Here is a 97,543-nt window from a genome sequence, read left to right as displayed (position 1 = left end):
ACGGAGCTATACTAATAGCCCTGTTATCTCGTACTAAACTATGTTGATATGAAGAGTATCATATAAAATTTGTGAGTAAAGAGTGTATAAAGCACTCTTTTTTTCTAAAACTGTTTAAAAAAGTGTGGACATTCCAAATAATTATAGTTATTCTAGTTATAATAAAACTAATACAATAATAGAGAAAACCGGAAGCATTAATAAAATTTATACATTCGATGAAATAGGTAACGTGACTCATATCGTAAGACTAAACAACAACTTATTTATGGACGGGATAATATATGAATATGATGAGTTTAAACGATTAATTAGTGAAAGTAAATATAATAGTAATAATCATCTAATAAATAATATATTATATAGTTATGATAGTAGTGGTAATATTACGAGTAAAACAACCAATGATAAAACAATCAGATATATTTATAATGGAACTATTAAAAACAGGTTAGATAAAGTAGTATCAAATAGTGAAGTACTATATGAATTTAGTTATAATGATAATAAGTTTAATCCAAGTAGTTATAAAAAAGGTAATATTAATCATAACTTAATTTGGAAAGGTAGAAACTTAATCCAAATTGGCTCATCAAGTTATAAATATAATGAAAGTGGAATAAGAATAGAAAAGTCAGCAAACAACACAATAACTAACTATATCCTTGAAGGTAATAAAGTCATTAGTAGTAAGACAAGTAATGATGAGTTAGTATATCATTATGATAGTAATGATATGGTAATAGGTTTTAATTACTTAGATAAAGAATACTTCTATGAAAGAGACTTACTTGGAAATATTATAAGTATTATTGACGCTTATCATATAACTGTGGTAAAATACGAATATACAGCATTTGGTATACCAACTATTATAGTACCAGAAAACCCAGATGGTAATTATCAAGCACTAGCAAATAAACTTAAAAACTTAAATATTTATCTATATAAAGGATATATCTATGATATAGAGAATAAGCTTTATTACTGTGAATCAAGATATTATGATCCAGAACTAGGAAGATGGCTATCTATTGATAGTTATAATTATCTTGATCCAAGTAGCGCTAATGGAAGTAATCTATATGCATACTCTTTGAATAATCCAGTTATTTACCTAAATAGCGTCGTACATAACTCTGTCAATGTAAATAACTCAGTTGGTGGATTTGGGTCATTAATCAGCACAAGCAGTTCTATTACTAGCACAGCGTGGAATACAAGCAGGAGTTCGGCTTCAACTAGTCCATTTGCCAACCATGTTAATAAAGCAAATCATTCTTTCAAACGGATAAACAATCCGATTGCAAGTCTACTAATAGGGAATGTATCATATACTGTTACAGTATCTGATAAAAATCCTGGACTATTCTATTCATATTCAAATTATGGGTTTGGCAGCGTTGGATATGGAGTCGGAGTTAACGTAGGTGGTTGGTTAGGATTAGAAGTTTTTGCAGCAACTCCAGGAGATATTGGTATGGGTCTGCAGGTAACGCCATGGTTTTATGGAGGAGCACAAATTGGTTTGAGCGGCATAGGAATGACAATCGGTATGGATATTGGTTTAACTTCTCATGATCTATCCGTTAATATTGGTTGGGGAACCGCAGGATTAGTTGCATTAGCAATGACACCAATTCCTGGGGCAAGAGCTGCAGCTGCTACCGCAGCAGCAGTTATCTTCCTTGTTGGATGGATTGGTCATGGAGATGGAGGATACTACTTTTAATGAATAAAAATAAACAACAAATCAATTCATTTTATGAAGATACAAAAACATTGAAGCGTATTTATTTAGTGTTGACTATTCTTTTTTATATAGGTTTCATTTTTGGTACATGTGCAATAATTCTTTATCGTTTTATTTCACCTGCTGAACTATTAGATTATTATCAACCGAGTGGGGAAGATATTATTGTTACTATTGTTTGCTTATCATTTGCAATCATGTTTAATGTTATTATAGTAAAATCAGAAAGATTTGATTACTATATTAAAATCACAGAAAACGAAATTGAATTTTCTTCAAAAGGGAAAATAACTAATTATGAAACATCTGATTTGACAGAATATAAGATTTTTGGTAAATATGTTCTCTATAAAGAGTATGTATTGATCTTTACAAATCAAAGAAAAATCATGATTATCACAAAAAAGGAACAAGAATTAAAGCACATGCTTGATACATTGATATTAAAAAACATCAGTGCAGAATGAAAAATAGATTTTTGAATACTTGCTTATGTGAACGAATACAAAAAATAACTCAATTCAAGACGTTCTTTTTAAGGATTTATAAGTTTAGTTTTCCAGTGTGCGTAATATGGCTATACTAATAGCCACGTTAGCACAAACTAAACAATGATTAAGAAATCGACTTGTTGGCTTTATTAAAAAACTTTTACAAAAATCATAAAAAAGGAAATATAGTCATTCTTGTCAGTAATTTCAATCAAACTTAAGCTAATGCTAAGAAGCTTAATATCAAGGTCAAAGTCGAGTGTTAATACTCGATTTTTTCTTTATAAGAGATGTATCCTTATTCTTTATACTTTAAAAAGTTTTTCATTTAATACAAAAATAGAAACAATATAATAGTAATGATCAACTAAAAAATAATATGTTATAAAGCAATGATAATTGTTTCAACATTATAAGTAAAAAGTAAAATTAATCATAACCTAGTTTTTCAAGATAAAACCTATTTAATAACTATTTTTTTTGCTAGTTAAAACATGTGTTTTATTTGTATGTTATAATTAAGATATAGTAAAGAAAAGAGGGTGTTTTTATGAATAATTTTCATAATAGCAAAACAAACTATATTGAAAGTGTAATTATTAAAGTAAAAGATTTAAATAAAATGTTAGATTTTTATTTAAAAATAATGAAATTTGAAGTGATTGAAGAAAAGGATAATTTAGTAAGCTTAGGTGTTAACAATAAAATATTTTTAACACTAGAAGAAGATAAGAATGCAATAAAGAGAGATTCAGAAGGACTATATCATATCGCATACCTACTTAAAAATTTAGATGATCTAGCATCATTTATTAATCACTTAGTAAAAAACAAATATCCAATTACTGGTGGAGCTGATCATTTAGTTAGTGAAGCAATATATTTAGATGATATAGAAGGTAATGGGATTGAAGTTTATGTTGATAGAGATAGTGTATCATGGGAATTTGATAACACTGAAATAGTAATGGATACATTACCAATTGATATTGAAAAAATTATGAATAGAAATATTTATGAATGGAAAAGTTTTCCACATGATGCAGTAGTTGGTCATGTTCATTTTAGTGTTAGAAACTTAGATGGATCATTAAAGTATTTTAGAGATGTTCTAGGTTTTGATTTATTACTTGAGTTTAGAAAAAGAGCACTATTTTTTAGTGATAGAAAATATCATCACCATATTGGAGCAAACACCTTCAGTATAAATTTGAAAAAAAGAGAAGATAATGAATTAGGTTTAGTTGGTTACAAATTACATATTGATAAGGAAAGAGAACAAGAATTACTAGATAATTTAAATAAATATGATTTTAAAATAATAAATGAAGATAATAAACGCTATTTTAAAGACATATATAATATTAAAGTGTACTTCTAATTGGTGGATAAGATGGAAAAAAGACAAAGAGAACAAGTATTTAGAGATCCAGTATATGGCTATATAAGTGTTGAATATAATGTAATAACCAAAATTATTAATAGTAGTGAATTTCAAAGACTTAGAAGAGTTAAACAACTAGCCGGTGTGCCAATGGCTTATCATGGGGCTGAACATTCAAGATTTTCTCATAGTATTGGTGCTTATCATGTAGCAACACTATTTCTAAATAACAAAGATTTAAAAGAAGCACTAAGCGAACGTGATAAGATTTTATTTTTAGCAACAGCATTACTGCATGATATTGGTCATGGTCCATATTCTCATGCTTTTGAAGATGTTTTTAAAACAGATCATGAGATTATTGGTACAAATATCATATTAAATTCAAAAGATTTAAGAAAAATCTTAGATGAAGTTGATTTAAACTTTGCAGAAGATATTACTTCAATTATTTTAAAACAAAATAAATTTCCACTCCTAGAACAATTAATCAGTAGTCAACTTGATGTTGATAGATTAGATTATCTTCTTAGAGATGCCTATTTTTGTGGTGTAACTTACGGTAATATTGATATTGATAGGTTAATTAGAGTAATGAGAATTCATGATGGTAAAATAGTTTTTAAATCATCAGGAATTCACGCGATAGAAAGTTATTTAATTAGTAGATATCATATGTACTTTCAAGTTTACTTCCACCGTGTGGCTAGAAATTATGAATTAGTATTGGAAAAGATTTATTTAAGAGTCAAAGACTTAATTGAAGAAAACTATAAGTTTATGGCTGATGTAAGAATATTAAAAGAAATCTTAAAAGATCCAAGTAACATCAAATATTATTTAATGATTGACGATTATTATATAAACGGATTAGTTTCAAACTTTAAACTAGAAAATGACTACATTTTAAAAACTCTAGCAACTGATTTTATGGACCGAAGACTTTGGAACTATTCAAATAACGAAAGTGATTTACCAAAAGACTATACAGAGACTGAAAAAAGATATTTTGAAGGGAAAGTTACCCTTCAGGAACAAACTTATAATGATGAGACGAAAAACATGGCTGAACAAATATTTATCTTGAAAGATGACTTAACATTAAGTACACTAGATAAAGAATCAAGAGTTATTAACAGTTTAGTTGATAGTGGTAAACAACAACAAGTTAAGTTTTTCTATAGAGATAGATGAAAAATCAAATATTTGTAGTTGAAGGTAAAAATGATGTTAACAGACTTAAATCAGTCTTTAATGATATTAATGTTATAAGTGTAAATGGATCAGCAGTAGACAGTGAGATTGTTAAATATTTAAATAGTATAAAAGACAAGTTTGAAATTGTTGTTTGTACTGATCCAGATTTTCCTGGCCTTAAAATAAGAAATGAACTAGAAGAAAAAATCGGAAATGTTAGTCACGTCTTTCTAGAAAGACATAAATCATTTAGTAATAATCGTAAAAAAATCGGATTAGAACATTTATCAAAAGATGATATTATTGAAGCATTTAGTAAAATATATCGAGTTAGCAATTTGCTTGAAAATAATATTACGATGAGTTTTTTAGTAGATAATAAAATAATCGGTAGTGATAATAGTAGTAACCTTAGAAAAAAATTAGAAGAATCATTAAACTTAGGTCACACCAATGGTAAGACACTACTTAAAAGATTAAATCAAATAAATATAACAGAAGAAGAAATATTGGAAGCTATTAAATAGCTTTCTTTTTTTATAAAAACCTTAATATAGAGATTGTCCATATAAAAATTATTATTTTAAGGTTCAAACAAACAATTATGTTATAATGTTAATATTAATAAAGAGGAGTATGTAATGAGTAGAAAAAAAGAAGTTAAGAAAAGACACATATTTATTATTACTTTAGCAAAAATATTTGTAACTATACCCTTAAAAATCAAGTATAGATATACATATAAAAAATATAAGGACTTAAAAGATGGACCTTATTTAATCTTAGGAAATCACACAATATCAATTGATCCAATTTTAATGGGTTTATCATTTCCGTTTCATATTTACTATTTTGCAACAGAGCAAATTTTTAATTTAGGATTATTAAGTAAATTATTAGTATTCGCTGCTAATCCAATTAAAAAAACAAAATCAGTTTCTGATTTAAGTGCAATTAAAAAAGCTAAACAAATAATAAATGAAAAAGGAAGTGTTGGCTTATTTCCTGAAGGTAATATTACCTATGACGGAGTTACTAATAAAATGAGCCCATCAGTTGTTAAATTAATTAGAATGTTAAAAAGACCAGTGATCTTTTATAACTTTGAAGGACTATACTTTTCTAATGGAAGATGGACTGTTTATAATAAAAAAGGAAAAAGCCGTGGGTTTATTAAAAAAATCATTAATTATGAAGAATATAAAAATTTGAGTGATGATGAACTATTTGATATTGTTAAGGAAAATCTCTATGTAAATGCTTATGATTTTCCTTATAACAATTTTAAAGGAAAAGAGATTGCTAAAGGATTAGAGAGATTAGTTTTTATTGATTATAAGTCAAATGAACCTTTTAGTACGTATACAAAAGGTGATATGCTTTATTCTAAGTCTAGTAATCTTACCCTTAAATTTTTAAATAATGGTATAGTTACCGACAACGAGAATAAAAGTTTTAATTTAATAGAGATTCATGAAAAAGTATTAACAAGTTACCTAAATTATTATAGAAACAATAAAAACTTTAGTTTTGATAGAACGGTTAATTTATCAAAGACTGATGCAAATAAAAAGCATGATTTAGGAAAAGGAAGTTTTACTTTAAAAAATGATAGAGTTATTTTTAATAATAAACATATTGAAAAAGAGTTTTTATTTAGCGAGATTAGTAATCTAGCAATTCAAGGTAAAAAGCAAATTATCATTTATGAAGATAATGATACATGGTTATTTAGATTTGATCTAGAAACAAGTCCGTACATATATTTATTAACATATCAATTTTATAATGAAGGAGAAAATATATATGATGAAAATATTAGCATTCATAAATTCGGATTACAGTAGTTGGGGCTTAATGGTCCAATTTGGTATTTTATCTTTAATGTTGTTAGTTGCAAATATTATAAGAAGAAAAGTTAAAGTATTTAGAACATTACTATTTCCCACAGCAATCATTGCTGGATTTTTAGGACTTGGTCTTAAATATTTAATAATTGGTTTAAACGTAACAATTCAAGGTGAATATTTAATTAGTAATAGCTTCCTTGAGGGAATAACATATCATGCAATTGCAATAGGTTTTATTGCAATGGGACTTAAATCAGTTAAAAAAGAAGGAACAAATGAATTAAAGGGGAGACCATTTAAAACAGGTCTTATCATCGTAAGTACTTATTTAATTCAAGGTGCTATTGGTGTTATTATAACAATTGTAACGTTTAACTTCTTTAAAGGAATTGCACCATTTTCAGGATTATTATTACCAATGGGATTTGGTCAAGGACCAGGACAAGCTAATAATATAGGCGGCATTTTTGAACAAAACGGATTTATTGGTGGTAAGTCATTTGGGCTTGCAATTGCTACAATAGGAACAATCTGGTCAAGTGTAGTTGGAATTTACTATATTAATAAAAAGTCAGGTGAAGGAAAAGTTAAAAGAGCTAGAGAAGAAGAATCAAAAGATGTAAAAAGCGAAGTAATTGAAAGTAAAAATGAGATTCCTGTAAGTGAGGCAATTGATAAAATGAGTATTCAAATTATTTTTGTTGCTGTTGTTTATCTATTTAGTTATTTATTTATGGAAATTATAACTACATTAATTAAGGTAGAAGCAATTACTGGATTAATCTGGGGCTTTAACTTTATTTTTGGGATGTTGTTTTCTTTAGTATTTAAAGTAATACTTAACTTCTTACAAAAAAAGGGTTGGATGAAACGAAAATATACTAATGAATACATGTTAAACAGAATAACTGGAGTAGTATTTGACTACATGATTGTTGCAAGTATTATGGCAATTAATGTTTCTATGATTGCTAAAGCGGAGTTTTGGATTACATTATTAGTATTAACTACAATCGGTGGTTTTGCAACATATTACTATTTAAGATTAGTAGTTAAGAAAACATACCCAGATTATGAGCATGAAGCATTCGCAGCACTATTTGGCAACTTAACTGGAACAGCAAGCAACGGTATTGCTTTACTTAGAGAAATAGATCCGGATTTTAAAACACCAGCTTCTGATGATTTAGTTACAGGTTCATCGACTGCAGTTTTATTTGGAGCACCAATTCTATTAATTACAGGTATTATCTATCTTGATGGATGGTATTATTTATGGGGAAGTTTAGCACTAATGATTGTACTATTCTTTGTATTTTTCTACTTTTTAATAAGAAAAGATAAGGCAAAATAAACTTAAATTTATAGTCATCAAGCATCTTTGTTTGATGACTATTTCTATTATTAATGACAAATAAATAGATAAATAAATTATATACTTGAAAGTGTTAACATTTTTTTATATAATAAGGCTGGATAGAAAATAAAAAGGAGAGCATATAATGAAAAAAATTTTATCTATATTAGCAGTATTTTTATTGGCTTTAACTTTAGTTTCATGTACAGGCAAATCTTATGAAATTGCCATGATTACAGATACAGGGGATATTGATGATGGTTCATTTAACCAAGGAACATGGGAAGGAATCGTTAAGTTTGCAAAAGAAAACGGTAAAACTCATAAATACTTCAAACCAGCAGGGGAAGCAATATCAGATTATGAAGCAGCTATCGATTTAGCAGTTAAAAGAGGGGCAAAAATTGTTATTACTCCAGGATTCTATTTTGAAGTACCAATTTACCACGCTCAAGACAAATATCCAGATGTTAAATTTGTTATTTTAGACGGATCTCCACATGATGGTGAATATAACGGTAAATTAGGCGATAATACTTTATCAGTATTCTTCCAAGAAGAACAAGCTGGATTCTTAGCAGGATATGCTTCAGTATTAGAAGGATTTACAAAATTAGGTTATATGGGTGGTATTGCAGTACCAGCTGTTCAAAGATTTGGAATTGGTTGGATTGCAGGAGCATATCATGCAGCAAAAGAAAAGAACTTAACAGAATTTAATTTCTCAGCAGACTATTACAAATATACAGGATCATTTGCTCCAAGTGATCAAACAAAATCAGAAGCAGCAACATGGTATAGTAATGGAATCGAAATTATTCACGTAGCAGCTGGTGGTGCAGGTACATCAGTGATGGCAGCAGCAAAAGATGCAAGTTCTGGCGCAACTAAAAAATGGGTAGTTGGTGTAGATAGTGACCAAGCTAAAGATTCAGATACAGTTATCTCATCAGCAGTTAAAGGTGTTGGTGAAGCTGCAGAGAAAGCTTTAAAAGCATTCTATGAAGGTAAATTCCCAGGTAAAACAACATGGAACTTAGGTGTTAATGATCAAGCAGTTGGACTACCACAAGGTGATAGTTTCAGATTTAAAACATTTACAGTTGCACAATATGATGCAATTTTTGATAAATTAGTTAAAAAAACAGTAACTGTTCCAACAACAGCTGATGAATTAGCAACATTCGTTGATAATCTAGGTTATACAGGAAAAATAACAGCTGCATTAAAAGCAAAAATTAACGGATAATCTATTAAACTAAGTAATTAAAAATTAGGGGAACTTTATAGGTTCCCCTTATTCAAATATGGAGGGATTTACATGGTAGAAATGAAAAACATCACCAAGGTATTTGGACCATTAGTAGCAAACGACAATATTAATTTTACTATTAAAAATGGTGAGGTTCATGCCTTGTTGGGAGAAAACGGAGCAGGTAAAAGTACATTAATGTCTATTCTCTTTGGTCTTTATAGACAAGATGAGGGAGAAATATATGTTGATGGTGAACTTGTTGAAATTAGACACCCTAATGATGCTACTAAATACCGTATCGGAATGGTTCACCAACACTTTAAATTAGTTGAGGTTTTTTCTGTTTTAGAAAATATAATTTTAGGGATAGAAGATACTAAAAATGGGTTTTTAACAACTGACCAAGCACGAATTAAAGTGGAAAACATCATGAATCAATATAACCTTAGAGTTGATTTAGATGCTAAAATTAAAGATTTAACAGTTGGACAGCAACAAAAAGTTGAAATTATTAAGATGTTGTATCGTGATAGTGATACATTAATTTTTGATGAACCAACTGCTGTATTAACACCACAAGAAATCGATGAATTAATGGATATTATTAAAAACTTTGCTAAAGAAGGCAAAGCGGTTGTTTTAATAACCCATAAATTAAATGAAATTAAAATATCTTCTGATCGTTGTACTGTTCTAAGAAGAGGTAAACATATTGCAACAGTTGATGTTAAAGATGTTACTACCGTCCAGATGGCAGAATTAATGGTTGGTAGACCATTAGAATTTGATTATAAAAAGAAAAAATTTATGCCAGGAGAAAAAATTTTAGAAGTTGTTAACTTAACTAAAGAAGGAAAATATAAAAAACTCTTAAATAATATCAGTTTTAATGTTAGAGCTGGTGAGATTGTTGGTATTGCTGGTATCGATGGTAATGGTCAAACAGAATTAGTATATACACTTGCAGGATTAGAACCTGCAACAAGCGGAAATATTATCTTAAATAATATGGATGTAACAAAGAAAAACATTAGAAAAAGATATGAACAAGGTTTATCATATGTCCCTGAAGATCGTCAGAGAGATGGTTTAGTTTTAGATTTTGATATTGCAAATAATGTTATATTACAATCTTATTATAAAGAACAATTTCAAAAGAACTTATTTTTAAAACATGATGATATATATAAATATGCAGATAGATTAATTGAAAAATATGACATTAGATCAGCACGAGGAGCAGTTACTGAAACTAGAAGTATGAGTGGTGGTAATCAGCAAAAAGTTATTATTGCTAGAGAAATTGAACGTGAGCATAATCTATTAATGGTTTTCCAACCTACAAGAGGTCTTGATGTTGGTGCGATTGAAAATATTCACCAAGAGCTTATTAATGAAAGAGACAAAGGAAATGGGGTCCTTTTAATATCCTATGAACTTGATGAAATCTTAAATTTAGCAGATAGAATTCTTGTAATATATGAAGGTGAAATAACACTAGATGTAGCAAGAAAAGAAGTAGATGCAAATAAACTTGGACTATATATGTCTGGGCATAAAGGAGGAAGTTTGAATGAGTGAAAAAACAAACTTTAAAGAAAAACTTTTAAAGGGATCAATAAGCTTATTTGATAAACTAAAACCTAGTTTGCTATCTATTGCAATTGGTTTAATAATTGGATTAGTTGTAATGTTTATCTTTAATCCTGCAGAAGCAATTCCCGGACTCTTTACAATGCTTTCAGGCGGACTAGGCAATGGTATGAAAGGACTAGGAGATATTTTATTAAATGCTTCTGTTCTTATTCTAGTTGGTCTTGCTTTAGTTGTTGCATTTAAAACAGGACTATTTAATATTGGTGCATCAGGTCAAATGATTGTTGGTGGATATTTAGCAGTCCATGTTGGTGTTCTTTGGAAAATGCCTGCACCATTCCACTGGATGGTTGCTTTATTAATGGGTGTTATCGGAGGAATGATCTGGGGAATGATTCCAGGGTTACTTAAAGCATTTACTAATACAAATGAAGTAGTATCTAGTATTATGTCTAACTATATTGCAACTATCTTAGTAGTTTTATTAGTAAAAAGAAATGTTTATAACCCAAACTATGCTAAATCAAAAGATATTTTAGCAAGTGCACAATTACCACAATTTTCAAACCTTTTCAATGGTTCTAAAGCTAATATAGGTATAATTATTGCAATTGTAATGGTTGTAGTAATCTATTATCTATTTAAAAAAACCACAATTGGTTATGAATTAAAATCATCAGGATTTAACCCTCATGCAAGTAAGTATGCAGGGATGAATGCTAAGAAAAATATTATCTTAGCAATGGCTATTTCCGGCGCTCTAGCTGGATTAGCAGGTGCTATTCAGTATTTAGTAATTGGTTCAAACATTGGAACAACTTATGATTTATTACCACAAGGTTTTGACGGTATTACAGTTGCTTTACTAGGACAAACGGAACCGATTGGGGCATTATTTAGTGGATTTTTCTTAAGTTATATTAGACAAGGTGGATTCTATATGCAAGGTAATGACTTCCCACCACAAATTATTGATATTATTACTTCAATTATTGTTTATACAACCTCAATCTCAGCAGGTATTCAGTTATACATTAAATATATAAAAGATAAGAGAAAAGCTAATAAAGAAGAGGTGGTTCAAAATGATTAATATACTTCAACTATCATTTGTTTCAATAATACCTTTATTAATTGTTGCTCTTGGTGGACTTATGTCTGAAAAAAGCGGTGTTACTAACATTGCTTTAGAAGGGTTAATGTTAATTGGTGGATTTATTGGAATTTGGACTATTAAAATTTTACAAACAAGTGGAAATGTTCCACCACAATTAGTTTATTTAATTGGAATTTTAGTTGGTGGAATTGTTGGTGGATTAGTAGTTACAGTTCACGCATTTGCATCAATCAAAATGAATGCAGATCAAACTATTAGTGCGACTGCAATTAACTTATTTGCACCAGCATTTGCAATCTTTACCGCAAGATCAGTTTTAGGTGGACAACAAGTAATCTTCAATCCAGAATTTAGAATTGACAAGATTCCAATTTTAGGTGATATTCCACTTTTAGGTGAAATATTCTTCCAAAAAACTTATATTAGTTTTTATATTGGGATAGTTATTTTACTAGCTGTTTGGATTTTAGTTTACAAAACAAAACTTGGATTAAGAATTAGAGCTGTTGGTGAAAATCCACATGCAGCTGATGCTCAAGGTATTAATATTTATCGTGTTAGATATTTTTCTGTAATTAGTTCTGGAGTTTTAGCTGGTATGGGTGGAGTAATCTTTGTTGCTACAACATCTGGATCATTTGATGCAACTGTTGCTGGAATGGGATTCTTGGCAATCGGGGTATTAATCTTTGGTAACTGGAGTCCATTCAGAGTATTATTTGCAGCAATCTTCTTTGGATTATTTAGAACAATCTCAAGTGCTTATGTAAGTATTGCTTTCTTAAATAAATTAAACTTACCTAGTGAGATATATTTAATTATTCCATACCTAGTAACGCTTATTGCACTGGCATTTACTTCAAGAAATTCAAGAGCTCCAAAAGCAATTGGAAAGATTTACGATATTTCATCAAGATAAAAAAAACAACTAAATTAATAGTTGTTTAAATACCAAATAACATTTTAGTGATTTTATTAGTAATAATAACTTCGCTTTTTTTGTTTTCTATTTTAATAATGCCACTAAATAAATCTTTACTTTTAACAATAAATGAACTATTTAATGTGATGTTATTGTTAGATAGAAAGAGAAGTAATTCCTTATTATCTAAAACTCTTTTTAAAGTAAAGACTTCACTTACTTCAAAATCAATTAGTCTTTTTGTATATGCTTGTGCTATTTTACCTTCTAGATTAGGGATTGGATTACCATGTCCACAGTACTCAGGTTTCCCTAAATAAATATATAATTTTTCAATCAATTCAGGATTAGCGGTATGTTCTAATAACTCAGCTTCTTCATGAACTTGGTCCCAGCTATACTTTAGCTCATTCATTAAGAATACTTCCCAAATACGATGAGCTCTAACCATCCTTATAGCCTCTTTAGTGCCTAGATCAGTTAGTTCTACCCCTTTATAAGGAATATAGTTTAAATAGCCTTTTTTTGATAGTTTTTTGATCATTTCATTAACACTTTGATCAGTAAATCCAAGTGATTCTGCAATGTCTAGAGATTTAATAATTGATTCATTTTTGTATGACTTTAAATCATAGATAGTTTTTAAGTAATCTTCTTCTGAACGATTAATCATAAGTCCTCCTAAGTAATACTCTTAATTTTTTGATTATGAAACTTTATTCCCTTTTCAGTCAAAAAAATTAAGTCATTTTTATTTATTAAATATTCTTCCTTAATTCCTAGTTTGATAAAGAAGTTAATTTTATTTTCACTCCAATTTAATTCATTGTGAATGTTTGTTATTCTAATTTCATCTTCATTATTGTTTTGATGATTAAAAATATGAATTAATAAAATGAGAAACGCAAATTCATTTTTTTGCTTTGCTCTTCTATATACTTTAAATAGTATACCACTGATTGGATTAAATAGAAGAACTAAAATAAATGTAACTAGTGTAGTAGTTGCAATAACACCAGAGATTGTAACGTTAATGTTAATAGCAATAATATATCCAACAATTGTATTAAATGCTGCAATAATTGCACTGTAAATAATAGTATACTTTAAGTCTTTGGTAAATTGCATTGCTGTAATAGCTGGTCCTATCATTAAAGCAACAACTAAAACAGATCCAACCGAACTAAAGGATGTAACAGCGGTAAACGAAACTATTACCATTAATAAGTAATGAATAATAATTGGAGATATGCCAAGAACTTTTGCTAAGGGACTATCAAAACTTACTATTTTTAATTCTTTGAAAAATATAATAATAAATAAAATGTTGATAACTAAAACTAATAAGCCAATATAAAGTGATTTTGGTCCGATATTAACACCAAAAACAAATAGTTTCTCAATTGAAGCAAGTTCTAGTTTTCCAAGTAAAACAGCATCAACATCCATATGAACATCACTAATAAATAAGGTTATGATAATAATTGCAATACTAAATAGAAGGGGAAATACCACACCGGTTGCAGCATCTTCATTTACTTTTTTAGTTTTAACTAAAGACTCAATTAGAGTAACAGTAATTAATCCCATCAAGATTGCACCAAAAATTAAAAGTGGTGAATCAAGATTAGGAACTAATAAAAAGGTTAGTACTATACCTAATAATACAGTATGGCTAATAGCGTCAGTCATCATAGACATTTTTCTAACAACCAAAAAGACACCAATAATTGAACATGCAAGAGAAGTAACTAATGCAATTAATAAGATATTTAATCCCATAAGTTTTTACCTCGCATAATATTATTAATTAAAGTATGACCTCTATCACTAATAAAATAAGTATTATTATCAATATTTAATAAGCCTTCACTATAAAAAGATAAAGCGATATTATCTTCTATTTCACCAAATTCATAAAAGTGAACTAAGTCATGATATTTTTTTATTAATGATTTTTGTTTCTTGCTATTGATAAAAGTAACTAAAATACCTTTCTTAGGTGAAAATAACAATGATACGATTAATAAAATACTTAAAATAATAACGATGATTGGTCCGGTTGGAATCCCATTAACATTAAAGCTAATAAATGTGCCAATACCAGCAGATATTGCTCCAAAGATTCCAGCTAAAATAAAGTTTACTGAAAGCTTATTACTCCACTGTCTAGCAGAGATTGCAGGAGCAATAAGTAGTGCAGACATTAATATAACACCAATTGTTCTAATAGATATAACAACAACTAAAACCGTTAAAAATGTAATTAAAAATCTTGTTATGTTTGAGTTGAAACCAAGACTTTGATAAAACTTTTGATCAAAAATAAAAGCTTTAATTTGGTTCCAAAAAAGAATAGAAATAATTAGTAAAACAACAGATGAAATAATGATCATTACAACATCTTTTTCTAACATTGTTGCAGCCTCACCAAAAATAAATTTACTCAAACCCGCTTGGTTTGAACTCTTAAGCATACTAAGTAAAACATTACCAAACCCGAAAAAAGCAGATAGAATTAAAGCCATTGAGGCATCGTATTTAATAATAGAATACTTTTTAATTAACTCAATTAAACCAATTGAGATAAAGGAAAATACTAATGCACCAAGTAAGAGAATTAATATATCACGAGAATTAAAGATCATAAATGCAATAACAACACCAGGAAGTGATGCATGTGATAAAGCATCACCAATTAAGGCTTGTTTTCTAAGTGTAGGAAAAATGCCGATTGCTCCTGCAGCAAAACCAAGTAAGAAAGTACCAATAAAAATCTTTAAAAAATAAGGATCATTAAAGTATGATAAGATATTATTTACCATTGTCATCTTCCTTTAATAAGGCTATTTTATTAGATTTATATGTTTCTTCAATTGTATTTGAATTAAAAACATCACTAACTTTACCGTTTGCTATAACTTTCATATTTAAAAATGTAACCCAATCAAAATATTCAGGTACTGTTTCTAAATCATGATGAACAACTAAGACGGTACATCCCTTATTTTTTAATTCTCTTAATATTTCAATAATCGCTTTTTCAGTTTTAATATCAACACCTTGAAATGGTTCATCCATAAAATAGATTGATGCTTCCTGAACTAACGCTCTTGCTAAAAAGACTCTCTGTTGTTGGCCACCGGATAATTCAGATATTTGTCTATGCATATATTTATCCATTCCAACTTTAACTAATGCATCAAGTGCTTTTCTTTTATCGTCTTTGCTAGGACGCTTAAACCAGCCAATAGAGCCATATCTTCCCATTAAAACAACATCAAAAACGGTAGTAGGAAAATCCCAGTCTACTGATCCTCTCTGCGGAACATAGCCAATATTTTTATAAAAATCTTTATATGTTTTTCCTTCAAACAATGTAGTACCAGATATGGATTTATGAATATTAAGCATTGCTTTAATTAATGTACTTTTACCAGCCCCATTTGGGCCTACTATAGCAATTAAATTACCCTTTGGATAAGATAAATCAATATCCCATAAAACAGGTTTTAAGTCATATGCTACAGTTAAGTCCTCTACTTTAATATAATCATTCATTATTATTTCCTCCTCCAAGTGAAGCAACAATTGTGTCAATATTTTTTTTATACATCTTAATATAGGTATCATCATCACTATTACCACCAAGTGAATCAGAGTATAAATTACCACCAATTGTAACTTTATAATTATTTCTATTCAAAGCCTCTTTAACAGAAGTAATAGTTTCAATTGGTACTGATGTTTCTGGGAAAATTGCAACAATTTTATATTTTAAAATTATATCAATTATTTCTTTTACGTCAGAAGGTGAAACTTCAGCCTCTGTTGATAAACCTTGTAGCGACATAACAGTGAAACCAAATTCTTTTCCCAAATATTCAAATGCATCATGCGCTGTTATTAGATAACGATTATTTTCTTTTATTTTACTGAAATTATCTTTGGCATATTTAATTAATTCTAATAACTCAGTTAAATAACTATCAAAATTATTTTGATAGTATTCCCTATTATTACTATCTAATAAAATTAATTTATCTTTGATAATAGTTGTTGCTTCAATGTAGAGATTAATATCAAACCAAAAGTGTGGATCATATAAACCACCGAAGTTTTCATTTTCTATTAGTAAATCTTTTTTATCACTATTAATTAAACTAGTACCAATATTTAATACATTTTTATTACCGTCATTCTCAAAACTTTCAATGACTCCTATTATTTTACCTTCTAAGTGAAGCCCACTTGCAATTATTAAATCAGCTTTATCAAGAGCGATAAAATCATTTGGTCTTGCGATATATTGGTGTGGATCAATTCCTGGTCCCATTAAAGAATAGACATTAACTTTTTCTCCACCAATTCTATCTGCCAAATCTTTCATAATATTTGTTGTCGTTGTAATGTTTATCTTTTCTAAATCATAGTAGTATTTATTACCACAAGAGGATAATAGTAATGATGAAGTTAAGATAAATAATAAGTATAGTAGTCTTTTCATTTAATTCCTCCAATGTTAAGGTATGCCTTAAAACTAATTTAAGTATAACACTATAAAAATAGAAAGTCAATTACTTTAAAAGTATAGTATAATAATATCGTTAAGAAAAGGGTGGTACTATTAGTGAACATCAAATGAAAAAGAAGTTTGGCCAAAACTTCTTAAGAGATAAAAACTTATTAAAAAAAATTGTAGACAGTGCTTTAATTAAAGATAAAGATGTAATTGAAATAGGTCCAGGGATGGGAGCTTTAACAACATTTTTAATTGAACAAGCAAAAAATCTTGTTGCATATGAGGTCGATCTTGAATTAGAAGATTTTTTAAGAAATCTCGAACAACAAAACAGTAACTTTAAAGTAATCTTTAAAGATATTTTAAAAGTTGATTTAAGTGGTAATAGCGAAATGCATGTTGTTGCTAATATACCGTATAACATTACTAGTCCAATCATCTTTAAAATAATTGAAAGCAAAAATATTAAGTCAGCAACATTAATGGTTCAAAAGGAAGTTTGCGATAGAATCCTTGCTAGTCCTGGAACTAAAGACTATAATGCATTATCAATTATTATTCAGTACTTTATGGATGTGAAAAGAGTTGTTAATGTTAGCAAAAAAATGTTTTATCCAGTACCTAAAGTAGACAGTGCAGTCTTTAGAATGGTTAGAAAAGAAAAAACTCTTGAAGATAGAGAAGAAGAACTATTCTTAAGTATAGTTAAAGCATCATTTCATCAAAAAAGAAAAACTATTTCTAATAATTTAAGCTTTGGATTTAATCTAGACAAATCAGAATTGAATGATTTCTTAGATTCTTTGAATATTGACTCAAATTTGCGTGCCGAAACAATATCTAGCGATAAATTCATCGAAATGGCTAAAAAATGGCCATTTAACAAAGAATAAGAGTAAACGTTATCATTTTATCTTTTCAAAATCTTTTATTTTCGTTTTATTATGATATAATAACATTATAAAACGGTTTTGTTGGAGGGGAACATGAAAATAACTAACGTAAGAATTAAACTAGTGAATACGGAAGGAAGATTAAAAGCCGTAGGATCAATTACAATTGATGACAGTTTTGTCATTCATGATGTTCGTGTACTGGAAGGGGAAAAAGGAATGTTTGTTGCAATGCCTAGCAAGAAAATGCCAAATGGCATGTTCAGGGATATTGCACATCCAATCAATACAGAGACTAGAACATTAATCGATGCGGAAGTGCTCGGAGCTTATGAAAAAGCTTTACAAGATGCTGAAGTAGAAACAGTAGAAGAGGGTTAAAATCCTCTTCTTTTTTTGAGAAAAAAAACATTTTTTTTATTTTAAAAATATAAAACAAATAAATCTTTATAAAGAGAGGATAAGGTATGTTGGGAAAAAAAGAGAATTATAATGTTTTGTTAGTAGAGATAGATGACATGATTACGGTATATAAGAAAGTATCTAACTGTGAGTTTAAGATAAGAACAATTGATGTTTTTGAAAAAACATCAATTAACCACCTATTTAAATGTACTGATTATAATATAGGAGCTAATCAAAAATTTAGATCGATCAAAAATTTTTATCCAACAATATTGGATGATTTTAATTTGATTAGTTGGAACATAGTAATTGACGCACACTTAAAAGGGGATTTAGTAGCAAATCTTGTTTTAGATTATGTAAAAGAAGAAGTAAGCATAATTTTAGATGATCTTTTATTTATTGGTTGTTATGATAAGGTAGAATTTAGAATAAGCGAAAATATTAAAAGAAAAGACTTTATTGATAAAAGTAATCTAAAGATAGGTAGCAATAAGAGCTATGCATAAATTACTTAAGGGATTAAGTGAGGATGAAAAAAAGGATTTAATCTATCACATTAAGAAAAAAATGTTTTCTATAAACTGTACAGTAGAACATGATCATAATTTACTAATAAGAAATAGATGTGTTAGGGAGACAAAATATATAAACTCCCTAACCATAAATAATGTTTGTGAGGTTTTAGAAGATAGTTTTGCATATAAAATAATTTGTGATAAATTTAGTGATAAAAAACAAATGATAAAAACAGATTTCATAACTTTAGAATCTGGAAGAAATTCTTTCACATTCCAGTGTAATCAGGGTGAAAATGAATATGTTGAAAATAAATATTTATACAAATCGAAAAGTAATAAAAATTTTATTACCTTTAATAACATGTTTAAAGAATCGTTAATATTTCCTAAAGTAAATACAATATATAAATATATCTTAAGTTTCAAAGGAGAAAAACATATAATATTTCCGCTTTTTGATTTTGATTCAAATATATATGTAAAAAGTAAGTATCATTGTGTTAAGGAACATTATTTTGAAAATTATAAATACTATAATAAATTACTTAAACAAATAAATGAAATTGCCAAAAAAGAATTAATTTATATATATTTACCTAATTTACTTAGTTATGAAGATTATTTACATTGGAAGATATTAATAAAACGTTTTATTGATAATTGTAAAGTTGGACCAGTTATCAGTGATTTCGAAGACATATACGATATTGAAGATTATAAAAATCTTGATATAGCGATAATTGATTATGATGAACTAATATATGAGGTTCATGGTAAATATAAAATTTCTTACAATGACTTTAAAGATAAATCTATTAGTGAGTTTAGAGACCTACACACAGTTTTAAAGCAGTTAAAAGTAGAACATATCGTGTATTCATCTAAGTTAAGTGATGAAAAAATTATTGATAAATTAATGATCATGGGATTTAATAATTTTATTTACAGTGAAGAAAACATGGAAAATATCGAAAAAACTGTTAAATCATCGATAAAAAGAAGAGAAAAATACCGAGAAAAAATCAAAAATAAACAAAGTGGTAAAAATAGTTGCAATTAAAGAAAAAGTGTTATATAATAAAAAAGCTTATGTTTTAAGTAGGCGTTGATATGGAAGGTTGCTGGTACACGGATAGCCGTTGTCATGTACCGGGTTTTTCCAAGGAGCAAGTTTATAAAAATATTATAGGCGGAAGGAGAATATAAAATGGCGAAAGATGTAATTAAAATAAGATTAAAGGCTTACGATCACAGATTGATCGATCAAGCAGCTTTAAAGATTGTTGAAAGTGTTGAAAAAACAGGTGCAAAGGTAAATGGTCCAATTCCATTACCAACACAAAAAGAAGTATTTACTGTTTTAAGATCACCACACGTTAATAAAGATTCACGTGAACAATTTGAAAGAAGAACACACAAAAGATTAATTCAAATTGTAGATCCAAACCCAAAAACAATTGAAGCTTTAATGCATATCGACTTACCATCAGGTATTGATATCGTATTAAAGAAATAAAAATAGAAAAGAAAGAGGTATATCATGGCCAAAGGAATCTTAGGTAGAAAAATTGGTATGACACAGATTTTCGACGAAAATGGTGTTTTAATACCAGTAACAGTTGTAGATGTTGCAAACAACGTAGTACTACAACAAAAAACTGTTGAAACAGACGGTTATGTTGCGACTCAAGTTGGTTTTGAAGATAAAAGAGAAAATCTATCAAACAAACCAGAAATGGGACACGTAGCAAGAGCAAACACTGCACCTAAGCGCTTCGTTAGAGAAATTCGTTTCCTAGGAGATAACGATTTAACAAACTTAAGCGTAGGGGATGTAGTTTCAGGTGATATTTTCACAGAAGGCGAAATGATTGATGTCACAGGGATATCAAAAGGTAAAGGTTTCCAAGGTGCGATTAAGAGACATAATCAAACAAGAGGACCTATGACACACGGTTCTAGATACCACCGTGGGCCAGGTTCAATGGGACCAATCAAAGGGAACTTAAAAGGTAAAAACTTACCAGGTCAAATGGGAGATGTTCAAGTAACAATCCAAAACTTAAAAGTTGTTAAGTTTGATCAAGAAAATCAAGTTCTATTAATTAGCGGTAGCGTACCAGGACCTAAAAAAGGTTTAGTAGTAGTTAAGTCCGCTGTTAAAGTGAAATAAGGAGGGAAATTATGCCAAAATTAAACATATTAAATCAAGCAGGAGAAACAGTAGGTAATATCGAAGTTTCAGAACATGTGTTTGGTATCGTTCCTCACCAACAAGCACTATTCGATGTAGTTAATGCTCAAAGAGCGGCAATGCGTCAAGGAACAAGCAAAGTTAAATCACGTACTGAAGTTTCAGGTGGTGGTAAAAAACCATGGAAACAAAAAGGTACAGGACGTGCTAGACAAGGTTCAATTAGAGCTCCACAATGGCGTGGTGGTGGTGTGGTTTTCGGACCAACACCAAGATCATATAATGTGAAGTTAAACAAAAAAGTAAGAAACTTAGCATTTAGATCAGCGTTATCATCATTTGTACAAGATGGAAAAATTATCGTTTTAGACAATTTAGTATCAGAAAATGGAAAAACAAAAGAATTCCAAACATTATTAAATAACTTAAACGTATCTGGGAAAACATTATTCGTAAATAATGCATTTGACGGAAAAGAAGTAAGAGCAGGACAAAACATTCCAACAGTTAACTTTGCAGTTACTAACCATTTAAGTGTATATGATGTTTTAAATAATAAAAACGTTGTATTAACAGTAGATGCTGTAAAACAATTAGAGGAGGCTTTAGGAAATGAGTAAAATGAATTTATACTATGATCTAGTTAAACAACCAGTCATTACCGAACAAAGCTTAAAAATGATTGAAGATTTCAATCGTTATACATTTAAAGTAGATAAAAATGCTAATAAGGTAGAAATCAAAAAAGCTATCGAAGCAATCTTTAATGTAAAAGTTGTTAAAGTAAACACAATTAACGTTAAACCAAAGTTCAAAAGACTTGGTCAACATGAAGGATTTAAAAATGCTTACAAAAAAGCAATCGTTGAATTAGCTGAAGGTCAAACAATCGAAGCATTCAACGTATAATGTGAAAAATATAGGAGGTTTTTAACATGGCGGTTAAAAAATATAAAGCGACTACAAACGGTCGTAGAAACATGAGTACATTAACATTTGAAGAATTAACAACATCTACTCCTGAAAAATCACTACTTGCGCCAATTTCTCGTACGGGTGGCCGTAACAATACTGGTAAGACAACAGTTCGTCATATCGGTGGCGGTGCTAAGAGAAAATATCGCGTTATTGATTTTAAAAGAAATAAAGATGGTATTGAAGGAAAAGTTGCAACAATTGAATACGATCCAAATCGTAGTGCAAACATTGCTTTAATTAACTATGTAGATGGTGAAAAGAGATATATTATTGCACCTAAAGGTTTACAAGTGGGAACATCAGTATTCTCAGGAGTAGAAGCAGATATTAAAGTAGGTAATGCTTTACCACTTATTAATATCCCAGTAGGTACAGTTGTTCATAACGTGGAATTAAAACCAGGTAAAGGTGGACAATTAGCAAGAAGTGCTGGAACATCAGCACAAATTTTAGGACGTGAAGAAAAATACGTATTGCTTAGACTTCAATCAGGTGAAGTTCGTAAGGTTTTAGGTGCTTGTCGTGCAACAGTAGGTCAAGTAGGTAATGAATCTTGGGAATTAATCAATTGGGGTAAAGCAGGACGTGTACGTCATTTAGGAGTTAGACCAACAGTACGTGGATCTGTAATGAACCCTAACGATCACCCACACGGTGGTGGTGAAGGTAGAACACCAATCGGACGTAAATCACCTATGACTCCATGGGGTAAAAAAGCTCGTGGAATCAAGACAAGAGATACTAAAAAAGCATCTAACGATTTAATCATTCGTCGCCGTACGAAATAATTAGGAGGAAAACATGGCACGTTCAATTAAAAAAGGACCATTTTGTGATCTTCACTTACTAAATAAAGTAAGAGCACAAAACGAGGTTAACGAAAAGAAAGTGATTCAAACATGGTCACGCCGCTCAACAATTTTCCCTGATTTCGTTGGGCATACAATTGCAGTCCATAACGGTAAAGAACATGTACCTGTATATGTTACAGAAGACATGGTAGGACATAAGTTAGGCGAATTCGCACCAACAAGAACATACCGCGGACATAGTAAAGATGAGAAAAAAGGTCGCGACAAAAAAGCGGGCTACTAAGGAGGACAAATAAATGGAAGTTAAATCAATACATAAGACAGCTAGAATTGCTCCTCGTAAGGCACGTTTAGTAATCGACCTAATCAGAGGTAAAGACGTAAAAGAAGCAGAAGCAATTTTAATGTTTACACCAAGAGCAGCATCACCACTTATTAGTAAAGTGCTAAAGAGTGCTGTTGCAAATGCTGTACATAATAATAAATTAAATGAAGAAAACTTATATGTAAAAACAGCTTATGTAAGTGAAGGTGTTACTTTAAAGAGAATGTTACCAAGAGCACAAGGTAAAGGTGACATTATTCAAAAAAGAACAAGTCATATTACAGTTATCGTAGCTGAAAGAGAAATGGGTGGTGAATAAAAATGGGACAAAAAGTTAATCCAATAGGTTTACGCGTTGGTATTATTAGAGATTGGGATTCAAAATGGTATGCAGACAGCAAACAAGTTCCAGCTTTAATTAAAGAAGACGCAAACATTAGAACATTTTTAAATAAAAAACACAAAGAAGCCGCAGTTTCTCACGTTGAAATCGAAAGATTAAAAGGCGCAAAAGGTAAAGATCGTGTAAAAATTACATTACACACAGCTAAACCAGGTCTAGTAATCGGTCGTGATGCAGTTACTTTAAAAGAAACAATTCAACAATTAGAAAAATTAACTAAAAAAGAAATCGTATTAAACGTAGTTGAAGTTAGAAAACCAGAAATCGTTGCTACATTAGTTGCTCAAAGTATGGCAGACCAATTAGAAAAACGTGCTTCATTCAGAAGAGTTCAAAAAATTGCAATCCAAAGAGCATTAAAAGCAGGCGCAAAAGGTATTAAAACATCTATTTCAGGTCGTTTAGGTGGGGCAGAAATGGCACGTGCTGAAGGTTATTCAGAAGGTCAAGTTCCACTACATACTTTAAGAGCTGACGTTGAATATGCAACAGCTGAAGCATATACAACATACGGTATTTTAGGAGTTAAAGTATGGATTTACCATGGTGAAATCTTACCAGGTCAAAATCATGAAGAAATCCGTAAAGAAAGACAAAGTGCTCCAGCAGAGAGATCAAGACGTCCACAACAAAGAAGAGCACCACGTCAAAACGATAAAAAAGGAGGGAACTAATAATGTTATTACCAAAAAGAACTAAGTTCCGTCGTCCACACCGTGTAAGTTACGAAGGTAAAGCAAAAGGTAGAAATGAAATCTTAAATGGTGACTTTGCATTAGTTGCCCAAGAAGGTGCATGGATTACTAACCGCCAAATCGAAGCTGCACGTATTGCAATGACAAGATATATGCGTAGAACTGGTAAAGTATGGATCAACATTTTCCCTCATATGTCATTAACAAAAAAACCACTTGAAGTTAGAATGGGTTCCGGTAAAGGGGCACCATCAGCTTGGGTTGCTGTTGTTAAAGAAGGAAAAGTAATGTTTGAAATTGGTCAAGTTAGTGAAGCTGTAGCAAAAGAAGCTTTAAGACTTGCATCACATAAATTACCTATTAAAACAAAAATTGTTAAGAGAGGTGACCAAGCATGAAAGCAATCGAATTAAGAAAATTAACTAATCAAGAATTAGAAATTCGTATTTCTGAATTAAAAGAAGAATTATTTAACCTACGCTTTCAACTTGCTGTAGGTCAATTAGAAAATACTGCACGTATTAAAACAGTAAAAAGAACAATCGCTAGAATGTTAACAATCATCGGCGAACGAGCAGAATAAGGAGGAGACAAAAGATGGAACGTAATAATAGAAAAATTTTCACAGGAATCGTTACTTCAAACAAAATGGAAAAAACAATTACTGTTGAAGTTACAAATCACAAAAAGTCACCTTTATATGGAAAACTCGTAAAGGTTACTAAAAAAATACATGCACATGATGAAGAACAAATTGCTAATATCGGCGATAAAGTAAGAGTTGTTGAAACAAGACCTTTATCAAAGACAAAATCATTCCGTTTATTAGAAGTTGTTACAAAATCAGATTTAGCTTAAGAAGGAGGAACTAACATGGTACAACAAGAAAGTAGAATGGCTGTAGCTGACAACAGTGGAGCAAAAGAAATACTTGTTATTAAAGTGCTTGGTGGTTCTAGACGCAGATATGCTAACATCGGAGACGTTGTAACAGCAACTGTTAAGAAATCAACACCAGGCGGAGCAGTAAAAAAAGGTGACGTAGTTAAAGCTGTAGTAGTAAGAACAAAACACGGTGTTCACCGTGCTGATGGTTCAGTTATCAAATTTGATGACAATGCAGCAGTAATTATTAAAGAAGATCTAAACCCACGTGAAACAAGAATTTTTGGACCAGTGGCAAGAGAGTTAAGAGAAAAGAACTTTATGAAGATTGTTTCTCTAGCTCCAGAAGTATTATAAAGGGGGTCGCAAGTATGTTAATTAAAACAGGAGACACAGTAGCTATTATTGCAGGTGGCGATCAATTTGTAGTTGATAAAAAAGGTAACAAATTAAGAAAAACAGGACGCGTTTTACGCGTTTACCCAAAAACTGAACGTGTTTTAGTTGAAGGTGTAAATATTGTTAAGAAGCATCAACGTCCAAGTCAAATGAATGAAAAAGGCGGTATTGTTGAAATGGAAGCTCCAATTCATGTATCAAACGTTGCATTAATTGATCCATCAACAAATAAACCAACTAGAGTAAAGATTAAGACTGAAGTAGATGCTAAAGGTAAAAAAACTAAGATCCGTGTTGCAGTTAAATCTGGCGCGAATATAGATAAATAAGGAGTTTGAATGAATATGAGTAGATTAAAAGTACAATATAATGAAACAATCAAACCCGAACTTTTAAAGGAATTTAATTATGATTCAATCATGCAAGTTCCTCGCTTAGAAAAAATTGTTATTAACATGGGTATTGGTGATGCTATTTCTAATTCAAAAGTTTTAGATGAAGCAGTTGAAGAATTAAGAACATTAACAGGACAACAACCAGTTATTACAAAAGCAAAAAAATCAGTTTCTAACTTTAAGTTAAGAGATGGGATGGCAATTGGTGCTAAAGTAACTTTAAGAGGAGAAAAAATGTATCACTTCTTAGATAAATTAGTATCTGTTGCATTACCACGTGTACGTGACTTTAGAGGTGTATCAAATAATTCATTTGATGGCCGCGGTAACTACACATTAGGTATTAAAGAACAAATCATTTTCCCAGAAATCAGTTTAGATAAAGTTAAAAGAGTTCGTGGAATGGACATTGTTATAGTAACTACGGCTAATACAGACCAAGAATGTTTTGCATTATTAAAACATTTAGGTATGCCGTTTAAGAAATAAGGAGACGTATTATGGCAAAAAAATCAAAAATAGTAAAAGACCAAAAACGTCGTGATGTTGTTGAACGTTACCGTGAAAAACGTGCTGAATTAATTGCAGCAGGTGATTACGAAGGGTTACAAAAGTTACCACGTAATGCTTCACCAACACGTTTAAGAAATCGCGATGCTATCGATGGTAGACCACGCGGTTATATTGGAAAATTTGGATTATCACGTGTTAAATTCCGTGATTTAGCGCACAAAGGTGAATTACCTGGCGTTAAAAAATCAAGTTGGTAATAAGGAGGAAGAACTATGGTTATGACTGATCCAATCGCAGATTTGCTAACAAGAATTAGAAACGCAAATCATATGCGTCATGAGAAAGTTGAGCTCCCTACTTCAAGAATTAAAGCTGATGTTTTATCAGTTCTTAAAAAAGAAGGGTTTATCGTTGACTTTATCATTGATGAAACAGAACAATTTAGTAAAATAGTAGTTACTTTAAAGTACACAAACACTAAAGAACGTGTTATTAAAGGACTAAAAAGGATATCGAAACCAGGTCTTCGCGTTTATGCTAAGGTAGAAGAATTACCAAGAGTTTTAAACGGGTTGGGTGTTGCTATTATTTCAACATCTAATGGTATTATGACAGACAAAGAAGCAAGATTAGCTAACGTTGGTGGCGAAGTCTTAGCATATGTATGGTAATAGAGGAGGAATATTATGAGTCGTATAGGAAATAAAGTGATTCAAGTTCCAGCTTCAGTTACTGTAAACATTAGCGATGCAAACTTTGTAAATGTTAAAGGACCAAAAGGAGAACTTGAATTTCAATTTAATGAAATTATCGATATTAAATTAGAAGGAAATGAAATCAAAGTTTCAAGACCTAATAATGCAATATTTACAAGAAAAATTCATGGTACAACAAGAGCTTTATTAAATAATATGGTTGTTGGTGTAAGTGAAGGATTCAAAAAACAATTAGAAATTAAAGGGGTTGGTTATCGTGCAGCCCTAGAAGGAAAAATTTTAAACTTAAGTTTAGGTTTTTCACACCCAGTATTGTTAGATATTCCAGAAGGAGTAACAATTACATTACCTAAAAATACAGAAATTATTGTTGAAGGTTATGATAAACAAGTAGTGGGTGAATTTGCAGCTAAAATTAGAAGCTACCGTAAACCAGAGCCATATCTTGGAAAAGGTATTCGTTATATTGATGAATATGTTCCACGTAAAGCCGGTAAGACAGCTAAATAGGAGGGAACATAGATGATTAAACAAATTTCGAAAAATGTAAGCAGACAAAAGCGTCATCTACGTATTCGTAAAATTGTTAAAGGAACAGAAGCTAGACCAAGACTTTCAGTTTTCCGTTCTAATAAAGCAATTTATGTTCAGTTGATTGATGATGTTAACCAAGTTACTTTATTAAGTGCTTCTACAGTAGAATTAAAATTAGCAGGTTCAAATGTTGAGAATGCTAAAGCAGTTGGTAAATTAATTGGTGAAAAAGCAATTGCAAAAAATATTACAACAATTGTATTTGATAGAAGTGGTTATTTATACCACGGAAAAATCAAAGCATTAGCAGATGCAGCTCGTGAAGCTGGATTACAATTTTAGGAAGGAGAATTAACATGGCTGAAGTAAGAAGAAAAAGAGATCAAGAAGTTGAACAAAATCCTTTAGAAGAACGTGTTGTTGCGATTAATCGCGTTACTAAAGTTGTTAAAGGTGGACGTCGTTTTAAATTCTCTGCACTAGTTATTGTAGGAAATAGAGCGGGTCAAGTTGGATTTGGTACAGGTAAAGCTCAAGAAGTACCAGATGCAATTAAAAAAGCAGTTGAAAATGCTAAAACAAATTTAATTACTGTTCCATTAGTAGGAACAACAATTCCTCACGAAGTTGTAGGAAATTTCGGAGCTGGTAAAGTATTTTTCCGTCCAGCATCTGAAGGTACAGGAGTTATTGCCGGTGGTGCTGTTCGTTCAATCTTTGAACTTGCTGGAATTAACGACGTATTATCAAAATCATTAGGATCAAGAACACCAATCAACATGGTTCGTGCAACATTTGCTGGATTACAAAACTTAAGAACAATTGATGAAGTAGCAAAATTACGCGGACTATCAGTATCGGAGATAAGATAATATGAAAGTACAAGTAACATTAACAAGAAGTTTGATTGGACGTAAGAAAAACCAAATTAGAACAGCAAACGCATTAGGTTTATCAAAAGTTAATCAAGTTGTTGTACATGAAAAAAACGAAGCTATATTAGGTATGATTAATACAATCGTCCATTTAGTTAAAGTTGAAGATTTATAAGGAGGAGGCTACTATGTTAAACGAATTAAGACCTGTTGAAGGTGCAAGAAAAGAACGTAAACGTCTCGGTCGCGGTGTTGGTAGTGGAACTGGTAAAACAGCAGGTAAAGGTCATAAAGGCCAAAATGCAAGATCAGGACATAAACCAAGACCAGGATTTGAAGGTGGACAAATTCCATTCTTCCAAAGAATTCCAAAAAGAGGATTCAACAATGTTAACCGTGTAGAATATGCGATTGTTAACTTAAATGATTTAAACTTATTTAATGATGGTGATGTAGTTACACCAGAAGTATTATTAGATAAAAAAGTTATTTCAAAAATGTTATCTGGTGTTAAAATTTTAGCAAATGGATCATTAGAGAAAAAACTTACAGTAAAAGCACACAAATTTTCTAATGCAGCTAAAGAAGCAATTGAAAAAAGTGGTGGAACAGTAGAGGTATTATAATATGATAAGACGTCTAGCAACAGTTTTAAGTAACAAAAAAGTAATGGTAAGACTTGCTATTACTTTAGCACTATTATTTGTTTTTAGATTTGTCAGTCATATCCCAATTCCCCTATTTAACTCACAAGCAATCGCTGATGCAATCAATCAAGAAGGAAGCTTCTTTGCGATTATAAATAACTTTACTGGTGGGGCATTAGGAAGATTTTCAGTTCTAGCTTTAGGGATTTCTCCTTATATTACAGCTTCAATTGTAATTCAACTTTTACAAATGGTTATTCCAGCAGTTAAAGAATGGTCAGAACAAGGTGAAGAAGGTAAACAAAAAGTTAACCGTGTTACTAGATACTTAGCAATATTCCTAGCATTCGTGCAAGGTTTAGCATTAATTATCGGTGCAGATAAAAAAGGTAGCATTTTTGTTCCATCAATAACATCACCAAACGCATTCTTATACATTTATATGGCATTAATTATTGCAGCAGGTACAGCTTTTACAATCTGGTTAGCTGATTTAATTACTAAAAAAGGAATTGGTAATGGTACATCATTATTAATTGCTATTGGTATTACATCATCTATACCAACAATGTTTGCAACTTTAGGAAAAACATATTTAGGAACAAATGCATCTTTTGGTAATGTAATGATCTTCGTTGCTGTAATCTTACTATACTTAGTAATTTTATTCGGTGTTGTATACTTACAAATTGCTTCAAGAAAAATTCCTATTCAATATGCTAACAGAGCAAACACAACAGCAGGAAAAAATGATTCAAATATTCCTATTAAATTAAATAGTGCAGGTGTTATTCCGGTTATTTTTGCTTCAACAATCATGAGTATCCCATTAACATTCGCTCAACTATTTAGTGATAACTTATCTGATGGAGGCTGGATGAGCCAAATATTCTCATCAGAAAAACCAATAGGATTTATAATTTATGTATTTTTAATTGTAGTGTTTTCATTCTTCTATTCATTTATGACAATAGATCCTGAAAAAATTGCTGATAATTTATCAAAATCAAATGCTTATATCAAAGGTATAAGACCAGGTGAAGATACAAAAAATTATATTGCAAGAACACTATTCAAAGTTACAGTTATTGGTACAATCTATTTAGTATTACTAGCAATTATTCCAATTATTGGTGTATTAGCAGGATTACCACAAGCAGTAACATTAGGTGGAACAGGATTATTAATTATTGTTGGGGTAGCAACAGAAACAACACAACAAATTGAAACAGACGCTGAACAAAATCAGTACAGCGGAATATTTAAGTAAAAAGGTGGAAATGTGATGAGAATTATATTAATGGGGCCTCCTGGAGTAGGAAAAGGCACCCAGGCAGTTACACTCGAATCACATCTAAATGTCCCACACGTATCTACAGGTGATATCTTCCGTGCGTTATTACGTACGGAAGACCCAATAGGTATTGAAGTGAGAAAATATTTAGATCATGGTTTATTAGTACCTGATGAATTGACTAATCAAGTTGTAACAACAAGATTTAGAGAACAAGATGTACATAAAGGTTTTATATTTGACGGTTATCCACGAAATGTCTTTCAAGCAGAATCATTTGATAAATTCTTAAAAGAACATAACTGGACAATTGATGCAGTAGTAAATATTGCTGCACCAGATGAAGATATAATTAAGAGATTAAGTGGTAGAAGAGTTTGTCCAACTTGCGGTAAAACTTACCATTTAGAATCTAACAAACCAAAAGTTGACACTTTATGTGACGTTGATCAAACTCCGTTAATTCAACGTGAAGATGATAAGCCTGAGACAATTAAAAAAAGACTTGCTATTTATCACGATCAAACAAAACCTCTTATTGAATACTATAGCAAACAAGGCTTAGTTATTACGATTGATGGAACAGGAACAATTGAGAAAACTCATGACCTAACTATCAAAGCACTAGGAGAAATAAAGTGATTAATATTAAGTCACCAAGAGAAATCGAAATTATGAGACAAGCAGGTAAAATACTTGCCGAAACAAGAGAAATGTTAGAGCCTCATATTAAACCAGGCATTACGACAGCAAAGTTAGACAAACTAGCAGAAGACTTTATAATTAGCAAAGGTGCATATCCGTCATTTAAAGATTATAATGGATTTCCTGGGTCAATATGTACGTCAATTAACGAAGTCGTAGTTCATGGTATACCATCAAAAAGAGCAGTCTTAAAGAGTGGAGATATCATAACAATCGATATTGGAGTTTACTACCAAGGATATCATGCAGATTCAGCAAAAACATATCCAGTAGGTATTGTAAAACCTAAAGTTAAGGAATTATTGGAAGTAACAGAAAACTCGTTATATGAGGGTTTAAAAGAAGCTAAACCCGGTAATTATTTATCAAATATTTCACATCGAATTGAAGAATTTATTAAACCGTTTGGTTTTGGAATCGTCGAAGAATTTACTGGTCATGGTATTGGTAAAACCTTACATGAAGATCCATACGTACCAAACTTTGGTAATCCAAATGAAGGACCTATCTTACAAGAAGGAATGACATTTTGTGTAGAACCAATGGTTAATTTAGGAACAAAGAATGTTAAAATATTGAGAGATAATTGGACAACAGTGACAACTGATAAAAAGTATAGTGCTCATTTTGAACATACAATCGTTATTACAAAAGATGGGTATGAAATATTGACTAAATTATAAGGAGTGAATAAATGGCTAGAGAAGACTTGATTGAAGTACAAGCAAAAGTAGTTGAAGTATTACCTAATGCACAATTTAAGGTTGAATTAGAAAATGGGCATATTGTGCTAGCCCATATATCTGGTAAAATCCGTATGCATAAGATACGCATTTTACCTGGTGATAATGTAACAGTAGAATTATCACCATATGATTTATCACGCGGAAGAATAACTTATCGCCGCAAATAAGGAGGAAGACAAATGAAAGTAAGATCATCCGTAAAGAAACGTAGTGAAGATGACATTATTGTCCGTAGAAAAGGACGCGTTTATGTTATTAACAAGAAAAATAGAAGACATAACCAAAGACAAGGTTAATTTTTAGGAGGAAACTATGGCTAGAATAGCAGGAATAGATATACCACGCGATAAACGCGTTGTTATTTCCCTTACATATATTTACGGTATTGGTAAACCAACAGCTATTAAAGTTTTAAAAGATGCTGGTGTAAGTGAAGAAATTAGAGTTAAAGATTTAACAGAAGATCAATTAAACAGTATTCGTACTGAAGTAACAAAATTACAATTAGAAGGTGACTTACGTCGTGAAGTTCAAATGAACATTCGTCGTTTAATGGAAATTGGTTCATATAGAGGTATGCGTCATAGACGTGGATTACCAGTACGTGGACAAAATACAAGAAACAACGCTAGAACACGTAAAGGTAAGAAAGCTTCAGCTATTAAGAGAAAGAAATAAGGAGGAATAAATAATGGCACGTAAAAAAACAACAAAACGTAGAGTTAAAAAGAATATTCCCCTAGGTATTGCTCATATTCATACAACATTTAACAATACAATTGTTACAATAACAGATTTAGAAGGTAATGCAGTATCATGGTGTTCATCAGGAGCATTAGGTATTAAAGGGAGCCGTAAATCTACACCATTTGCTGCACAAATGTCAGCAGAAACAGCTGCTAAAACAGCAATCGAAAGTGGCATGATTAAAGTAGAAGTTAACGTAAAAGGACCAGGGCCAGGACGTGAAGCTGCTATTAGATCATTACAAGCTGCAGGGTTAGAAATTACAGCAATCAAGGATGTTACACCATTACCACATAATGGATGTAGACCACCAAAACGTCCACGTGGATAGTAAAGAAAGAGGGGTAATCTTGTGAAAGAATTAAAGTTCGAAAAACCCAAAGTTGATGTCAAAATGGGTGAAAATAACAACATAGAATACTCAATTAAACCACTCGCTAGAGGATTTGGGATCACACTAGGTAATACATTAAGAAGAGTGTTACTTTCATCAGTACCAGGAGCTGCAATCGTTAATGCTAAAATTGACGGCGTAGTTCATGAATACTCAGTTATTGAAGGTGTATACGAAGACGTAATGGGAATTGTTTTAAATTTAAAACAAGTTATCGTAAGTGTAGACTCGGACGATCCAAACTTTGAACAAAAACTTGAATTATATATGGAAGGTCCAGCAGTAGTTAAAGCAGGCGATTTTAATAAGGTTACTGGTGTTAATATTATTAACCCAGACTTAGTAATTGCAAACTTAAACGAACAAGGAAGATTACATATGGAAGTAACTGTTCGTCGTGGTGTAGGTTATGTTAGTGCAAACGATAATAAGGTTCACAGTAATAACCAAGTTGGTATTATTGCTATTGATTCATTATTCTCACCAGTTAATAAAGTATCTTACCATGTAGATAAGATACGTGGAGATGATGATGCATTAATTATGAATGTTGAAACAGACGGTTCAATTGATGGAAATGACGTATTACCAATTGCTTCAAAAATGTTAATTGATTATTTAACTGCAATCGTTGAATTAAGTGATAATGTTATCAACTCAGACTATATTAAAGAACAAGAAATAGAACCTGTAAATGAAAAATTAGATTTAGGTATTGATAAACTAGACTTAACAGTTCGTTTATATAACAGCCTAAAACGTTCTGGAATTGCTACAGTCGGAGAAATAATTTCAAAATCTGAAGAAGAAATTATGAGACTTAGAAGTTTAGGACGCAAATCTTTTAAAGAACTAAAAGATAAAATCGAAGAACACGGATTATCTTTCGCAAGTTCTGGATTAAGAGATTATAATACATCCTACGACGATGAGGAAGAAGAGGAGTAAAATATGTCATATAGTAAATTAGGAAGAAATAGTAGCCAAAGAAAAGCATTACTACGTGACTTAGTAACTGACTTAATAATTCATGAAAGAATTACAACGACAGAAGCTAAAGCATTTGAGTTAAAAAAATTAGCTGATAGAATGATTACTCTTGCTAAAAAAGAAGATTTAGCAGCAAGAAGAAAAGCAGCTGAAACAGTAAGATTTGAGCCTACTTTAGAAGAAAACCAAAATGCAATTCAAAAACTATTTACAGTTTTAGGACCACGTTACAAAGACCGTAATGGTGGATATACAAGAATTATTAAAACTGTGCCAAGACGCGGCGATGCTGCAGCAATGGCAATCATTGAATTTGTATAATTAAATTAATATCCCATATCTGATAGATTCATTTAAAATGTCTCTTAGGTGTGGGATTTTTTATTTTGAAAAATAATGTAATGATGTAAGTTTTAATATAATTAAGGAAATATTTATAAAATATGTTAAAATATTAAAGAAGGAGAAGGATAACATGAATGTATTATTTCATTTAATACCTAAAGAAAAAGTCGCGTTTATTTATGATAATTTTACCCTAAGACAAGCAATGGAAAAAATGGAATATCATAGGTATACTGCTGTTCCTATCTTATCTGAATCAGGTAAGTATATAGGGATTCTTCGAGAAGGTGATATTTTATGGCATATAAAAAATATTAACAGATTTGATTTACAATATGCTGAATCAATTTTAGTAAAAGATTTAAATAGAAAGAAAGATCATGCGAATGTAAATATTGATGCTGACATTGATGAACTTATAAAATTATCAGTTGATCAAAACTTTATTCCGGTAGTTGATGATAGAAAAAACTTTATTGGGATTGTTACTAGAAAAGCAATTATTACACATTTAGCACAAAAATATAAGGAGAACAACAATGGGATTTAATGACTATGAATATAAGAGACCTAATTTAGAAGAATTTATAAAAGAATCTAATAAATTAATGGAAAGTATTGGAACAGACAAAAGCTTTGAAGAAGAATTAAAAGCAATTTTAAAATATAAAGAACTTGAAGATGAATTATCTTCTATGGTTACAATTGCTTCAATTAGAAATAGTATTAATACAAAAGATGAATTCTATGAACAAGAACAAGAATTCTTTGATGAAAACTTACCTATGCTTGGAGAAATTAGTAATATTTATTTAAATAAATTACTATCAAGTAAAAACCGCAAACTTTTAGAAAAAGAGTTTGGTAGTCTACTTTTTGTTCAAGCAGAGGTTATGAGAAAAACTTTTAAGCCTGAAATCATTTTAGATCTTCAAGAAGAAAATAAACTTCAAACAAAATATTCAAAACTAACTGCTGGTGCAGAAATAAATTTTGAAGGAAATATTTATAACTTAAGTCAAATGTCACCATTTACTCAAGATAAAGATAGAGATAGAAGAAAAAAAGCAAGTCTTGCAGTATCTAAGTTCTTTAAAGATAACCAAGATGAAATCGATGAAATATATGATCAAATGATTAAAGTTAGAACAACGATTGCTCATAAGTTAGGATACAAAAACTTTGTTCAACTAGCATATGATAGATTAGGAAGAACTGATTATACAGAAAAAGAAGTAGCAAATTACCGTAAACAAATTATGGAATATGTAGTTCCTGTTGTAACAGAACTTACTAATAAAAAAGCAAAAAGACTAGGAATTGAAAATCCTCAAAGTTATGACTTAGCATTATCATTTACATCAGGAAATCCAACACCAAAAGGCGATCGAGCATGGCAAGTTGATAAGGCTCAAAAAATGTATTCTGAAATGTCTAATGAAACTAAAGAATTCTTTAACTTCATGCTAGATAATGACCTCTTAGAATTAGACAGTAAACCAGGTAAATCTGGTGGTGGATATTGTACATACATTCCAAAATATGAAGCACCATTCATCTTTGCAAACTTTAATGGAACAAGTCATGACGTTGATGTTTTAACTCATGAAGCAGGACATGCTTTCCAAGTGTATCAAAGTAGAGGATTAATTAGTGAATACCGCTGGCCAACAATGGAAGCAGCTGAAATTCATTCAATGAGTATGGAGTTTTTAGCATGGCCATGGATTGATATGTTCTTTAAAGAAGATACAGAAAAGTATAAATATGATCACCTATCAGGAGCAGTAAACTTCTTACCTTATGGGGCATTAGTTGATCACTTCCAACATGAAGTCTATAATAATCCAAACTTAAGCAAAGAAGAAAGAAGAAAAGTATGGCGTAGTCTAGAGAAAGAGTATTTACCATTTAAAAAATATGATGAAGATGATTTTCTACAAAACGGAGGTTTCTGGTTTAGACAATCACATATCTTTACTGGGCCATTTTACTACATTGATTACACACTTGCTCAAGTGTGTGCATTCCAGTACTGGACAAGTAGTAGAGAAGATTTCAAGAAAGCATTTGAAAGTTATTTATCACTTTGTAAACTCGGTGGATCAAAATCATTTGTGGGATTAATCGAAGCTGTTAATTTAATTAATCCATTTAAAGACAATAGTATTAGTGAAATATTAAAACCAATTAATAAATACTTAAATAGTGTTGATGATACAAAGTTATAAAGTTTTTACTTTATAAATCGGAGTAATTATGAGGAAAGAAGTAAAAAATATCCTAATTTGTAGTCTAGTTTTAAATATTATTCTTGCTACTAATAAACTAGTTGTAGGTTTAATTGGTAATTCATTTTCACTATTTAGTGATGGAATTAACTCAGTATTAGATGTATTAATTAGTATTATGTTAATTGTTACATTAAATATTTCTAATAAAAAACCAGATAAAGACCATCCTTATGGTCATGAAAAGTATGAAGTTATTGTAAGTCTTGTTTTAGGAATGTTTTTAATTGTAACAAGTGGAATATTAATCTTTACAAGTATTGTAAACTTTAATAAGGCAAATAGTCCTGACTTAATAACGATTATTGTTGCTTTAATAAGCATCGTTATTAAGTTTCTAATATATCTTTTAGTTTTAAGAGGATATAAAAAGTATGATCAAATTAGTTTAAAGGCTGAATCAATTAATCATTTAGGCGATATTTTAGCAACTTCAATTAGTTTAATAGGAATTGTTATCGCAAGACTCGGATTTCACTATTTTGACTATATTGCATCAATCATTATTGGACTATTAATCTTTTACAATGGTTTTAAAGTAATAAAAGATTCTGTTAAGTATATTGTTGATGAATCACCTAGCAAAGACTTTAATGATGAAGTAAAAGCATTTATTAAAAATCTTCCTGGTGTTTTATCAATTGATGATTACAAGTCAAGAATTCATGTTAACAAAATATATATTGATATTGAAATATCAGTTGATAGAAATTTAAGTTTAATCAAAGCTCATCAAATTGCTGAGGAAGTTCATATTAGTGTTGAGGATAATTTTCAAACTGTGACACACTGTATGGTTCATGTAAATCCAAGTAAAATGTGAGATTGAAGCAATTTAATTATAGACTTTGTAAAAAGGTCTATAAATGATATAATAAAAAAGAAAATAAATAGGTGGTGATTATATTGTCAATTCTTGAAAAGATTGTTCAAACTGAAAAAAATATTGAAGAAAATATTAAAAAGGCTGAACAAGATGCAATAAATCTTATATCAAATGCCCGTGATAAAAGTAATGAGGAAGCTATTTCAATTAAGAAGGAAGCAGACTTGAAGATAAAAGAACTAAATCAAAAATTAGAAAAAGAAGTAAAAGCTATTAAACTTGATTTAGAGCAAAAGTTAAATAAACAACAAAAAGAACTTGAAGATTTAGTAAAAAGTAAAGTAAGTGGTGTTGTTGATTTAATGTATAAAGAGGTTATGGCAGAATGATTGTTAAAGTAAAAAAGGCAAAAATCTTTGTAATGGAAGAAAATACTGCCGATTTATTATTAACATTACAAAAAAATGAAATATTTATGGCAACAAGTAAACTTGATGCCAAAAGTATTGATGTGAAGGAAGAGCAAGATATTATTGTTAGGGCAACAAATGTCTTGGAAAAACTTTCAAAGTATATGGAAAAAAAGCCATTCTTTGATTATTTTACTGTACCATACGAACAATTTATAAATGAAGATGAGAAAAGACTTAATCTTTTATCATCACTTGAAAACAATTTTGATGAAATAGTAAGTTTAAAGGATAAAATCAAGAATTTATCAAATGAACTTAATCTTCTAAATCCTTTTAAAAATATGAACTATATAACAAAGGATTTAAATAAAACAATTTATGTATCATTTATTTTTGGTTTCATTAAAGAGACTGAACTTGATTCAACATCTAACTTCTTAAAGGAAAATAGTGCTGAATTTGAAAAATATGAACTAACAGATCTTGGTTATCCCGTGGTAATTGCTGTTGATAAAGATAACTATGATGTTGTTTTAGAAGAGTTGAATAAACTTAACTTTAATCAAATTAATTTACCATCACTAGATGTTAAAGTAATAGAAAGATTAGATCAGATTAGTGAATTAATCAATAATTATTCAGAAAAGATTGCTTATATTGAGACAGAATTAAAAACTAATAAAACAAATGATTTAGAACTTAAAATATTAATTGATCAATTAACAGCAAAGATTGAAAGAATGACAGTTGGTTTCTTAAAAACTGAGGAAACAGTTTATATTGAAGGTTATGTTAGAGAAGATATGGTAGATAGGTTACATGAAGTTGTTAAAAGTGTAACTACTGAATATGACTTAGATATTACTGATCCAGGAGCAAATGAGGAAGTTCCAACAGCAACTAAAAATAATACATTTGTTAAAAATCATGAAGTTATTACAAACATGTATTCAGTACCAAGTACTAATGATGTTGATCCAAACCCAGTGATGTCAGTTTGGTATTTCTTAATTTTTGGTATTATGATGGGTGATGTTGGCTACGGGCTATTAATGGTTGTATTACTCGGTCTTTTTATTAAGTTAAAAAAACCAAAAGGAACATTTAGTCAATTAGTTCACGTTTTATATTATGCCGGCTATACATCAATTTTTGCCGGAATTATCTTTGGTAGTGTCTTTGGCTTTAGTGTTGATTTTATTAGTTATATTGGTAAAATCTTTGGTCAAGATAACTGGAAATCATTTTCAATGATGGATAATATTCTAACGATGTTAATACTATCAATTGGAATAGGAGTATTACACTTAACATCAGGACTTGTCTTAAAAGTTAAAGTTTCATTAAAACATAATGATATCTTAACTGCACTTGCTGACGGCTTTAGTTGGATCTTTATTTTAGTTGGTGGAAGTATTGCTGTTATATTTGCAACTTTAGTTAAAGTTAATATACTAATGTATATTGGATTAGGATTTGTTGCAATTGGCTTTATCTTTATATTAGCACTTGCTGGTAGAGAGAAAAAAGGCGCATTTAGTAAAGTTGCTAGTGGGTTAGGTGGATTATATAATTCTGCCAACTATCTAAGTGATTTACTAAGTTATTCAAGAATTTTAGCTCTTGCATTATCATCAGCAGTTATCGCTGAGACAATGAATACATTAGCAGCATTAGTTCAAGGGAACTTTGTTGGTATAATATTCTCAGTTTTAATTTATCTTATTGGACATACATTTAACTTTGCGATGGGAATGTTATCAGCATATGTTCATGACTCAAGATTACAATATATTGAATTTTTCGGTAAATTCTATGAAGGTGGCGGGACAGAATTTATGCCACTTAAATTTGATACAAAACATATAAATGAAATTACATATTAGGAGGAAATAAAAATGGATCAAGGATTATTTATAGCATTAATAGGAATATTTTTAAGTACAGCATTAGCTGGAGCAGGTTCAGCAATTGGTGTATCTATTGCAGGACAAGCAGGTACAGGAGTTTTATCAGAAAAACCTGAATTATTTGGACGTGTGTTAATTTTACAAGCTCTACCAGGAACGCAAGGTATTTATGGATTCTTAATGTCAATTTTACTATTACAAAAAGTTGGTTTATTAGGTGGTACAGCAGTACCTGTTGATACAGTAATGGGATGGCGTTATTTTGCAGCAGCAATGCCAATTGCAATAGTTGGGTTAATTTCAGCTATCTATCAAGGTAAGGCAGCAGCTGGAGCAATTATGATGACTTCAAAAAGACCAAATATGTCAGCAAGTGGTATGACAATGACTGCTTTAGTTGAAACATATGCTATTTTAGCATTATTAGTGAGCATCTTGTTATATACTTCATTATAGGAGTATATTATGGCTATAACAATATATGATAAAATTGAACAAAGAGGTAATGAAAGAATTGAAAGAATTCTAAATGAAGCTAAAATTGAAGCAGATAGAATTAAAGAAGAAATACTTTCAAAAGCTCATAGTTCAAATGGTAGAAGAGTAAAGAAAGTTGAAGATGATGTTTTAAAACAAATTGAACATCAAAAGAAACTAGTTGAACTTGAAGTAAGACAGTCACTTTTAACCAATAAACAACAAATTTTAGATCAAATCTTTAAAGAGGTACTAGATAAAGTAGAAGCACTTGAAGGAAAAGATTTATTAAATTTTGTTATTAAACTAATAACAAAAGAAGGTTTTTATGGTAATGAAATTATTTTTACAAATAAAAACACATACGATAAATTATTAGCTGCATTATCAACTAACAAAAAAGGTGAATTAACAGAACTAGATTTATTAAATAAAAAAATAGGTAAAAATTTTAAATTAAGTAATAAATTGGTAAATATCAATAACGGATTTTTAATTGAAGGTACTGAGTATGATTTAAGTTTTGAATTTAGTGAAATCGTAAATAAAGTTAGAATGAAAAATGAAAAAGCAATTTCTTTAGAATTGTTCAAGTAAGGATGATAATATGAATAAAACATTTTTAAACGGATTTTATCAAGCAAAAACAACTAATTTAATTCCGTTTGATTCATATTTCAATTTAAATAAATTACAAGGAAAAGAGTTTCTTGAATACTTAAAAAATAATAATATCGGTTTAGGAAGTACTTACGCAAATATTGATGAAGTACTAAACCAAGATTTGTTAAATGTTAGAGAAGAACTAAATTCTCTTACTAAACTTAGTATTTTTGGAAATGTATTTTTCATGGATCATGATTTAACTAATTTTAAAATTATTTACAAAAGTATTAAGTATGATTTAGCAATCGACGATTTAGATTTAGTTGGTAAATTTAGAGGAGAAGAGTTAATTCAGTTTTTCAAATATGATAATAATTTATTAATTGATCAAGAAGATTTAAAAGTTTTAATATTAATTAAAGATAATTTAACAGGAAATATTAAAGTTGACTTAGAACTAATTGAATCAATCTATTATAACTATTATTACAATCTTGTAAAAGAAGATTACCCTTCATTAGAGGCCTTCTTGGGATATAAAAGATTTGTTAATAATTTAAATCTATTATTTAAATTTAGACTTAAAGATGAATCACTTTTAAACTTTAGCAATTTATTATTAGCTGAAAAACATGTTGATAAAGATACATGGATTAATTTATATACTAAAACTGAAGAAGAAATTATAAGCTATTTTGAACTTAAGTTTTATGGTAAGTTAGTTCCTGGAATAAAAAAGTATTTTAGTGATAAAACACTTACTGAACTAATTAAAAATATTAATGAAGTTAATGATGACTTAATAACTAAAATTAGTTTTGATAAAAATAATTTAGGATCACTAGTTTCATATATACATTTAAAGTTAAAAGAAAATAACAGTTTAAGGTGGTCATATTATGAAAAATAATGAGTCTATTGTTTGTCTAGGTCATGATGAAAATGCGTTACTCTTTAATTCAAGTGGAATTAGAGGAATAGTAGTTAAAGATAGATCTAAATTATTAGATGAAATTAATTTATTAATTAAAAATGATATTAAGATAATTTTAATTTCTGATAACTTTAAAAAAGAGGTTGAAGAAGTTAGAAATGAATTAAATGGTGTATATCCAATATTTTTACTATTACCACTTGATGGTATAAGTAAAGATGGTGTTGAACAAATAAGAAAAGATGTTGAACGGGCAACCGGAATCAACTTATTTTAAAGGGAGGTTCTAAATGAGTTTAAATAAAAATGTAGGAATTATTACTAAAGTATCTGGCCCTTTAATTGTTGCTAAAAATATGGCTAGTGTTCAAGTTTATGACGTTGTCAAAGTTAGTGATAAAAAGTTAACTGGTGAAGTTATTGAACTAAGAGGTGATTTGGCATCAATTCAAGTATATGAAGAAACAGCAGGAATTGGACCAGGAGAGCCGGTTTATTTAACAAATCAAGTTTTATCTGTTGAACTTGGACCGGGTTTAATTGGTAGTATTTTTGATGGTATTCAAAGACCTTTAGAAGAAATATATAAAATAGATAAAAAGATTATTCCAGCTGGAATTGATATTCCAGCATTGAACTATGAAAAGAAATGGGATTTTAAACCAGTTGCTAAAATTGGAGATATGTTAATTGGTGGTGACGTGTTTGGTTTAGTTGATGAAACTAAAGTGGTAAAACATAAAATTATGGTTCCACCAAATATTAGTGGTAAAGTAGTATTTATTGATAGTGGGTTAAAAACTGTAACTGATACTGTTTTAAAATTAGAGGATAAAAATGGAAAAGTCCATGATGTCTCAATGAGACAGTTTTGGCCAGTTAGAAAAAAACGTCCATACAATAAAAAAATATCACCAAACAAACCAATGATTACTGGACAAAGAGTTATTGATACATTATTTCCAATTGCAATCGGAGGGGTTGCAGCTATTCCTGGACCATTTGGTTCTGGTAAAACTGTAGTTCAACACCAACTTGCAAAATGGAGTGATGCTGATATTATTGTTTATGTTGGTTGTGGTGAACGTGGTAATGAAATGACAGACGTATTAATGGAGTTCCCTGAACTAAAAGATCCAAAAACAGGAGAATCATTAATGGAGCGTACAATTCTTATTGCAAATACTTCAAACATGCCAGTTGCTGCGCGTGAAGCAAGTATTTACACAGGTATTACAATTGCTGAATATTACCGCGATATGGGATACAAAGTTGCTTTAATGGCTGATTCAACCTCAAGATGGGCAGAAGCTCTAAGAGAAATGAGTTCACGTCTTGAAGAAATGCCAGGTGAAGAAGGATATCCAGCATATCTATCTTCAAGAATTGCTGAGTTCTATGAAAGAGCAGGACTAGTTGATGTTTTAGGTAACAGAAATGAAGAAGGTGCTGTTACTGTAATTGGTGCGGTATCACCTCCAGGTGGAGATACATCAGAACCTGTTAGCCAGGCTACTTTGAGAATTGTTAAAGTATTCTGGGGATTAAGTGCACAACTTGCATATCGTAGACACTTCCCAGCTATTGACTGGTTAAAGAGTTATTCATTATATCAAAGTGATATGGTTGGATATTTTGAAGATACTGTTTCACCAGAATGGCCAATTCTTGTTAATCGTGTAAAAACAATTTTACAAGATGAATCACAGTTAGAAGAAATTGTAAGATTAGTTGGATTTGATTCATTAAGTAAAGAAGATCAAGTTAAGATGTTAGTTGCTCAAATGATTAGAGAAGACTACTTACATCAAAATGCTTTTGATGATGTCGATACATATTCATCAACAATTAAGCAATTTAATATGATGAAGATTATTTTACATTGGTTCGATAGTGCAATAAATGCTCTTAAGAATGGTGTTAAATATAGTGATATTGAATTAAGTAAAGCAAGAGATTTAATCGGAAGATTTAAATATATTTTAGAAGCTAATGTTGATAGTGAAATTATTAAATTAGAAAAATTAATTAATGAAGAATTTAATAAAGGAGGTAATAACTAATGGCAATTAAAGAATTTAAAAATGTCAAAGAAGTTGTTGGTCCTTTAATGCTTGTTGATAAAGTAAGTGGTGTTAAATACGACGAACTTGTTCAAGTTAAACAAGCAGATGGCACAGTTAAGTATGGTAAAGTTTTAGAAGTAGATAATGATACAGCTGTTGTTCAGTTATTTGAAAGTAGTCAAGGTTTAAAAATTGATGATGCTAAAGTTGTATTCCTAGGTCATGGTGTTGAGCTTAGTCTATCTCCTGATATCTTAGGACGTGTTTTTGATGGAATGGGTAATCCAACAGATAACAAAGGTGCAATTATTCCAGAACAAAGAAGAGATATTAATGGTAGTCCATTAAATCCAGTTGCTCGTGATTTTCCAAGTGAATTTATTCAAACTGGTATTTCAGCAATTGATGGACTAAACACATTAGTTCGTGGTCAAAAGTTACCAATCTTCTCAGGATCAGGATTACCACACTCAAAGTTAGCAGCACAGATTGCTAGACAAGCAACAGTACGTGGTGATAATGAAGAGTTTGCGGTAGTATTTGCGGCAATTGGTATTACATTTGAAGAAGCAGAATACTTTATCGAAGACTTTAAAAGAACGGGTTCAATTGAACGAACAGTACTATTTATTAACTTAGCAAATGACCCAGCAATTGAACGTATTTCTACTCCTAGAATGGCAATTACTGCTGCTGAATATTTATCAGAAGAACTAGGTATGCATGTATTAGTTATCTTAACAGACTTAACTAACTATGCTGAATCACTAAGAGAAATTTCAGCTGCTAGAAAAGAAGTTCCAGGTAGAAGAGGATATCCAGGTTATATGTATACTGACCTTGCTTCACTTTATGAAAGAGCAGGTAGAATTAGAGGTAAAAAAGGATCAATCACTCAAATTCCAATTTTAACAATGCCTGAAAATGATATTACACACCCAATTCCTGACCTTACAGGATATATTACAGAAGGACAAATTATTGTTTCTAAAGAATTAAACCTTAGAAACTTAACACCACCAATCGATGTTTTACCATCACTTTCAAGACTTAAAGATAAAGGGATTGGTAAGGGTAAGACTAGAGAAGATCATGCAAACGTGATGAACCAAATGTTCTCATCTTATGCACGTGGAAAAGAAGCTAAAGAATTATCCACAATTTTAGGTGAAGCAGCTCTTTCAAATATTGATAAATTATATGCAAAATTTGCTGATTTATTTGAATCAGAATATATTTCTCAAGGATTTGAAACAAACCGCACAATTGAGGAAACATTAGATCTAAGCTGGGAGTTACTAAGAATATTACCTACAAGTGAATTAAAACGAATTAGTAGTGAGAATATTGAAAAATATTATTACAAAAAGGAGTAAGATAAATGAAAGTAGGTAACCACAGTAATCCAACTAGAATGGAACTAATGAAACTAAAGAATAAACTTTCAATGACAAGGAGAGGTCATAAGTTACTTAAAGACAAACAAGATGAATTAATCCATCAGTTTGTTAAAATAGTTCATGAAACAAAAGAGTTACGTGAATTAGTTGATAATACAATGACTAATCTAGTTGGTAAGTTTGAAACAGTAAAACGTAAAAGATCTTTAGTGAACATTTATGAAATGTTGATGGTTCCAAGTAGTAATTTGGAAGTTAAATACGAAACAAGTAGTATTATGGCTGTAGTTATTCCAAAAATTGATTTAGTAGAAAATAATCTAACAAATGATAAAACATTTAGTGATTTATCAGCACCGATTGAAATTGATTTTATCGATAAAGATATTAAAAGTTTTCTTCCTAAAATTATTTTACTCGCTGAATTAGAACAAAAAATTAGATTAATGGCTGATGAGATTGAAAAAGTAAGAAGAAGAGTAAACGTCATTGAACACGTTTTAGTTCCGGAGATTACTGAAGAGATTAAGTCAATTAGAATGAAACTAGATGAAAACGAGAGAAGTAACACAGTTCGTATTATGAAAAGTAAAGATATTGTTGTTAAAAAAATGCTTGAAGATAGAGCGAAAAATATTAATAAATAGGGTTTTCCCTATTTATTTTTATATAAAGGAGTTTTATGAAACTAATAATTGCAACTCATAATGAAAATAAAGTAAATGAATTTAGAAAATTACTTAATGAAAAAGTAACAGTCTTATCCTTAAGTGATTTAAATGATTTTGAAGATATTATTGAAGATGGTAAGACTTTTTTTGAAAATTCAAAAATTAAATCTCTTGGTATATCAAATAAATATGAGGGTTACTTCGTATTAGCTGATGATTCTGGTATTGAAATTGAAGAACTTAATAATTTACCAGGAATATATTCAGCAAGATATAGTGGAGGTGGTGACATAGCAAATAATTTAAAAGTTTTAAGTGAACTTGAAGGTAAAACAAATAGAAAAGCCAGATTTATTTGCCATTTAACACTTGCATATAATGGTAAACTTTTAAATGATTATCTAGGGGTTTGGGAAGGAACTATTACAAATGAGATTAAAGGAAGTAATGGTTTTGGATATGATTCAATATTTATACCAGAAGGATTAAATATAACAGCAGGAGAGATGGATCGAGATTTAAAAAATAGTATGTCTCACCGTAATATTGCAACTTTAAAATTTGTTAATGATTTTTTGAATAATAAATACTTATGATATAATATATTAGATTAAATAATTAGATATAAGAGGTAATCAAAATGAAAAATAATATAGCAATGATCGGGTTAGCTGTTATGGGTGAAAATCTTGCAATGAATATTGAGAGCAAAGGTTTTTCTGTTTCAGTTTATGATATTGATTCAAATAGAGTTACTGATTTTATAAGTACAAGAGGAAAAAATAAAAATATTTTAGCTACATATAGCTTAGAAGAATTAGTAAAAAGCCTAGAAAAACCAAGAAAAATTATGATGATGATTAGAGCAGGAGATCCTATCGATCAAGTTATAAAAAATTTATTACCATACTTAGATGAAAATGATATTATAATTGATGGTGGTAATTCAAACTACTTAGATACAATTAGAAGATCTAAAATGTTAATGGAAAAAAATATTCAATTCGTTGGTGCAGGTGTATCAGGCGGTGAAGAAGGTGCACTAAATGGACCAAGCATTATGCCAGGTGGACCAGCTAGTGCAATTAATCATATTCTTCCGATCTTTAAAGCAATTTCAGCAGATGTTAATGGTGATAAATGTTCAGAGTGGATGAGTACAGATGGTTCAGGACATTTTATCAAAATGGTTCATAATGGTATCGAATATGGTGATATGCAACTTATTACTGAAACATATAATATTATGAAAGATATTTTAAAAATTGATTTTGATGAAATGAGCGAAATTTTTAACTCATGGAATAATGGTAAACTAAATAGCTACTTAGTTGAAATAACAAGTAATATTTTAAAATTTAAAGATCAAGATAATTTACCACTTGTTACTAAAATATTAGATAAAGCAGGTCAAAAAGGAACAGGTAAATGGACAGCAATCTCTTCATTAGAGGAAAATGTACCATTAACTCTAATAACAGAAGCTGTTTATGCAAGAATCATTTCAAGCAAAAAAGAAGAGAGAGTTAGAGCTAACGAATTTTACGGTAATTTAGAAATAAAGAGTAGTGTTAATAAAGATGAGTTTATTAAACACTTAGAAAATGCCTTATATGTAGCAAAGATTATCTCGTATGCGCAAGGATTTGATTTAATTAAAGAGGCTTCTAAAACACATAATTGGGACTTTAATTATTCAAATATTGCTAAGATATGGCGTGGTGGATGTATTATTAGATCTGGATTTTTAAATAATATCATGGATGCTTATAACAACAATCCAAGTCTTGAAAATTTATTAATGGATGCTTATTTTGTTAATGAAATAAAAGAAAGAATTAATTCATTTAGAATTGTATTAAGTGAGGCAATCTTAAATGGAATTCCAACACCAACTCTAAGTAGTGCACTTAGTTATTTTGATTCATATACAAAATCACTCTTACCAACAGGCTTAATTCAAGCACAGAGAGATTATTTTGGTGCACATACATATGAAAGACTTGATAAAAAAGATGGAGAGTTTTTCCATACCAATTGGACGGGTAGAGGCGGAACAACCAAGTCAACAACATATAATAAATAATTAATTAAGACAAATTTGGTTTATAAACTAAATTTGTTTTTTAATGTCGTAAATTAAATAAATCTAAATAATATGATATAATTAATTAGTGATAAAGAGGGTGAATTTAAATGATTAAGGTAAATAATTTAACATTTAATTATAATAAAAATACTGAAGCCATTAAAAATATTAGCTTAATGGTAAAAAAAGGCAAATGGATTTCAATAATTGGTCATAATGGATCAGGTAAATCAACATTTGCCAAACTATTAATAGGTCTTTTATTACCTAATGAAGGCGAAATAATAATCGATGATATAGTCTTAAATGAACAAACCGTTCATGATATAAGAAAAAAAATAGGTATTGTATTTCAAAATCCAGATAACCAGTTTGTTGGTTCTACCGTAAAATACGATATTGCTTTTGGTCTTGAAAATCAACAACTTTCATCAAAGGAAATTAATAAACTAGTCTTAGAGTATGCTAGATTTGTTGGAATGGAAGATTACTTAGATAAAGAACCACATAACTTATCAGGTGGACAAAAGCAGAGAGTTGCTATTGCAGGAGCACTTGCAATGCAACACGATATTATTATTTTAGATGAAGCAACTTCAATGTTAGATCCAAAAGGAACTAACGAAATTATCGATTTAATTAAAAAAGTAAATAAAGAAAAAGAAAAAACAGTAATTACAATTACCCATGATTTATCACTGGCTAATTTAAGTGACTATATTTTTGTATTTAAAGACGGGAATTTAGTTCTTGAAGGCTCACCAAAAGAAGTATTTAAAGAAGAAGAAATATTAAAATCATCAAACTTAGAAATTCCTTTTTCATTAAGCGTTTATAATGAACTTGCAAAAGATGAAAAGGTTGATAAGAATATATTGGAGGCATTATGGGAATACAATTTAAAAATGTAAGTCATGAGTACTTAAGTATTGGTAGAAGTGATAATGCCATTTCAAATATTAACTTAAATATCGAAAAAGAAGGAGAATTTATTGCAATTCTAGGTCATACGGGTGCTGGTAAATCAACACTAGTTCAACATATGAATGCTTTAATGTATCCAACTAGTGGTATTGTTACAGTATTTGGTCAAGATTTACCACCTAAAAAGCGTGAAAGAGTAAATCATTTAAGAAGAAAAGTTGGACTTGTTTTTCAGTTTCCAGAATATCAGTTATTTGAAAATACAATAATTGAAGATATTTCATTTGGGCCTAAAAACTTTAAAGAGACTAAAGAACATGCGCTAGAAAATGCAAAAAAGGCAGCTAAGCAAGTAGGACTGGATGAATCAATGTATGATAAATCACCATTTAGAATAAGTGGTGGACAAATGAGAAGAGTTGCTGTTGCAGGAATTCTTGCTATGGATCCTAGCATTTTAGTTTTAGATGAACCAACAAGAGGTCTGGACCCAAGAGGTCGTGATGAAATGATGGAAATATTTAATAACATACATGAAAATGAAAACAAGACAATAGTTTTAATTAGCCATGATATGGATATTGTAAGTAAATATGCAAAAAGAATTATTGTTCTTAAAGAAGGAAAAATTGTTTTTGATGGTTGTAAAGAAGACTTATTTAATCATAAAGATTTTGATTCATTTAACCTAGATTTACCGACACCACTTAAAATGATGAAATATTTAAGCGAAAAATTAAATATTGAGTATAAAGAGCTATATACACTAGAAGAATTAACTTCTTATTTAGAGGAGGTTAAGTTATGAATAATAAAATAAGTATTGGTCAGTATATACCAACTAACTCTATTTTACATAGACTAGATCCAAGAATAAAAATAATTAGTCTAGTATTAATGTTAGTCTCATTATTTTTAATTCCAATTAACTCTAACTTAAGTAGTTTAATTATGTTAGGATCACTTCTTGTTATTAGTTTTATATTAAACTTAGTAGCAAAAATTCCTTTTAAAAAAGTAATAAGAGGGTTAAAACCTTTAATATTTTTATTAACATTTACCTTTGTAATTCAGCTTTTTACAATTAAAGAAGGTAATCCAATCTTAAATGAAACTCTATACTTATCATTTTCAAGTATTGGTGCAATCTTAGTTTTATTAGTGCTTTACAATGTATTTAAAAGAGGTTTACCATTTAGAACGATATTATTTTTCGTTATAGTATTTTTAGTATTCTATCTACAATACTTACTTCCTTATGGGACTATTTATAAATATCAATTTGCCCCAACGGATGAAGGAATAATAAGAGGTTTATTCTTATTTGTCAGAATTATGATTACTGTTTTATTAACATCTCTTTTAACATTTACAACAATGACAACAGATCTAAATTTTGGATTTGAATCGATATTAAAACCACTTAAGATAATTAAAGTACCGGTTGATGTGTTCGCTATGATGTTATCTTTAATCTTAAGATATATTCCAACCCTTTTATTTGAAACAGATAAAATTATGAAAGCACAAGCATCAAGAGGACTTGATTTTAATGAAAGCAAGCTAAAAGACAAAATTAATCAAATGATTGCCTTACTTATTCCAATCTTTTTAATCTCAATTACAAGATCAGAAGAATTAAGTGATGCTATGGAAGCAAGAGGTTATGTAATTGGTCAAAGAAGAACAAGAATTGATGAGTATAAAATTAGCATAAAAGATATATTAACATTAACGTTTAGTATTTTAGTTATTACTGCAATTATCTTTATTAGGATTAAACTATAATGGAATATTATAGATATTTATTTCATGTAAGCTATGATGGAACTGATTATTCAGGTTTTCAAAGACAAGAAAACTCTAAATCAATTCAAGGAGAAATTGAGCGAGCATTAAAAGGAATGACTGCTAATAGCTATACAATTCATTCAGCAGGTAGAACTGATAAAGGTGTTCATGCCTTAGATCAGACATTCCATCTAGACTTACCATTTGAAATTGAGATAGATAAATGGATTAAAGGAATAAATTTTAGACTTCCAAGTGATATTAGAATTAATAAAATTAAACAAGTTGATAATAGATTTCACGCGAGACATAATGCAAAGTTTAGAGTATATGAGTATAAGATTGCGAAAAAGGAATCTGATATCTTTAATCAAAGATATGAGGTTTATATTGAAAATTTTAATATTGAATTAGCGATTGAAGCAAGTTTAAAGTTTATTGGAACAAAAGACTTTACCGGATTTAGTAAAATAAGTAAAGATAAAGAGCCAATTAGAACTATTACTGAAATTAGTGTAAAAGAGACTAAGGATTATTATTATTTCAAATTTGTTGGAATTAGTTTCTTAAGATATATGGTTAGATCAATTATGGGAACAATTATTGCCGTAGCAACTGATAAAATGAGTATTGAAGTAATTGATGAAATTTTTGAAACAAAAAATAGAATGCTTGCAGGAAAAACTGCAGAAGCAAAAGGATTATATTTTAAAAAAGTAATCTATTAAAATTAGGAGGAATTAAAATGTTTATTACATTTGAAGGTGGAGAAGGAACAGGAAAAACAACGTTGATTGCACTTGTAAAAAAGGAATTAGAAAGCAAGGGCTATAACGTTATTTTAACAAGAGAACCAGGAGGAAGTGGCTCTTTGTTTGCTGAGAGTATAAGACAGCTTGTTTTAGATCCCAAATATACAAATGTTAATCCATACACAGAAGCATTATTATACGCTGCTTCTAGGGCACAACACTTAGACGAAGTAATTCTTCCAGCACTTAAAAATAAAACAATTGTTTTATGTGATAGATATCTTGATAGCTCTTTAGCTTATCAAGCATTTGCAAGAGAACTTGGGTTAGATTTTATTTTAAATATTAATAAGTATGCGTTAGACCATTTACCTAATTTAACGTTTTACATTGATTTAGATCCGGAAATCGGATTAAAAAGAATTAAAGGAAGAGACAAGATTGATCGCTTAGATCAAGAAAAACTAACATTCCATCAAAAGGTAAGAAGTGGTTACTTAGAAGTAGCTAAAAAATTTGATGACCGTATTATGACAATTGATGGAGATCAGTCAATTGATAATATTGCAAAAATTATGTTAGATAGTATTATGAGTAAAATATGAGTAACTTAGATTTTTTTATTAAAGCTAAAGAAAAGAATCGTCTAACCCACCTTTATTTAATTACCGGAAGTATTGATGTAAATAAGAGAGATTTAGCGTTTGAAATAGCAAGTCTTATTTTATCTGACTTTGATAAGAGAGAAGATTTATTAAATATAATTCGTGATTTGAAACATAGTCAAGTATCTTTTATTAAACCAGATGGTTTAAGTATTAAGAAAGATCAAATACTAGAACTACAAAAAACATTTTCTAAAACATCGTTAGTTAATGCCCCAAGAATCTATATAATAGAGGATGTTGATGTAATTAGTATTCAGGCAGCTAATAGTTTACTTAAGTTTATGGAAGAGCCTGAAAATAGTAATGTATATGGAATACTACTTACTAATAATTTACAAAGTGTATTACCAACCATTACATCAAGAAGCCAAGTAGTAAGAGTTAATGCTAGTATTCTAAATGATATATACGAAACATTAATAAATGATGAAGTAGATGATTTTACTGCTAGAAATATTTCATTCTTGACTAGTGATCTTAATTTAGCAAAAAATTATTTAGATGACCCCAATATTATAGAAATTATTAACTATATTAAAGAACATATGGAAAATATCGATAATAAAAAATATCAACCATTAATAAGGGTAAATGAATTACTAAGTAACGTACTTATTAATAAAAATATTTATGTAACATTTTTAGATTTATTGCTAAGCAATTACTTAGATTTATTAAAATATTTGATAAAAGAAGAAAGTTATTTTAATTATAAAGTAGGTAAGAGTTTAACCTTAGGCAAAGTAATTAAAAAAACAAAGTATATTAAAGATGAAATAAGAAAACAAAGTGCCAATATTAATATCAGTCTATCACTAGATTTATTAATGGTTAACTTAAAGAAGTAGGTGTATTTATGGATATTGCTTTAATTCAGTTTAAAGAAGCTGGAAAGAAATATTATTTTAAGATTCCAGAACATTTAAAATTAAATGAAGGAGATAAAGTTATTTTAGAAACTACTGTAGGTCTAGAAATAGGCTTAGTTAGTTCGATTAAGGGTGAAGATGAACTAGAAGTATTAGATAACTTAAAACCAGTTGTTAGACTTGCTACAAAGAAAGATTTGGAGCATGAAGCTAAAAATCAAGCTGACGAAATATTAGTAATAGATGAAGTAAGAAAATTAATAAACAAATATGATTTAGATATGTTTGTTTTAAATGCTGAATATACTCTAGATAGAGCAAAACTAACAATCTATTTTAAAGCAGAAGAGAGAGTAGATTTTAGAGACTTAGTAAAAGACTTATCAGGATTATATCAAACTAGAATTGAACTTAGACAAATAGGACCAAGAGATGTTGCTAAAATAGTAGGTGGTATTGGCCCATGTGGTTTAGTACTTTGTTGTCAGTCATTTATTGGCGAGTTTGATGCTGTAACAATTAAAATGGCAAAAAACCAAGAATTATCATTAAATCCTAAAAATATTTCAGGTGTTTGTGGAAAACTTCTTTGTTGCTTAAAGTTTGAGGATGAAGTATATGGAATCTTGAAAAATGAGATGCCAGACTTAAATCAAAAAGTTAAATCTGAAAAAGGTGAAGGAAGAGTTATTGATATTAATTTTATTAGTAGTAAAGTTAAAATCAAGTATTTTGAAAATGATATTATCCCTGAATGGGTAGATTATAGAGAGTTAATTAAATAGTATGACTTTTCAAGTACTTACAAAAAACTTTAAATTAAATCAAACAAAAGAACAAGCTTTTAATACGGATACAATCCTTCTTGCAAATTTTATTAAAGTTCCTAAAGTGTGTAAAAATATTTTGGATATCGGAACAGGATCAGGAGTTTTAATGCTTGACTTAGCATTTAAAACAAATGCTAATATCTTTGGTGTTGAAATTCAAGAAAAAAGATTTATTCAAGCAAAAGAAAACATTATGCTAAATGATTTAAGTGAGAGATTAAAAGTATATAATAAGGATTTAAAAGAATTTAATAATAAGATATTATTTGACATGATTGTTTCAAATCCACCATTTTTTAAAGTTAATAACAATCAAAGATTAAGTGAAAATTTAGAAGATTTAATAGCAAGACATGAAGTAAGTCTTACACTAGAAGATTTAGTAAGTAATGTAAGTAGATTACTTAAGTATCGCGGAACCTTTTATTTAGTACATCGACCAGATCGATTAGAAGAAATTATTTATTTATTTAATAAATACAATATAGTTTTAAAGACCATAAGATTTGTTCATCCATATTTAGAGAGTAGGGCAAATCACGTTTTAATTAAAGGCATTAAAAATGGCAACTTAGGACTAGATGTCCTAAACCCTTTAATTATATATAAAGAAAAACATGAATTTACAGAAGAAATGAAAGAAATCATAGGTGATTTTTGATGCAAGAAAGTTTTAGAAATGATAAAAAAACTCTATACCTAGTTTCAACACCAATTGGTAATTTAAAAGATATTACTTATAGAGCAGTTGAAGTACTTAGTAATGTAGAAGTTATCTTTGCCGAAGATACTAGAACATCAATGCGTCTTTTATCACATTATAATATAAAAACAAAGATGAAATCATATCATGAGCATAATAAACTAGAAAAAGAAAATGATGTTCTTTGGTATTTGGAAAATGGATTTGATGTTGCTTTAATAAGTGATGCAGGAACTCCAGGTATTAGTGATCCAGGATTTGAAATTGCCAATAAAGTAATTGAAAAGGGCTTTAATGTATCTAGCATACCAGGTGCTACAGCAAGTATGACAGCACTTGTTTCATCAGGATTAAAAATGCAGCCTAATTTATTTTTAGGTTTCTTACCAAGAAAAGAAAGTGAAATTACTTTATTCCTAAATAAATATTTAACAGTAGATGCAACTCTAATTTTTTATGAATCACCATTTAGAATTGATAAAACAATCAATTATTTATTTGAAATACTAGGTGATAGAAGAGTAGTAATTGCTAGAGAGTTAACTAAAATATATGAAACTTTTATAAGAACAACATTAAAAGAAGCAATTAAAATAGAGTTTATAAATAAGGGTGAATATGTAATATTAGTAGAGGGATTTATTCAGGAAGAAAGTAATTTATCAGTTATTGATTTATTTGTTAAATATCAAAAACTAGGACTTGATGATATGACCAATATGAAGCTTATTGCTAAGGAACTTGGTATCTCAAAGAGGGAAGTTTATGATAAGATTAAGACTAATAAATAAGGTAGTTGCAATTAAATATTTTAATGTTATAATAAATATGTAAAATTGAATATGCGTTGAAGAAGAGTGTTATTAGATTAATTTTCAAAGAGAGTTTACGATTGGTGTGAGTAAATAAAATGGCTAGTAACTATGGCTTTGGAGCAATTTAGTCGATATGTAGGCTAAACGTAAGCTTGCGTTAAAAGTGTTGAGTGCTAGGAAACTAGAACTAAGGTGGTACCACGGAATATTTTCGTCCTTAATATTTTTTTGAGGGCGTTTTTTTTATAAAAAAAGGAGTGTTTATAATGAAGAAAAATTTTTATATTTCAACTGCAATTGCATATAGTTCAGCAATTCCTCATCTAGGGAATGTTTATGAAGCAATACTTGCTGATAGTATTGCAAGATTTAGAAGACTTGAAGGTTATAATGTCTACTTTCAAACAGGAACAGACGAACATGGTCAAAAAATAGAACAAAAAGCAATTGATAATGAAATTACCCCACAAGTATATGTTGATCAAATAACTAATGAAATTAAAAGAATATATAATACAATGAATATTAGCTATGACAAATTTGTAAGAACTACAGATAGTAATCATGTTAATGCAGTTCAAAATATCATAGATAGATTACTAGCCCAAGATGATATTTATTTAGGTAAATATGAAGGATGGTATTCGGTTGCTGATGAATCATATATTTCTGAAAATGATATCGTAGACGGCAAGGGACCTAGCGGAGATACGCCGGTTTGGACAGTTGAAGATGTATATTTCTTGAGACTATCAAAATATCAAGATAGACTTATCGAACATATTAAAAATAATGATTCATTTATTATGCCAGAATCTAGAAAAAATGAAATGTTAAATAATTTCTTAAAAGATAAGTTACCAGACCTTTCAATTTCAAGGACATCATTTAAATGGGGAATTCCATTTAATTTCGATAAAAATCATGTTACTTATGTTTGGATCGATGCTTTAAGTAATTACTTAACTGGTCTAGGTTTTAATGGATTAAATAGTAGTGTTATGATGGATGAATTCTGGCCAGCTGATATTCACTTAATTGGTAAAGATATTTTAAGATTCCATACTATTTACTGGCCAATCTTATTAATGGCATTAAATATTGAATTACCAAAAACTGTATTTGGTCATCCTTGGTTATTGTTTGATAAATCTAAGATGAGTAAATCAACTAATAATGTAGTTTATACAGATGAGTTATTAAAACATTTTAAAACAGATGTAATTAGATATTATGTGCTTCATGAAATACCATATGGACAAGACGGTAATTATACTCATGAATTAATTATTGAAAGAAACAATAGTGATTTAGCAAATACAATTGGTAATTTAGTAAATAGAACAATTGGAATGGTTAATAAGTATCGTGGTGGTAAATTTAAGAAAGTTATGTTAGATGAACCTTTTGAATTAAATTTAAAAGAAAAGTCATTAGAAATGTTGCCAAGAATGATAAAGCATATGGAAACTTATCATGTTTCTGATGCATTAGAAGAAGTATTAATTTTATCTAGAGCAGCAAATAAATATATTGATGTATCAAAACCATGGGAATTAGTGAAAGATACAGATAAACCTGAAGTATTAGATCATGTGTTATATACATTATTAGAAACAATAAGATTTGTAGCAGTTGGACTAAAAGCATTTATTCCTGAAACTGCAGATAAGATTATTAAGATGTTAAATATTAAAGATGAATCATTTGAAAGTTTAGAAGAATTTGGACAATACAGTGAAACACTGTTTAATGAAGCAGAAGTATTGTTTGAAAGATATGATATTATTAAAAAAATAGAGGAGATTGCATCAGATTCATGAAAAAAATAAAGAACTTTATTAGTTCACCCTTCTTTAGTGAGAAAGTTTTTCCAGAAATTAAAAGATTTTTAGCCGTTGTCTTTTTTACAATGATTTATGGTTTTGGTGTATCTTGGTTTTTAGAACAATCAGCTGTACCAATGTATACAGGTGGTATTCCTGGGATAGCTCAGGTTGTAAGAGATATTATTGTAAAATCAAATCCAGATTTTAATGGCGATATCTTTATGTCATTGTTTATTGTTACTGCAAACATTCCAATACTAATTCTTGGTTGGTTTGGAGTTTCAAAGAGATTTACAATATATAGTTTAGTATCAGTTGTTATTCAGTCAGTTGTTATTGGGATTATACCTAAAGTTGATTTAGGGTTAAATGATCCTTCACATGCATTACTAGCATCAGTGTTAGGTGGTTTATTAATTGGTGTTGGTGTTGGTGGTGCCTTAAAGTATGGAACATCAACAGGTGGATTTGATATTGTTGCACAGTACTGGTCATTTAAAAAAGGACAATCAGTTGGATTTATCTCAATGACCTTAAATATTGTTATTGCGACAGCAGGGGCGTTAATTACTGGTGGTAAAGTTCATGGTGGTGTACAAATTGGAGCAGGTTTAGTGTTTTCATATACAATGGTTAGACTTATTGTAACAACTCTTGCAACTGATAAAGTTCATACAGCATACCATTATTTATCAGTTGAGATTATTACTGAAAACCCACTTGAAATTATTGAAAGTGTCTTATACAAGATGGGACGTGGCGTTACCCTTACAAAGGTGAGTGGGGCTTACTCTAATGTTGAAAAGACAAAAATAATGGTTGTAATTTCAAGTTATGAGCTACAGTCAATGTTAGAGATTATTAATAAAATTGATCAAAAAGCATTTGTTATCTCAAGACCAGTTAAAAATGTACATGGTAATTTCAAACGTAAAAGAATTGCATAATAAGCATTTAGAGTTCAGTTATTTAAATGACTGAATTCTTTTTATATGGCTTGCTTGCTTGATATTTTCATCTATGGTAAAATAAGGAAAAGGTAGGATAAGTAAAATAATATGATAAAAAATAAGATATCACCACAACTAAATATACTGTTTTCATTTATGATTTTGATACTTATTGGGTCAGTACTTTTGGCTTTACCCTTTGCAGTTACCGGACTAACTGATGTAAGTTATTTTGATCATTTATTTACAGCAACAACCTCGGTAACAATTACTGGGTTAACAACAGTTAATGTGGCTAAAACATATACCCTCTTTGGTAAGATAATTATTGGCTTATTAATTCAACTTGGTGGATTGAGTATTACAACACTAGCATTTTTTATCTTCACTATTTTTGGGGCAAAAATTGGTTATAAACAAAGAGATTTAATTAGAGAAAATACTAATTTAAATACAAGAGTTGGTATCGTTAAAACAATTAGAAAAATTGTAAGAATTACCGTTATTATTGAAAGTATCGGTGTTATATTATTTACTGCATTTTTCAATTATCAGGGGTATAATTTAGCTGATTCATTTGGTAATGCATTATTTCATACCATCTCATCATTTAATAATGCGGGGATAACAATATTTTCGGACAATAATAGTTTAATGATGTTTAGTAATAATTATTTATTTAATATATTAACTATTTTACTTATTTTAACAGGGGGAATTGGGACGATAGTTATTTATGATATTTATGAGAAAAAAAGTTTCAGGAAACTAAGTTTCCATTCAAAAATTATCTTAAAAATGACTTTAATTTTATTCTTGTTTGGTGCAGTTAGTTTTTATTTAATTGAAAAGGATGCAAGTATTTTAAATGCACTATTCCATTCAGCAACAACAAGAACAGCAGGATTTTATACATATGATTATTCGGTTGCTAAAAATGCAACAATTCTTATAACAATTAGTTTAATGTTTATTGGAGCAGCACCTGCTTCAACGGCTGGAGGGATTAAAGTAACAACCTTCTATACAGTGTTAAAGTCAATTACTGGCTTTATTAAAGGGAAAGATCCGATTGCTTATAAGAGAAAGATTCCTAGAGAATATCAGCAAAAAGCATATTTTATTATAATTGCTAATTTTATAATTTTGCTTACCGGGGTAATAGTAATTACAATATTTAATAACGATATATCTCTTACAAGTATTTTATTTGAAGCAGGTAGTGCACTGTCTAATACTGGGTTATCACTGGGGATAACTAGCAGTTTAACTAGATTGTCACAAGGTATAATTATTTTCTTAATGTTTATTGGTAGACTTGGAGTTATTACATTTATTAGTTCATTTATATTTAAACAACAAGTAGATGTAAGGAATGTTGATTATATTGATATAAATTATTTAATTTAAAAAAGGATGTGTTAAAGTTGAAAAAAACTATCGGAATTATCGGAATGGGAAGATTTGGAATAAGCTTAACAGAATCATTTGCTAAAAATAATGTTGATGTTTTAGCATTAGATTATAGAAAAGATAGAATTGAACGTGCTAGTTTATTTACTGATTATACTATTGTATGTGATTCAACAAATGAAGATGCTTTAAAGGAATCAGGAATTAAAGACTGTGATCACGTGATTGTTGCATTTGGTCAAGAAGAAGATATGAATATTGCAACTACTATTGTTACAGTAATTAGATTAAAAGCTTTAGGAATAAATAAAATTACAGTAAGAGTAGATGATGAATCATTTGTTGATACAATGCATTTAATTGGTGCAGATGATATTATTTTTCCACTGAAAATAGCTAGTGAAAAAATTGCAAATAGAATAACTAGTGATAGTGTTATTGACTACTTCAAAATGACAGATAGTTTTGATGCATATGAAATTGAATTAAAGAAAGAATTTAGGGAAATACCTATTGTTGAATTAAATGCTAGAAGTAAGTATTATATTAACATTTTAGTAATTATTAGAAATGGTGAAAAATTAGTACCAAATAAAGAATCAGTCCTAAAACCTAAGGACCATTTAATTATTTTTGGTAGAAAGAAAGATATTAACAAGATAATTAACTTTTTTGATACTTTCATTTGACAAAGGTGATAATATATAGTAATATATTAGACGGTACAAAATTTATTCCACAAAAAAAGCCCCTTGAAAAAGGAACTTAAGGAGAAAAAAAAGAATGAAAACATATATGGCAAATAATCAAACAGTTGATCGTAAATGGTTCGTAGTTGATGCAGAAGGCAAGACACTAGGACGTTTAGCAACTGAAGTTGCAAGTGTATTACGTGGTAAACATAAACCAATCTATACTCCACATGTAGATTGCGGAGATTATGTAATCGTAGTAAATGCAGACAAAATTAAATTAACAGGAAAAAAATGGGATCAAAAAATCTATTATAGCCACAGTGGTTATAATGGTGGTCTTTCTGAAAAAACAGCTAAAGAAGTTATGGAAAAATTCCCAACTCGTATGGTTGAAAAAGCAGTAAAAGGTATGTTACCTAAAACATCATTAGGTGAAGATATGTACCGTAAATTATACGTATATGCAGGATCAGAACATCCACATATCGCACAAAAACCAGAAAGTTTGGAGGTTTAATTCATGGCTAAAGTACAATATTTAGGAACAGGTCGTCGTAAAAAATCAGTTGCTCGTGTTATCTTAACAACAGGAACAGGTAAATTCATCGTTAATGAACGTGAATTCACAGAATATCTTCCATCAGCAGCAACAAGATTAGACGTAATGCAACCAATTGAATTAACAAATTCAAATGGTAAATATGATATTACAGTTAATGTATTCGGTGGCGGTTTAACAGGACAAGCAGGAGCAATCCGTTTAGGTATTACTCGTGCATTATTAGAAGTTAACCCAGACTTAAGAGATGTATTAAAGAAAGCTGGATTAGTAACTAGAGATCCACGTGCTAAAGAACGTAAGAAATACGGATTAAAGAAAGCACGTCGTGCACCACAATTTTCAAAGAGATAATTTTAAAGTGGAGAGCCTTTGGGTTCTCTATTTTTTTATTTTAGATTGTATATTGAAGCCAAATCTATTATAATATAATAGATAGAGTTAAGGATGTGTTAATATTGAAAAAAGTTAGAACAAGATATGCACCAAGTCCAACTGGTTTCCTACATATTGGGAACGCAAGAAGTGCATTATTTACTTATTTATATGCAAAACATTATAATGGAGATTTTGTAATTAGAATCGAAGATACAGATGTTTTAAGAAATGTTGAAGGCGGAGAAGAAAGTCAGTTAAAGTATTTAACATGGCTAGGTTTAGAATGGCAAGAATCACCAGATAAGGGTGGCCCATTTGGTCCATACCGTCAGTTAGAAAGATTAGAATTATATCAAAAGTATGCAAATATTTTATTAGAAAAAGGTTTAGCATATAAAGAGTACCGTGAGGATAGTGATAAGTTTGCTATCCGTTTTAGAGTTCCAGAAAATAAGACTTATGAATTTGATGATATAGTTAGAGGAACACTTAGATTTGAAAGTAAAGAAGTTGAAGACTGGATTTTAATGAAAGATAACGGAATTCCAACATATAACTTTGCTGTTGTAATAGATGATCACTTAATGGAAATTACAGATGTTTTAAGAGGTGAAGAACATATTACAAATACACCAAAACAAATGATGGTATATGAAGCTTTTGGCTGGGATATTCCAAGATTTGGTCATATGACAATTATTGTTAATGAAGAGCGAAAAAAACTATCTAAGCGAGATAAAAATGTTATTCAGTTCATCCAAGAATATGAAGAAGCAGGATATCTTCCGGAGGCAATGTTTAACTTCATTTCGTTATTAGGATGGTCACCAGGTGGTGAAGAAGAAATCTTATCAAAGGATGAAATAATTAAATTATTTGATCCAAGTAAATTATCAAAATCACCAGCTATGTTTGATAAAGTAAAACTTGGTTATATCAATAGTAGATATATAAAAATGTTAGATGACAATATTTTAAAAGATAAAGCTAAAGTTTTCTTTGATAAAGCAAATATTCAAATTAAAGATGATAACTGGTTATTAAACTTAGTTAAATTATTTAAAGATAGAATGAGTTATGTCGGGGAAATTGTTGAATTATATAATAACTTCTTCCATCATGAATTTAGTTTAAATGAAGAAGAGTTAAACGTATTAAAAGAATTTAATAGCGAAGAAATGTTATTGACATTTGAGAAACTATTAAGTGATTTAAATGATTTTACTCATGATGCAATAAATGATGCAATTAAAGAAACTGGTAAAATTACAAATACTAAGGGTAAACCACTTTTCATGAGTTTAAGAATTGCAACAACAGGAGATATGCACGGGCCAAGTTTACCAATGACGTTAGAATTACTTGGAAAAGATGAAGTTTTAAATAGAATAAAATTAACTATTAAACTACAAAGAGGTGGATTATGAAAAAAATAGGTGCTTTAATTATAACGTTATTGTTAGCTGTTACTTTAGTGGGATGTAATAAAGATAAAACATACGCTAAAGCGAAATTTAATAATTTTGAAAATCTTGGGACATCAATCAAATTTGATTTAAAACTTGAAGATCCAGATCGAGAAGTAACATCAAGAATTTATATTCAAATTAAAGAAGACGGATCAAGTACTGTTAAAGAAGAATTAACATTTACTATTAAAGAATTAGAAGAAGAAGATAAAGATAATATTGAGTTTAAGAATTTAACTGTAGGTAAAAATTATACAGTATTTGTAAAAGCGACAATTGGTGAAAAAATTTTAACAATTGGGACTAAATCATTTAAAGCAAATGAACCAGTTGAAAAAACAATTCAAACAGTAGATGAGTTTTTTGCAATTAGTCAAAATCCTAACGGTCATTATACCCTTGGTGCAGACTTAGATTTTACAGGTAGAGAAGCTGATGTTAAACAAAATTTAATAAGAACATTTAGTGGTGTTTTTGATGGCAATAATAAAACAATTAGTAATTACAAAATTGATTCAACAAATACAAGTATTGGTTTATTTGGACAACTTTCATCAGGTGCTGTTGTTAAAGATTTAATAATTGATACTTTAACAATCAAACCAGTAAGTAAAGTAACAGGTTCAAGATATGTAGGTATTTTATTTGGACAAGCACAATCAAATTCAACAAAAATTAGCAATATAACTATTAAAAATAGTTCAATTAGACTAGCTATCAATAGTGAATCAAATTATGTTAAAGTTGGATTACTTGGTGGTGTTACAACAGCTAAAATTAATGATGTTAATATTATAGATAGTAATATTGATATTACTCATGAAAGAATTGGGACAACAAGAGTTGGTGGTTTAGTTGGCGAAATTAAATCAAACGTAAGTTCTATTCAAAGAGTAAAAGTAGAAGCTAATATTGATGTTAGTGTTGAACAAAAAGCTGAAGCTGGTTTACGTGGTGGAAAAAATGCATTATATATTGGTGGGATTATTGGTGATGCATCAGAAGTATTAATCAATAATGTTATCTCAAAAACAAATATTAATGTAGATAAACTAGACTATGTTATTGCATCAGAAAGTAATTTAAGTGACGAAAACAAAAAGAATCCTAAAGATATTAATTTAGAAGTAAACATTGGTGGTTTATTTGGACAATCAATGAGTGTTGAACCAAAAGATATGATTCATAGTGGTAATATTAAAGTTGGTGCTTATACATTAGATAATCAAGTTAAAGAAAAAAATGAAAACGATGAAGAAGTAATTAAAGAATTAAAATACACATATAAAATGAGCCTAAATGTTGGTAATTTAATTGGTCAAACTGGTATTTATAACTCAAGCGTTAAAAACTTAGTTAGAGTTGGTGGATTACAAGAAGTGGCAGCACAAAATGAGTTAGTAACATTAAAAGCAGGTACACTATTTGGTATATCAAGAAATACTGAATATAATTTTAGTAAAAATTATGGATATATTAATGTATCAGATGTTTTAGAAGATATTAAAGAGTTTACTTCATTAGAAGAAGTATTTGGTACAGATCACTGGATTATTGAAAATAAATAATTAAAAAATAAAACTATATTAGGATTTCTAATATAGTTTTTGTTTTTATTGGTTGTCTTTAATTTTAATTAGTTCATCTTTAGTAAAATTATATTTTGTTTTACAAAAATGACATTCAACTTCAATTCCATCGTCTTCAATTAATTCATCCATTGTTTGATTATCTAATGCAGATAATGATTTAGCAAAGCGATCTTTTGAACAATTACATTCGTATTTTAATTCTTTTGTTGCTAACACCTTTTGTGTTCCATTAGAAATAAATTCAAGCATATCTTCAATTGTTCTACCATCATTTAACCATCTACTAATTGGCCCAGCACCATTAATACTATTTTCTAGTTTAGTAATAACTTCATCGCTTGCTCCAGGTAACACTTGAACAATAAATCCCCCAGCACTTAAAACTGACTGATCAACATTTACTAACACACCAAGTGAGACAGCTGATGGTGTTTGTTCACTGACAACAAAATAATTAGCAAAATCTTCAGCAATTTCTCCTGATACTAATTCAGTTGAAGAAGTAAAAGGATTTTTCATATTTAAATCTTTTGTGATATGAAGAAAACCATTTCCAACGGCAGCACCAACATCTAACTTACCTTCTTTTTTTGCTCTGATATAAACATTAGGATTAATGATGTCGCCTCTTACTACACCAAGCCCATTTGATTCAACGAGCATTGTTCCAATTGGACCATCACCTTTAATTTGTAGTGTTAATTTTTCATCATCTTTATACATTAGACCCATTAGTCCGGAAACTGTTAAAAATCTACCAAAAGCTGCTGTTGCTGTTGGTAATGTTTTATGAATTTGTCTAGCTTCTTCAACAAGATTTGTGGTATTACCTATATATATTCTTGCCATATTATCATATGCTGTTGCAATTAATGCATAATTTTTCATAAAATGTTCTATATTTAAATACTAAATTTAAATATATCTCCTTTCCTTATTTATTTAAAATATTTCTTAATTATAATATAATATTTTAAACCTACAATATATATTTTAACATATTAATATAATTGTGATACAATTAATGCGGTGATAAAATGTCTTTTAAAATTAGAGATATAAAGATAGAAAATAAAGTAGTTCTTGCCCCAATGGCAGGAGTATCAAATAGTCCTTTTAGAATTCTTGCTAGAAAATATGGAGCTGGTTTAGTTTTTGCTGAAATGGTCTCAGATAAGGGATTACTTCATAATAATGATAAAACTAAAAAAATGCTATATATGGAAGATGTTGAAAAGCCGATGATTCAGCAAATTTTTGGTTCAGACTTAGAAACAATGGTCAAGGCTGCAAAATATATTGATAAAAATAGTAACTGTGATGCAATTGATATTAATATGGGTTGTCCTGTTCCTAAAGTTGCAATTAAAAATCAAGCAGGCTCCGCATTAATGAAAGATCCAGATAAAATATATGAAATTGTAAAAGCAATTGTAGGTAGTGTAAGTAAACCTGTAACAGTTAAGATTAGAAGTGGTTGGGATAGCAATAGTGTTAATGCAGTTTTAGTTGCTAAAAAAATTGAAGAAGCAGGTGCATCATTAATTACAGTTCATGCTAGAACAAGAGCACAAGGATATTCTGGAGAACCAGATTTAGACGTTATTAAGGCTGTAAAAGAAGCTGTTAATATACCTGTTATTGGTAATGGTAATATTATTGACGGAAAGTCTGCAATTAAAATGTTAGAGTATACTAATTGTGATGCAGTAATGATAGGGAGAGCAGCACTAGGAAATCCTTGGATTTTTAGGGAAATTGATGCTTATTTAAATAATAAGCAAGTACCAGAGCGTCCAACAAACACTGAACTATATGATTTAATTGTTAATCATTTAAGTGAACTAAAAAAGTTTAAGGGTGAAAAACTTGCAACCTTAGAGATGAGAGGTCATGCACCATGGTATTTAAAGGGTCTTCCTAATGCTAGCGAGATTAGAAAAGAACTTTCTAAAGCAGGAACTTCTAAAGAAATGATTGATATTTTGGGAAATTATCTTATTAAATAAAAAATACTTTGAAATTAAAACCTTTGTATGTTATGATATTACTAATTCATAAATAAAAGGGTTTTTTATTTTTGAATATGAGAGAAAAATGAGGAAAATAGATAAAATGAAACAAAAAATAGGAATAGTAGTATGTGGAAATTCGGGGATCGATTATTTAAATATTGATTTCCCAGTTAAAGTAATTAGGTCAACGTTATTACTTGATGGTAAAGAATATGAAGATTATGTTGATATTAAAGCAGAAGATTTTTATAAATTAGTTATTGCAAATCCAAATATCGATATAAGAACATCACAAACATCAACTGGTAGAATTTCTGAAGTTTATAATGAATTAAAAGAAACAGGAGTAACAGATATTATTGTTATTACAGTATCTTCCAAGTTATCAGGTACATTTCAAGGTGCAATATTAGCTAAAGAATTAGTTGACGATATCAATGTTTATGTAGTTGATTCAAAGTCTGTTTCACAAGGTGAAGTGTTCTTAGTTGAAAAGGCTATTGAATTAATTAATAAAGGAATAGATGCAGAGGATATTTATAATAAACTAAATGAACTAAGAGATAATTTAAAAATCTATGTTTTAGTAGATACTCTAAAATATTTAGTTAAAAATGGAAGACTATCTGCAACAAGTGGTTTCCTTGGAACAATGTTAAAAATTAAACCACTTTTAGTAGTTAATGAAGAGGGAAGTTTAGTTCCATTTGAAAAAATCAGAACCACCTCTAAAGCAAGAGAAAGACTATTTAAAATCTTAACTGAAAAAATAAAAGATAAAGATGTATCAGTATATATTGCTTATACAAGTAATAAAGAGGAAGCAATAGAATTTGCAAGTAGACTTAAAGAACAAAACAATATTAAAGTTGAAGTTGTTCCACTAACTCCAGTTGTTGGAGCTCATGCCGGACCTGGAACAATGGGAGTAATAATAATTAATAATAATTAAGGAGTATAACATGGCAAAAACAAAGGATTTAATTAATGAGTTGTTGGTTGAAGTATTCAACCACATTTTATCAATTGAGGAAAAAGAATTAAGAGATAGAGGTGTTACTCTATCAATGACAGAAATTCATGTTTTGGAGGCAATCAAATTATCTGACATTCCAACAATGACGAATGTAGCAAATAGACTAAGAGTAACAGTTGGAACTCTAACTACTTCTATTCATACGCTAGTCAAAAAAGGTTATGTACTAAGAACTAGAGGCGTTGAGGATAAGAGGGTTGTAAATCTAAAATTAACTGATCTTGCAAAAGAAGCGTTAGTAATTCATGATAGATTCCATGATGAAATGATTGATTCAGCGCTTAAGGATTTAAATCTCAGTGAGGATGAAGTGTTAATTAAGTCACTTGAAGGAGTCAAAGAATACTTTAAAAATAGATACTAGTTTTCTAGTATTTTTTTTACTAAAACGCTTTAGGCAATTATTTATTTTAAAATCATTTTTTTATTGTATAATTAAAGTAAATAGTATATAAAGGAGTTTTATTTAAAATGAAAGAACTTTTATTGATCAAGAAAACAAAGGTATTTGCATTAAATTCAAACCCTGAACTAGCTAAAATTATTGCTAGAGAAGCAGGATTTAAGCTAAGTGAAATTGAGTTAATCAGATTTTCAGATGGTGAGATTGGATTAAACATTAGCGAAAGTGTACGTGGTTTTGATGTTTTCGTAATTCAATCAACAAGTAATCCAACAAATGAACATTTAATGGAGTTATTAATATTTGCTGATGCGGTTAAACGTGCATCTGCAAAAAGTTTAACAGTTATTATGCCTTATTATGGTTATTCAAGACAAGATAGAAAAGCTAAATCAAGACAACCAATTACGGCAAAATTAGTAGCAGACTTATTACAAGTAGCAAAAATCGATAGAATCTTATCAATCGATTTACATGCTGCCCAAATCCAAGGTTTTTTCAATATCCCAATTGATAATTTCCCAGCAGCACCACTACTTGCAAACTATTTCTTAAAACGTAAAAAATTAGAAAACGTAGTTGTAGTTTCACCTGACCATGGTGGAGCAACCAGAGCTAGACAATTTGCTAAATTATTAGATGCACCACTTGCTATCATTGATAAGCGAAGACCAGAACCAAATAAAGCTGAAGTTATGAGCATTATTGGGGAAGTTGAAGGTAAGGTTGCTATTTTAATTGATGATATAATTGACACTGCTGGAACACTTTGTGCTGGAGCAAGTGCATTAATTGAAAAAGGTGCGACAGAAGTTTATGCTGCAGCAACTCATGCTATTTTTTCAGGTAACGCAATTAAAAATATTGAAAACTCACCAATTAAAGATGTAATTGTAACGGATACTATTAAACTTAGAGAAGATGCAATCAAATCTAAGAAAATATCTCAAGTAAGTATTGGTTCTTTACTAGGAAAATCAATCTTACATATTATTGAAGATTTACCAATCAGTCAATTATTTGCTGAAATTGAAACATTAGAAGTATTAGAAAAAGAATAAAGAAGTGATTAAATGAAATTAATTATAGGTTTAGGTAATGTCGGTGAAAAATATCATTTAACTAGACACAATGTTGGTTTTATCGTTTTAGATGAAATTGCTCAAAAATTAAATATTGATTTTAAATTTGATAGTAAACTAGAATCATTTATTGCTGAGAAAAGAATAAATGGTGAAAAAGTAATATTTTCAAAACCAACAACATATGTTAACCTAAGTGGTAATGCTCTTAGTAAAATCATGTCATATTATAAAATAGAAGTAGATGATATATTAGTAATATACGATGACATTGACTTAGAACTTGGTAAGTTAAGAGTAAGAGAAACTAATGGCCATGGTGGTCATAATGGCGTTAAAGATATTATTAAACATCTAAATACGAAAGATTTTAAAAGAATAAGATTTGGAATTGGATTAGATAAATCAATGCCACTAGATCATTATGTTTTAGGTAAATTTAGTAAACAAGAACTAGAAACAATTAAACCTGTAGTTATTGATGCTATGAATGTTGTTGATGATTTTATAAGTGAACAATATTTTAAAGATGTAATGACTAAATATAACACAAATAACTAAGGGCTTTTTAGCCCTTTTCTTTACTTGAGGTGAAAGATGAAAATATTGAATAAAGAGTTTAAAAATATTTTATTAAATAATGAAAAATATTATTATAATTCAGTAGATAGTTATAATATATATTTAATTAAAGATCTGTTTTATCAAAAAGATGAAACAATTTTTGTCGTACTTCCTAATTTATATGAAGCTCAAAAATATTATGATAGTCTTAATTTAATTATGGATGAGGAAGATATTTTATTTTATCCAATTGATCAAACATTAACTCAAGTAATGTCATTAGGTAGTCCTGAATTTCAAAGTGAAAGATTATTTACAATTAGAAGATTATTAAGAAATAAAAAAAGTATTGTTGTAACAACTCTAGATGGTATTTTAATGCGTCAGTTAAAGCCTATAGACTATTTGAATAGTAATTTAGTCTTAGAAAAAAATAAAGAGTATGATTATAATGGGATTAGGGATTTCTTAATTAGTAGTGGCTATTCTTTTAGTTATATTGTAGATATGCCAGGAACATTTTCCATTAGAGGTGGAATTGTTGATATTTATCCAAGAGACAATGAAGGTCCTTTTAGACTGGATTTTTTTGATAACTATTTAGAAAGTATTAAAGTTTTTGATCCTGAAACTCAGAAATCTATTGCTCAAGTTGAAAAAATAGAAGTTAGTCCGCTTTACGAACTTTTCTATACAACAAAAATGATGGATGAGGCAATAAAGAGAATTGATAAACACTTTAGTAATTTTAAGTTATCAAAAAAAGAATTACAAAGATTTGATGAAGATATGGAAAAAATAGCTTTAAGAAAAAACTTACAAACACTTAATATTTATATTCCATTCTTTAATGAAGAAGAAACGTCGGTTATTGATTTTGTTTCTAATAAACAAATAATTATTATTGATAAACATAAAAGTGAGATTAATGAAAAACAAAAAATTGATGATTTACAAACTTTCGAAAGAACATTAGATGGTAAAAGTTTTTCATCTATTCCTTTTTATCAAAACTACTTAAATATGTTTGCTAGAAGTGATATTTTTATTACTAACGGCAAAATTAGTGAAGTAGGATTTGATATAGGAGTATTAAAAACTACTGAATATTTTGAAAACTTACCACTTTTTTACTATGACCTTATCAACAGCTACAAGAATTATGAAATCATTATTTCAATCAACAATGATTTTTATAAGAAAAAACTACTTGAATATTTTGCGTCAAAAGATTTTAATGATTATTCTTTAACTACTGAACAAATTGTTGGTTCATTTATTTTAAATCGCGAAAAAGTTATTTTCATCAATGAAGAGAGTATATTTAATTTTAAATCAAACAGAAAAGCTAAGTATCGTAGTGTTTTAAATCAAGCAACTAAAATTAGTAATGTTGATGAGTTAAATGTTGGTGATTATGTTGTTCATTATGACTTTGGTATTGGTAAATATATGGGCTTAAAAACCATGGATTTAAGTGGTGGAACTAAAGACTATTTGTATATTATGTATAAGGATGATGAGTCATTATACGTACCAATTGACCAAATTGATTTAGTCTTAAAATATAGTAGTGAAGAGGGAGTAATTCCTAAATTATCAAAAATGGGTAGCAAGCAATGGGATGCTACCAAACGTGAAGTAAGAAAGAAAATTAAAGAATTAAGTGATAGATTAATTAAACTTTATGCGCTTAGAGAAGAAACAATTGGTTATGAGTTTAATGCTGATGATAATCTTCAAATTGAGTTTGAAAATGATTTTAAATATGAATTAACGAAAGACCAAGAAACAAGTATTAAGAAAGTTAAAGAGTTGATGCAAAGACCTAAACCAATGGACTTGTTAATTATCGGTGATGTTGGGTTTGGTAAGACCGAAGTTGCTCTTAGAGCAGCTTTTAAGGCTGTTTTATCAGGGAAACAAGTATTATACCTAGTTCCAACTACAGTGCTTGCTAGACAGCATTATTTAACCTTTAAATCAAGGTTTGAGAAGTTTGGGGCAGTAGTTTCTTTAATGAGTAGATTTGTTAGTGCTAAAAAGCAAAAAGAAACAATTGATAAACTAGGTAAAGGATTAGTTGATGTTGTTGTTGGGACTCATCGCTTATTATCAGAGGATGTTAAATTTAGTGATTTAGGTTTAATGGTAGTCGATGAGGAACAAAGATTTGGAGTTATGCATAAAGAACGTATTAAAGAAATAAAAGTAAATGTTGATAGCTTAACCCTTAGTGCAACACCAATTCCTAGAACGTTACAAATGACAATGATGGGATTAAAAGATCTAACAACAATTGAAACGCCACCAAGAAACAGATATCCAGTTCAGACTTATGTTATACCAAGGGAAGATGCTTTAGTAAAAGAGGCAATTAGAAGAGAGATTGCTCGAGGGGGACAAGTGTTTTATTTATATAACAAAGTTGTTGATATTGAACGAATTGTTTTAAAGATTAAAGACTTAGTTCCAGAAGCGAGAATTACTTATGCGCACGGTAAGATGACTAAAAATAAGTTAGAAGATACAATTAGTGATTTTATAGATCATGAGTATGATGTCTTAGTTTCAACAACAATTATTGAAACGGGAATTGATATTCCAAACACTAATACTTTAATTATTCATGATGCAGATAAACTAGGTCTATCTCAACTTTATCAAATTAGAGGTAGGGTTGGTAGAAGTGATAAGATTGCTTATGCATATTTAATGCATGAAGCAAATAAAGACTTAAATGATGAAGCATATAAGAGATTAAAAGTGCTTGAAGAATTTACGGAATTAGGAAGTGGCTATAAGATTGCTTTAAGAGATTTATCGATTAGAGGTGCTGGTGATATTTTAGGTAGTGAACAATCAGGCTTTATCGATTCAGTTGGTTTTGAAATGTATATGCAGCTCTTAAATGAAGTTATCCATAATAAGGATGAGTTAAAGGTTGAAAGCGAAAATACTAATATATATTCAAAACGTACGGTAGATAAGGAATATATTGAAGAAGATAGTATTAGAATTGAAATTCATAAACAAATAAACAAGATTCAAACTACTTCTGAGCTAAAGGAACTAGAAAATGAACTAGAAGATAGATTTGGTAAATTAAGTGACGAGTTAAAAGAATATATGTATGAAAAATTATTTAAAAAACTATTTTATAAAATCGGTGGTTATAAGATAATAAACGGACGTGGGAGTGTTAGAATTTCAGTAGATAAACTATCAAGTAAAAATATTGATGGAAGAAAACTATTTGAAGTTGTTAACAAAAGTGAGTATGATCTTAAACTCAGTTATTTAAACGATGAAGTTGGTATTGAACTTAATTATAATAACAATAAACAACACTGGTTGTTAACATTTTCTATCATAATTGAAGAATATTTGTCAAAAATAATTATGTGAAAAAACGTTTTCATCAAGATAAAAATGCATAACAGTTGCTATTGGTATATAATAAAAATGATAAATCATGTAGTAAATATTATTAAGGAGTGAATAGTAATGAAAGCATGGGAAGGTTTTAAAGGCGGTAACTGGGAAAAGACAGTTGACGTGAGAGATTTTATCAGTAGTAACTATACTGAATATACAGGAAGTTCAAATTTCTTAGCAGGAGCAACAGATGCAAGTAAGAAATTAAACGAAATGTTTTTTAACTTTTTAAAAGAAGAAAAACAAAAAGGTGGAGTTATTGAATTAGATACAAGTGTAGTATCATCAATCGTTTCACATGGTGCAGGATACATTGATCAAAAATTAGAAAAAATTGTTGGATTACAAACAGACAAACCATTTAAAAGAGCATTCCATCCATATGGTGGAATTAACATTGCAGTAAATGCTGCAAGTGCATACGGTTATGAAATTGATGAAAACTTAAAACATATTTTTACTGAATATAGAAAAACACATAACCAAGGTGTATTTGATGCATATACAAAAGAAATTAGAGCAGCAAGAAGAAGTGGTGTAGTTACAGGTCTACCTGACGGTTATGGTAGAGGTAGAATTATTGGTGACTATAGAAGAGTTGCTTTATACGGTGTTAACTTTTTAATTAAACAAAGACAAATGGAGAAAGAACAAATTACTTTCCCAATGACAGAAGACAAAATTAGACTTAGAGAAGAAATTACAGATCAAATTAATTCACTTAAAGAATTAATTGAGTTAGGTAATATTTACGGTTTTGATATTTCAAGACCAGCAGAAAATGCAGCAGAAGCAATCCAATGGGTATACTTAGCATATCTTGCAGCAGTTAAAGAACAAAATGGTGCTGCGATGAGTTTAGGTAGAACATCAACATTCTTAGATATTTATATTGAAAGAGATATTGCAAATGGGCTTTTAACTGAAGTTGAAGCTCAAGAATTAATAGATCATTTCATCATGAAATTAAGAATGATTAGATTTGCTAGAACACCAGAATATAATGACTTATTTACAGGAGATCCAACATGGGTTACTGAATCAATCGGTGGTATGAATTTAGATGGTAGAAGTTATGTAACTAAAAACTCATTTAGATACTTACAAACATTATATAATTTAGGAACATCAGCAGAACCAAACTTAACAGTTTTATGGTCAGATGGATTACCTGAAAACTTCAAACGTTTCTGTGCAAAAGTTTCAATTGATACATCAAGTATTCAATATGAAAATGATGAACAAATGAGACCAACACATGGTGATGATTATGGTATTGCATGTTGTGTTTCACCAATGGCTATTGGTAAAGAAATGCAATTCTTCGGAGCACGTGCAAACTTAGCAAAAGCATTACTATATGCAATAAATGGTGGTCGTGATGAAAAATCAGGCGATCAAGTATTTACAAAATATGTAACAGACGTTTTAAAAACAGATGTATTAGATTTTGATGAAGTTTGGAATCGTTTTGATAAAACAATGGATGAATTAGCAGAAGTTTATGTTAACGCATTAAATATTATTCACTACATGCATGATAAATATGCATATGAAAAAGTTGAAATGGCTCTACATGATGTAAATGTAACAAGATTCTTCGCAACAGGTGTTGCAGGATTATCAGTAGTTGCAGACTCATTATCAGCTATTAAACATGCAAAAGTAAAACCAATTTATGATGAAGAAACAGGTTTAGTTGTTGACTTTGAAACAGAAGGAGACTTCCCTAAATATGGAAACAATGATGATGCAGTTGATCAATTAGCTGTTAAAGTAGTTGAAGTATTTATGAACAAGATTAAATCAAATCATACATATAGAAACTCAGTTCCTACAATGAGTGTATTAACAATTACTTCAAACGTAGTTTATGGTAAGAAAACAGGTAATACACCAGATGGTAGAAGAGCTGGAGAAGCATTTGCTCCAGGTGCTAACCCAATGCACGGTAGAGATAACTCAGGTGCTTTAAAATCATTATTAAGTGTTGCTAAGATTCCATGTGAATCATGTCAAGATGGTATTTCAAATACATTTACAATGATTCCACAATCACTTGGTAAGAGTGATGAAGTTATTACTGAAGACGGCTTTACATTTGAAGGTGACATTAAAGTTGATAACTTAGTTGGAATTTTAAATGGATATTTCAACAGTGGCGGATATCACTTAAATGTTAATATTTTAAACCGTGAAACATTAGTAGAAGCTTATAATAATCCAGATTTATATCCAAACTTAACAATTAGAGTATCAGGTTATGCTGTTAACTTCTCAAACCTAACAAATGAACAAAAGTTAGAAGTTATTAGTAGAACATTCCATGAAAGTAGATAATGTTGGTAACGTTCATTCGATAGAAACATTTGGCGCATTTGATGGACCAGGAGTAAGATATATTGTATTTTTACAAGGGTGTCCATTTAAATGTCAGTTTTGCCATAATAGAGATACATGGAGTACAAGAACTAACAAATTAATGTCAGTTGATGAAATCTTTAATGACTTTTCAAAGTATAAATCATTTTATAAAACCGGTGGTATTACTGTAAGTGGAGGAGAACCTTTATTACAATTACCATTTCTAATAGAATTATTTAAAAAATTTAAAAGTGAAGGAATTCATACATGTATTGATACTAGTGCTGCATGTTATAACGTTAGAGAAAATGATAAATTTAAAGAACTAATGAAGTATACTGACTTAGTCTTACTAGATATCAAACAAATCAATGATGAAAAACATAAAGTATTAGTTGGATCATCGAATAAAAAAGTTTTAGATTTTGCTAAATTTTTGGATGAATTAGGTGTTAAGGTAAACACTAGACACGTTTTAGTTCCTGGTGTTAATGACGACTTAGATGATTTAATTACTTTAAGAAAGTTTTTAGATACACTTAACAACATAGTTAAAATTGACGTGTTAGGATATCATTCTAAAGGTCAAATTAAATGGGAACAAATGGGCTTAACTTATCCACTTGATGGGGTTAGAGAAGCAACAAAAGATGATGTTAAAATAGCAGAAAATATTTTAAAATCAGGTTTTAAATATATGCAAGAATAATTTATATTAAGAGTGTTACTACTTGTAATGCTCTTAATTTTTTATTTTTGGGTCTAGAGATATAATTGTATGTTATAATAATAAATGATAAATAGAAGTAAAGAAGAGGCGATAGTATGTTGCTAGATGGGCTTTTAATTTCTAAAAAAAGAAATGAAGAATTAAAAACTAAAATTAAAAATGAAAATCTTAAATTAAAAACATCAATTATATTAGTAGGTGAAGACCCGGCTAGTTTAGTTTATGTAAAGGGTAAAATAAAGGCTTCTAAAGAAGTTGGTATTGAAACAGAATTAATTAATTTAAGTAATGATATTAAAGAGTCTGAGTTAGAATTATTAATCAAGAGATTAAATAATGATAGTAGTGTTAATGGAATTTTATTACAATTACCACTACCTAAAGGCTTTAATGAAAAGAAAATGATTAATTTAATAGACCCTAATAAAGATATTGACGGCTTTACAACAATCAACCAAGGAAAACTATTTCAAAAATTAGATTGTATTAATGCTGCAACCCCACAAGGGATTATTAATCTTATCGATGAATATAAGATTGATGTAAGTGGAATGAATGTTGTTGTTATCGGAAGAAGTCAGATTGTAGGACTACCAATTGCTAAACTTTTACTAGATAGAAATGCAAGTGTTACAATTTGTCATAGTAAAACAAAAGATATAAAATTATATACTAAAGAAGCTGATTTAGTTGTTGTTGCTGTTGGTATAGCAAAACTCTTAAAAGAAGATATGGTTAAAGATGGGGTTATCGTAATTGATGTCGGGATTAACCGTATTGATGGGAAACTAATTGGCGATGTTGATTTTGAAAATGTCAGCAAAAAAGCAAGTTACATAACACCAGTTCCAAGGGGAGTTGGTCCAATGACAATTAATGCACTTTTAGAAAATGTCTATAAGATAAGCAAAATGGAGCGTGATTAAATGAATATTTGGCATGATATAAGTAAAGAGCGAATTTCAAAAGAAAAGTTTATCTCAGTAATTGAAATTTCAAAAGGAAGTAAGAAAAAATATGAGCTAGATAAAGAAACTGGCTTAATTATTTTAGATAGAATTTTGTTTACGTCAACTCATTATCCAGCAAATTATGGTTTTATACCAAGAACATATTCAGATGATAATGACCCGCTTGATGTCTTAGTTTTATGTCAAGAAGACATTGAACCAATGAGTTTAGTGGAATGTTATCCAATTGGTGTAATGAAAATGATTGATGATGATGATGTTGATGAAAAAATAATTGCAGTACCACTGGGCGATCCATCAATGACATCTTATAAAGATATTAATGATTTACCACAACATTTACTAACAGAGATTGGTCACTTCTTTGAAACATATAAGGCCTTAGAAGGTAAACAAACATATGTGTTAGATATTGAAGGTAGAAAAGAAGCAGAAAAAATAATTGAATATGCAATGAAAAATTATGAAGAAACGTTTTTAAAAAAATAAGGAAGTGTAATAATGGGAAGAGCGTTTGAAGTTAGAAAACAAGCAATGGCAAAAACTGCTGCTGCAAAAACAAGAATTTATTCAAAATATGGTCGTGAAGTATATATGGCCGCTAAAGGTAATCCAGATCCAGAAATTAATATGGAACTAAAAAGAATTATTGAAAGAGCTAAAAAAGAACAAGTTCCTGGAGATATTATTAAAAGAGCAATTGATAAGGCTAAAGGTGGAACTGATGAAAACTATTCAGAAGTTAGATATGAAGGTTTTGGTCCAGGTAATAGTTTATTTATCGTCGAATGTTTAACTGATAATGTAGCTAGAACAATTTCAAATGTTAGAAATTGTTTTACAAAATCAAATTCAAAATTAGGAATATCAGGTTCTGTTGTTCATATGTTTGAAGAAAAATCAGTTTTTGCAATTAAAGATATGACAGAAGATGAAATACTAGAAATAATTATAGAAAATGATATTGATGCAAGTGATATTGAAGAAGATGAACAAGGTGTAAGTATCTTCGGTAAGTCAACAGACTATGCTAAGATTCGTAATGCTTTACTTAGTTTTGATGATAAAATTGAGTTTGTAACAGATGAAATTATGTGGGTTCCTTTAACAGAAGTTACACTAAAAAATCAAGAAGATATCGATATGTATAACAAGTTAATGACGATGTTAGATGAGTTAGACGACGTAAAGGATGTTTATAATAACGCTATCATTGAGTAAGATGGTTTAATTAAAAAAAACCATCTTTTTTTACGTTTTTTTTGTGATATAATAAGTATAAAAGAAGGCGATAATATGAAAGATAATAAAATAAGAAAAATTCTCTTTGGAGCTTTAGAAAACGAAGCAAATAGACAGAGAAATCACTTAGAATTGATAGCATCAGAAAACTTTGTTTCAGATGATGTTTTAACTATGCAGGGCTCAATCTTGACAAATAAATATGCAGAAGGTTATCCAGGTAAAAGATATTATGGTGGATGTGAATTTGTTGATGTTTTAGAAAATGAAGCAATCGAAAGTTTGAAAAAATTATTTGGGGCTAATTTTGCAAACGTTCAACCACATTCAGGTTCACAAGCAAATATGGCTGCATATGCTGCACTTCTTGAACCAGGGGATTTAATTCTTGGAATGTCACTAAACGAAGGTGGACATTTAACTCACGGTTATAAATTATCATTTTCAGGTAATTTCTATAAAAGTGCATTTTATGGTGTAAATAAAGAAACTGAAATGATTGACTATGAAGAAGTAAGAAAAATTGCTAATAAAGTTAAACCTAAAATCATTGTTGCGGGAGCAAGTGCTTATTCAAGAACTATTGATTTTAAAAAGTTTAGAGAAATTGCAGATGAAGTAGGAGCATACTTAATGGTTGATATGGCACATATTGCCGGGTTAGTTGCAACTAACTTACACCCATCACCAATTCCTTATGCCCATGTTGTTACATCAACTACACATAAAACATTAAGAGGACCACGTGGTGGTATTATCTTAACTAATGATGAAGCAATTGCTAAAAAAGTAAATAGCGCAGTTTTCCCAGGAGCACAAGGTGGTCCGTTAATGCACGTTATTGGAGCAAAAGCAGTAGCATTTAATGAAGCGTTAGAAGATAGTTTTAAAACATATCAAATGCAAGTAATTAAAAATGCTAAAACAATGGCTGAGGAATTTAGTAAACTAGGTTATAGAATTGTTAGTGGAACAACAGATAATCATTTAGTATTAATTGATGTCTATAGTAAATTAAATCTAACCGGTAAACAAGCTGAAGATATTTTAGGTTCTGTAAATATTACAATTAATAAAAATACTATTCCATTTGATACACTTAAACCAAATTATGCAAGTGGAATTAGAGTAGGTAGTCCAGCTGTTACAACTAGAGGATTAAAAGAGGAAGAAATGAAATTAGTTGTTAGACTAATTGATCGTGCATTATTAAATTATCAAGATGAAAATATATTAAATGAAATTAAAAATGAAGTTATTCAATTGATGAGTAACTACCCATTATTTAACGAGTAGGAGGAAGATTTAAAATGATAATGAAAACAAAAATTATTCCTGATGGTAAAAAAGAATTAAAAAAACTACCAATTATTTATCATAAGGAAGCAAAGTACCTATACTACCCAGTTACTACAGCTAGATGTCCCCAAGGTGAAACTTGTGTGATTGATGGTCAAGAAGTAAAAGTTGGTGAAGTTATTGGAACTAGAAAGGCTGCTTTTTTTGAACAACCAATTCATGCGACAGTTAGTGGTAAAATTATTGCTCATGAAAAAAGACATGATGAAGCAGGAAGATTAGTTAACTATGTAATCGTTAAAAATGATTACAAGTATGAAATGCATGAATCCGTTTATGAAAGATCAGATGAAGAAGTTAACAACTTAACAAAAAAAGATTTTATTGAAATTGTAAAAGATATGGGATTAGTAGGTTTAGGTGGTAGTGCCTTTCCAACATATATCAAATTTAGCACTGACAAACAAATTGATACAATTGTTGCAAACGGTGTTGAGTGTGAACCATATTTAGTTAGTGACTTTGAACTTATGATGAATGAACCACACTGGGTAATTAAAGGACTTATATATTCAATGAATGCTATGGGTGCTAAACGTGGTGTAATTGCAATTAAGAAAAAGTATAAAGAAATTAAAGAAGTTATGGAATTTGCTTTAAAAGAATACCCAGACTACAACATTGAAGTAGTTGGTGTAGGTAATCACTATCCATCAGGATGGGAATTAGAAACAGTTAAAAATGCAATTGGGGTTAAAATACCACAAGGGCAACTAACAGCAAATCATGGTGTGTTAATCTTAAACGTATCAACTCTTGCAACAATCTTTAAAGCAATTAAATTTAGAATGCCATTACTTGAAAGATTCTTTACTTTAAGTGGTAATGGAATAAAAAATGTTAACTTTAGAGCAAGAGTTGGAACAAAGATCAGTGATTTAGTTGAACTTGCAGGTGGTTACTTGGATGTTGAAATACCAAAAGTTTTAATTCTTGGTGGACCAATGATGGGTGGTAATACTGTAAGTGATGATGTTATTATTACTCAAACAACAACATCAATGATTGTATTAAATAACGAAGAGTACTTTGAAGAGCCATGTATCCACTGTGCTGCTTGTGTTTATTCATGTCCGGTTAAGATTCAACCAGTACAAATTATGAATGCACTAAAAAATGGTGATGCTAATGGTCTTGAAATGCTTAATGTTAATAAATGTATCGAATGTGGGCTATGTTCATTTGTATGTCCTTCAAAGATTCATTTAACAGAATATATGAGAAAATCAAAACAATTTTTAAGAGAGGTAGGAAATTAAAATGCAAGCAATAGCTAAAAAAAGTCCTTATGTTAGAAAAGACACAAGTACAAAAAGAATGATGGTTGACGTTTTAATTGCATTACTACCAGTTATGGCATTTGCTTTATTTCAATATAAATTTGATTTTGCTTTAAGAGCAGTAGTTGCGAGTGTAGTTGCAGTATTACTTGAAGCATTAGCATTTGGATTAATGAAAGATGAAACTGAAACATGGAAAGAACGTTTTAAATATAAATATACAGTAAATAATATTGTTCCACCAATAATTACTGCACTTATTTTTGTCTTAACATTACCAAGCACAATTAGCTTAGTAGTTGTTGTAGTGGGAATAAGCTTTGCAATTTTAATTGGTAAAATGATTTTTGGTGGTTTAGGTAGAAATATTTTTAACCCAGCTGGTTTAGGTAGAGTTTTTGTAGCATTAAGCTTTGCAAGTTTCTTCTCCTATGAAGGAATAGATGCTATTGCAGGAGCAACAGCACTAGGTAGTTCATTTCCAGATGTCCTAAACTATTATTCAATTACCGATTTACTATTTGGTTTAGTTCCAGGTTCAATGGGTGAAATTAACAAACTTGCAATAATTATTGGTGCTATTTACTTAATAGCTAGAAGATCTGCTGATTACCGTGTTATTGTAACTAGTCTTCTAACATTTAGTTTATTTATGTTAGTAGCTGGAATTGGAATTGGATTAGATTTTAATTCAGTAATTAAATATGTATTATTCCACATTTTATCAGGTGGTTTCTTATTTGGGATAGTATTTATGGCAACTGATCCAGTTACATCACCATATACTGGTCCAGGTAGATTAATTTTTAGTTTAATAATTGGTGCACTAGTAGCAATAATTAGATTATTTGGGTCACTTCCAGAAGGTATGGTTTTTGCATTATTAGTTGCAAATACATTTGTTGCTTTAATTGATTACAAAAAATGGACAAACAGTTTATATACAAAGAAATTCATTATTGGTTATGCATCAGTTATTTTAGTAATCGCATTAATTGTGTTTGCTGGAGTAGGGGGTTTTTAAAATGAAAAAAGATACAGTAAATAAATACTTAGTCATTTTAATTTATCTTTTCGTTACTTTAGGTGTTTTAATTGGCGCAAGCTTCTTATTGACACCAGTTAAAAATAACAACATTTCAAAAGAACGACTAAAAAAATATAGTGGTTTAGTCAGTGAACTAAAAGATTTAGAAGAAACAGAGTTTGAAAAGGGAATTATTACAGAAAAATTACAAGCTAAAAATAGTGATAACAAAACAGTTTCATTATATGACGCAACACTTGCTAACGGTTATGGTGATATTCAAATGATTGTTGCAGTATTAGAAGATGGAACAATTCTTGGAATAAGTGCTAATGTAAACCAATCAATTGGTGCAAGTTTAACTAAAACATATGTTGAAGGTTATAAGGGTTCAAAAATTAATCAACCAACAACTGAAATTACAGCACCAACAGTTAGTTTCTCATTAGATACAGCAAATGCTATCTTAGAAGAAATTAGTAAATCACATGGTATTGTTGAAGAAAAATTAACAATCTATGAAGAATTATTTGGTAAAGATTATACAGAAGAAGCACAAACAAAACCAGACTTGGAAAATATTAAAGGTTATAAAACAATTTTAGTTAATGGTGAAGTTTTAGCTCACGTTTACCATATAACAGGATTAGGTATTTATAATGAACAAGAAAAAGCATCAATTGACTTAAATATTATTTTAAGCCCTGATTATACAATTTTAGGTGCTGAAGAATTAGAATATAAACATACAGGCGGCGGATTTAAGAAAAAAGTATTTGCTTATCTTGATGAACTAGCAGATGCTAAAGTAAAAATTGGTGAAGTTGAAACATTTGTATCTGATGTTACAGGTGCTACAAATAGTAGAACGTTAGTTAAAGAAATGTTAGTTGAACTTTCAAAGTTTTTATTAGGTGGTGAGTAAGATGAAAAAAGAAAATTTATTTTTACTAGTTAATACACTTATTTTATTATTAGTATCAAGTTTAGTGTTATTATCTTACCTTTTCATTATCCCAACTTCAAAAATAGAAAAATCACTTGGACAAAAAGTTAAATTTGAAACTGTTGAAATAAAAAATCTCCCAAAAACAATTACTGAAGTAAGTAAAGTTTTAAATGGAAAAAAAGAGATTGGATTGTTATATAAAGCAGAAAAAGATAATACATACGGTAACATTAAATTAGATGTAGTTTTAAATAAAGAAGGAAAAATTATTGGAATTGCTTCAAATATTGACCAACAATTTCCAGGAAAGAATCATCCTAGTGAAGTAAATAATTATGTTAATGCGCTTAAGGGATCTGAAATTAAAAATCCAGGAAATAGTGATATTGCTAAACCAACTGTTTCAATAACACTTGGAACAATTGACGAGTTATTAAAAGATGTTGGTATTGCTGGTGGATTTATTGAAGAAAAATCAATTTATGAAATACTATTTGGTAAAAATTTCTCAGTTGCTAATTATAAGTTTAAAAAAACAGAAACCGTTTTAGAACAAAAGAATGTTTTTGTAAAAGGTAATAAAGTCGCAAGATCATTTGTTATTAACTCAGTTGATGATACAGGAAGAGCAATTAAATTAAATGTTGTCTTAAACTTAGAAAATGAAATCTTAGGCTATGAAGTAATTGAATACGGTCATGGACAAGGACAGTATATGGAAGCATCAATTAAGTTTTTAGATGAAATAACAAAACTTGGTTTAAATATTAATAAAGTAAAAGACCATGAAACAGATATTACTGGAGCAACAGGTTCACAAGCTGCAATTAGAGCAATGTTTGAAGACTTAAATCAATTTATTAGTAATAACTATGTAAGTATTTATGAAGTAATCTTTAAATCTAAAAATGTTGGTTTTGAAAGAATGCCAATTATTCAAACTGATGAAGTTCTTGCTTTTAATGAATTACATATTGATAATAATCATGTTGGTTATTCTTATTTAGTAAGTCAAGAAGCTGAATATTTTAATGGAAGAAGTGGCCATATTACATTCAATATTATTTTAGACTTAGATAATAAAATAATCGGTTATGAAGAAGTTGAATATAAACACACTTTAGCACTTGGACAAACAAATCTTTATGAAATTTCTTTAAAATTCTTAGATGAAATTGTTGAACAAAAGTTAAGCATAGAAGAAGCATCACTTTACTCAACTGATAATACAGGTGCAACAAATACTCAAAGTGCAATTAAGTTAATGTTTAAAAACTTGAATGATTTTGTTGTTTTAAATGAAAAAGATATTTATGAAGTAATTTATGGTGCTGAAGTAACTTTAGAAGAAACAGCACTAAAAAATGAATATGTATCAAGAAATCAAAATGTATTAATTAACGGTGAAGTAGTAGGTACAACATCAAGAGCAGCAATAAAAGCAATCTACCTTGGTCAAAATACTGGAGTAATTGACTTTGAATTCATGCTAAATAATAACCGTGAAATAATTGGTTATGTTATCTATGAATACAATCATACAGAAGGAAGTTTCAAGGGTAAATCTATTGAGTTTTTAGATAGCCTAGTTAAAAACAAAGTAGTGGTTGATAATATTTTAGAATATAATTCAGATATTACGGGTGCTACAAATTCAAAAAACGCAATTGTTAAATTATTAACAGAACTTGCAAATCTATTAGGAGGTAAATAAGATGACACCAATGAGCGTAAAAGATCAAAATTTATTAAACATTTTTCATCCACATGAAGTAAACAAAAAATCTGTATCATTACTTATTTATTCTCTACTTCCAGCAATCTTTGTTACTAAAACACTTGAATCAACATTGGTTTATTTATTGTTTTCATTTATTTATTTAATTTTAGTAACATTTTTGGGTAAATTAATCTATAAAACTGTAAGAGAAGAATTAATTCCAATTGTAGTACCATTTATCTTTATCAGTACTGCAGTTTTAGTTAGTTTACTGTCTAATGCATTTTTCATAAATTTTAGTAAAGATTATAATCTTTATATAATTATTCTATCTATTAGTGCATTACCATATATGTTAATTGCAGACAATGAAAAACGTAATATTGGATATAGTGTGTTAAATTCATTACAGTCATTTTTAGGATTAATGGTAATTATGATTGTAATTGGGTTCTTTAGAGAATTATTAAGTACAGGAATGATCACTTTCGGTAACTATACTAACATTAAATTCCAGCTTAACCTATTTAAGGATTATGCAATGACAGTATTCTCAAATCCTTTAGGTGCTATAATATTATTAGGATTTATTGTAGCAATTTTCAATAAGAGAGGAGCAAGAATATGAAATATCTAGAAATATTATTTGCAGCAATCTTTATTTCAAATATTATGTTTTATAAATTAGAAGGTTTTCCAACGATTAGTAAAAAGACTAAATTAAAATCATTAATGATCAATAGTACTAAATTAGCAATCTTTACTTTTGTATCAGCACTTATTGTATACCCACTTAATAAATATTTATTTGTGGGAACAACATTCTCATTTTTAATTCCAATCTTAATTGTATTAGTTTTACAAAATGTTGTTGTTCTAAGTAATAAAGTAGTCGATAAAATTCAGTTTGAAGAAGGTAGAACAAATATTCTTGAAACATTTATTTTAGAAGATGCTTTAGTAGTTACTATTTTATTATTAATCTTACAATCAGAAACATATGTAGGCGCACTTGTTGAAGTAGTTGGTTATATGATAGGGTTTATGTTAATGATGTTATTACTTTATACTATAAAACCAAAATTAGATTTACCAGGAATCCCTAAATCATTTAGAGGTTTTCCAATTTTACTTATAACAACAGGGCTAATTGCTATGATTTTCATGGGATTAGCAGGTATTTTATAAGTGTTAAAAAAAGTAATTAGTGTTTGTCTAATGATTTTCGTTGGATTATTTACAGTACAAACACTAAATAACAATAAAGTTTTGGCAAACAGTGAAGTTAAACCAAATGAATATCATAGAAAATACATTTCAGCAATGGATACAGATTTTTCGGTTGAAATTGACGTTAATGATCCAAAAGCTAATAACTACTTAGAACAATTAAAACGTTCTGAAGAAATTATTACAAATATTAGTATACTAACAGATAATTTTGAAGGCTATGATGTTTTAGGTGAGCCAATTAAAAATGTTTATTATATCAATAATAACATTAACAAAAAAATTGAAATTGATAAAGTTTTATATGATATTTTAGAGTTTTCACTAGAAGTACAAGTATTAACTGAAGGATATTTTAATATTTCAATTGGTAAAATTATTGATAAGTGGAAAGATCTAATAGATCCACTTGCTAATAATAATTATACCGAAGAGCAGTTTAATAAAATTGTTGAAGAAATTAAGAATATACCAATTATTGATAATGGAATAGTTCTTACAAAAGAAAATAATAAATATTATGTGTTAATTAAAGAAGGTGTAAAAATCGATCTTGGTGGAATCGCCAAAGGTTATGCACTTGATGAAGTTGAAAATTATTTTAAAGAAGAAGGACTTGTTAGTTATAAAATTAAAGGTAGTGCAAGTTCACTAAAATATGGTTATAACTTAAATAATGATAAAGGGTATACTAAAGTTGGTGTTTCTAATCCATTTGGTGGTATTTATGGCTATATTAATGTTGCTAATAAGACTGTTACAACTAGTGGTGATACTGAACAAAATAAAGAATTTTTTGGCAGATTATACCATCATATAATATCTCCTATTACAAGAATGCCTGAAATTGATAATAGAATTGCAATTATTGTAACTGATAGTGCAGCACTTGGTGATGCACTAAGTACAGCAATATTTTCAATGGATAAAAAGAAATTAGAAGCTTGGGGCAAGCAAAACAAATTAACAGAGTATATAATTATAAAATCAGATAAAAAAATAATCAATAATTTAAAAGAAAATGAGTTTGTAAATTCTGATGGTTCAACTAACATCATTAAAGCATCAATCTTTGATTGGTTAATTATTAGTGGTGTTATAATTGTATTTGGTGTAGGAATATACTATATTTCAAAAAATAATAAATCTAAACTATCAAATAAAGAAGATAGCGAAGAATAGAGGTGATGAAGTCATGAAAACTAAATATCGAGATTTAATAATAATAATTGTTATTGTATTGATCACTATAATAGGGTATTTCATGATTTCAAATGCCTACAAAAAAACTACATTTACTAATTCAATTATTAAGTATCGTGATACTATAGTTGCTGATGTAGATTTTGAAAATAAGAAAGTAAATCTAATGGATCAAGAAAATAATTCTGTAGGATATCCTAAACATGATAGTACTAATAATACAATAACTATTTTAGGTGATTATAAAATAGATGGAATTAGACAAGAAATAGTAATTAAATATAATTTAGAAGATAGAACAATGCAAGTTATTGAAGAAGAAAGTCCAAACAACACATGTCTAAAACAAGGAGTATCAAATGGTAAACCAATATCATGTATTCCTAATAATGTAATAATTGTCTTTATCTCTTCAGGAACAAATTACGATGACATCATCTAAAAAAACAAAAAAAATGATTATGCTTGCCAATCTAACTGCCCTTGCAATTGTGTTAGGACTTATTGAATCAAGGTTAGAGTTAGTGGTTGTTCCAGGTGCAAAGCTTGGACTTGCAAATCTAGTAGTATTAGTAGTTTTATATATGTTTTCATACAAGGAAGCATATATAGTTAGTCTTACAAGAGTTTTTCTAGTTGCGATATTATCAGGAGTTATTGGACCAACCTTTTGGATGGGATTTGCAGGATCAGTTTTATCAACGACTGTAATGAGCCTACTTAAGAAACTTAAATTTGGGACAATCCTTGTAAGTTTAATTGGATCTATCTCACATCAAATTGGTCAAATAATTATCGGTATATTTGTTTTAGGAACATCTGAGATTGCAATGTATTTATATATTATGATTCCACTGGGAGTTATAACAGGAATAGTAATTGGTTTAATCGCAGAGAAATTTTTAATACATTATCAAGATAAAAACAAAGAAGAATAAAATACTTGATTATGATTTTATCTATGATATAATATTTAAGTAAAAAACTTATCATAGGAAACTATGGCGGAAGGAGTAAAAATATGAAAGTAAACATTCAACCAGAATATAACTTAGCGAAAGTTAATTGTTCAACATGCGGAGAAGAATTTGAAGTAGGTTCAACATTAAAAGAAATTAAAGTTGATACATGTTCAAAATGTCATCCATTCTATACAGGATCACAATCATTTGTTCAAGCACAAGGACGTGTTGAAAGATTTAATCGTCGTTATGGTGTAAATAAAGAAAAAGAAAATAAAGATAAATAATCTTAGACGTGACCAAGTCACGTTTTTTTCTAAAAATAGGGGGCTAAATAATGTATCATAATTTTGAATGCGGCTATATTGAAGTGGTTTGCGGACCAATGTTTGCCGGTAAAACTGAAGAATTAATCAGAAGAATTAAAAGACTTGAATTTGCCAAAAAGAAATTTTTAGTATTTAAACCAGCAGTTGATGATAGACATGGTGATTATGTAATTAAATCTCATAACAAAAATGAAAAAGATGCTATTAATATTAAAGCAAGTGAAGAAATATATGATTATATTGATGATTCACTAGAAGCAGTAATTATCGATGAAGCACAGTTCTTTGATCAAAGAATTGTTGATGTTATTGATAGATTAGCAGACAAAGGGCTTAGAGTAATTGTTGGTGGATTAGACCGTGATTTTAAAGGTGAACCTTTTGGACCAATGCCACAAATTCTTGCAATTGCTGAAGTAGTAACAAAACTAACTGCAATTTGTAATGTTAGTGGTAAGCCAGCAACTAGAACCCAAAGAATTATCAATGGAAGTCCAGCAAATTATAACGACCCTATCGTTTTAATTGGAGCAACAGAATCATATGAACCAAGATCACGTGATGAACATTTAGTTCCAGGTAAAGAAAAAATAAATGAATAATCATAATAAGTTTATGAATCTTGCTTTTGAGGAAGCAAAAAAGTCGTATAAAAAAAATGAAGTTCCTGTTGGTGCTGTAATTGTCTATAAAGATAAAGTAATTGCTAAAGCACACAATAACCGTGAAAGTAAAAAAAGTGTATTAGGACATGCAGAAATTGTTGCAATTAAAAAGGCTAATAAAAAACTAAAAAGTTGGCGCTTAGAAGATTGTATCTTGTATGCAACACTTGAACCTTGTCCGATGTGTGCTGGAGCAATCATTCAATCAAGAATTAAAACTGTTTATTATTCCGCTTCAGACTTGAAAAGTGGAGTCGCTAATAGTATAATAGAAATGTTCGAACAACCATTTAATCATCAAACCACTATAAGTAAAATTGATGATGATGGAAAAAGTGAACAACTACTCAAAAGTTTTTTTAAAGAAATTAGAAATAAAAAGTAAATCCCTATTAAGCATCATCATTCAATAAAGAAAGTGTGAATCTGGTCAGGTCTTGATCGAAGCAGCCATAAGCATTCTCTTTATGTGGGTGGTGATGCTTAATGGGGATTTATAATTTAATAATAATATGTAAAAAAAAATAAAAAATAGAGTTTAATGATATAATATATTATAGAATTGGAGGATTTTAATATGAAAATGAACAATAAAGTATTTAAATATTTAACAGGAGAGCCTTTTTTAGTTCAAGAGTTAAATGGTAAACAAGTAGAATTACATTATATGAATGATACACCTTTCTTACAACAATATGTACCAAGAGGAAGATTCTATATTTGGTCATCTGATGGAAGAAACTACAAACTTTTAATTGAAAAAGGTTTTTATGAAAAAATGGATTATTTCTTCAAGGAAGAAATAAACGAAGTATGGTTAAACTACTTAGATGAAATTTCAGAAATGAACTCAAAGATGTCAAGAATCTTTTTACTAGGCTCAATGGGATTATCATTAGTAATTATTGTGCTTGCAACATTATTCTTACCGGAAGATAAATTATTCTTAGGTATTATTGCTGCTTTAGTTATTACATTTATTGGTAATGCAATTCATTCAAGAAAAGCGAATGCTCAAATGCGTGAAAAAAATGATAAAGCTCAAATGCAAATTAAAGAATTACTGACAGAAGAAGGATTCCGTAAGCTTTTAAAAGATCAAGAAGAATATATGAAAGAATACTTCAAATTTGAAGAAGATGAAGAAGTTGAAGTTCTAGATGATGAAGAAGTTTTAGAAATCGAAGAAAATGCTCAAGCGGAAGATCAAATTTTAGAAGAAGAAAATATTCAAGAAGAAGTAGAGGTTGAAGTAATAGAAAAACCAAAAGCTAAAAAAATAAATTATGAAGCAATGACAGTTGCTGAATTAAAAGATATGGCAAGATCTATGGAATTAAAAGGTTATTCAAGCTTAACAAAACAAGATTTAATTAAATTAATAAAAAAGAACAATAAATAATGGAGGATTACATGTTAAACAAAAAATCGGTTGATGCAATTAGATTTTTAGGGGTAGATGCAATCAATAATGCAAATAGTGGACATCCAGGTATTGTACTTGGAGCAGCACCAATGGCTTATAGTATTTTTACTAATCATTTAAATGTTAATGTTGGTAAACCAAAGTGGGCAAACAGAGATAGATTTGTTTTATCAGCTGGTCATGGATCAGCAATGCTTTATGCAATTAATCATTTAATTGGCTATAATATTACAATTGAAGATTTAAAAAACTTTAGAAAAGTTGGTAATACACCAGGACATCCTGAGTATGGACATACTGATGGAGTAGAAACTACTTCAGGACCACTTGGTCAAGGTATTTCTAATGCTGTTGGGATGGCTATTGCTGAAAGTCATATGGCAAAAAGATTTAATAAAGAAGGATTTAATGTAATTGATCATCATACATATGTTATTGTTGGAGATGGTGATTTACAAGAAGGAGTTGCTTTAGAAGCAATTAGTTTAGCCGGACACTTAAAATTAAACAAACTTATTGTTTTATTTGACTCAAATGATATCCAATTAGATGGCCCAGTAAATCTTGCAATTACAGAAAATCATAAACAAAAATTTGAAGCCCAAAATTGGAATTACTTATTAGTTAAAGATGGTGAAGATTTAGAAGCGATTAATGATGCAATCAATAAGGCTAAAGAATCAGTAGATAAACCAACACTAATTGAAGTAAAAACAATTATTGGTCGTGGTGCAACAAAAGAAGGAACAAGTTCAGTTCATGGATCACCATTAGGTGCTGATGTTGAAGTTCTTAGAAAAAATCTTGACTGGGAATTTGCTCCATTTGAAATTAGTAAAGAAATTTATGATAATTTCAATAACTTAGTAACAAAAAGAGGAAAAAATAGTTATATTAAATGGGCAGAAATGTTTGCTAAATATGAGTTGGCATATCCAGAAGAAGCTAAATTATTTAATGAATTTATTAAAAATGATTATAAATTAGATTTAAAAGAATTTGATGAAATTGATCAATCTAAACCAACTGCAACAAGAAATATTAATGGTGAAGTAATAAAAATTATTTCTAAAAAACATTTAAATATTATTGGTGGGTCAGCGGATTTAACAAGTTCAACAAAAGCAAAAGGTGCAGATGGTAATTATGGACCAGATACTTTACTTGGAAGAAATATTAACTATGGAGTAAGAGAACATGCAATGGGTGCAATTGCAAATGGTATTGCACTATCTGGTCTTAGAACATTTACTGGAGCATTCTTTGTCTTTAGTGATTATATGAAACCGGCAGTTAGACTAGCAGCAATTATGAATCTACCTACAACATTTGTTTTTACTCATGATAGTATTGCTGTAGGGGAAGACGGACCAACTCATCAACCAATTGAACAATTAGCAGGACTTAGAGCTATCCCTAACTTAAATGTTATAAGACCAGCTGATGCTAATGAAACAATTGCAGCATGGAAAATAGCATATGAAGCAACTACAACCCCAACATGTTTAATATTTACTAGACAAAATGTTGATAACTTTACAACTTCAAACTATGAAGGAGTAAAGAAAGGTGCTTATATAATAGGTAAGGAAAACAAAAAACTGGATGGTATTTTATTAGCATCAGGTTCAGAAGTAAGCCTTGCAATGAAAGCAAAAGAAATCTTATATAAAGAAGGTCTTGATGTTAGAGTAGTATCTATGCCTTCAATGTTTGATTTTGAAAGACAAAGCAATGAATATAAATTAGAAGTTTTACCTAACAATGTTAAAACACTTGCTGTTGAGATGGCAAGTCCAATGTCATGGTATAAATATACAAAAAATGTCATGGGATTAAATAGATTTGGTTTAAGTACTGATGGAGATACAGCAATGGCTGATCTAGGATTTACTCCAGAAAATTTAGCAAAAACATTTAAAGAAATCAAATAAAAAAAGAAGTGTGATTTAATTGTACGATAGTATTATAATTGGAGGCGGACATGCTGGTGTAGAAGCAGCTCTCTCCTTAGCAAAAATGAATAAAAAAACTTTACTAATTACTGGCAATCTTGATAAGGTTGCCTCTTTGCCTTGCAACCCCTCAATAGGTGGTCCAGCAAAAGGTGTTGTAGTTAGAGAAATAGATGCCCTTGGTGGAATTCAAGGGAAAGCAAGTGATGAAGGGCAAATCCAAATGAAGCTATTAAATGCTTCAAAAGGACCAGCTGTCAGAGCATACCGTGCTCAATTAGATAAAGTAAAATATCCTAAAATTGTTTTAAGATATTTAAAACAACAAGAAGGTCTTGATTTATTAGAAGAATTTGTTGATAAACTTATAATCGAAGATAATGAAGTAAAAGGGGTTTTACTTGAAAATGGCGAAAAGATTTTTAGTAAAACCGTAATAATAACAACTGGAACATATTTAAGAAGTGCAATCCTAAGAGGATTAACTAAAACAGAAAGTGGACCAGATGGTGATAAAACTACTAAAGGAATTAGTGGACAGTTAAAAGAGCATGGTCTAGAAGTAATTAGATTAAAAACCGGGACACCAATGAGACTTGATAAAAAAACAATTGATTTTAGTCAATTTGTTGTTCAACCGGGAGATCCTGAAAAATATACTTTCAGTCATGACCCTAGTTATTTTAATGAAAATGCACCAAAAGAAAATTGCTATCTACTTCATACAACAGAGGAAACTCATAATTTGATTAGAAACAATTTAGCACTATCTTCAATGTATAGTGGAATAGTAGAAGGGGTTGGACCTAGATACTGTCCTTCAATTGAAGATAAAATTGTTAAATTTAGTGAACAACCAAGACATCAAATATTTTTAGAACCAGAAAGTATTTATTGGGATGAAGTATATGTTCAAGGATTATCAACAAGTTTTCCTGAAGATATTCAAGATAAAATATTAAAGACAATACCAGGAATAGCAAATGCCAGAGTAATGAAATATGGATATGCTATTGAATATGATGCAATTAACCCACTTGAATTAAATCCAAACCTAGAAACAAAGAAAATCAAAAATCTATTTTGTGCAGGACAAATTAATGGAACAAGTGGCTATGAAGAAGCAGCTGCTCAAGGATTAATGGCAGGAATAAATGCTGGGCTTAAAGTTTCAAATGAAGAACCATTTATTTTAAAACGTGATGAAGCATATATTGGTGTTATGATTGATGATCTTGTAACTAAAGGGATTGATGATCCTTATAGATTACTTACATCAAGAGCTGAATATAGATTATTTATTAGAAATGATAATGCTGATTTAAGACTTACTGAATATGGTTATAAATTTGGGGTTGTCTCTGATAAAGAATATGAAATGTTTAATAATAAAAAAGCTAAATTTGAAGAATTAATTAATAACGTAAAAGAATTCTATGTTATGCCAAATGAAGAAAATAATGAATATTTAGTAAATAGAGATTCAGCAAGAATCTTTGAGAAAATATCTTTATTTAATTTATTAAAGCGACCAGAAATTAACAAAGATGATATTAAATATTTTTTAGGTAATAAATTTGACGAAGATATTTATGAACAAATTGAAATTCAAGTTAAATATGAAGGATATATTAATAAAGCAAGAAAAGAAGCTGAAAAAGTTCTTAAACTTGAAAATAAAAAAATACCTAATGATGTAAACTATGATCATATTTCAAATCTATCTTATGAAGCACGTGAAAAATTAAAAAGAGTACTTCCAAAATCAATTGGTCAAGCATCCAGAATAATGGGAGTTAATGCAACTGATATATCACTACTTATTCTATATATAGAGTCAAGGAGAAATATCAATGGATTTTAAAGAAGATTTAAGAAAGCATTTTAATATTTTATTAACAAAAGAACAAGAAGAAATGTTTAGTCTTTATTTTAACAAGTTAATTGAATATAATAAACATACAAACTTAACAAGAATAACTGAAGAAAATGATGTGTATTATAAACACTTTTATGATTCTTTAACAATAAAGACTTTTATTGAAGGAAATGGTGTAACACTATGTGATATGGGAAGTGGGGCAGGATTTCCTTCAATCCCACTAAAAATAATTATGCCTAATTTAAAGGTAACAATAATAGACTCATCTAATAAAAGAATTAAGTTTTTAAAAGAACTAGTAACTGAATTAAAATTAGATGATGTTAATTTAGTTCATTCAAGAATAGAAGATTTTGGGATAAATAATCAACAAAAATTTGACTATGTAACAGCAAGAGCTTTAGGTAATTTAACACTAATTAGTGAGATGGCAATCCCAATGCTTAAAGTTAATGGCAGATTTATTGCAATGAAAGGTTCAAAATCAAATGAAGAGTTAAATAATGCTATAAGTGTTTTTAGAATTCTAAAAAGTAATATAGTAAATGAAATGAATTTTGAGTTGCCATATGATTATGGTGAGCGAACAATATATGTTATAAAAAAGGATGTACATGTTAAAGGTTATCCTAGAAAATATCAAGAGATGGTAAAAAAACCATTATAAGGAGTTTATATGGGGAAAATAATTGCTATAGCTAATCAAAAAGGTGGAGTAGGTAAAACAACTACTAGTGTTAATCTTGCAGCATCACTTGGATACTATTCGGAAAAAGTCTTACTTGTTGATATGGACCCTCAAAGTTCAGCAACAACTAGTCTTGGAATTAATAGAAGTGGTCTTTTTAACACTATTTATGAAGTTTTAACTAATCAAAGAGAAATTAAAGATAGCATTATTAATTTGCCACAATATAAATTAGATGTTATACCTTCAACGATAGAACTTGCAAATGCAGAATTAAAATTAAAACATGATGAAAGAAACTTTGTTTTGTATGAAAAACTCTTAGAAATAAAAGATGACTATGATTATATAATAATAGATTCACCACCATCACTTGGATTATTTACACTTAGTGCATTATATGCAGCTGATACTGTATTAATTCCAGTTCAATGTCAATTTTTAGCAATTGACGGATTAACACAATTACTAAATACTATTAGAATTGTTCAAAGTGAGCTAAGACTTGTAAATAGAAAGTTTGGGATTGAAGGAGTTTTACTAACAATGCTCGATAAAAGAACAAAGGCCGGATGGGAAATTGTTCATGAAGTTAAGAGTTATTTTGGTGAAGGAGTCTTTGATACAATCATTACAAGTAATGTTGCTGCACAAGTTGCCCCAACATATGGTGCACCAATATTAAATTATAATGCTAAGGCACCATCAGCAAAACTATACAAAAATTTGGCAAAGGAGATTATCAAGAAAAATGGATCAAAAAAATAAATTAGTTGGTAGAGGACTTAAAGACTTAATTGAAGAACATAATGTTGATAAAGTTTTAGATAATGAGTTAATAGTTGAAATTAGTTTAGATAAAATTTTTCCAAATCCTAATCAACCAAGAAAGTTCTTTGCTGAGGACAAAATTAAAGAATTAGCGGATTCTATTAAAGAAAATGGAATACTACAACCGTTAATTTTAAAAAAAATAGAAAATAATTATATTATTGTAGCAGGAGAACGAAGATACCGAGCAGCATCGTTATTGAAACTAGATAAAATCCCTGCGGTAATTAGAAATTATAGTGATGCAAAGATTGCTGAGATTAGTATTATTGAAAATATCCAAAGAGAAAACTTATCACCAATTGAAGAAGCATGGTCATATAAACAGATGATTGATGTAACTAAAATTACCCAAAGTGAATTAGCTGCAAAACTTGGTAAAAGTAGATCACATATTACTAATATAATAGGACTATTAAATTTGCCAGAAATAATTCAAAAAATGATCTTAGATAACAAAATATCAATGGGTCATGCTCGTGTTTTAAGTAAGTTAAAAGATGAGGCAACAATGATTGAATTTGCCAATAAGATAATTTCGGAAAAATTAACAGTAAGAGATATTGAAGAATTAAGTGCATCACTTAATAAAAGAAATAGTATCGCTAAAAGAAGTATTAACAAAGTTTATAAAAATGAAAGAAACATTTTAAAACAATATTATGGTTCCAATGTTTATATTAAGGAAGATAAGGTAATTTTTAAGATTACCGATGATGAATCTATAAAATTATTATTAGAAAAATTAATAAAAAACGCATTATAAGAGCAATCTTATTAAAAAACACCTTAAATTATTGCTAATTTTTTAATTATTTATAAAAAAAACCATATAAACCTAAATAACGAAATTAAATTTAAAAAAGTTTGATAAAAGCCTTGCAATTTATAAATGTATAGGATACAATATATAAGCAAGCCTAGTTGGAGGGGTAGCGAAGTGGCTAAACGCGGCAGACTGTAAATCTGTTCCTAACGGTTCGACAGTTCGAATCTGTCCCCCTCCACCATTATTGTATTTATGATAAAAAACATTAATTAAAATAAAGTTAATATTAGTGTTGACATATCTAATTAAGTTTGATACAATAATTAAGTGCCTATAAGAAAGGTACAGAAAATCTTTGAAAACTGAATGATGATGAGAGCGTAATAAGAATCAAAAAAAAAAAAAAATTATAATTGAGCAATCAAACAAAAACAATAAATCAATTGGAGAGTTTGATCCTGGCTCAGGATGAACGCTGGCGGCGTGCCTAATACATGCAAGTCGAACGAAGGTACTTGTACCTTAGTGGCGAACGGGTGAGTAACACGTAGGTAACCTGCCCTAGAATTTGGAATAACAGTTGGAAACGATTGCTAATACCAAATAGGTAATAATCCGGCATCGGAATATTATTAAAGATCCAATCAA

112 protein-coding genes, 1 tRNA gene, 1 rRNA gene, 1 other RNA gene and 1 other annotated feature are annotated in these 97,543 nt (G+C 29.3%); of the genes, 109 read left to right on the top strand and 6 right to left on the bottom strand.

Annotated elements, in window-relative coordinates:
• The first annotated feature begins 124 nt into the window (after positions 1 to 124).
• The 11 genes from T352_RS0105615 to T352_RS0105565 all read left to right on the top strand — a co-directional run bounded on the left by T352_RS0105615 (position 125) and on the right by T352_RS0105565 (position 12,919).
• Positions 125 to 1,732 (top strand): RHS repeat domain-containing protein, encoded by a 1,608-nt coding sequence (locus T352_RS0105615; protein ID WP_156951207.1) that lies wholly within the window; start codon positions 125 to 127, stop codon positions 1,730 to 1,732.
• A 68-nt stretch (positions 1,733 to 1,800) separates the two neighbouring features.
• Complete coding sequence (locus T352_RS0105610; RefSeq protein ID WP_162151229.1) at positions 1,801 to 2,220, top strand: hypothetical protein; 420 nt, start codon at positions 1,801 to 1,803, stop codon at positions 2,218 to 2,220.
• A 574-nt stretch (positions 2,221 to 2,794) separates the two neighbouring features.
• Complete coding sequence (locus T352_RS0105605; RefSeq protein ID WP_026392126.1) at positions 2,795 to 3,625, top strand: VOC family protein; 831 nt, start codon at positions 2,795 to 2,797, stop codon at positions 3,623 to 3,625.
• A 12-nt stretch (positions 3,626 to 3,637) separates the two neighbouring features.
• Positions 3,638 to 4,822 (top strand): HD domain-containing protein, encoded by a 1,185-nt coding sequence (locus T352_RS0105600; protein ID WP_162151228.1) that lies wholly within the window; start codon positions 3,638 to 3,640, stop codon positions 4,820 to 4,822.
• Complete coding sequence (gene rnmV / locus T352_RS06685; protein WP_051615855.1) at positions 4,819 to 5,352, top strand: ribonuclease M5; 534 nt, start codon at positions 4,819 to 4,821, stop codon at positions 5,350 to 5,352. The genes T352_RS0105600 and rnmV overlap by 4 nt, the downstream gene beginning before the upstream one ends.
• Positions 5,353 to 5,466: 114 nt before the next feature.
• Positions 5,467 to 6,672: a lysophospholipid acyltransferase family protein gene (locus T352_RS0105590; protein ID WP_026392124.1), complete on the top strand. Its 1,206-nt coding sequence runs from the start codon at positions 5,467 to 5,469 to the stop codon at positions 6,670 to 6,672.
• Positions 6,632 to 8,029, top strand: coding sequence for a sodium/glutamate symporter family protein (locus tag T352_RS0105585; protein ID WP_026392123.1), 1,398 nt, complete (start codon positions 6,632 to 6,634; stop codon positions 8,027 to 8,029). The genes T352_RS0105590 and T352_RS0105585 overlap by 41 nt, the downstream gene beginning before the upstream one ends.
• Before the next feature lie 148 nt (positions 8,030 to 8,177).
• Positions 8,178 to 9,281 (top strand): BMP family lipoprotein, encoded by a 1,104-nt coding sequence (locus T352_RS0105580; protein ID WP_026392122.1) that lies wholly within the window; start codon positions 8,178 to 8,180, stop codon positions 9,279 to 9,281.
• A gap of 72 nt (positions 9,282 to 9,353) precedes the next feature.
• Entirely contained in the window at positions 9,354 to 10,868 is a 1,515-nt protein-coding gene (locus T352_RS0105575) for an ABC transporter ATP-binding protein (protein ID WP_162151227.1), read from the top strand.
• Complete coding sequence (locus T352_RS0105570; protein WP_051615854.1) at positions 10,861 to 11,976, top strand: ABC transporter permease; 1,116 nt, start codon at positions 10,861 to 10,863, stop codon at positions 11,974 to 11,976. The genes T352_RS0105575 and T352_RS0105570 overlap by 8 nt, the downstream gene beginning before the upstream one ends.
• Entirely contained in the window at positions 11,969 to 12,919 is a 951-nt protein-coding gene (locus tag T352_RS0105565; protein ID WP_026392119.1) for an ABC transporter permease, read from the top strand. The genes T352_RS0105570 and T352_RS0105565 overlap by 8 nt, the downstream gene beginning before the upstream one ends.
• 25 nt (positions 12,920 to 12,944) lie before the next feature.
• Here the strand turns inward: T352_RS0105565 and T352_RS06680 are convergent, their stop codons facing one another.
• Genes T352_RS06680 through T352_RS0105540 form a run of 5 tightly spaced genes read right to left on the bottom strand, consistent with a single transcriptional unit; the run spans position 12,945 to position 17,429 of the window.
• Entirely contained in the window at positions 12,945 to 13,595 is a 651-nt protein-coding gene (locus T352_RS06680) for a metal-dependent transcriptional regulator (RefSeq protein WP_051615853.1), read from the bottom strand.
• A gap of 8 nt (positions 13,596 to 13,603) precedes the next feature.
• The gene (locus T352_RS0105555) at positions 13,604 to 14,704 is read right to left on the bottom strand and encodes a metal ABC transporter permease (protein WP_026392118.1); all 1,101 of its coding nucleotides are present in this window, start codon (positions 14,702 to 14,704) and stop codon (positions 13,604 to 13,606) included.
• Positions 14,695 to 15,747: a metal ABC transporter permease gene (locus tag T352_RS06675; protein ID WP_051615852.1), complete on the bottom strand. Its 1,053-nt coding sequence runs from the start codon at positions 15,745 to 15,747 to the stop codon at positions 14,695 to 14,697. The genes T352_RS0105555 and T352_RS06675 overlap by 10 nt, the downstream gene beginning before the upstream one ends.
• Entirely contained in the window at positions 15,737 to 16,483 is a 747-nt protein-coding gene (locus tag T352_RS0105545) for a metal ABC transporter ATP-binding protein (protein WP_035345474.1), read from the bottom strand. The genes T352_RS06675 and T352_RS0105545 overlap by 11 nt, the downstream gene beginning before the upstream one ends.
• Positions 16,476 to 17,429: a metal ABC transporter solute-binding protein, Zn/Mn family gene (locus T352_RS0105540; protein WP_162151226.1), complete on the bottom strand. Its 954-nt coding sequence runs from the start codon at positions 17,427 to 17,429 to the stop codon at positions 16,476 to 16,478. Before T352_RS0105540 ends, T352_RS0105545 begins: the two co-directional genes overlap by 8 nt.
• A 134-nt stretch (positions 17,430 to 17,563) precedes the next feature.
• On the opposite strand from T352_RS0105540, the gene rsmA reads away from it, so the two are divergent.
• From rsmA to T352_RS0105215, 65 genes are all read left to right on the top strand, one after another.
• Positions 17,564 to 18,337, top strand: coding sequence for a 16S rRNA (adenine(1518)-N(6)/adenine(1519)-N(6))-dimethyltransferase RsmA (gene rsmA / locus T352_RS0105535; RefSeq protein WP_035345471.1), 774 nt, complete (start codon positions 17,564 to 17,566; stop codon positions 18,335 to 18,337).
• Between the two features lie 93 nt (positions 18,338 to 18,430).
• The gene (spoVG, locus tag T352_RS0105530) at positions 18,431 to 18,718 is read left to right on the top strand and encodes a septation regulator SpoVG (protein ID WP_026392114.1); all 288 of its coding nucleotides are present in this window, start codon (positions 18,431 to 18,433) and stop codon (positions 18,716 to 18,718) included.
• Between the two features lie 86 nt (positions 18,719 to 18,804).
• Positions 18,805 to 19,251, top strand: a complete 447-nt coding sequence (locus T352_RS0105525; protein ID WP_026392113.1) for a hypothetical protein — start codon at positions 18,805 to 18,807, stop codon at positions 19,249 to 19,251.
• Positions 19,244 to 20,323, top strand: coding sequence for a hypothetical protein (locus T352_RS0105520; protein WP_026392112.1), 1,080 nt, complete (start codon positions 19,244 to 19,246; stop codon positions 20,321 to 20,323). The genes T352_RS0105525 and T352_RS0105520 overlap by 8 nt, the downstream gene beginning before the upstream one ends.
• 147 nt (positions 20,324 to 20,470) lie before the next feature.
• Positions 20,471 to 20,779, top strand: coding sequence for a 30S ribosomal protein S10 (rpsJ, locus tag T352_RS0105515; RefSeq protein WP_026392111.1), 309 nt, complete (start codon positions 20,471 to 20,473; stop codon positions 20,777 to 20,779).
• A 24-nt stretch (positions 20,780 to 20,803) separates the two neighbouring features.
• Entirely contained in the window at positions 20,804 to 21,436 is a 633-nt protein-coding gene (rplC, locus tag T352_RS0105510) for a 50S ribosomal protein L3 (RefSeq protein ID WP_026392110.1), read from the top strand.
• 11 nt (positions 21,437 to 21,447) lie between these two features.
• Entirely contained in the window at positions 21,448 to 22,077 is a 630-nt protein-coding gene (gene rplD, locus T352_RS0105505) for a 50S ribosomal protein L4 (protein ID WP_026392109.1), read from the top strand.
• A 1-nt stretch (position 22,078) separates the two neighbouring features.
• Positions 22,079 to 22,366: a 50S ribosomal protein L23 gene (rplW, locus tag T352_RS0105500; RefSeq protein WP_026392108.1), complete on the top strand. Its 288-nt coding sequence runs from the start codon at positions 22,079 to 22,081 to the stop codon at positions 22,364 to 22,366.
• A gap of 26 nt (positions 22,367 to 22,392) precedes the next feature.
• Positions 22,393 to 23,223: a 50S ribosomal protein L2 gene (gene rplB / locus T352_RS0105495; protein ID WP_026392107.1), complete on the top strand. Its 831-nt coding sequence runs from the start codon at positions 22,393 to 22,395 to the stop codon at positions 23,221 to 23,223.
• Positions 23,224 to 23,236: 13 nt separating this feature from the next.
• A complete protein-coding gene (gene rpsS, locus T352_RS0105490) occupies positions 23,237 to 23,530 on the top strand; it encodes a 30S ribosomal protein S19 (RefSeq protein WP_026392106.1) in 294 nt (97 codons plus the stop codon).
• Between the two features lie 13 nt (positions 23,531 to 23,543).
• On the top strand, positions 23,544 to 23,891 hold the full coding sequence (gene rplV / locus T352_RS0105485; protein ID WP_026392105.1) for a 50S ribosomal protein L22: 348 nt from the start codon (positions 23,544 to 23,546) through the stop codon (positions 23,889 to 23,891).
• 2 nt (positions 23,892 to 23,893) lie between these two features.
• Complete coding sequence (gene rpsC / locus T352_RS0105480; RefSeq protein ID WP_026392104.1) at positions 23,894 to 24,649, top strand: 30S ribosomal protein S3; 756 nt, start codon at positions 23,894 to 23,896, stop codon at positions 24,647 to 24,649.
• Positions 24,650 to 24,651: 2 nt separating this feature from the next.
• Entirely contained in the window at positions 24,652 to 25,068 is a 417-nt protein-coding gene (rplP, locus tag T352_RS0105475; RefSeq protein ID WP_162151225.1) for a 50S ribosomal protein L16, read from the top strand.
• Positions 25,065 to 25,253: a 50S ribosomal protein L29 gene (rpmC, locus tag T352_RS0105470; RefSeq protein ID WP_026392102.1), complete on the top strand. Its 189-nt coding sequence runs from the start codon at positions 25,065 to 25,067 to the stop codon at positions 25,251 to 25,253. The genes rplP and rpmC overlap by 4 nt, the downstream gene beginning before the upstream one ends.
• A gap of 14 nt (positions 25,254 to 25,267) precedes the next feature.
• Positions 25,268 to 25,528, top strand: a complete 261-nt coding sequence (rpsQ, locus tag T352_RS0105465; RefSeq protein ID WP_026392101.1) for a 30S ribosomal protein S17 — start codon at positions 25,268 to 25,270, stop codon at positions 25,526 to 25,528.
• Positions 25,529 to 25,543: 15 nt separating this feature from the next.
• Positions 25,544 to 25,912, top strand: a complete 369-nt coding sequence (gene rplN / locus T352_RS0105460; RefSeq protein ID WP_026392100.1) for a 50S ribosomal protein L14 — start codon at positions 25,544 to 25,546, stop codon at positions 25,910 to 25,912.
• Between the two features lie 14 nt (positions 25,913 to 25,926).
• The gene (gene rplX, locus T352_RS0105455; protein WP_026392099.1) at positions 25,927 to 26,283 is read left to right on the top strand and encodes a 50S ribosomal protein L24; all 357 of its coding nucleotides are present in this window, start codon (positions 25,927 to 25,929) and stop codon (positions 26,281 to 26,283) included.
• A gap of 15 nt (positions 26,284 to 26,298) precedes the next feature.
• Positions 26,299 to 26,838, top strand: coding sequence for a 50S ribosomal protein L5 (rplE, locus tag T352_RS0105450; RefSeq protein ID WP_026392098.1), 540 nt, complete (start codon positions 26,299 to 26,301; stop codon positions 26,836 to 26,838).
• Positions 26,839 to 26,849: 11 nt separating this feature from the next.
• Complete coding sequence (rpsN, locus tag T352_RS0105445) at positions 26,850 to 27,119, top strand: 30S ribosomal protein S14 (RefSeq protein ID WP_026392097.1); 270 nt, start codon at positions 26,850 to 26,852, stop codon at positions 27,117 to 27,119.
• 15 nt (positions 27,120 to 27,134) lie between these two features.
• Positions 27,135 to 27,533, top strand: coding sequence for a 30S ribosomal protein S8 (gene rpsH, locus T352_RS0105440; protein ID WP_026392096.1), 399 nt, complete (start codon positions 27,135 to 27,137; stop codon positions 27,531 to 27,533).
• A 15-nt stretch (positions 27,534 to 27,548) separates the two neighbouring features.
• The gene (rplF, locus tag T352_RS0105435) at positions 27,549 to 28,088 is read left to right on the top strand and encodes a 50S ribosomal protein L6 (RefSeq protein WP_026392095.1); all 540 of its coding nucleotides are present in this window, start codon (positions 27,549 to 27,551) and stop codon (positions 28,086 to 28,088) included.
• Between the two features lie 12 nt (positions 28,089 to 28,100).
• Positions 28,101 to 28,454, top strand: coding sequence for a 50S ribosomal protein L18 (rplR, locus tag T352_RS0105430; RefSeq protein ID WP_026392094.1), 354 nt, complete (start codon positions 28,101 to 28,103; stop codon positions 28,452 to 28,454).
• 14 nt (positions 28,455 to 28,468) lie between these two features.
• Positions 28,469 to 28,984: a 30S ribosomal protein S5 gene (gene rpsE, locus T352_RS0105425; protein ID WP_026392093.1), complete on the top strand. Its 516-nt coding sequence runs from the start codon at positions 28,469 to 28,471 to the stop codon at positions 28,982 to 28,984.
• A 1-nt stretch (position 28,985) separates the two neighbouring features.
• Complete coding sequence (gene rpmD, locus T352_RS0105420; protein ID WP_026392092.1) at positions 28,986 to 29,162, top strand: 50S ribosomal protein L30; 177 nt, start codon at positions 28,986 to 28,988, stop codon at positions 29,160 to 29,162.
• A 13-nt stretch (positions 29,163 to 29,175) separates the two neighbouring features.
• The gene (rplO, locus tag T352_RS0105415; RefSeq protein WP_026392091.1) at positions 29,176 to 29,613 is read left to right on the top strand and encodes a 50S ribosomal protein L15; all 438 of its coding nucleotides are present in this window, start codon (positions 29,176 to 29,178) and stop codon (positions 29,611 to 29,613) included.
• 1 nt (position 29,614) lies between these two features.
• Positions 29,615 to 30,904 (top strand): preprotein translocase subunit SecY, encoded by a 1,290-nt coding sequence (secY, locus tag T352_RS0105410; RefSeq protein ID WP_026392090.1) that lies wholly within the window; start codon positions 29,615 to 29,617, stop codon positions 30,902 to 30,904.
• Between the two features lie 15 nt (positions 30,905 to 30,919).
• Positions 30,920 to 31,570: an adenylate kinase gene (locus T352_RS06670; protein WP_162151224.1), complete on the top strand. Its 651-nt coding sequence runs from the start codon at positions 30,920 to 30,922 to the stop codon at positions 31,568 to 31,570.
• Entirely contained in the window at positions 31,567 to 32,316 is a 750-nt protein-coding gene (map, locus tag T352_RS0105400) for a type I methionyl aminopeptidase (RefSeq protein WP_026392089.1), read from the top strand. Before T352_RS06670 ends, map begins: the two co-directional genes overlap by 4 nt.
• An 11-nt stretch (positions 32,317 to 32,327) precedes the next feature.
• A complete protein-coding gene (infA, locus tag T352_RS0105395; RefSeq protein ID WP_026392088.1) occupies positions 32,328 to 32,546 on the top strand; it encodes a translation initiation factor IF-1 in 219 nt (72 codons plus the stop codon).
• A gap of 12 nt (positions 32,547 to 32,558) precedes the next feature.
• On the top strand, positions 32,559 to 32,675 hold the full coding sequence (gene rpmJ, locus T352_RS0105390; RefSeq protein ID WP_026392087.1) for a 50S ribosomal protein L36: 117 nt from the start codon (positions 32,559 to 32,561) through the stop codon (positions 32,673 to 32,675).
• 16 nt (positions 32,676 to 32,691) lie between these two features.
• Positions 32,692 to 33,057 carry a 30S ribosomal protein S13 gene (gene rpsM / locus T352_RS0105385; protein WP_026392086.1) on the top strand — a complete coding sequence of 122 codons (366 nt, stop codon included), beginning with the start codon at positions 32,692 to 32,694 and terminating at the stop codon, positions 33,055 to 33,057.
• Between the two features lie 13 nt (positions 33,058 to 33,070).
• Positions 33,071 to 33,457, top strand: a complete 387-nt coding sequence (rpsK, locus tag T352_RS0105380; RefSeq protein ID WP_026392085.1) for a 30S ribosomal protein S11 — start codon at positions 33,071 to 33,073, stop codon at positions 33,455 to 33,457.
• A 21-nt stretch (positions 33,458 to 33,478) separates the two neighbouring features.
• A complete protein-coding gene (locus tag T352_RS0105375) occupies positions 33,479 to 34,468 on the top strand; it encodes a DNA-directed RNA polymerase subunit alpha (protein ID WP_026392084.1) in 990 nt (329 codons plus the stop codon).
• A 3-nt stretch (positions 34,469 to 34,471) separates the two neighbouring features.
• On the top strand, positions 34,472 to 34,831 hold the full coding sequence (gene rplQ, locus T352_RS0105370) for a 50S ribosomal protein L17 (RefSeq protein WP_026392083.1): 360 nt from the start codon (positions 34,472 to 34,474) through the stop codon (positions 34,829 to 34,831).
• Positions 34,832 to 34,985: 154 nt separating this feature from the next.
• Positions 34,986 to 35,405 carry a CBS domain-containing protein gene (locus T352_RS0105365; RefSeq protein WP_026392082.1) on the top strand — a complete coding sequence of 140 codons (420 nt, stop codon included), beginning with the start codon at positions 34,986 to 34,988 and terminating at the stop codon, positions 35,403 to 35,405.
• Positions 35,395 to 37,086, top strand: coding sequence for a M3 family oligoendopeptidase (locus T352_RS0105360; protein ID WP_026392081.1), 1,692 nt, complete (start codon positions 35,395 to 35,397; stop codon positions 37,084 to 37,086). Before T352_RS0105365 ends, T352_RS0105360 begins: the two co-directional genes overlap by 11 nt.
• Before the next feature lie 28 nt (positions 37,087 to 37,114).
• The gene (locus T352_RS06665) at positions 37,115 to 37,969 is read left to right on the top strand and encodes a cation diffusion facilitator family transporter (RefSeq protein WP_162151223.1); all 855 of its coding nucleotides are present in this window, start codon (positions 37,115 to 37,117) and stop codon (positions 37,967 to 37,969) included.
• Positions 37,970 to 38,052: 83 nt separating this feature from the next.
• Positions 38,053 to 38,361: a hypothetical protein gene (locus tag T352_RS0105350; RefSeq protein ID WP_162151222.1), complete on the top strand. Its 309-nt coding sequence runs from the start codon at positions 38,053 to 38,055 to the stop codon at positions 38,359 to 38,361.
• Entirely contained in the window at positions 38,358 to 40,271 is a 1,914-nt protein-coding gene (locus tag T352_RS0105345) for a V-type ATP synthase subunit I (RefSeq protein ID WP_026392079.1), read from the top strand. The genes T352_RS0105350 and T352_RS0105345 overlap by 4 nt, the downstream gene beginning before the upstream one ends.
• 12 nt (positions 40,272 to 40,283) lie before the next feature.
• The gene (locus T352_RS0105340; RefSeq protein WP_026392078.1) at positions 40,284 to 40,751 is read left to right on the top strand and encodes a V-type ATP synthase subunit K; all 468 of its coding nucleotides are present in this window, start codon (positions 40,284 to 40,286) and stop codon (positions 40,749 to 40,751) included.
• A 9-nt stretch (positions 40,752 to 40,760) separates the two neighbouring features.
• A complete protein-coding gene (locus T352_RS0105335) occupies positions 40,761 to 41,369 on the top strand; it encodes a V-type ATP synthase subunit E (RefSeq protein WP_026392077.1) in 609 nt (202 codons plus the stop codon).
• Between the two features lie 10 nt (positions 41,370 to 41,379).
• Positions 41,380 to 42,288, top strand: a complete 909-nt coding sequence (locus tag T352_RS0105330) for a V-type ATPase subunit (RefSeq protein ID WP_026392076.1) — start codon at positions 41,380 to 41,382, stop codon at positions 42,286 to 42,288.
• Positions 42,278 to 42,589 (top strand): V-type ATP synthase subunit F, encoded by a 312-nt coding sequence (locus tag T352_RS0105325; RefSeq protein ID WP_026392075.1) that lies wholly within the window; start codon positions 42,278 to 42,280, stop codon positions 42,587 to 42,589. Before T352_RS0105330 ends, T352_RS0105325 begins: the two co-directional genes overlap by 11 nt.
• A 13-nt stretch (positions 42,590 to 42,602) precedes the next feature.
• Entirely contained in the window at positions 42,603 to 44,375 is a 1,773-nt protein-coding gene (locus tag T352_RS0105320; protein ID WP_026392074.1) for a V-type ATP synthase subunit A, read from the top strand.
• Positions 44,375 to 45,754 (top strand): V-type ATP synthase subunit B, encoded by a 1,380-nt coding sequence (locus T352_RS0105315; protein ID WP_026392073.1) that lies wholly within the window; start codon positions 44,375 to 44,377, stop codon positions 45,752 to 45,754. The genes T352_RS0105320 and T352_RS0105315 overlap by 1 nt, the downstream gene beginning before the upstream one ends.
• A 5-nt stretch (positions 45,755 to 45,759) precedes the next feature.
• Positions 45,760 to 46,425 (top strand): V-type ATP synthase subunit D, encoded by a 666-nt coding sequence (locus T352_RS0105310; RefSeq protein WP_026392072.1) that lies wholly within the window; start codon positions 45,760 to 45,762, stop codon positions 46,423 to 46,425.
• Between the two features lie 35 nt (positions 46,426 to 46,460).
• Positions 46,461 to 47,045, top strand: a complete 585-nt coding sequence (gene rdgB, locus T352_RS0105305; protein WP_162151221.1) for an RdgB/HAM1 family non-canonical purine NTP pyrophosphatase — start codon at positions 46,461 to 46,463, stop codon at positions 47,043 to 47,045.
• A 44-nt stretch (positions 47,046 to 47,089) separates the two neighbouring features.
• Positions 47,090 to 48,535, top strand: coding sequence for a decarboxylating NADP(+)-dependent phosphogluconate dehydrogenase (gnd, locus tag T352_RS0105300; protein WP_035345464.1), 1,446 nt, complete (start codon positions 47,090 to 47,092; stop codon positions 48,533 to 48,535).
• Between the two features lie 110 nt (positions 48,536 to 48,645).
• Positions 48,646 to 49,449 carry an energy-coupling factor transporter ATPase gene (locus tag T352_RS0105295; RefSeq protein WP_026392069.1) on the top strand — a complete coding sequence of 268 codons (804 nt, stop codon included), beginning with the start codon at positions 48,646 to 48,648 and terminating at the stop codon, positions 49,447 to 49,449.
• Entirely contained in the window at positions 49,425 to 50,270 is an 846-nt protein-coding gene (locus T352_RS0105290; protein ID WP_162151220.1) for an energy-coupling factor transporter ATPase, read from the top strand. Before T352_RS0105295 ends, T352_RS0105290 begins: the two co-directional genes overlap by 25 nt.
• The gene (locus T352_RS06965) at positions 50,267 to 51,250 is read left to right on the top strand and encodes an energy-coupling factor transporter transmembrane component T family protein (protein WP_026392067.1); all 984 of its coding nucleotides are present in this window, start codon (positions 50,267 to 50,269) and stop codon (positions 51,248 to 51,250) included. The genes T352_RS0105290 and T352_RS06965 overlap by 4 nt, the downstream gene beginning before the upstream one ends.
• A complete protein-coding gene (gene truA / locus T352_RS0105280; RefSeq protein WP_026392066.1) occupies positions 51,250 to 51,981 on the top strand; it encodes a tRNA pseudouridine(38-40) synthase TruA in 732 nt (243 codons plus the stop codon). The genes T352_RS06965 and truA overlap by 1 nt, the downstream gene beginning before the upstream one ends.
• 17 nt (positions 51,982 to 51,998) lie before the next feature.
• A complete protein-coding gene (tmk, locus tag T352_RS0105275; protein ID WP_210994360.1) occupies positions 51,999 to 52,610 on the top strand; it encodes a dTMP kinase in 612 nt (203 codons plus the stop codon).
• The gene (locus T352_RS0105270; RefSeq protein ID WP_026392064.1) at positions 52,607 to 53,521 is read left to right on the top strand and encodes a hypothetical protein; all 915 of its coding nucleotides are present in this window, start codon (positions 52,607 to 52,609) and stop codon (positions 53,519 to 53,521) included. The genes tmk and T352_RS0105270 overlap by 4 nt, the downstream gene beginning before the upstream one ends.
• An 8-nt stretch (positions 53,522 to 53,529) precedes the next feature.
• A complete protein-coding gene (locus T352_RS0105265) occupies positions 53,530 to 54,327 on the top strand; it encodes a PSP1 domain-containing protein (RefSeq protein WP_026392063.1) in 798 nt (265 codons plus the stop codon).
• A gap of 1 nt (position 54,328) precedes the next feature.
• On the top strand, positions 54,329 to 55,033 hold the full coding sequence (locus tag T352_RS06655; RefSeq protein WP_162151219.1) for a tRNA1(Val) (adenine(37)-N6)-methyltransferase: 705 nt from the start codon (positions 54,329 to 54,331) through the stop codon (positions 55,031 to 55,033).
• Positions 55,033 to 55,866 (top strand): 16S rRNA (cytidine(1402)-2'-O)-methyltransferase, encoded by an 834-nt coding sequence (gene rsmI / locus T352_RS0105255; protein ID WP_026392062.1) that lies wholly within the window; start codon positions 55,033 to 55,035, stop codon positions 55,864 to 55,866. The genes T352_RS06655 and rsmI overlap by 1 nt, the downstream gene beginning before the upstream one ends.
• A gap of 47 nt (positions 55,867 to 55,913) precedes the next feature.
• Positions 55,914 to 56,112, top strand: a binding site (T-box leader).
• Between the two features lie 44 nt (positions 56,113 to 56,156).
• Complete coding sequence (gene metG / locus T352_RS06650) at positions 56,157 to 57,713, top strand: methionine--tRNA ligase (protein ID WP_232361989.1); 1,557 nt, start codon at positions 56,157 to 56,159, stop codon at positions 57,711 to 57,713.
• Entirely contained in the window at positions 57,710 to 58,666 is a 957-nt protein-coding gene (locus T352_RS0105245; protein WP_026392061.1) for a YitT family protein, read from the top strand. The genes metG and T352_RS0105245 overlap by 4 nt, the downstream gene beginning before the upstream one ends.
• Positions 58,667 to 58,855: 189 nt before the next feature.
• Positions 58,856 to 60,079: a TrkH family potassium uptake protein gene (locus tag T352_RS06645; RefSeq protein WP_162151218.1), complete on the top strand. Its 1,224-nt coding sequence runs from the start codon at positions 58,856 to 58,858 to the stop codon at positions 60,077 to 60,079.
• A 17-nt stretch (positions 60,080 to 60,096) separates the two neighbouring features.
• On the top strand, positions 60,097 to 60,771 hold the full coding sequence (locus T352_RS0105235) for a potassium channel family protein (RefSeq protein WP_162151217.1): 675 nt from the start codon (positions 60,097 to 60,099) through the stop codon (positions 60,769 to 60,771).
• 94 nt (positions 60,772 to 60,865) lie between these two features.
• On the top strand, positions 60,866 to 61,294 hold the full coding sequence (rplM, locus tag T352_RS0105230) for a 50S ribosomal protein L13 (protein WP_026392059.1): 429 nt from the start codon (positions 60,866 to 60,868) through the stop codon (positions 61,292 to 61,294).
• A gap of 3 nt (positions 61,295 to 61,297) precedes the next feature.
• The gene (rpsI, locus tag T352_RS0105225; RefSeq protein WP_026392058.1) at positions 61,298 to 61,690 is read left to right on the top strand and encodes a 30S ribosomal protein S9; all 393 of its coding nucleotides are present in this window, start codon (positions 61,298 to 61,300) and stop codon (positions 61,688 to 61,690) included.
• Positions 61,691 to 61,794: 104 nt separating this feature from the next.
• Complete coding sequence (gltX, locus tag T352_RS0105220; protein WP_162151216.1) at positions 61,795 to 63,141, top strand: glutamate--tRNA ligase; 1,347 nt, start codon at positions 61,795 to 61,797, stop codon at positions 63,139 to 63,141.
• A complete protein-coding gene (locus tag T352_RS0105215) occupies positions 63,138 to 64,751 on the top strand; it encodes a ZmpA/ZmpB/ZmpC family metallo-endopeptidase-related protein (protein WP_026392056.1) in 1,614 nt (537 codons plus the stop codon). The genes gltX and T352_RS0105215 overlap by 4 nt, the downstream gene beginning before the upstream one ends.
• Before the next feature lie 45 nt (positions 64,752 to 64,796).
• On the opposite strand, the gene hslO is transcribed toward T352_RS0105215, so the two are convergent.
• Positions 64,797 to 65,663 (bottom strand): Hsp33 family molecular chaperone HslO, encoded by an 867-nt coding sequence (gene hslO / locus T352_RS0105210; protein WP_026392055.1) that lies wholly within the window; start codon positions 65,661 to 65,663, stop codon positions 64,797 to 64,799.
• 149 nt (positions 65,664 to 65,812) lie between these two features.
• On the opposite strand from hslO, the gene dusB reads away from it, so the two are divergent.
• The 33 genes from dusB to T352_RS0105055 form a co-directional block, all read left to right on the top strand.
• Complete coding sequence (gene dusB, locus T352_RS0105205) at positions 65,813 to 66,784, top strand: tRNA dihydrouridine synthase DusB (protein WP_026392054.1); 972 nt, start codon at positions 65,813 to 65,815, stop codon at positions 66,782 to 66,784.
• Positions 66,785 to 66,890: 106 nt separating this feature from the next.
• Positions 66,891 to 67,742, top strand: coding sequence for a DegV family protein (locus T352_RS0105200; RefSeq protein WP_026392053.1), 852 nt, complete (start codon positions 66,891 to 66,893; stop codon positions 67,740 to 67,742).
• 10 nt (positions 67,743 to 67,752) lie between these two features.
• Positions 67,753 to 68,190 (top strand): MarR family winged helix-turn-helix transcriptional regulator, encoded by a 438-nt coding sequence (locus T352_RS0105195; RefSeq protein ID WP_026392052.1) that lies wholly within the window; start codon positions 67,753 to 67,755, stop codon positions 68,188 to 68,190.
• Between the two features lie 107 nt (positions 68,191 to 68,297).
• Positions 68,298 to 69,290, top strand: a complete 993-nt coding sequence (locus T352_RS06640) for a ribose-phosphate pyrophosphokinase (protein ID WP_035345457.1) — start codon at positions 68,298 to 68,300, stop codon at positions 69,288 to 69,290.
• Positions 69,291 to 69,302: 12 nt separating this feature from the next.
• On the top strand, positions 69,303 to 69,872 hold the full coding sequence (gene pth, locus T352_RS0105185; RefSeq protein ID WP_026392051.1) for an aminoacyl-tRNA hydrolase: 570 nt from the start codon (positions 69,303 to 69,305) through the stop codon (positions 69,870 to 69,872).
• Between the two features lie 36 nt (positions 69,873 to 69,908).
• Positions 69,909 to 73,283 (top strand): transcription-repair coupling factor, encoded by a 3,375-nt coding sequence (gene mfd, locus T352_RS07215; RefSeq protein WP_162151215.1) that lies wholly within the window; start codon positions 69,909 to 69,911, stop codon positions 73,281 to 73,283.
• Between the two features lie 99 nt (positions 73,284 to 73,382).
• Complete coding sequence (gene pflB, locus T352_RS07210; protein ID WP_035345483.1) at positions 73,383 to 75,653, top strand: formate C-acetyltransferase; 2,271 nt, start codon at positions 73,383 to 73,385, stop codon at positions 75,651 to 75,653.
• Entirely contained in the window at positions 75,640 to 76,386 is a 747-nt protein-coding gene (gene pflA / locus T352_RS0105175) for a pyruvate formate-lyase-activating protein (RefSeq protein WP_026392049.1), read from the top strand. Before pflB ends, pflA begins: the two co-directional genes overlap by 14 nt.
• Before the next feature lie 116 nt (positions 76,387 to 76,502).
• A complete protein-coding gene (locus T352_RS0105170; protein WP_026392048.1) occupies positions 76,503 to 77,333 on the top strand; it encodes a bifunctional 5,10-methylenetetrahydrofolate dehydrogenase/5,10-methenyltetrahydrofolate cyclohydrolase in 831 nt (276 codons plus the stop codon).
• Complete coding sequence (locus T352_RS0105165; RefSeq protein WP_026392047.1) at positions 77,334 to 77,867, top strand: inorganic diphosphatase; 534 nt, start codon at positions 77,334 to 77,336, stop codon at positions 77,865 to 77,867.
• Positions 77,868 to 77,879: 12 nt separating this feature from the next.
• A complete protein-coding gene (locus T352_RS0105160) occupies positions 77,880 to 78,599 on the top strand; it encodes a YebC/PmpR family DNA-binding transcriptional regulator (protein WP_026392046.1) in 720 nt (239 codons plus the stop codon).
• Between the two features lie 75 nt (positions 78,600 to 78,674).
• Complete coding sequence (gene glyA / locus T352_RS0105155; protein ID WP_026392045.1) at positions 78,675 to 79,916, top strand: serine hydroxymethyltransferase; 1,242 nt, start codon at positions 78,675 to 78,677, stop codon at positions 79,914 to 79,916.
• 14 nt (positions 79,917 to 79,930) lie between these two features.
• Complete coding sequence (locus T352_RS0105150) at positions 79,931 to 81,238, top strand: RnfABCDGE type electron transport complex subunit C (protein ID WP_026392044.1); 1,308 nt, start codon at positions 79,931 to 79,933, stop codon at positions 81,236 to 81,238.
• Position 81,239: 1 nt separating this feature from the next.
• Positions 81,240 to 82,283, top strand: a complete 1,044-nt coding sequence (locus tag T352_RS0105145) for an RnfABCDGE type electron transport complex subunit D (protein WP_026392043.1) — start codon at positions 81,240 to 81,242, stop codon at positions 82,281 to 82,283.
• A gap of 1 nt (position 82,284) precedes the next feature.
• Complete coding sequence (locus T352_RS0105140) at positions 82,285 to 83,211, top strand: hypothetical protein (RefSeq protein WP_026392042.1); 927 nt, start codon at positions 82,285 to 82,287, stop codon at positions 83,209 to 83,211.
• A 1-nt stretch (position 83,212) separates the two neighbouring features.
• Positions 83,213 to 84,949 carry a hypothetical protein gene (locus tag T352_RS0105135; RefSeq protein WP_026392041.1) on the top strand — a complete coding sequence of 579 codons (1,737 nt, stop codon included), beginning with the start codon at positions 83,213 to 83,215 and terminating at the stop codon, positions 84,947 to 84,949.
• Position 84,950: 1 nt separating this feature from the next.
• Positions 84,951 to 85,583 (top strand): Rnf-Nqr domain containing protein, encoded by a 633-nt coding sequence (locus T352_RS0105130; protein ID WP_162151214.1) that lies wholly within the window; start codon positions 84,951 to 84,953, stop codon positions 85,581 to 85,583.
• The gene (locus tag T352_RS0105125) at positions 85,580 to 86,143 is read left to right on the top strand and encodes an Rnf-Nqr domain containing protein (protein ID WP_026392039.1); all 564 of its coding nucleotides are present in this window, start codon (positions 85,580 to 85,582) and stop codon (positions 86,141 to 86,143) included. Before T352_RS0105130 ends, T352_RS0105125 begins: the two co-directional genes overlap by 4 nt.
• Positions 86,144 to 87,367, top strand: a complete 1,224-nt coding sequence (locus T352_RS0105120; protein WP_026392038.1) for an FAD:protein FMN transferase — start codon at positions 86,144 to 86,146, stop codon at positions 87,365 to 87,367.
• Positions 87,368 to 87,380: 13 nt separating this feature from the next.
• Positions 87,381 to 87,830, top strand: a complete 450-nt coding sequence (locus tag T352_RS0105115) for a NusG domain II-containing protein (RefSeq protein WP_026392037.1) — start codon at positions 87,381 to 87,383, stop codon at positions 87,828 to 87,830.
• On the top strand, positions 87,817 to 88,326 hold the full coding sequence (locus tag T352_RS0105110) for a Gx transporter family protein (RefSeq protein WP_035345454.1): 510 nt from the start codon (positions 87,817 to 87,819) through the stop codon (positions 88,324 to 88,326). The genes T352_RS0105115 and T352_RS0105110 overlap by 14 nt, the downstream gene beginning before the upstream one ends.
• An 83-nt stretch (positions 88,327 to 88,409) precedes the next feature.
• Entirely contained in the window at positions 88,410 to 88,637 is a 228-nt protein-coding gene (rpmE, locus tag T352_RS0105105) for a 50S ribosomal protein L31 (RefSeq protein ID WP_026392035.1), read from the top strand.
• 50 nt (positions 88,638 to 88,687) lie between these two features.
• Positions 88,688 to 89,281 (top strand): thymidine kinase, encoded by a 594-nt coding sequence (locus tag T352_RS0105100; protein ID WP_026392034.1) that lies wholly within the window; start codon positions 88,688 to 88,690, stop codon positions 89,279 to 89,281.
• Positions 89,274 to 89,729 (top strand): nucleoside deaminase, encoded by a 456-nt coding sequence (locus T352_RS0105095; RefSeq protein ID WP_026392033.1) that lies wholly within the window; start codon positions 89,274 to 89,276, stop codon positions 89,727 to 89,729. The genes T352_RS0105100 and T352_RS0105095 overlap by 8 nt, the downstream gene beginning before the upstream one ends.
• An 8-nt stretch (positions 89,730 to 89,737) precedes the next feature.
• Positions 89,738 to 89,833: signal recognition particle sRNA small type (gene ffs, locus T352_RS07070), an RNA gene on the top strand.
• 88 nt (positions 89,834 to 89,921) lie between these two features.
• On the top strand, positions 89,922 to 90,746 hold the full coding sequence (locus T352_RS07285) for a Rho termination factor N-terminal domain-containing protein (protein ID WP_035345451.1): 825 nt from the start codon (positions 89,922 to 89,924) through the stop codon (positions 90,744 to 90,746).
• Positions 90,747 to 90,757: 11 nt separating this feature from the next.
• Complete coding sequence (gene tkt / locus T352_RS0105085; protein WP_232361988.1) at positions 90,758 to 92,704, top strand: transketolase; 1,947 nt, start codon at positions 90,758 to 90,760, stop codon at positions 92,702 to 92,704.
• Between the two features lie 19 nt (positions 92,705 to 92,723).
• Positions 92,724 to 94,589 (top strand): tRNA uridine-5-carboxymethylaminomethyl(34) synthesis enzyme MnmG, encoded by a 1,866-nt coding sequence (gene mnmG, locus T352_RS0105080; RefSeq protein WP_026392031.1) that lies wholly within the window; start codon positions 92,724 to 92,726, stop codon positions 94,587 to 94,589.
• Positions 94,579 to 95,274 carry a 16S rRNA (guanine(527)-N(7))-methyltransferase RsmG gene (gene rsmG / locus T352_RS0105075; protein WP_035345448.1) on the top strand — a complete coding sequence of 232 codons (696 nt, stop codon included), beginning with the start codon at positions 94,579 to 94,581 and terminating at the stop codon, positions 95,272 to 95,274. The genes mnmG and rsmG overlap by 11 nt, the downstream gene beginning before the upstream one ends.
• A gap of 9 nt (positions 95,275 to 95,283) precedes the next feature.
• Positions 95,284 to 96,063: a ParA family protein gene (locus T352_RS0105070; protein ID WP_026392029.1), complete on the top strand. Its 780-nt coding sequence runs from the start codon at positions 95,284 to 95,286 to the stop codon at positions 96,061 to 96,063.
• Positions 96,047 to 96,892: a ParB/RepB/Spo0J family partition protein gene (locus T352_RS0105065; RefSeq protein WP_026392028.1), complete on the top strand. Its 846-nt coding sequence runs from the start codon at positions 96,047 to 96,049 to the stop codon at positions 96,890 to 96,892. The genes T352_RS0105070 and T352_RS0105065 overlap by 17 nt, the downstream gene beginning before the upstream one ends.
• A gap of 160 nt (positions 96,893 to 97,052) precedes the next feature.
• Positions 97,053 to 97,136: transfer RNA gene (locus T352_RS0105060), tRNA-Tyr, on the top strand.
• A gap of 199 nt (positions 97,137 to 97,335) precedes the next feature.
• Positions 97,336 to 97,543, top strand: a 16S ribosomal RNA gene (locus T352_RS0105055); the annotation flags it as partial.

It is taken from the genome of Haploplasma modicum ATCC 29102 (genome assembly GCF_000687835.1).
GTDB classification, from domain to species: Bacteria; Bacillota_I; Bacilli_A; order Acholeplasmatales; family Acholeplasmataceae; genus Haploplasma; species Haploplasma modicum.
The sequence above is the reverse complement of the archived record's forward strand: the minus strand, read 5'-3'. Positions and strand labels throughout refer to the sequence as shown.

Excerpts from the sequence above, each read along its gene's own strand:
- T352_RS0105605 (WP_026392126.1), top strand. The coding sequence starts at position 2,795 with ATGAATAATTTTCATAATAGCAAAACAAACTATATTGAAAGTGTAATT.
- T352_RS0105600 (WP_162151228.1), top strand. The coding sequence starts at position 3,638 with ATGGAAAAAAGACAAAGAGAACAAGTATTTAGAGATCCAGTATATGGC.
- rnmV (WP_051615855.1), top strand. The coding sequence starts at position 4,819 with ATGAAAAATCAAATATTTGTAGTTGAAGGTAAAAATGATGTTAACAGA.
- T352_RS0105590 (WP_026392124.1), top strand. The coding sequence starts at position 5,467 with ATGAGTAGAAAAAAAGAAGTTAAGAAAAGACACATATTTATTATTACT.
- T352_RS0105585 (WP_026392123.1), top strand. The coding sequence starts at position 6,632 with ATGATGAAAATATTAGCATTCATAAATTCGGATTACAGTAGTTGGGGC.
- T352_RS0105580 (WP_026392122.1), top strand. The coding sequence starts at position 8,178 with ATGAAAAAAATTTTATCTATATTAGCAGTATTTTTATTGGCTTTAACT.
- T352_RS0105575 (WP_162151227.1), top strand. The coding sequence starts at position 9,354 with ATGGTAGAAATGAAAAACATCACCAAGGTATTTGGACCATTAGTAGCA.
- T352_RS0105570 (WP_051615854.1), top strand. The coding sequence starts at position 10,861 with ATGAGTGAAAAAACAAACTTTAAAGAAAAACTTTTAAAGGGATCAATA.
- T352_RS0105565 (WP_026392119.1), top strand. The coding sequence starts at position 11,969 with ATGATTAATATACTTCAACTATCATTTGTTTCAATAATACCTTTATTA.
- T352_RS06680 (WP_051615853.1), bottom strand. The coding sequence starts at position 13,595 with ATGATTAATCGTTCAGAAGAAGATTACTTAAAAACTATCTATGATTTA.
- T352_RS0105555 (WP_026392118.1), bottom strand. The coding sequence starts at position 14,704 with ATGGGATTAAATATCTTATTAATTGCATTAGTTACTTCTCTTGCATGT.
- T352_RS06675 (WP_051615852.1), bottom strand. The coding sequence starts at position 15,747 with ATGGTAAATAATATCTTATCATACTTTAATGATCCTTATTTTTTAAAG.
- T352_RS0105545 (WP_035345474.1), bottom strand. The coding sequence starts at position 16,483 with ATGAATGATTATATTAAAGTAGAGGACTTAACTGTAGCATATGACTTA.
- T352_RS0105540 (WP_162151226.1), bottom strand. The coding sequence starts at position 17,429 with ATGAAAAGACTACTATACTTATTATTTATCTTAACTTCATCATTACTA.
- rsmA (WP_035345471.1), top strand. The coding sequence starts at position 17,564 with ATGAAAAAGAAGTTTGGCCAAAACTTCTTAAGAGATAAAAACTTATTA.
- spoVG (WP_026392114.1), top strand. The coding sequence starts at position 18,431 with ATGAAAATAACTAACGTAAGAATTAAACTAGTGAATACGGAAGGAAGA.
- T352_RS0105525 (WP_026392113.1), top strand. The coding sequence starts at position 18,805 with ATGTTGGGAAAAAAAGAGAATTATAATGTTTTGTTAGTAGAGATAGAT.
- T352_RS0105520 (WP_026392112.1), top strand. The coding sequence starts at position 19,244 with ATGCATAAATTACTTAAGGGATTAAGTGAGGATGAAAAAAAGGATTTA.
- rpsJ (WP_026392111.1), top strand. The coding sequence starts at position 20,471 with ATGGCGAAAGATGTAATTAAAATAAGATTAAAGGCTTACGATCACAGA.
- rplC (WP_026392110.1), top strand. The coding sequence starts at position 20,804 with ATGGCCAAAGGAATCTTAGGTAGAAAAATTGGTATGACACAGATTTTC.
- rplD (WP_026392109.1), top strand. The coding sequence starts at position 21,448 with ATGCCAAAATTAAACATATTAAATCAAGCAGGAGAAACAGTAGGTAAT.
- rplW (WP_026392108.1), top strand. The coding sequence starts at position 22,079 with ATGAATTTATACTATGATCTAGTTAAACAACCAGTCATTACCGAACAA.
- rplB (WP_026392107.1), top strand. The coding sequence starts at position 22,393 with ATGGCGGTTAAAAAATATAAAGCGACTACAAACGGTCGTAGAAACATG.
- rpsS (WP_026392106.1), top strand. The coding sequence starts at position 23,237 with ATGGCACGTTCAATTAAAAAAGGACCATTTTGTGATCTTCACTTACTA.
- rplV (WP_026392105.1), top strand. The coding sequence starts at position 23,544 with ATGGAAGTTAAATCAATACATAAGACAGCTAGAATTGCTCCTCGTAAG.
- rpsC (WP_026392104.1), top strand. The coding sequence starts at position 23,894 with ATGGGACAAAAAGTTAATCCAATAGGTTTACGCGTTGGTATTATTAGA.
- rplP (WP_162151225.1), top strand. The coding sequence starts at position 24,652 with ATGTTATTACCAAAAAGAACTAAGTTCCGTCGTCCACACCGTGTAAGT.
- rpmC (WP_026392102.1), top strand. The coding sequence starts at position 25,065 with ATGAAAGCAATCGAATTAAGAAAATTAACTAATCAAGAATTAGAAATT.
- rpsQ (WP_026392101.1), top strand. The coding sequence starts at position 25,268 with ATGGAACGTAATAATAGAAAAATTTTCACAGGAATCGTTACTTCAAAC.
- rplN (WP_026392100.1), top strand. The coding sequence starts at position 25,544 with ATGGTACAACAAGAAAGTAGAATGGCTGTAGCTGACAACAGTGGAGCA.
- rplX (WP_026392099.1), top strand. The coding sequence starts at position 25,927 with ATGTTAATTAAAACAGGAGACACAGTAGCTATTATTGCAGGTGGCGAT.
- rplE (WP_026392098.1), top strand. The coding sequence starts at position 26,299 with ATGAGTAGATTAAAAGTACAATATAATGAAACAATCAAACCCGAACTT.
- rpsN (WP_026392097.1), top strand. The coding sequence starts at position 26,850 with ATGGCAAAAAAATCAAAAATAGTAAAAGACCAAAAACGTCGTGATGTT.
- rpsH (WP_026392096.1), top strand. The coding sequence starts at position 27,135 with ATGGTTATGACTGATCCAATCGCAGATTTGCTAACAAGAATTAGAAAC.
- rplF (WP_026392095.1), top strand. The coding sequence starts at position 27,549 with ATGAGTCGTATAGGAAATAAAGTGATTCAAGTTCCAGCTTCAGTTACT.
- rplR (WP_026392094.1), top strand. The coding sequence starts at position 28,101 with ATGATTAAACAAATTTCGAAAAATGTAAGCAGACAAAAGCGTCATCTA.
- rpsE (WP_026392093.1), top strand. The coding sequence starts at position 28,469 with ATGGCTGAAGTAAGAAGAAAAAGAGATCAAGAAGTTGAACAAAATCCT.
- rpmD (WP_026392092.1), top strand. The coding sequence starts at position 28,986 with ATGAAAGTACAAGTAACATTAACAAGAAGTTTGATTGGACGTAAGAAA.
- rplO (WP_026392091.1), top strand. The coding sequence starts at position 29,176 with ATGTTAAACGAATTAAGACCTGTTGAAGGTGCAAGAAAAGAACGTAAA.
- secY (WP_026392090.1), top strand. The coding sequence starts at position 29,615 with ATGATAAGACGTCTAGCAACAGTTTTAAGTAACAAAAAAGTAATGGTA.
- T352_RS06670 (WP_162151224.1), top strand. The coding sequence starts at position 30,920 with ATGAGAATTATATTAATGGGGCCTCCTGGAGTAGGAAAAGGCACCCAG.
- infA (WP_026392088.1), top strand. The coding sequence starts at position 32,328 with ATGGCTAGAGAAGACTTGATTGAAGTACAAGCAAAAGTAGTTGAAGTA.
- rpmJ (WP_026392087.1), top strand. The coding sequence starts at position 32,559 with ATGAAAGTAAGATCATCCGTAAAGAAACGTAGTGAAGATGACATTATT.
- rpsM (WP_026392086.1), top strand. The coding sequence starts at position 32,692 with ATGGCTAGAATAGCAGGAATAGATATACCACGCGATAAACGCGTTGTT.
- rpsK (WP_026392085.1), top strand. The coding sequence starts at position 33,071 with ATGGCACGTAAAAAAACAACAAAACGTAGAGTTAAAAAGAATATTCCC.
- rplQ (WP_026392083.1), top strand. The coding sequence starts at position 34,472 with ATGTCATATAGTAAATTAGGAAGAAATAGTAGCCAAAGAAAAGCATTA.
- T352_RS0105365 (WP_026392082.1), top strand. The coding sequence starts at position 34,986 with ATGAATGTATTATTTCATTTAATACCTAAAGAAAAAGTCGCGTTTATT.
- T352_RS0105360 (WP_026392081.1), top strand. The coding sequence starts at position 35,395 with ATGGGATTTAATGACTATGAATATAAGAGACCTAATTTAGAAGAATTT.
- T352_RS06665 (WP_162151223.1), top strand. The coding sequence starts at position 37,115 with ATGAGGAAAGAAGTAAAAAATATCCTAATTTGTAGTCTAGTTTTAAAT.
- T352_RS0105345 (WP_026392079.1), top strand. The coding sequence starts at position 38,358 with ATGATTGTTAAAGTAAAAAAGGCAAAAATCTTTGTAATGGAAGAAAAT.
- T352_RS0105340 (WP_026392078.1), top strand. The coding sequence starts at position 40,284 with ATGGATCAAGGATTATTTATAGCATTAATAGGAATATTTTTAAGTACA.
- T352_RS0105335 (WP_026392077.1), top strand. The coding sequence starts at position 40,761 with ATGGCTATAACAATATATGATAAAATTGAACAAAGAGGTAATGAAAGA.
- T352_RS0105330 (WP_026392076.1), top strand. The coding sequence starts at position 41,380 with ATGAATAAAACATTTTTAAACGGATTTTATCAAGCAAAAACAACTAAT.
- T352_RS0105325 (WP_026392075.1), top strand. The coding sequence starts at position 42,278 with ATGAAAAATAATGAGTCTATTGTTTGTCTAGGTCATGATGAAAATGCG.
- T352_RS0105320 (WP_026392074.1), top strand. The coding sequence starts at position 42,603 with ATGAGTTTAAATAAAAATGTAGGAATTATTACTAAAGTATCTGGCCCT.
- T352_RS0105315 (WP_026392073.1), top strand. The coding sequence starts at position 44,375 with ATGGCAATTAAAGAATTTAAAAATGTCAAAGAAGTTGTTGGTCCTTTA.
- T352_RS0105310 (WP_026392072.1), top strand. The coding sequence starts at position 45,760 with ATGAAAGTAGGTAACCACAGTAATCCAACTAGAATGGAACTAATGAAA.
- rdgB (WP_162151221.1), top strand. The coding sequence starts at position 46,461 with ATGAAACTAATAATTGCAACTCATAATGAAAATAAAGTAAATGAATTT.
- gnd (WP_035345464.1), top strand. The coding sequence starts at position 47,090 with ATGAAAAATAATATAGCAATGATCGGGTTAGCTGTTATGGGTGAAAAT.
- T352_RS0105295 (WP_026392069.1), top strand. The coding sequence starts at position 48,646 with ATGATTAAGGTAAATAATTTAACATTTAATTATAATAAAAATACTGAA.
- T352_RS0105290 (WP_162151220.1), top strand. The coding sequence starts at position 49,425 with ATGGGAATACAATTTAAAAATGTAAGTCATGAGTACTTAAGTATTGGT.
- T352_RS06965 (WP_026392067.1), top strand. The coding sequence starts at position 50,267 with ATGAATAATAAAATAAGTATTGGTCAGTATATACCAACTAACTCTATT.
- truA (WP_026392066.1), top strand. The coding sequence starts at position 51,250 with ATGGAATATTATAGATATTTATTTCATGTAAGCTATGATGGAACTGAT.
- tmk (WP_210994360.1), top strand. The coding sequence starts at position 51,999 with ATGTTTATTACATTTGAAGGTGGAGAAGGAACAGGAAAAACAACGTTG.
- T352_RS0105270 (WP_026392064.1), top strand. The coding sequence starts at position 52,607 with ATGAGTAACTTAGATTTTTTTATTAAAGCTAAAGAAAAGAATCGTCTA.
- T352_RS0105265 (WP_026392063.1), top strand. The coding sequence starts at position 53,530 with ATGGATATTGCTTTAATTCAGTTTAAAGAAGCTGGAAAGAAATATTAT.
- T352_RS06655 (WP_162151219.1), top strand. The coding sequence starts at position 54,329 with ATGACTTTTCAAGTACTTACAAAAAACTTTAAATTAAATCAAACAAAA.
- rsmI (WP_026392062.1), top strand. The coding sequence starts at position 55,033 with ATGCAAGAAAGTTTTAGAAATGATAAAAAAACTCTATACCTAGTTTCA.
- metG (WP_232361989.1), top strand. The coding sequence starts at position 56,157 with ATGAAGAAAAATTTTTATATTTCAACTGCAATTGCATATAGTTCAGCA.
- T352_RS0105245 (WP_026392061.1), top strand. The coding sequence starts at position 57,710 with ATGAAAAAAATAAAGAACTTTATTAGTTCACCCTTCTTTAGTGAGAAA.
- rplM (WP_026392059.1), top strand. The coding sequence starts at position 60,866 with ATGAAAACATATATGGCAAATAATCAAACAGTTGATCGTAAATGGTTC.
- rpsI (WP_026392058.1), top strand. The coding sequence starts at position 61,298 with ATGGCTAAAGTACAATATTTAGGAACAGGTCGTCGTAAAAAATCAGTT.
- T352_RS0105215 (WP_026392056.1), top strand. The coding sequence starts at position 63,138 with ATGAAAAAAATAGGTGCTTTAATTATAACGTTATTGTTAGCTGTTACT.
- hslO (WP_026392055.1), bottom strand. The coding sequence starts at position 65,663 with ATGAAAAATTATGCATTAATTGCAACAGCATATGATAATATGGCAAGA.
- dusB (WP_026392054.1), top strand. The coding sequence starts at position 65,813 with ATGTCTTTTAAAATTAGAGATATAAAGATAGAAAATAAAGTAGTTCTT.
- T352_RS0105200 (WP_026392053.1), top strand. The coding sequence starts at position 66,891 with ATGAAACAAAAAATAGGAATAGTAGTATGTGGAAATTCGGGGATCGAT.
- T352_RS0105195 (WP_026392052.1), top strand. The coding sequence starts at position 67,753 with ATGGCAAAAACAAAGGATTTAATTAATGAGTTGTTGGTTGAAGTATTC.
- T352_RS06640 (WP_035345457.1), top strand. The coding sequence starts at position 68,298 with ATGAAAGAACTTTTATTGATCAAGAAAACAAAGGTATTTGCATTAAAT.
- pth (WP_026392051.1), top strand. The coding sequence starts at position 69,303 with ATGAAATTAATTATAGGTTTAGGTAATGTCGGTGAAAAATATCATTTA.
- mfd (WP_162151215.1), top strand. The coding sequence starts at position 69,909 with ATGAAAATATTGAATAAAGAGTTTAAAAATATTTTATTAAATAATGAA.
- pflB (WP_035345483.1), top strand. The coding sequence starts at position 73,383 with ATGAAAGCATGGGAAGGTTTTAAAGGCGGTAACTGGGAAAAGACAGTT.
- pflA (WP_026392049.1), top strand. The coding sequence starts at position 75,640 with ATGAAAGTAGATAATGTTGGTAACGTTCATTCGATAGAAACATTTGGC.
- T352_RS0105170 (WP_026392048.1), top strand. The coding sequence starts at position 76,503 with ATGTTGCTAGATGGGCTTTTAATTTCTAAAAAAAGAAATGAAGAATTA.
- T352_RS0105165 (WP_026392047.1), top strand. The coding sequence starts at position 77,334 with ATGAATATTTGGCATGATATAAGTAAAGAGCGAATTTCAAAAGAAAAG.
- T352_RS0105160 (WP_026392046.1), top strand. The coding sequence starts at position 77,880 with ATGGGAAGAGCGTTTGAAGTTAGAAAACAAGCAATGGCAAAAACTGCT.
- glyA (WP_026392045.1), top strand. The coding sequence starts at position 78,675 with ATGAAAGATAATAAAATAAGAAAAATTCTCTTTGGAGCTTTAGAAAAC.
- T352_RS0105150 (WP_026392044.1), top strand. The coding sequence starts at position 79,931 with ATGATAATGAAAACAAAAATTATTCCTGATGGTAAAAAAGAATTAAAA.
- T352_RS0105145 (WP_026392043.1), top strand. The coding sequence starts at position 81,240 with ATGCAAGCAATAGCTAAAAAAAGTCCTTATGTTAGAAAAGACACAAGT.
- T352_RS0105140 (WP_026392042.1), top strand. The coding sequence starts at position 82,285 with ATGAAAAAAGATACAGTAAATAAATACTTAGTCATTTTAATTTATCTT.
- T352_RS0105135 (WP_026392041.1), top strand. The coding sequence starts at position 83,213 with ATGAAAAAAGAAAATTTATTTTTACTAGTTAATACACTTATTTTATTA.
- T352_RS0105130 (WP_162151214.1), top strand. The coding sequence starts at position 84,951 with ATGACACCAATGAGCGTAAAAGATCAAAATTTATTAAACATTTTTCAT.
- T352_RS0105125 (WP_026392039.1), top strand. The coding sequence starts at position 85,580 with ATGAAATATCTAGAAATATTATTTGCAGCAATCTTTATTTCAAATATT.
- T352_RS0105115 (WP_026392037.1), top strand. The coding sequence starts at position 87,381 with ATGAAAACTAAATATCGAGATTTAATAATAATAATTGTTATTGTATTG.
- T352_RS0105110 (WP_035345454.1), top strand. The coding sequence starts at position 87,817 with ATGACATCATCTAAAAAAACAAAAAAAATGATTATGCTTGCCAATCTA.
- rpmE (WP_026392035.1), top strand. The coding sequence starts at position 88,410 with ATGAAAGTAAACATTCAACCAGAATATAACTTAGCGAAAGTTAATTGT.
- T352_RS0105100 (WP_026392034.1), top strand. The coding sequence starts at position 88,688 with ATGTATCATAATTTTGAATGCGGCTATATTGAAGTGGTTTGCGGACCA.
- T352_RS0105095 (WP_026392033.1), top strand. The coding sequence starts at position 89,274 with ATGAATAATCATAATAAGTTTATGAATCTTGCTTTTGAGGAAGCAAAA.
- T352_RS07285 (WP_035345451.1), top strand. The coding sequence starts at position 89,922 with ATGAAAATGAACAATAAAGTATTTAAATATTTAACAGGAGAGCCTTTT.
- tkt (WP_232361988.1), top strand. The coding sequence starts at position 90,758 with ATGTTAAACAAAAAATCGGTTGATGCAATTAGATTTTTAGGGGTAGAT.
- rsmG (WP_035345448.1), top strand. The coding sequence starts at position 94,579 with ATGGATTTTAAAGAAGATTTAAGAAAGCATTTTAATATTTTATTAACA.
- T352_RS0105070 (WP_026392029.1), top strand. The coding sequence starts at position 95,284 with ATGGGGAAAATAATTGCTATAGCTAATCAAAAAGGTGGAGTAGGTAAA.
- T352_RS0105065 (WP_026392028.1), top strand. The coding sequence starts at position 96,047 with ATGGATCAAAAAAATAAATTAGTTGGTAGAGGACTTAAAGACTTAATT.